This window comes from Brachybacterium phenoliresistens (assembly GCF_039530785.1).
Taxonomy (GTDB): domain Bacteria; phylum Actinomycetota; class Actinomycetes; order Actinomycetales; family Dermabacteraceae; genus Brachybacterium; species Brachybacterium phenoliresistens.
On the sequence record NZ_BAAAOW010000006.1, the window covers coordinates 165,884 to 247,575 of the forward strand.

Sequence of the window (81,692 nt, forward strand, 5' to 3'; positions counted from 1 at the left end):
CGAGAAGTCATTCTGCGTCGCTTGAACACCCGTTCAAGCGACGCAGAATGACTTCTCGGCGTGGTGCTGCGCGGCACGGGGCCCTGGGGCTGCGCGGGGCGGAGATGCGCGGTGCGGGGCCCTGGGGCTGCGCGGTGCGGAGATGCGCGGTGCGGGGCCCTGGGGCTGCTCGGGGCGGAGATGTGAGGGGCAGGGCGGGCAGGCGGCGGGGGGGGTCAGGACCGGGGCGTCTCTCCGGCGAGGACGCGGTCGAGCTTGGCGTAGCCCTCGTTGACGCCGACCTCCATGCCGGACTCGAGCCAGCCGTTGCGCCCGGCGAAGCTGTCCACGAGGGACTGGGCGTGCAGACGGGTCCAGCCGTCCCCGAGGTCCTCGACGGTCAGCGTCTCCAGCGAGACGTGATCGGGCATGCCCTCCCAGGTGAAGGTCTGCACGATGCGGGTGTCGGAGACCTCGTGGAAGCAGCCGTGGAAGGCGTACTCCCCGTTCTCGTCGGCGTGGACGAAGCGCCAGGACCCGCCGGTGCGGGCATCCCAGTGGTCGATGGTCATGGTCAGCCCGTCGGGGCCGTTCCACTGGGTGACCAGCTCCGGATCGGTGTGCGCGCGAATGACCTGCTCCGGCGCGGCCTGGAAGTCCCGGGTGATGCGGATGATCGGGACCTCGGGGTCCGCTTCGATGGTGGCGGTGGTGATGTGCTCGGTGGTGCTCATGACGATGGCTCCTCGGGTGTGTTCGATACTGCGGGTGTGTTCGGTGCTGCGGAGGCGACCGGTGCTGCGGGCGTGCTCTGCGGGGTGGGGCTTCCCTGCGGGGCGGGAACGTCCGGGGCCGACGGGGCGGACATGCGGGACAGCAGGGACTCGAGACGGGACATGCGCGCCTCGGCTCGATGCCGATGCTGGTCGATCCAGCGGGTCAGCTCCCCCAGCGCCTGCGTCTCGAGGTGCACGGGACGCCGCTGTGCGTCCCGGCTGCGGGTGACGAGCCCGGCCTCCTCGAGGACCTTCAGGTGCTTGCTCACCGCCTGGAGCGACATGTCGTACGGGGCGGCGAGCTCGCCGACGGTCGCATCGCCCAGGGTGAGCCGGGCGACGAGGTCGCGGCGGGTGGGATCGGCGAGGGCCGCGAAGGCCCGGGACAGGGTGTCGATGTCGTCGGTGTTCTGCATCGCCCTCCTTGTTCAACTATCCGGTTGATAAGGAGGACGCTACGCCCGCCCACCCCGGTCGTCAACCCCTGAGTTGAATAAAGTTCGGCAGCTCCCCGGAACCTCTGCGGCGGGCCGGCATGGTCGGCCTCCACGGGCGCCGGCATGGCCGACCTCCACGGCAGGCCGACATGGCCTCGGGGAGCCGCGTCCCGCACGCTCTGCGCGGGTGATCGATTCGCGCCCCTGAGAGCGCGCCATAGGGGTCGATATCGATCAGTCGTCCCGAGCCTCCCCGCACAGGGTCCCCGCCAGGTCCGGGCCCGTCCTCCTGCGCACCGCCGGAGCGACGGGGCGACTGCACTGCACAGATAGGCACACGGAGGCCTGGGCGCAGCACGATGGCTCGGGCGGCGGCACGACGGGGAAGGGAGGACGGCACGACGGGGAAGGGAGGACGGCGCTGAGGGACGTGAGGACAGCGAGACGGGGCCGAGGGGGATCGCTCCCCCTCGGCCCCGTCGTGCGCCCGCCGGATCTCCCGGCGGGCGCGGAGGTCAGGCGCGCTTCAGGCGCAGGATGCTCCAGGAGATCGCCGGCAGGGCGGCGGTGAGCTTCCCGCCCTCGAGCGCGACGGTGTCGTTGGCCTGCGGCGCGACGGTGTCGGGCGCATCGGCCGAGTTGCGGGCGTAGGGGTCCTCGTGGTGCAGGGTGAGGGCCTCGACGAGCTCGAGATCGCCGAAGGCGGAGAGGTCCACGGCCAGGTCGAGGTCGCCCTCGGTGGCGCGCGAGACCGCGAAGATCGTCAGTTCGCCGGACTCCTCGTCCCAGGTGGCGACGGAATCGGCGAGGTCGGACTGCCCGAACCGCGCGTTCTCGTAGGTGGGGACGTCGATCGCCAGGCGCAGCACCTCGCCCGAGGCATGACGGGCGGTCAGCGCGAAGGGGTGGAAGGTGGTCTGCTTCCAGGCGCGGCCGCCGGGCTCGGTCATGATCGGCGCGATGACGTTCACCAGCTGCGCGAGCGAGGCGGAGGCCACGCGGTCGGAGTGGCGCAGCAGCGAGATGAGCAGGTTGCCGACGACGACCGCGTCGATCGCGGTGTAGTGGTCCTCGAGCAGGACCGGCGCGACGGGCCAGTCGTCGCCGCTGGGCGGGCGGGACTCGGCACGCTTCTGGTACCAGACGTTCCACTCGTCGAAGCTGATGTGGATCCGCTTCTCGCGCTTGAGCTTGGCGCGCACGTGGTCCGCCGTGGCGACGACCGACTCGATGAAGTAGTCCATGTCCTGCGCCGAGGCGAGGAAGGAGCCCTGGTCGCCGTCGTGCTCGGCGTAGTAGGCGTGGGCGGAGATCATGTCCACGAAGTCGTAGGCCTCGGTGAGGACGATGTTCTCCCAGGCGCCGAAGGTCTCCATCGAGGAGCTTGAGGAGCCGCAGGCGATGAGCTCGAGGTCCGGATCCTCCTGGCGCATGGCGCGCGCCGTCTCGGTGGCCAGGCGCGCGTACTCCTCCGGCGTCTTGTGGCCGGTCTGCCAGGGGCCGTCCATCTCGTTGCCCAGGCACCACATGCGGATGCCGTAGCCCTCGGGGTGGCCGTTGGCGGCGCGCTGGTCGGACAGGGCGATGCCCTGCGGCGCGTTGGCGTACTGCAGCACGTCCACGGCCTCGGCGACGCCGCGGGTGCCGAGGTTCACGGCGTACATCGGCTCGACCCCGGCCTTCTTCGCCCAGGCCATGAACTCGTCCAGGCCCACGGTGTTGGGGTCGGTGGTGTGCCAGGCGAGGTCGTGGCGCGCGGGGCGCTCCTCGACGGGGCCGACGCCGTCCTCCCACTTGTAGCCGGAGACGAAGTTGCCGCCGGGGTAGCGCACGGAGGTGACGCCCAGCTCGCGGGTCAGCTCGAGCACGTCGGTGCGGAAGCCGTCCTCGTCGGCGGTGGGGTGGTCCGGCTCGTGGATGCCGGTGTAGACGCAGCGCCCCAGGTGCTCGACGAAGGAGCCGAAGGTGCGCGGGCGCACGGGGGCGATGCGGAAGGCGGGATCCAGGGTGATGGTGACGGTCGGTGACATCGGCGTCGGCGTCCTTCGGGGTGCTGGGGCTCGGACGGGCGCCCGAGGGCGCAGCAGCGTCCTCGCACGACCCGTTATACAACGTTGTACAACTTTGGCACATGCCCCCTCCCCCGTCAACGCCCCGGCGGCCTCTCGTCGCCGCTCCCGCGCCGCGGACCCCCGCCGGATGCGCGCCGCTCCGGGGCGGCCCGGCGGGCTCGGCCGCGTCCCTCCGCCCCGGGGCCGCCGGGGGGATGCAACAATCGGCGCCATGAGCACGACCGCCCGCTCCGGCCCCCATCGCCCACCCACGCTGCGCGATGTCGCCGGGATCGCGGGCGTCTCGATCAAGACCGTCTCCAACGTCGTGCACGAATACCCGCACGTCAGCGAGGCCACCCGCGAGCGGGTGCGCGCGGCGATCGCGCAGGTCGGGTACCGCCCCCAGGTCGCCGCGCAGCAGCTGCGCACCGGGGAGAGCGGGCTGATCACCCTGGCGCTGCCGTCGCTGGCGTTCACCTACTTCTCGCACCTCGCCCAGGCCTTCATCGAGGAGGCGCAGCGGCGCGGCCAGACGGCGCTGCTGCACTCGACGCGGGCCGGCTCCGAGGAGGAGCGCAACGTGCTGGAGGGCTTCAAGCGCGTCCTCGGCGACGGCGTCGTCTTCAGCCCCCTCCTGCTCGAGGAGGAGCGCATCGCCGCCCTGGAGCGGACCAGCCAGCCCACCGTCTTCATCGGCGAGCACCTCCCCGAGACGCTCCCCCAGGGCTGCGACTACGTGAAGATCGACAACGTCTCTGCCGCGCACGACGCGACGGCGCACCTGCTGGAGACCGGGCGGCGCAAGGTCGCGTTCATCGGCCAGATCACCACGGCCGTCGGCGCCCAGCCGCACAGCTCGGGGACCCTGCGCCGCGACGGCTACCTCAGCGCGCTGGCCGAGCACGGGATCGACCCGCGCGAGGCCATCGTCCAGGAGGTCGCGGACTGGCACCGCTCCGACGGGCTGGCGGGCGCCGAGGCGCTGCTGGAGCGCGGCATCGACGTGGACGGGCTGGTCTGCGCCAACGACGAGCTCGCCATCGGCGCCCTCGCCGCCCTGCGCCGCGCGGGCCGGAGGGTCCCCGAGGACGTCGCCGTGATCGGCTACGACGACGTGCCCGACGCCCTGTTCACCGCTCCCCCGCTGAGCTCGATCTCCCCCGACAAGGAGGCCCTGGCCCGCACCGCGCTGGACCTGCTGACCGAGCGCGTGCGCGGCCACGACGGCCCGCCGCGGGTCGTCCTCACCCCGTACACGCTGGTGGTGCGCGAGAGCACCGCCCCACCGGGCCCCGCCCCCGAGACCGCCGCCGCCCCGCCCGCCGAGAAGGAGCCCGCCCGATGACCATCCCCACCCCCTACGAGGACCTCCTGCGCGAGGTGCTGGAGACCGGCGCCCCCAAGGGCGACCGCACCGGCACCGGCACCCGCACCGTCTTCGGCCGCCAGCTGCGCTTCGACCTCTCCCAGGGCTTCCCGCTGATCACGACCAAGCGCGTGCACTTCCGCTCCCTCGCCCTGGAGCTGCTGTGGTTCCTGCGCGGGGACACCAACGTGCGCTGGCTGCAGGAGCGCGGCGTGAGCATCTGGGACGAATGGGCCGATGAGAACGGGGACCTGGGCCCCGTCTACGGCGCCCAGTGGCGCTCCTGGCCCACCCCCGACGGCGGCGTGATCGACCAGATCACGCAGGTCGTCGAGCAGATCCGCACGAACCCCGATTCCCGCCGCCTGATCGTCTCGGCCTGGAACCCGGCGGACATCCCGCAGATGGCGCTCGCCCCCTGCCACGCCCTGTTCCAGTTCGCGGTGATCGAGGGGAAGCTGTCCTGCCAGCTGTACCAGCGCAGCGCGGACCTGTTCCTGGGGGTGCCGTTCAACATCGCCAGCTACGCGCTGCTCACCCACATGGTCGCCCAGCAGACCGATCTCGAGGTCGGGGACTTCGTGTGGACCGGCGGGGACTGCCACATCTACGACAACCACGTCGAGCAGGTGCAGCGGCAGCTGGCCCGCGATCCGTTCCCCGCGCCGACGCTGCGCATCGGCCGTCGGCCGGAGAGCATCCTGGACTACGCCCTCGAGGACTTCGAGATCGTGGACTACCAGCACCACAAGGGCATCGCCGCGCCGGTGGCGGTGTGAGCGTCGCCGGGCCGGAGGCAGGCCCCGGACCGGAGGCAGGCCCCGGACCGGAGGCAGGTCCCGGACCAGGGACAGGCCCCGCAGCGCGGCGCATCGGTCTGATCTGGGCGCAGGCGCGCGGCGGCGTGATCGGCGCGGGAGGCACCATGCCCTGGCATCTGCCGGAGGACCTGCGCCACTTCTCGCGCACCACGGCGGGATCGCCCGTGGTGATGGGGCGGCGCACCTGGGAGTCCTTCCCGCCGCGGTACCGCCCCCTGCCCGGTCGCACGAACATCGTCATCACCTCGGACGACGCCTTCGCGGCCGAGGGTGCGCGGCGTGCCCGCGATCTCGAGGAGGCGCTCGCGCTGGCCTCCGCGGACCTGGACCGGCGCGAGGCCGAGGGCCAGGAGGCGGGGACGACCTGGGTGATCGGCGGCGGCCGCGTCTACCGCGAGGCGATGGACCGGGCGGACCTGCTCGTGGTCACCGAGATCGACCTCGAGGTCGCGGGAGACACCACCGCCCCGGAGATCCCGGGCGAGGCGCGCCTCGCCGAGGCCGACCCGCCGCAGGGCTGGCACGAGTCGGCCTCGGGGCTGCGCTACCGGATCCTGCGCTACTCCCGCTGATCCCGCCGGACCCGCAGCGCCGGCCCTGCGGCGTCCACCTCGAGCGGACGCAGATGCATGTACCGGCCGCTGGCGGCCTCGTCCCAGGCGTGGAAGGCGATGACGTCCTGCCCGTCGGGTCCGCGGGTGCAGGAGCTGTGGCCGGGGCCGATGAACTCCCCGTCGCTGCGCAGCAGCACGTCGTCCGGGGGCGGCGGCACCGTCCACGGTCCCCGCGGGGAGGCGGCCCAGGCCCAGGCGGTGCGATATCCGGCTCCCTGCCACGATCCGGCGGAGAAGGTCAGGAACAGGATCCCGTCACGGGCCACGACGTGCGGGCCCTCGAGGGTGTGCCAGGTATGGGTGCCGCCGTGCATGGGCCGCTCCCGGGCGAAGATCTGGCTGTCGTCGTACGGCGCGAGGACGGGGACGGTCTCGCCCAGCTCGGTCGGTGTGAGCAGGGGCGCCGCGGCCAGGTGCGTCCCCGGCCGGTCGTGGTCCAGCACGTCCCGGGCGAAGAACAGCCACCAGCTGCCGTCCTCGAGGCGGCACGGCGAGGCGTCGATCGCGAACAGCTCGTCCGGGGTGAGCACGACCCCCAGGTCGCGGAAAGGCCCGGTGGGCCCGTCGGCCCGGGCCACGCGCAGGCGATGACCCCGATCGCCGTGCCCGACGGAGTAGTACATCCACCATGCGCCGTCCCGCGCGCACACCTCCGGCGCCCAGTAGGAGTCCCCCGCCTCCGGCCCGAGGGCCTCGAGCACGCCCCCGATCCCGACCCAGGTCACGAGGTCCGCGGAGACCGCCGCGGGCGCCGCCCGCCCGTCCCGGACGGGACCGGTGCCGTAGGCGATCCAGCCGCCGGGCACGCGGACCACGGCCGGGTCCGCGAGGGGCGCCTCCCAGGCGGGGGTCGCCCGGGAGGCAGCCTGCTGAGGGTCCGGCCCCGCGCCGTCGGCCCTCATCCCTTGAGCCCCGTCGCGGCGATGCCCGCGACCAGGTAGCGCTGGAGGACGAAGAACACGGCCAGCACCGGGATGAGGCTGACCGTCGCCGCCATGAACAGTCCCCCGTAGTCGAAGGTCTGCGCGGTGAGGAAGGAGGACAGGTAGATCTGCACGGTCATCGCGTTCTGCCCGTCGCCCGCCACGACCAGCGGCCAGAGGAAGGCGTTCCAGGACCCGATCAGCCCGAGCACGGTGAGCGCCGAGGCGAAGGGCAGGGTGTTGGGGAAGACGATCCGGAAGAACGTGCGGAAGAACCCGGCGCCGTCGATGTACGCGGCCTCCTCGATCTCGCGCGGGAAGTTCACGTAGAACTGCCGGAACAGGAACACGTTGAACGCGCTGAACAGGCCCGGCACGATCAGACCCTGCAGCGTGCCGATCCAGCCCAGCGAGGCGACGATGATGAAGTTGGGCACGAACGCGGTGGTCGCCGGGACCAGCAGGACGACGATCACCAGCACGAACATCGGCCGCGCGGCCCGATGCGGGATGCGCACCAGCGCGTACCCGGCCAGCGCCGCGATGAGGATCGTGAGCGAGGTCGAGGCCACGGCCATGATCGCCGAGTTCTTCAGCGCGTCGAGATAGCGCGGGTCCGCCAGCAGCTCGGGGATCCTCTGCCACTGCGGGTCGCGGGGCCAGAGCACGAAGTCCTGCGAGTAGATCTCGTCGTTCGGGGACAGGGCCGTCTTGATCATCGCGTAGAACGGGACGAGGAAGACCACCGCGAGCACTCCCGCGATCCCGTAGCGCAGCACGAGGCCGGCGCTCCCCCGGTTCTGGCCGACGATGCGCAGCTGCGCGCTCATGCCGCTTCCCCCTGGTCCGGGCGGGAGGCGGGGCGCCCTCCGCGGCGGCGCAGCCGTCCCAGGCGGCGCCGCGGGGTGTCATCATCGGACCCGAAGCCGATCAGCCAGGTCTGCAGGAGCCCGGCGAGGACCATGATCGCGGTGAGGACCAGGGCTCCCGCGGAGCCGCGCCCGAAGTCCTGCTGCGGGCCCAGGGCGACGTTGTAGAGATAGACCAGCGGAGGGCGGGTCTCGGGATTGTTGCCGGTGAGGTTGTAGAACTCGTCGAACGCCTGGAAGGCCGCGATGAGCAGCAGCAGGAGCACCGCCGCGGAGGTGGTGCGCAGCTGCGGCAGGGTGATGAGGCGGAACATCGAGAAGCCGCCGGGGCTCAGCCCGTCGACCGCGGCCGCCTCGTACAGCTGCGCGGGGATCGCCTGCAGCCCGGCCAGGAACAGCAGCATGTAGAAGCCGACCTGCAGCCACAGGCGCACCGAGACCAGGACGATCCACCAGTACGGCGAGGCGGACAGCCACTGCGAGATCGCGTCGATCCCCACCAGGCCGAGCATCTGGTTCACGACGCCCGACTCGAGCCCGTTGAACAGCGAGAGCCTCCACACGACGCAGGCGACGACATAGCTGCAGGCGGTGGGGAGGAAGAAGACCGAGCGGAAGAAGGCCTGGAACCGCGGCAGGCCGTTGACGAGGACGGCCAGGGCGAGGGACGCCGCCATCGTCACCGGCACGATGCACAGCGCGAACACGATGAAGGTGCGCAGCGACTGCAGGAACGCCGTGTCGACCAGGAAGCCGCGGAAGTTGTCCAGCCCGATGAACTCGGTGGGCAGGACCGTCCCCCGGGCCTCGAACAGGCTCAGCGTCGCGCCCCAGATCAGCGGCAGGACGGTGAAGACGAGCAGCCCGACCAGGAACGGGGTGAAGAACAGCCAGAACGCGAGCCCGTTCCCGCGGATCCTGGTCGGGCCGCTGCGCGCGGCGCGGTCGACGGGGACGGCGGCCGGCGCCGCGGTCCGCGCGCTCATGCGCCGAGCGCCCGGTTGCTGGCCTCCTCGGCCTTGGCGAGCTCCTCGGCCGGATCGGCGCCGTTCTTCAGGATGTTGCTGATCGCGTCGTCGCGCGGGGTGCCGACGTCGCCGGTGTACTCCGGCGGGCCGGTCACCCCCATCTCCGCGGCCATGGTGGCGATCTCGAGCCCGTTGCCCTCCTTGAGGGCCTCGGCCTGCTCGGCGACGGCGGTGATCGGCGGGATGTGGAAGCCGTAGCTCAGCGCCCAGTCCGTCTGGTGCTCGGTCTGGTCGATCCACAGCCACTTCGCGTAGGCGATGGCGGCCTCGATGTTCTCGCTATTCCCGGCGACCTGCTCGTTCCAGCCGCCCATGAAGGCGACCTGCCGCCCTTCGGGGCCGACGGCGGGGTGCGGGAAGACGCCGATGTCGTCCAGGGCGTCCTCGAGGGCCGGCAGCGCCCAGCAGCCGCCCCAGGTGATCGCGGCGAGGCCCGAGGCGAAGGCGGCGGGATCGGCCCAGTCCGAGGGGGCTCCGGTCAGGAGCACGTCGTCCTTGATCATCCTCTGGATCGCGGCGAGGCCCTGGGCGTAGCCGGGGGTGTTGTAGGCGACGGCGTCCTTGGCCTCGTTCAGCGGCGAGCCGCCCGCGGCCCACACCATCGGCCAGGTGCAGGCGTCGAAGTTGTTGCCGAGGAAGAGGCCCTTCTGGTCGGGGGTGGTCAGCTCGGTGGCCGCGGCGACGAGGTCGTCGAAGGTCTCCGGGGGTGCGATGCCCGCCTTCTCGAACAGGCTCCTGCGGTAGTAGAAGTGCTGGGGGTCCAGGATCATCGGGATTCCCCAGATCCGGCCGTCGATCGTGACCGGGCCCAGGGACGCCTCGTTGAACTGGTCCTTGACCGGTTCCATGATGTCGGTGAGGTCGACGTACCGCCCCTGATCGGCCTGGTCGACGGCGATGGCGTTGTTCTCGAACACGTCGACGCCGCCGCCGGAGAGCAGAGCGGTCGAGAGCCGTGCGGCGTAGTCGCCGGTGACCCAGTTGACCGTCACCGTCGCCTCCCCGTAGTCGGCGGCGTAGCGCTTGGCGGCGTCCTGCGTGCCCTCCTCGCCGTACTGGTGGTACCACTGCGAGAGGCCGCCGCCTCCCCCGCCGGGGTCCGTCAGGCCCCCGGTGTTCCCGCCGCAGGCTGCGAGGCCGGCGCCGGCGAGCGCCATCCCTCCGAGACCGAGCGCTCCGCGTCGGGTGAATCGCGTACGAGTCGTCATGGCCGTCTCCTTCGAGGCTCCGAGACGCCGCGGCACTGCGGCGCTGGGCCGAGTTTAACGTGAGAATCCGTGTCGCGGATCACGTCTCGGCAACACATCTCCCGCGCCGGTCCGCACGGGCCGCTGTTCGGAGCTAGCCCTCTGACCTGCTGTTTCGTCAGTCCGCCCCTGGTCCGCCCTGGCGCGAATGGCCTCCGACCCCCGGAATCCCACGTCGTCATCGGCGCGCGAGGCGCGCTCCCGCGGCGGCGCCGGAGCACAGCGGCGGCGGCGCCGCGCGGGCCTCGTCGCCGCACGGACGGGACCCCGGGGCCGGGACGGTGACAGAATCGACCCATGCCCGCCGATCCCTCTCCCCGTCGCCGCCCGCCGCGGCTGCGGGACGTCGCCGATCTGGCGGGCGTCTCCGTCAAGACGGTCTCCAACGTCGTCAACGACTTCCCGCACGTGAGCCCGTCGATGCGGGCGAAGGTGCAGGCGGCCATCGAGGAGCTCGGGTACCGCCCGCAGATCGCGGGCAAGCAGCTGCGCTCGGGCACCAGCGACATCCTCACCCTGGCGGTCCCCTCGCTGACCTTCGCCTACTTCTCGGACCTCGCGCAGACCTTCGTGGACGAGGCCCGCGCGCGCCGGCGGACGATCCTCCTGCACAGCCTCTCCCAGGGGCTGGAGCAGGAGCTTGAGCTCATCGAGGGACACCGGCAGACCCTGGGCGACGGGATCATCTTCAACCCCCTGCTGCTGCCGGAGGAGCGGCTCGCCGCGCTCGCGTCGCTGCCGCAGCCGATGGTCCTGATCGGCGAGCACGTGGACCCGGAGGCCCTGCCCCACGGGGTGGACTACGCCCGGGTGGACAACGTCGCCGCCATGGCCGAGGCCACCGCCCACCTGCTGGCCGCCCAGCCCCGGCAGATCGCCTTCCTCGGCGTCCTGCCGGCGGGGGACCTGGTGCCCGCGCACAGCACCGCGGCCCTGCGCATCGCCGGGTTCCGCGAGGCCGTGGCCCGGGCCGGGCTCGACCCGGCCGATGCCCTCGAGCAGACGGCCCCGGACTGGCACCGCCACGACGGGCGGGTCTCCACCCACGCCCTGCTGGATGCGCACCCCGAGGTCTCGGCGATCGCGGCGGCCAACGACGAGCTCGCCCTCGGGGCCCTCACCGCGCTGCGCGAGCGGGGCCTGCGCGTGCCCGAGGACGTGGCCGTGACCGGCTACGACGACATCCCCGAGACTCCCTTCGCCTCCCCGGCCCTGACCACCATCAGCCCGGACACGCGGCAGCTGGCGCGGGTCGCGCTGGACATGCTGCTGGAGCGGATCGCCGGGCTCGAGGGCCCGGGACGGACGGCCACCGTCCCGCACACCCTGGTGGTCCGCGAGAGCGCGCCGGCGACGGCGCGCTGACCCGAGCGCCTTCCGCACCGTGGTGAACAGCCTCTTGCCATCGTTGTTTACAACGATGTAAGGTCCCGGGCAGATCATCGCCGACCCTCCCCCGGACGAAGGAGTCCCCGCATGAACCCCCTGTCCCGACGCCGTCTGCTGACCTCGACGCTCGTGCTCACCACCGCCGCCGGCGGCTCCGCCCTGCTGCCCGCCGCGGCGCAGGCCGGCCCCGTCGGAGGGGGCACGGACCTGCCGGATCCCAGCTTCACCGACGTCTCGGTCCACGACCCCTCCGTGATCCGCGCCGACGGCCAGTTCTACGTCTTCGGCTCGCACCTGGCGGCCGCCCGGACCCCCGACCTCCTGCACTGGGAGGGCGTGGCGGACCTCGTCACCCCCGAGAACCCGCTGTTCGAGGACGTCACCCTCGAGCTGGCCGAGGCCTTCGAGTGGGCGAACACCACCACCCTCTGGGCCGCGGACGTCACCGACACCGTCGACGGCCGCTTCCGGATGTACTACTGCGCCTGCGAGGGCTCTTCCCCGCGCTCGGCGATGGGCTCCGCGATCGCGGACAGCATCGAGGGCCCCTACGTCGACGAGGGCGTCTTCCTGCGCTCGGGCATGTGGGGCGAGCCCAGCGAGGACGGGACGATCTACGACGCCACCGTCCACCCCAACGTCATCGACCCCCACGAGTTCGTCGACGCCGAGGGCCGCCACCAGCTGCTCTACGGCTCCTACTCCGGCGGCATCTTCGTGCTCGAGGTGGACCCGGTCACCGGCCGCCCGCTGCCCGGCCAGGGCTACGGCACCCACCTCATCGGCGGGAACCACGCCCGCATCGAGGCGCCGTACATGCTCTACTCCGAGCAGACCGGCTACTACTACCTGCTGCTGACCTTCGGCGGCCTGGACGCGAACGGCGGCTACAACATCCGCGTGGGCCGCTCGCGCTCGGTGACCGGCCCCTACCTCGACCCGATGGGCCAGGACCTGCGCGAGTGCAAGGCGGATCCCTCGCTGCCGCTGTTCGACGACGCCTCCATCGAGCCGTACGCCCTCAAGCTCATGGGCAACCACGAGTTCGTCACCGGCACGGGCGAGGACGCGGTGCGCGGTCCGGGGTACGTCTCCCCCGGGCACGTCTCCGCCTGGGCGGAGCCGGGCACCGAGAACGTCTTCCTCATCTTCCACGCACGGTTCCCGCGCACCGGCGAGTTCCACCAGGTGCGCGTGCACCGCATCCACTACACCCGCGACGGCTGGCCCGTCGTCTCCCCCCACCGCTATGCGGGCGAGGCGGCGGCCGGCGCGAAGAGCACCCGCCTGAAGCGGGCCGAGGTCGTCGGCTCCTGGCGCCTGGTCGACCACGGCCGCGCCATCAGCCCCGAGATCGTCGACTCGCAGGAGATCACCCTCGCCCAGGACGGCTCCGTCTCCGGCGCGGTGACGGGCACGTGGCGCCTGGAGGCCGGGCACCGCGCGGTGCTGCAGATCCAGGGGCAGCGCTTCGACGGCGTCTTCACGCCCGGCTGGGACGAGACCGCCGCCGCGTGGACGCCGACCTTCTCCGTGATGGGCGCCGACGGCCGCGCGCTGTGGGGCTCCAAGGCGGGCTGACCCCGCCCGCAGGACCCCCGGGGCGCTGTCCTCCCGCCGGCCCGGCGGGAGGGCGGGGCCCTCGCCCGTCCCGGGACCGCCGCCGGAGACGGCGCGCGGGACGGCGCGCTCACTGGTGCAATGGTACATATCATGTGTTACCTTTCCCTCAGGGTGCGGCGCCGCACCGGAACGGATCCGCCGCGGCGACGAGCCCTCGCCTCTGCGATCCCGAGACGGATGCGCGCCGGGCGGCCCGCCCGGCGATCATCGACCCGAGGGGCGCGCCCGCACCTGCCTCGACGTCGAGGAGGCCGTCGCCGAGCACGCCCCCGTCCCCTCTCCTGCCACGACCCCACCGTCCCCGCCGAAGCGGCGACCCCGGGACCTCCCGAAGGAGCACCACCCATGACCGACCGCAAGCCCTGGCACGGGATCATCGTGGCCAGCAGCCTCCCGTTCCGCGAGGACCTGGAGATCGACCACGAGGCCTATGCCGCGGACGTGGCGTGGCTCGCCGAGCAGGGCTGCGACGGCGTCGCCCCCAACGGCTCGCTGGGCGAGTACCAGTCCCTGTCCTGGCAGGAGCGCGACGCGGTGGTGGCCACCGCGATCGACGCCGCCCCGGAGGGGTTCACGGTGATGCCGGGCGTGGGCGCCTACTCCGGCCGCGAGTCCCTGCGCCACGCGCAGGCGGCCCGCGACCTCGGCGCCCAGGCGGTGATGGCCCTGCCGCCCAACGCCTACCGCGCCGACGAGCGGGCGATCCTCGAGCACTTCGAGCTCGTCGCCTCCGCCGGGCTGCCGGTGACCGCCTACAACAACCCCCTGGACACCAAGGTCGATCTCACCCCGCGCCTGCTGGCGAAGCTGCACCACGAGGGGCTGGTGGTGGGGGTCAAGGAGTTCAGCGGCGATGTGCGCCGATGCTACGAGCTGGCCGAGCTCGCCCCCGGGATGGACCTCATCATCGGCACCGATGACTCGGTGCTCGAGGTCGGGCTGTGCGGCGCGAAGGGCTGGGTGGCCGGCTTCAGCCAGGTCTTCCCGCAGGCCACCCGCACCCTGTACGAGGCCTCCGTCGCCGGGGACGTCGCCACCGCCCTGCCCCTGTACCGGGAGCTGCACGCCCTGCTGCGCTGGGACACGAAGACGGAGTTCGTGCAGGCCATCAAGATCGGCCAGGAGATGATCGGCCGCGCGGCCCGCACCCGGTGCCGGCCGCCGCGCCAGCCGCTGCTGCCCGAGCAGGAGGCCGAGGTCCGCTCCCTGGTGCGGCGCCACCTCGACGCCGGGCTGCGCTGACATGCGCTCGAGGGTGGCCTACAGCGCCGTCGACTCGCACACCGAGGGCATGCCCACCCGCGTCATCACCGGCGGGGTGGGCACCCTGCCCGGCGCGAGCATGGCCGAGCGGCGCGACCGCTTCCTCGCCGAGCGCGACGGGCTGCGCCGGCTGCTGATGCTCGAGCCGCGCGGGCACGCCGCCATGTCCGGGGCGATCCTGCAGCCGCCCACCGTCCCGGGCGCCGACCACGGCGTGCTGTTCATCGAGGTCAGCGGCGTGCTGCCGATGTGCGGGCACGGCACCATCGGCGTGGCGACCGTGCTGGTGGAGACGGGCATGGTCGAGGTCCGCGAACCGGTCACCGAGATCACCCTGGACACCCCGGCCGGGCTGGTGCCGGTGCGCGTGGCCGTCGAGGACGGCGCCGCCCGGGCCGTCACCCTGCGCAACGTGCCCTCCTTCGCGGTGGACCTCGACGCCCACGTGGAGGTGCCCGGCATCGGCCGCGTGCCCTACGACCTGGCCTTCGGCGGGAACTTCTACGCGATCGTCCGCGCCGAGGACCTGGGCGTGCCCTTCGCCCGGCGCAGCGCCTCCGCACTCACCGCGGCCGGGCTCGCGGTGCTGGACGCGATCGCCGCGCAGCGCCGGGTCGTCCATCCCGAGCGCCCCGACATCGCCGGGGTCCACCACGTGTACGTCGCCGCCCCGGGCTCCGACGCCCGCTCCTCCCGGCACGCGATGGTGATCCGGCCCGGCTGGATCGACCGCTCCCCCTGCGGCACCGGCACCAGCGCCCGCATGGCGCAGCTGCACGCCCGCGGCGAGCTGGCGCTGCGGCAGGACTTCGTCAACGCCTCGCTGATCGGCTCGCGGTTCACCGGCCGCCTGATCGGGACGACCGAGGTCGCCGGGCGCGCGGCGGTGATCCCCGAGATCACCGGCCGCGCCTGGATCACCGGCACGGCGACGTACCTGCTGGACCCCACCGACCCCTACCCGGAGGGCTTCGAGCTGGACGCCGAGGATGACGGGAGCGCCGCCGGCCATGTCTGAGTGCTTCCCCGTCCCGTCCCCGCACGATCCACTACAGTTCCAGGGACGTCACGGGCACCGCCGAGCACGGCTGCCGGGCATCGACGAGCAGAGCGGAGGCACCCATGTCCACCATCGCCGAGGGCGAGGACGCGTGGGACGTGCCGGCGCTCGGGGAGCGGCAGAGCCTGCGCCAGAGCGTGGCCGACTCCCTGCGCGCCCTGGTGATCGCCGGCCGGATGAAGCCCGGGGAGATCTACTCCGCCCCGCGCCTGGCCGCGCAGTTCGGGGTCTCCGCGACGCCGGTGCGCGAGGCGATGCTGGACCTCGTCATGGAGGGGCACATCGAGACGGTGCGCAACAAGGGCTTCCGGGTGCTGGAGCTGTCCCCGCGCGAGCTGGACGAGCTGGCGGAGCTGCGGCGCCTCATCGAGCCGCCGGTGATGGCGCGCATCGCCCGGCGCGTCCCGGGATCGGCGGAGCTCACCGGGCAGGTCGAGGCGCTGCGGGCCGTCGCCCAGGAGATCGTCGCGAGCGCCTCGCGCAGGGACCTCGTGCAGTACATCGACCAGGACCTGCGCTTCCACCTGGACTTCCTGGCCCTGCACGGCAACGACCGCCTGGTCCAGGAGGTGCGGGCCCTGCGGCGCCGCTCGCGGCTGTTCGGCCTGGAGTCCCTGGCCGAGAAGGGCACCCTCGTCTCCCTGGCCCGGGAGCACGAGGAGATGGTGGACCTGGCCCTCGCCGGGGACGCGGCGGGCCTCGAGCAGCTCACCCACCAGCACATCGAGCACGTGCGCCACGAATGGGCGGGCGCGGAGCAGGAGTGAGCGGCTCCGGCGCGGAGGCGGTCCGATGCGGCTGATCATCATCGGCGCCGGGATCCTCGGCAGCGCCTGCGCCTACTTCGCCGCCCGGGCGGGGATCGAGGTGGTGGTCCTGGACCGGGACCTGCCGGCCTCGGGAACGTCCTCGCGCGGCGAGGGGAACCTCCTGCTCTCGGACAAGGAGCTGGGCCCCGAGCTGGCGCTCGCCCGGCTCAGCCTGGACGTGTGGCGCACCGAGCTGGCCGAGTTCGCGCCGCTGTGGGAGTTCGAGGCCAAGGGCGGGGTGATCGTCTCCTCGACCCCCGAGAGCGTCGCCGGCCTCGAGCACCTGGTCGCGACCCAGGCGGAGCACGGGGTGGAGGCCACCTGGCTGGACTCCGCGGCGCTGCGGGAGGCCGAGCCGCACCTGAGCCCCGATGCCCTGGCCGGCGCCCTCTACCCGCAGGACTGCCAGGTCCAGCCGATGCTCGCCGCCGCACACCTGCTGCGCCTGGCCCGGCTCCGCGGCGCGCAGCTGCGCCCCCGCACCCCGGTGACCGGACTGCTGCGCCGCGGCGACGCCGTGACCGGCGTGCGCACCCCCGGCGGGGACCTCGAGGCCGATGCCGTGCTGAACGCCGCCGGCACCGGGGCCTCGGACATCGGCGCGATGGCCGGGGCGAGGATCCCCGTCCTCCCCCGGCGCGGATTCGTGCTGGTCACCCAGCCGCTGCCGCCGATGATCCGCCACAAGGTCTACGCCGCCGAGTACGTCGGGAACGTCGGCTCCTCCGCGGCAGGTCTGCAGTCCTCCCCCGTCGTCGAGGGCACCCCGGCCGGGTCCGTCCTGATCGGCTCCAGCCGGGAGCGGGTGGGCTTCGACCACGCCGTGAGCACGCAGGCCCTCGGCGCGATCGCCCGCGGCGCCGCCGCCCTGTTCCCCGTCCTGGCGGACGTGCGGATCCTCCGGCACTACCACGGGTTCCGCCCCTACTGCCCGGACCATCTGCCGGTGATCGGCCCGGACCCGCGCGCGCCCGGGCTGTGGCACGCCTGCGGGCACGAGGGCGCGGGCATCGGCCTGTCCGTCGGCACGGCCGTGCTGCTCGCCCAGGCCCTCACCGGGCAGCAGACCGCCCTGGATCTCGCACCCTTCTCCCCCGCCCGATTCGAGGAGGCCGCATGAGCCGCCGCCCCGCCCGCTCCCGGGACGCGCAGGCCCCGGCCCCGCGCGAGGTCGCCCTCACGCTCGAGGGCCGGCGGATCACCGCCCCGGAGGGCACCACCGTCGCGGCCGCGCTGATCGCCGCCGGGATCGACGCCTGGCGCACCACCCGCCGGGGCGGCAGGCCGCGCGGCATGTTCTGCGGGATCGGCGTCTGCTACGACTGCCTGCTGCGCATCGACGGATACGCCGACCAGCGCGCCTGCCTGGTCGAGGTCGCCGACGGCATGGTCCTCGGCGAGCCCGGCGCCCCCGCTCCCGACCCCGAGGAGGGCCGATGAGCAGCGACCTGATCGTCATCGGCGCCGGCCCGGCCGGGCTGGCCTGCGCCGTCACCGCGGCCGATGCCGGCATCGCCGTCGCCCTCGTGGACGCGAACCTGCGCCCGGGCGGGCAGTTCTGGCGCCACGGCGCCGCGCACGTGCCCTCCGCGCACGGCCACGGACACCACGGCTGGCGCACCTTCACCCGCCTGCGCGCACGGCTCGCCCACCACGTGGGGACAGGACGGATCGCCGTCCTGCCCGCGACCCACGCCTGGATGATCGAACCGATCGCCGGCGCCGGTGGCCCGGCCGGCTTCCGCGTGCACGTGACCCCCAGCGCCGATGCGAGCGCCGCCCGCACCCCCGGCGGCCCCGGCCCCGGCAGCACCCGCGCGCTCGAGGCCCGGCAGCTGGCCGTGTGCACCGGAGCCTACGACCGGCAGCTGCCGATCCCCGGCTGGGACCTGCCCGGGGTCCTGGCCGCCGGCGGCGCGCAGGCCTTCGTGAAGACCACCGGCACCGCCCCGGGGCGCCGCGCCGTGGTCGCCGGCACCGGACCGTTCCTGCTGCCGGTGGCCGCGGGACTCGCCGATGCGGGCGCGCGCGTGCTGGCCGTCTGCGAGGCCCACGACCCGCGCCGATGGCTCCCGCACGCCCACCGCCTGGCCGCCGCGCCCGAGAAGCTGCTCGAGGGCGCGCAGTACGCGGCCGCCTTCGCCCGCCGCCGCGTGCCCTACCGGCCCCGCACCGCCGTCACCCGCGCCCTGGGCCGGGACCGGCTGGAGGCGGTGGAGATCGCCCGCGTCGACGCCCGCGGCGCCGTCCTGCCCGGCACCGCGCGGCGGATCGACTGCGACCTGCTGGCCCTGGGCTGGGGCTTCACCCCGCTGCTCGAGCTGCCCCTGTCGCTGGGGGCCGCGACCCGCCTCGACGCCGACAGCTCCCTCGTGCTGGAGGTCGACGACGCCGGCCGCACCTCCGTGCCCGGGCTGCTCGCCGCCGGCGAGACCACCGGTGTGGGCGGAGCCGCGCTCGCGCTCGCCGAGGGGCTGCGCATCGGCCGCACCGCCGCCGGGAGGCCCGTCCCGGCGGGCTCGGCGCGGCGCATCGGCCGCCTGCGCGCCGTCGCCGGCGCGATGCACCGCGCCCACCCGCTGCCCGAGGCCTGGCCGGACCTGCTCGAGGAGGACACGGTCGTGTGCCGCTGCGAGGAGGTCGGCGCCGGGGAGATCCTCGCCGCCCGCCGCGATCTCGAGGGGCGGGACATCCGCAGCGCGAAGTCCTTCACCCGGGCGGGCATGGGATGGTGCCAGGGGCGCGAGTGCGCGCTCGCGGTGGGCTGCCTGACCGCCGAGGGCGGGCGCCCCGGCGCCGATGCCCTCGCCGCGGCCTCCCGCCGCCCGCTCTCCGTCCCCGTCACCCTCGGGGCGCTGGCGACCCTCGGGCAGCCCGAGGGCCCCGCCGACGCCTCCGCCGGCGCCCCGGCCCCTGACCGGACCCCGCCCGTCCGCCCCGCTCCGACCACCGGCCCGGCAGCTGCCGGGCTCCCCGACCGAGAGGACACCGCATGACCCGCGACATCCCCGCTCGCCACCCCGACGTCGAGACCGCGGTCGCCGCCGCGGCCGATGCCGCCGACGCCTTCGCCGCCCTGACCCCCGCCCGCCGCGCCGCGGTGCTCGAGCACCTCGCCGACGCCCTCGCCGCGCAGGAGGAGACCCTGGTGCCGATCGCGCGCGCCGAGTCGCACCTGCCCGAGCCGCGGCTGCGCGGCGAGCTGCTGCGCACCTGCTTCCAGCTGCGCCTGTTCGCGGACGTCCTGCGCGAGGGCGCCCACCTCGAGGCCCGCATCGACCACGCCGACCCGGACTGGCCGATGGGCGCGCCCCGCCCCGACCTGCGCCGCGTCCTCGAGCCGATCGGCCCGGTGGCTGTGTTCTCCGCCAGCAACTTCCCCTTCGCCTTCTCCGTCGCCGGCGGGGACACCGCCTCGGCGCTCGCGGCCGGGGACCCCGTCGTGGTCAAGGCGCACCCCGGGCATCCGGAGCTCTCCGACGCCGTCGCCGGGATCCTGCGCGAGGCGCTGGTCGCGCAGGGCCTGCCGGCCGGGGTGCTGGGCGTGGTCCACGGCTTCGAGGCCGGGCCGGCCCTGGTGACGCATCCGCAGATCCGCGCCGCCGGGTTCACGGGGTCCATCCCCGGGGGCCGGGCCCTGTTCGACCTCGCCTGCTCCCGGCCCGAGCCCATCCCCTTCTACGGGGAGCTCGGCTCGAACAACCCCGTCGTCCTCACCCCGGGGGCCGATGCCGCGCGCGCCGAGGAGCTCGCCGCCGGGTTCCTCGGCTCCTTCACCCTGGGCGCCGGGCAGTTCTGCACCAAGCCCGGCACCCTCCTGGTCCCCGCGGGCGCCCGCATCCTGGAGCACCTGCAGCAGGCGGAGCTCCCCGCCGCGCAGGACATGCTGGGCGAGCGGATCGCCGAGGGCTTCGCCGAGACCCTCGCCGCCCTGCGCGAGACCGAGGGCGTCGAGGTGCTGCGGGCGGGAGAGGACGGACGCCCGGCCGCCCCGGCACCGACCCTGCTGCGTACCACCGGCCGGCGCCTGCTCGAGCAGCCCGAGGCGCTCGAGGCGGAGTGCTTCGGCCCGGCGGCGCTGGTGGTCGAGTACGAGGACACCGCCCAGCTGCGGGAGATCGCCCGCAGCTTCACCGGCCAGCTCACCGCCACCCTCCATGCCGAGGAGGACGAGGACGTCGCCGAGCTGCTGGCGATCCTGTCCCGCCGGGCGGGCCGGGTGCTGTGGGGCGGCTGGCCCACCGGCGTCTCCGTCACCCACGCCCAGCAGCACGGCGGCCCGTACCCGGCGAGCACCGCCCCGGGCTCCACCAGCGTGGGCACCGCCGCGATCAGCCGGTTCCTGCGGCCCGTCGCCTACCAGGACCTGCCCGACGTCCTGCTGCCCCCGGCCCTGCAGGAGGCGAACCCGCTGGGGATCCCCCGCCTGGTCGACGGCGAGCGCGTGCCCGGCGCCACGCCCCTGACGCATCGCTGACCGCCTTCCCATCGCGGCGGCGGACGCCGGGGCCTCCTCGGGCGATCTGGCAGGGCTGACCCGGGCGATCAGGCGGGGCGGCGCCGGGCGCGGTGGCGGCGGACGGCGGCGCGGCTCCCGCAGCGGGGCGAGCAGTACCGCTGGGTGCCGTTGCGGGAGGTGTCGACGATGACCCGCGTGCACGGGGCGGCGGCGCAGCGCCCCAGCCGGCCCATGCCGCGGGTGGTGAGGAACAGCGCGGTGCCGACGCCGAGCACGGCCCGCAGGACCAGCGGCAGGTCGTCGTCGCCGTCGCGGTAGTGCAGGTGCCACCCCTCCCCGTGGTGGTCCGTGAGCCGCGGGTAGGCCGAGGCCTCCGCCATGATCGCGTTCAGCAGCGCGGCCCGTTCGGCCTTCGCGTCGGCGTCCACCACCCGCAGCCATTCGTCCAGGACCTCGCGGCAGCGCGCATGATCGCCGGCCCGCTCCGGGAAGGGCATGCTCATGCCGAACTCGCGGGTGCGCGCCACGATGCCGGCGCGATCGGCCGGCCAGTCCTCGGCGAGGGATCGGGCCAGCAGGACCGCGTACTCGCCGTAAGGGTTGAGGTGCATAAGACCATGACACCAGACTGCGGGGCATGATCCCCGCATCGCTCGTGCTGCCCGTGTCCCCGGCCGCGGCGGCCGCCATGGCCCTCACCGCCCTGGTCATGGTCCTCACGCCGGGCCCGAACATGGTCTACCTGGCCTCGCGCAGCATCGGCCAGGGACGCCGAGCAGGGCTCGTGTCTCTCGCGGGGACCGGCACCGGCTTCCTGGCGTACCTGCTGCTGACGGCGCTGGGCCTGGCGGCCGTGCTCGTCGCGGTGCCCTGGCTGTTCATCGGCATCAAGGCGCTCGGCGTCCTCTACCTCGTGCACCTGGCCTGGACGGCGCTGCGCCCGGGAGGGCGGGGCGTGCTCGCGGCGAGCGATCTCCCTCCCGACGGCGCCGGCCGCCTGTTCCGGGCCGGCCTCCTGACGAACCTGCTCAACCCGAAGACCGCGATCCTGTACCTGTCCGTGATCCCGCAGTTCCTCGACCCCTCGCGCGGCGGCGCCCTGCTGCAGGTGCTCGCCCTCGGGCTCGTGCAGATCACGGTGAGCCTCGCGGTGAACGCGTTGATCATCCTGGCCGCGGGCTCGGTCGCCGCCGTCCTCGCGCAGCGTCCGCGCTGGGTGCGGTGGCAGCGCTGGATCTCGGGCACCCTGCTGGGCGCCGTCGCGCTGCTGCTGGCCCGCGAGGTCCCCGCCCGGGCCCGCCTATGACGGGGCGTCTCAGCCCGGCAGGGCCGGCAGGACCAGGCGCTGCCGGGGCTCCTGGTTGCCGGCGCGATCGGTGGCCGCGAACTCGAGGACCTGCTCGGTGTCGGTGAGGGTGCGCACGAAGGCCTCGTGGAAGGTGCCCCAGAAGGTGCCGGGACCCTCCCACTGGATGCGATCCAGGCCCGAGGTCTCGTCCGTCGCGTCCAGGGTGATCTCCCAGGCGCTGCCGAGGTCCTTCACCCGTGCGGTCGAGGCGGGCGGCACGGTGTCCACGGCGACCTCCCGGACCGCGTGGGCGGTCGCGCCGCCGGCCGTGCGCACCCGCGCCTCGATCCGGTGGACGCCCTCGGGCACGGCGATCGGGCCGTGCGCCTCCTGCCATCGCACCGTATCCAGGCGCAGCTCGCGGGCCGCTGCCTCCGCACCGAGGACCTCCAGGTCGGCATGGACCGCGGAGGTGAACCAGCCGCTCGCGGCGGGCTGCGCGTCCAGCACGATCCGCACGGTCGGCGGGATCGCGCGGGCATCCACCGCAGGCAGACGGGCGAGCAGGGCGGACAGCTCGGGCCCGGCAGGCGCAGCGGCCCCGGCCGATGGAGCGGGCTCAGGGGTCAGAGCGGGCTCGGGGGTCGGGGCGGCATCGGGCGCACCGCCGGCTTCGGCACCCGAGCCGTCGATGTCGGCGCGCGCCGCGGCCTCGAGGACGGCCCGGGCCTCGTCCCGGGAGAGCAGCCCCGTGCGCAGGCGCTGCGCGGCGACGTCGAGGACCCGTTCGAGGAAGGCGGCGCGGTCGGCGGGCGCGGGCTCGGCCCACACCTCGGCCAGCAGCGTCGTGCCCTCGGCGCTGCGGCGCTCGGGCACGCCGCTCGCCGTGCCGGCGAAGGCGACCTCGTCATCGGCCGCACGGACATACAGGTGATAGCGGGCTTCCGCACCCGACCAGGTGGGTTCGAAGGGGAGGCCCGCGAGCTCGAGCAGGGGCATGCCCTGCGCGTCGGGCGCGATCCGTGCCCCGGTCAGCGACCCGTCCAGGCGACGCAGCCCGCGCAGGGGCAGGCCCAGCGTCGTGGACTGCTCGCTGCGGGCCAGCCACACGGTGGGCCCCGTCTCGATGCTGTGCAGGTCGGGGTCGTCTATCGTGGGCACGGCGACGGGGGCGGCCGGGAGGTCCAGCTCGACGCGGTCCCCTGCCCGCCAGCGCCGCGGCAGGACGTGGAAGGTGCCGGGCTGGAGGGTCGGCTCCTCCGCGTCAGCGGCCGGGGCGGGACGCGCGGCAGGACCGGTCGATGCCTCCGCGGAGCCGATGCTCGCCGCATCGGCCAGGACCACGCGCACGCGCGCACCCGCCCCCGCCCAGCGCGGGATGCGCAGGTGCAGCGCCACCGCGGAATCGTCGACAGCATCGGCATCCGCATCGGCCGCAGCATCGAGGACCTCGATCTCGGCGCGGCCGCCGAGGGCGCCGGCGGTGCGCACGCGCAGGCGCAGCCCCGCGGTGCGGGCGTCGATATCCGCGTCGGTCAGCAGCGGCAGCCACAGCTGCCCGGGTGCCTCGAGGGCGAGGCCCTCCGGGTAGGTCACGTGGTTCTCGAGGCCCGTGCCGCCGCAGCAGGTGCCGGCGTTGTCGTACTCCCGCACTGCCCCGGGATGCACCGGGAACATGTACGTGACCTCGGGGCTTACCTCGGAGTCGACCGCGCGACGGGAGCCGGCGACCTGGTTGGTCAGCGCGCGCTCGAGGTAGGCGGCGTACTTCTCCTCCCCGGTGCGGGCCAGCAGCAGCCGGGCGAGCTTCACGAGGTCGTAGGCGACGCAGGTCTCGGCGTTGCGATGGCCGATGTCCCCGGCGACGGTGCCGGCCGGACCCCACAGCTCGCTCTCGCCGGAGCCTCCGTGGGCGTACATGCGCCCGGGCACGACCTGGTCGAACAGGGCGATCGCGGTGCGCAGGTACCGGTCCTCCCCGGTGAGGTCGTGCTCGTGCAGGTAGCCGATGAGCTGCGGGAGGTGCTGGTTGGCGTGCATGCCGTCCAGCACGTCGCGGCCCGCGGCGCCGGCCTCCAGCAGGTTCTCCTGGTCGAACATCCGGGCGGTCTCGAGGAACAGTCCCTCGCCGGTGAGGGCGGCCAGCCGCGCGAGGGTCTCGTTCATGCCGCCGAACTCCCCGGCGATGTACAGCGACCACATCCGCTGCCGATGCCCCGGGTCCAGGGGCGCGAGGCGGTGGTGGACCCATCGGCCCATGCCCTCGAGCACCTCGAGGGCGAGGGAGCTGCCCGTGAGCTCGTGGGCGTCCAGCAGGCCGGCCATGATCTTGTGGGTCGTGTAGTACGGCGCCCAGATCTCGCCGTAGGGCGCGAGCTCCTCCAGGCGCGAGAACTGCCATTCGCCGTAGGCGGCGAGGAAGCCCGGGTGGGAGTACCGGCCGGTGGCGGCGAGAGCCTGCTGCACCTCGGCGAGGCCCGCGACCAGCGCGTGGGCCTTCCCGCGCAGCAGCTCCTCGCCGGTGGCGGCATGGGCCTTGGCCAGCATCGACAGGAGGTGCCCGGCGTAGTGGCCGCGCAGCAGGTTGGCGGTGCGGGCCTGCTCGCGGCCGGGGTAGTCCTCGGCGCTCCACGGCTCCTCCTGCGGATGGCCGTGGTCCTCCCAGGTCCCCGGCGGCGGCGCGCCGCGGGTGTCCAGGCCCGCGTTCGCGCGGAACACGGCCAGCGCCCGGTCCACCGGGTAGGTGCGGGCCAGGTGCAGCATCCGCTCCTGCGCCGGGGAGAAGACGCTTGCGGGCGCGAGGGCGACGCGGCCCGGCGGGACCGGGGTGAGGGCCGGGGCGGCGCCGGTCACGGGGCCTCCCCGAGCCGGGCCCGGGTCCACTCCTGGATGCCCTCGGCGTCGATGGGCAGCGCCCGGCTGAGCACCTCGGAGCCGGTCTCGGTGACCAGCACGTCGTCCTCGAGGCGGACGCCGATGCCGCGCAGCTCCGGCGGGACGGTGAGGTCGTGGGCATGGAAGTACAGCCCCGGCTCGACGGTCATCACCACGCCCGGGGCGAGCGGCGCGCCCATGTATTCCTCGTACCGGCTGCGGGAGCAGTCGTGCACGTCCAGGCCCAGGTGGTGGCCGGTGCCGCAGACGATGTAGCGCCGATGATGCTGGCCCTGCGGGGACAGCGCCTCGTCCACGGACACCGGCAGCACGCCCCAGTCGTGCAGGCCCTGGGCGAGGACCTCCATCGCCGCGTAGTGGAAGTCGAGGTACCCGGTGCCGGGGCTGATCTGCGCGAGGCCGGCGCGGTGGGAGGCCTCCACGAGGTCGTGGACCTGCCGCTCGGCGGCGGTGAAGGTGCCCGAGGCGGGGACGGTGCGGGTGACATCGGCCGTGTAGAGGCTGCGGGCCTCCACGCCCATGTCCAGCAGGATCGAGGCGTCCGGCAGGATCGGCCCGTCGCAGCGGACCCAGTGCAGCACGGGGGCGTGCGGGCCGGAGCCGACGATCGTCGAGTAGCCGGGGCCGTTGCCGTGGGTGCGGGCGTGCCGGTCGAAGGTTCCCTGCAGCCAGCGCTCCCCGAGGCCCTCGGAGATGGCCCGTGGGATCTCCCGGACCACGGCCGCGAAGCCGTCGACGGAGGCGTCGACCGCCGCGCGCAGCTGGGCGACCTCCCACGCGTCCTTGATCATGCGCAGGTCCGACAGGGTGCGGTCCAGCTCCGCATCGGACTGCAGCCCCAGCTCGCGGGCGAGCTCCTGCGGGACCGAGGCGGCGGCGGATCCGCCGGCCAGCTCCCCGGACCGCTCGGCGAGCGCGGCACGGGGGCGCACCGCGAGGTCGAGCGCCTCGGCCCACTCCTCGAGCCCCGGGGAGGCGCCGACCCACAGCTCCCCGTGCAGGGCGTCGCCGAAGAACCCCGTCTCCCCCGGCCGGAAGGGCGGCGGCAGGTGGAGGACGGCGTCGTGGCCGCCGGCGACGGGGGTCATCACCAGCACGGCGCCCTCGGCCTGGCAGCCGGTGGCCCAGACGAAGGAGCTGTCGGGGCGGAAGAGGTAAGCGCAGTCGTCGTTGCGGATCGGCGCGGTGCCGGAGGCGAGGACGAGGGTCCTCCCGGGCAGTGCGGCGCTGAGCCGGGCGCGATGCTCCGCGGCCGCCCGCGCGGTGCCGGGCACCAGGTCGGGGCGCACGGCCGGGGCGTCCCAGCCCTGGGCGATGTGCGCGGTGAAGGCGGGCACCTCCGCCAGGCGCGGGGCGCGGGTGCCGGCATGGGGCGGGCGGGCCGGGCCGGCGGCAGGAGGCGCAGGGGCGGCAGGGGCGTCGGTCATCGGGTCTCTCCTTCTCGGTCGCGGACCCGCGTGCGCAGGGTCCGATCCACCAGCTCGCGGACGAGGGCCGCGATGCTCCCGGTCACCGCAGCCGTCGCGACTCTGGTGTGCAATGTTACATACCATCACACCCTCTCGAACAGCCCCCGCGCCCGCCCCGCCCGAAACCTCGACATCCCGCGCGGCGAAACCTAGTCTGAAACATGCAGTGCTGGCGGGCGCCCACCGGGGACCCCGCATTCACGACGGAGTGATGCCATGCGCGATCGACCGATCTCCCGCCCCACGCTGACACGCCGCGGCGCTCTGGGCGCGGGAGCCCTGGCCGCCTCATCGGCCCTCGCCGGATGCTCCTCGCCCCTGGCCGCCGGACTCCTGGGCAGCGAGCTCTCCCCCGGCACCCTGGTGTACTGGAACCTCTTCGGCGGCGGCGACGGCGGCCGCATGAAGTCGATGGAGGACGTCTACCGCCAGGAGCAGGGCGATCCCTCCTCCCTCCAGGCCACCACCTTCGCCTGGGGCAACCCGTACTACTCCAAGGTCACCCTCGCCACCGTCGGCAACCAGCCGCCCGATGTCGCGATCGCCCACCTCACCCGCGCCAAGCCCCTGTGGGACGGCGGGCTGCTGGAGGCGATCACCGAGGAGGACCTCGCCGGGGTGGGCCTCAGCTCCGCCGACTTCAACGCCAAGGCGTGGCAGGCCCAGGTCACCGACGGGAAGAACGTCGCGATCCCCCTCGACACGCACCCGTTCGTCATGTTCTTCAACCGGGCGGTGCTGGAGCCGGCCGGGCTGCTGGAACCCGACGGCCGCATCACGGACCTCAGCGGCATCGACACCTTCGAGGCCGCCCTCGCGGAGATCAGCGCCGTCACCGGCGGGATCGCCCTGGCGGTCGCGAACGTCAGCGAGAACGCGACGCCCTGGCGCTTCTTCTGGTCGCTGTACAACCAGTACGACGGCGCCGCGCCCTTCCTCGCCGACGGCGGCACCTCCATCACCGTGGACGAGGAGATCTTCTCCGACATCATGCACCGCGTGGAGACATGGGTGGAGAACGGGTGGCTGAACCGCACCCTGGACTACGCCGGCTCCCAGACGGAGATGTTCGTCGGCAACGCCGGTCTCTACCTGCAGGGCGAATGGGAGATCTCCACCGCCCAGTCCATCGAGGGCCTCGACTTCGGCATGGCCCCCATCCCGACCCTCTTCGACCGGCCCGCCACCCAGGGCGACTCGCACACCTTCATCCTGCCGCGCAAGGACCGCAGTCCCGAGGACCGCGCCCGCGCGATGGGCTTCATCGCCTCGCTGCTGAAGCAGTCGATGACCTGGGCCGAGGGCGGGCACGTGCCCACCTACCTGCCCACCTTCGAGAGCGCCGAGTACACGGCGCTGCTACCGCAGGCCGACTACGCCTCCGCCGCGGACAACACCTACTACGACGACCCCGCCTGGTACGGCGGCTCCGGCTCGACCTTCGAGAACACCGTGGGCCCGCAGCTGGGGCTGGTCCAGCAGGGCACGCAGTCGCCCGAGGACGCGCTGGCCCACATCAGGGCGCAGCTCGACGTCTACCTGTCCACCCCCAGCCCCCTCTGACCGGAAGGCACCGAGATGACCGTCGCCGCTGCACCGCGGACCGCCGCGGGAACGTCACGCCGAGGCTCCGGCCGGGGTCCCTGGCTGTTCCTGGCCCCCTTCGGCCTGTTCTACCTCGCCTTCCTGCTCTGGCCGACGATCTGGATGTTCATCGCCAGCTTCTTCCACACCTCCACGGTGCGCGCGGGCCTGGGCAGCTTCGCCGGACTGGACAACTACACCGAGATGTTCAGCAGGTCCGATTTCTGGTCCTCGCTGTGGCACACCCTCCAGTTCACGCTCTACACGGTCCCGCCGCTGGTGATCCTCGCGTTCGTCCTGGCGGTCCTCACCAACCGCCTGCGCAGCGGGCAGTGGTTCTTCCGCCTCGCCTTCTTCCTGCCGTTCATCCTGCCCTCGGCGACGATCTCCCTGATCTGGGTCTTCATCTTCACCCCGGGCACCGGCCTGTGGGCCTCCGTGCAGGACCTGCTGGGGCCGACCCCGGCCGCCGGCATGCTCACCGACCCCCGCACCGCGATGATCGGCATCGCGATCGCGACGGTGTGGTGGACCATCGGCTTCAACTTCGTGCTCTACCTCGCGGGCCTGCAGGACATCCCGCGGGAGCTGTACGAGGCCGCCGCCGTCGACGGCGCCTCCCCGGGACAGCAGATCCTGCGCATCACCTTGCCGCTGCTGAACCGCACCACGACGCTCGTGATCCTGCTGCAGATCATCGCCAGCCTGAAGATCTTCGACCAGGTCTTCCTCATGACCGCCGGCGGGCCCGGCATCTCCACCCGCGTCTCGCTGCAGCTCATCACCGACACCGCGTTCACCGACAACCGGATCGGCGCGGCCTCGGCCGCCTCGGTGCTGCTGTTCTTCATCATCGTCGCCATCGCCGTGATCCGGCAGGTGGCCGAGTCCATGGCGTCCCGGCGCGCCGGGGAGGTCTGAGACATGTCCGCCACCGCACCCCCCTCCGGCATGAAGGGCGCGATCAGCGCCGCCGCCCCGGCGCAGCGCCCGGCCCGGCCCGGCTCCTCCAGCGGGAGCACCTTCCGCATCGTCTCCGCGATCGTGCTGGCGGTCTTCGCCGTCCTCTGGCTGGTGCCGAGCCTGTTCGCCCTGAAGACCTCGCTGTCCGACAACGGCACCGCGGCTCTCGGCGCGGCGGAGATCCTCCAGGACTGGAGCCCGACGTTCTACTCCTACGCCACGCTGCTGGGCGCCGGGGACATCTGGAACTGGTACCTCGCCAGCGCCATCACCTCGATCCTCACCACGGTGCTCACGCTGCTGCTGGCCTCCATGTGCGCCTTCGCGCTCTCGCGGCTGGTCTTCCGCGGCCGCAACGCCGTGATGCTGCTGATCCTGCTGGGCATCATGATCCCCGGCCAGGTCCTCGTGGTGCCGACCTTCCAGATGCTCGGCTGGATGAACCTGCTGAACACCTACTGGGCGGTGATCTTCCCGCAGGTGCCGGCGGTGATCGCGGTCTTCATCTTCAAGCAGTTCTTCGACGGGATCCCCCGGGAGCTCGAGGAGGCCGCCCGCATCGACGGCGCCGGCCTGTGGAAGATCTACTGGCGCGTCATCATGCCACTGTCACGGCCGGTGATCGCCGCCGTCGCGGTGCTGACCTTCGTGGGCGTGTGGAACAACCTCATGCTCCCGCTGTTCGTCATCTCCAACCCGGATCTCATGACGATCCCCGTCGGCCTCGCCACGGTGCAGGGCTCCTTCGGGCAGCGCTACGCCGACATCCAGGCCGGGGCCATCCTCGCCGCCCTGCCGCTGGTCGCCCTGTACCTCGTCTTCCAGCGCCAGATCGTCGAGGGCGTGACCGGCACCGGCCTGAAGGGCTGACCCGGCGAGCCGGCGGGCGCCGGGTGGCGAGCCGGCGAGTGCCGGATGGCGAGCCGCAGAGGTGCCGATCCTGGCTCGGAATCCGGCACTCGTCGGCCCACACGGCACTGCCCGCCCGTCGCGCGGTCGGCGCGGCGGGCGGGCAGGGGCCGGGAGACATCGGCTCGCCGAGTGCCGGGTGGCGAGCCGCAGAGGGGCCGATCCGGGCTCGGAATCCGGCACTCGTCGGCCCACACGGCACTGCCCGCCCGTCGCGCGGTCGGCGCGGCGGGCGGGCAGGGGCCGGGAGACATCGGCCGGGCGGCTCAGGTGCCGGCGATGCCGGTGGTGGAGATGCCCTTGATGATCTGGCGCTGGAAGAACAGGAACACCACGATCAGGGGCAGCGCGGCGAGCACGGCCTGGGCCATGTTCTGCGCGTACTGGATGCCGTAGGCGCTGATGACGGTCTGCAGACCCGTCGGCAGCGTCATCAGGTTCGCGTCGTTGACCACGATGAACGGCCAGAGGAAGTTGTTCCAGGCGCCGATGAACACGAAGATCGAGACCGCACCGAGGATCGGCCGCGACAGCGGCAGGATGATGCTCATGAGGATCCGGAACCGGCTCGCACCGTCCATGAGGGCGGCCTCCTCGAGCTCGTAGGGGATCTGGTCGAAGAACTTCATGAGGATGAAGACCATCGGGGCCGCGACCACCTGCGGGAGGATGATGCCCCAGTAGGTGTCCACGAGGTTCAGCGAGAGCATGAGCTGGAACAGCGGGACGATGAGGATCTGGCCCGGGATCATGATCGAGGCCAGGATCAGCGAGATGATCATCTTCCGGCCCGTGAACCGCATCCGCGAGAGGGCGTAGCCCGCCAGGGACGAGATGATCACGGTGATCAGGGTGACCATCGCCGAGGTGAACAGGCTGTTCCAGGCCCAGCGCGGCACGCGGCCGGCGCTGAGGACCTCGATGTAGGAGGCGAGCGTGAAGCCGCTCTCGGGGAAGATCGACACGGGCATCGCCGCGGCCTCGGCCTCCGTCTTCAGCGAGGTGAGCACCGCCCACAGCACCGGGACGAGCCAGGCGAAGGCCAGCACCACGAGGATGACGAAGGCGATGATGCGCGCCGGCGGGATCTTCTTCCTGCGACGGCCGAGGGACGAGGCGCCGGCGGGGGCCGCCGGGCCGGGACGGGACAGGGTCGGGGTCGCTGCGGTCATGCCTTCACGCTCCGTCGGGACGCGATCACCATGTACACGATGGAGATGATGATGATCAGGAAGAAGAAGATGTAGGAGATGGCCGAGGCGTACCCGAGGCGGTAGCCGGTGAAGCCGACCTCGTAGATGTACAGCAGCACGGGGCGCGTGGAGCCGCCGGGGCCGCCGCCGGTCATCTGGAAGATCTGGTCGAAGACCTTGAGGGAGGCGAGGACCTGCAGCACGAGCACCAGCACGGTGGTCGGGGCCAGCTGCGGCAGCGTGATGGAGCGGAACTTCCGCCACGCGCCCGCGCCGTCCAGGGACGCCGCCTCGTACAGCGACTCCGGGATGTTCTGGAGCGCGGCGAGGTAGAGTAGGAAGTTGAAGCCGACGGTCCACCACACGGTCGTGATGACGACCGCGACCATGGCGGTGCTCGGGTCCTGCAGCCACGTCGGACCGGTGATGCCGAACCAGCCCAGGAAGGTGTTCACCAGTCCCAGCTGCGGGTTGTACATCCACACCCAGAACTGCGAGACCACGGTCGAGGCCAGCAGGAACGGCAGGAAGAACGAGAGCCGCCAGAGCCACTGGCCGGGCAGGCCGGTGTTCACCAGCACGGCGAGCACGAGCGCGACCACGACCAGCGGGACGGTCGAGAGCAGGGTGAACCAGACGGTGTTGCCCAGCGAGGTCCACACGTTGGCGTCGCCGAGGGCCTCGACCCAGTTGTCCAGGCCGACGAACTGAGTGTTGGTGCCGGCGAGGCTGGTCCCGGTGAAGCTCATCCAGAACCCGTAGATGGTGGGCCAGATGAGGAAGAGCCCGAAGGCGATGAGGAACGGTGCGCAGTAGAGCCACCCGCGCAGGGTGTCGGTGCGGCGCCGGGCGCGCCGCCCCTCGGTCAGGTGCGAGGTGTCCCCCGCCGGCACGGAGCCGGTGCGGGCGCCGCTCGGTGCGGCGAGACCGTCAGCAGTGGTCATCGGTCGTCTCCTTCGACGGGCTGGATCACATCGGGCTCGGCTTGGCGAGCAGGTCGTCGATACGGGCCACGAAGGCGTTCCAGCCCTCGAGCGGTTCGGCGCGGCGTGCCCAGACGTTCTGCATGTCGTTGCCGAAGTAGGTATGGAAGTCGCTGCCGGAGCCGGTGAACCACGCGGGCGGGTCGTAGACCAGGTAGTCGCTGGCCTCGGCGTAGTGCGACTGCGGGACGAGCTCGGCATAGGCCGGGTCCTGGACCACGGGGCTGTAGGCCGGGATATGCCCGGCGTTGGCCCACTGGATCGAGTTCTTCAGGATGTACGCGACCATCGCGTGGACGTTGCGCCGGCGCTCCTCGTTCGGGGAGCTCTGGTGCGGCAGCACGAAGGAGTGCGAGTCCGCGTAGGCGGCAGGCTTGCCCAGCACGCCGGGGATGACCTGCATGTCGAAGGGGACGCCCTCGTTGCGGTAGCTGCCGATCTCCCACACGCCGCCGTAGAAGGCGCCGCTCCCGCCGGTGGCGAACTCGGAGATGGCGGTGCCGCCGTCGTGCGAGGAGTTGCCGACCTCGCCGTCGATCAGCGAGAGGATGTACTCGATCGCCTCGATCGCCAGCTCCTCCTGGTACTGCATCGTCCCGCCCTCGGGCAGCTCGATGGTGCCGCCGAGCTGGGTGTAGTACGTGCAGAACATGCGCCACTGGTTGGAGCCGTCGCCCAGGTACCCCCAGGAGAGGCCGAACCCGCTGGGGGCCTTCGCGCCCAGCGCCAGCAGCTGCTCGCGGTACTCGTCCGGACCGGAGACGGGCAGCAGCAGCCCGTCGGTGCCCAGCTGGCCCGCGGCCTCGGCGATCTCCGTGTTGTAGTACATGACGAAGGGGTGCGAGTCCAGGGCGATGTCCAGGAGCTTGCCGTCGACCATCATCTTGTCCCAGATCAGCTCCGGGAAGTCCTCCTGGCGCACGCCGAACTCGCCGAGCAGGTCCAGGTCCCACTCGTCCAGCAGGCCGCCCGGGGCGTAGCCGGGGATGCGGGCGGCGTGCATGACGGCGACATCCGGGGCGCGACCGCCGGCGGAGGCCATCGCGAGCTTGGTGTAGTACGGCGATCCCCAGGCGAGGACCGTCGGGGTCACCGAGGCGGCGCCGTCGGTGGCCATGTAGCCGTCCAGCAGCTCGCTCATGGTCACGCCGTCGGGCCCCGAGAGCAGGTGCCAGAAGGCGATGTCGTCGGCGGGGCGGGCGGCGGCGCCGCCGCAGCCGGCGAGCGCCCCGAGGGCCCCGAGGGCTCCGAGGCCGCCTGCGCCTCGCAGCAGCGACCGCCGGTCGATGCCGGCGGATCGGGGCGGTCCGGCGCTGGGGCCGGCAGAAAGGTGCGTCATCCTGTCCACCTCTTCGTGGTGGGGGCCGGGCGCACAGCGGGTCGCTGCGGTCCGGAGTCCCGATGGGCTCGATACGTGGAGTGAACTTACAACGTTGCATACATGGCGTCAACACGTCGAGGCAGAACCGGCAGCCATGAATGTGAACGTTGACATCATGACCAGCGGATTCGATCCGCACCGTTGCCGAGTCGTGATCCGCGGCTCCTCGGCCCTGGCGCGCCGAGGCCCTCGGGCACCCCGATGTGAACGTTGACATCGGGGGTGCCCGGCTGGTTCGATGACCCCATGACACACGACGACGTGGCCCCGCACGACGCCCCCTCCCCCGCCGCCCTCATCGGCTCCGGCGCGGCGCACCTGGGCATCGAGCTCGGCTCGACCCGCATCAAGGCCGCCCTGGTGGACGACGCCGGCACCGTGCTGGCCACCGGCTCCCACGCCTGGGAGAACCGCCTCGAGGACGGCAGCTGGACCTACTCCCTCGAGGACGTCCACGCGGGGCTGCAGTCCTGCTACGCCGACCTCGCGCGGCGCGTGCGCGAGGAGCACGGCACCGAGCTCGCCCAGGTGCGCAGCCTCGGCGTCTCCGCCATGATGCACGGCTACCTCGCCCTGGACGCCGAGGGCGCGCTGCTCACCCCCTTCCGCACCTGGCGCAACACCTACACCGGCGAGGCGGCCGGGATCCTGTCCGAGCTGCTGGGGCGCAACATCCCCCTGCGCTGGTCGATCGCGCACCTGCTGCACGCCGCCCGCGGCGGCGAGGACCACGTCTCCCGCATCGCCGCCCTCACCACGCTGGCCGGCTACGTCCACGAGCGCCTCTCCGGCCGGCGCGTGCTGGGCGTGGGCGACGCCTCCGGCATGTTCCCGATCTCGGCCGACGGGCGCGGCTGGGACGCCGAGCGCCTCGCGAAGGCCCAGGCGCTGCCCGAGCTGCAGGACATCGGCCGCCCGCTGACGGAGATCCTGCCCGAGATCCTCGTGGCGGGCGAGGACGCCGGCACCCTCACCGAGGACGGCGCCCGCCTGCTGGACCCGAGCGGGACCCTGCGTCCCGGCGCGGTGCTGGCCGCCCCCGAGGGCGACGCCGGCACCGGCATGGTCGCCACCTCCGCGATCGCCCCGCGCACCGGCAACGTCAGCGCGGGCACGAGCGCCTTCGCGATGGTCGTGCTGGAGGGCGAGCTCTCCGCCCCGCGCGAGGAGGTCGACCTCGTGACCACGCCCGCGGGCGACCCGGTCGCGATGATCCACACCAACAACTGCACCGGCGACCTCGATGCCTGGCTGCGGGTGCTCGCGGAGTTCTCCGCGCTCATCGGCGCCGCGAAGGACCCGGGCGAGCTGTACGCGCCGCTATTCGAGCTGGCCCTCCAGGGCGAGGCCGATGCCGGCGGGCTGATCAGCTACAACTACCTCTCCGGGGAGCACCAGACCGGCGTCGAGTCCGGCCGGCCGATGCTGGTGCGCTCCCAGGAGGCGCGCTTCACCCTCCCCAACCTCCTGCGCGCCCACCTGTACGGCGCCTTCGGCGCCCTCGCCACGGGCATGCGGATCCTCCTCGAGGAGGAGAAGGTCCGCCTGGACACCCTCTACGCCCACGGCGGGATCTTCAGCACCAAGGGCGTCGCCCAGCAGATCCTGGCCGATGCTCTGCGCACCCCCGTGGCCGTGGACGACTCCGCCGGCGAGGGCGGCGCCTGGGGCATGGCCCTGCTGGCCGCCTACACCGCCGAGCGCGCGGCCGGCTCCACCGCGAGCCTGGACGAGCACCTGCGCACCCGGATCTTCGCGCATCGCTCCACGCAGACCGCCGCCCCCGATCCCGTCGGCGCCGAGGGCTACGCCCGCTGGCTCGACGCCTACCGCGCCGCGCTGCCCGTGCAGCGGCTCGCCGGCGACCTCATCCCCGACAAGGAGACCCGATGACCATCGTCCTGTCCGACCTGCCCGACAGCGTCCAGGAGGCCGTGGCCGCGACCCGTCGCCGCGTCAGCGACCTGCACGCCGAGCTGCCCCGCAACGGGCTGGTCGTGTGGACCGCCGGCAACGTCTCCGAGCGCGTCCCCGCCGTCGACGGCGAGGAGGACGTGCCGGGCCTGCTCGTCATCAAGCCCTCCGGCGTCTCCTACGACGCGCTCTCCCCCGACGCCATGGTCGTGTGCACCCTGGACGGGAAGAAGATCGAGGACGGCACCCCCGCGCACCTCCAGCCCAGCTCCGACACGGCCGCCCACGCATACGTCTACGCGCACATGGACCACGTCGGCGGGGTCGTGCACACCCACTCCACCTACGCGACGGCCTGGGCCGCGCGCGGCGAGGAGATCCCCTGCGTGCTGACGATGATGGGCGACGAGTTCGGCGGGCCGATCCCCGTGGGGCCCTTCGCGATCATCGGCGACGACTCCATCGGCCGCGGCATCGTGGAGACCCTGCAGGGCTCCCGCTCGCGCGCCGTGCTCATGCAGAACCACGGCCCGTTCACCATCGGCTCCGACGCCCGCGACGCCGTCAAGGCGGCGGTCATGTGCGAGGAGGTGGCCCGCACGGTCCACATCTCCCGCCAGCTGGGCGATCCGCTGCCCATCGCGCCCGAGCTGATCGACGCGCTCTTCGACCGCTACCAGAACGTCTACGGCCAGCCCGCGGCGGCGGGAGAGGACGCCTGAGCCGTCCCCGCACGGACCCAGCGCCCCGTCAACTCCCCGGAGATGTCGGGGCGCTCTCATGTCAGATCCTCCACGTCATCGCTGTGACCTGGCATGATGCGCTCCCGTGTGGTCGACATCACGGCGGGAACTTGAAAGCTCGCTGAGTACGGCACAGGCTGGACACCGTAGAGGAAACGACTTTCATACGTGACGCCAGGGAAAGGGACTGCCATGACCGACTCCGACACGGCCGAGAACGGAGGTGGAGGTCCCGCCGTCACGGACCCCACCGCCTGGCCGGAGCACCTCCCCGAGACCGTCCATCTCCCCCGCTCCATGCAGATCGCCGAGGACGACACCGACGAGGAGATCACCGCGAAGCTGCGCCGGCAGGGCGCGCGCATCGGCGCCGGGACCATCGCGCCGGCCGTGTTCTGGCCGGCGCTGATCGTGATCCTCGCCGTCGCGATGCTCTCCGTGCTCTTCCCCGAGACCTCCTCGAAGGTCATGACCGGCCTGCAGGGCTGGATCGTCGCGGACCTCGGCTGGTACTACATGCTGGCCATCGGCGGCTTCGTGGCCTTCGCCATCGTGCTGGCGCTGTCCTCCTACGGCCGGATCCGGCTGGGCCGGGACGACGACACCCCGGAGTTCGGCCTGTTCTCGTGGTTCGCGATGCTGTTCGCCGCCGGCATGGGCATCGGCCTGGTCTTCTACGGCGTGGCCGAGCCGCTGGGCTACACCACGGGCAACGCGAAGCCCGGCTGGAACGGCGAGGGCGTCGAGCTCTCCGGCCTGGCCATGGCCCAGACCTTCATGCACTGGGGCCTGCACCCCTGGGCGGCGTACGCCGTCATCGGCCTGGCGCTGGCCTATGCGATCCACCGCCGCGGCCGCCCCGTCTCGATCCGCTGGGCCCTCGAGCCGATCTTCGGCGAGCGCGTCAAGGGCTGGGTCGGCGACGTGATCGACGTGCTGGCGATCTTCGGCACCGTCTTCGGCATCGCGACCTCCCTGGGCCTGGGCGTCCAGCAGATCGCGGCCGGCATGTCCGCCATCGGCGTGGTCGGCGAGGCCAGCAACGGCTTCCTCATCGTGCTGATCGTCGTGATCACCTTCCTGGCCACGCTCAGCGTGGTCAGCGGCGTCGGCGTGGGCATCAAGTGGCTCTCCAACGCGAACCTCTCCCTCGCCGGGCTGCTCATGATCGTCGCGCTGATCTTCGGGCCGACGGTCTTCCTCATGCAGAACTTCGTCGAGGCCCTCGGCGTGTACCTCACGAACTTTTTCCACATCACCCTGGACGTGGGCGCCTACGACCGCTCCCCCGAGGCCCAGGAGTGGTTCTCCGGGAACACCCTGTTCTACTGGGGCTGGTGGATCGCCTGGGCGCCCTTCGTGGGCGTGTTCATCGCGCGCATCTCCCGCGGCCGCACCGTGCGAGAGTTCATCGCGGGCGTGCTGCTGGTGCCCTCCTTCGTGGGCATGATCTGGTTCTCGATCTGGGGCGGCAACGGCCTGTACCGCCAGTGGTTCGGCGCCGGCGACCTGGGCGACATCACCGCCCCGGAGTCCATGTTCCGCATCTTCGAGGACTTCCCGCTGACGGGCCTGCTGTCGATCCTCGGCATCGTGCTGGTGACGATCTTCTTCATCACCTCCTCGGACTCCGGCTCGCTGGTAGTGGACATGCTCGCCTCCGGCGGCCACCCGAACCCGCCGATCTGGTCCCGCGTGCTGTGGGCCTGCCTCGAGGGCTTCCTCGCGATCGCCCTGCTGCTGTCCGGCGGGCTCACCTCGCTGCAGGCCGGCTCGCTGGTGACGGCGCTGCCCTTCAGCGTGATCCTGATCCTCATGTGCATCGCTCTGGTCAAGGCCCTGGGCCTGGACCACGCCGTGCTCCAGCAGCACGAGCGCACGCAGCGGCTCGAGGCCCTGACCTCGCATCTGACCGGCGAGCTGTCCTCGAGCTTCGCCGAGAGCAGCGAGCTGGAGACCTTCGTGGACGATCGCATCGACTACCGCCTCTCCCGCACCCGCGGCGCCTTCAAGCGCCCCAAGGGCGAGGGCTCCGGCGCCGTGGGCGGCTCCGCCCCGCGCCGCGACGCGCAGGAGTGACGATGCGCTGAGCCGCCGCGCCGCAGGCGGCGGCACGCACCCCGGGAAGGGGCCGGTCCGAGGACCGGCCCCTTCCGTGCATCCCGGGGCAGGCCGCTCCGGGCGCCCGATGCTCCCCCGACGCGCCCCCGGCCCGCCCCCGGCCCGCCTCCGGCGCGGCCGGGGGTCGCGCGCGTCTTGACAGCCCAGGATGTGAACGTTCACACTGGGGTGGTGCCCGCCGACGACGGCCGAGGCGCACCGACCCCGTACAGACACGACCGAGGGAGCCCTCGTGCACAACCCCTTCGAGACCCGCGAAATCTGGTTCCTCACCGGCAGCCAGGGCCTCTACGGCCCCGAGACGCTCGAGCAGGTCGCCGAGCAGTCGCAGACCATCGCGCAGACGCTCGACGCCGCCTCCGACATCCCCGTGAAGATCGTCTGGAAGCCGGTCCTCACCGACCGCGACGCGATCCGCGACGTGGCGCTGGCCGCCAACGCCGACCCGGCCTGCGTCGGCGTCATCGCCTGGATGCACACCTTCTCCCCCGCGAAGATGTGGATCCTGGGCCTGGAGGCCCTGCAGACCCCGCTGCTGCACCTGCACACCCAGGCCAACGTCGAGCTGCCCTGGGACAGCATCGACATGGACTTCATGAACCTCAACCAGGCCGCCCACGGCGACCGCGAGTTCGGGTACATCGCCTCCCGCCTCGGCGTGGCGCGCAAGACCGTCGTCGGCCACGCGAGCCACCCGCACGTGCAGGAGAAGATCGGCCGATGGGCCCGCGCCGCCACCGGCTGGGCCGAGATGCACTCCCTGAAGCTCGCCCGCTTCGGCGACAACATGCGCAACGTGGCCGTCACCGAGGGCGACAAGACCGAGGCCGAGCTGCGCCTGGGCGTCTCCGTGAACACCTGGGGCGTCAACGACCTCGTCGCCGTGGTCGACGCCGTCGAGGACTCCGCGATCGACGCCCTCGTGGCCGAGTACGAGGAGACCTACGAGGTCGCTCCCGAGCTGCGCGCGGGCGGGGAGCGCCACGAGTCCCTGCGCTACGGCGCCCGCCAGGAGCTGGGCCTGCGCACCTTCCTCGAGGAGGGCGGCTTCGGCGCCTTCACCACCAACTTCGAGGACCTCGGCGGCCTGAAGCAGCTGCCCGGCCTCGCGGTCCAGCGCCTCATGGCCGACGGCTACGGCTTCGGCGCCGAGGGCGACTGGAAGACCGCCATCCTGGTGCGCGCGGCGGCCGTGATGGGCTACGGCCTGCCCGGCGGCGCGTCCCTCATGGAGGACTACACCTACGACATGACCCCCGGCGGCGAGAAGATCCTCGGCGCCCACATGCTCGAGGTCTCGCCCTCGCTCACCACGCAGAAGCCCAGCCTGGAGATCCACCCGCTGGGCATCGGCGACCGCGAGGACCCGGTGCGCCTGAAGTTCACCACCGACCCCGGCACCGCCGTGGTCGTGGCCCTCTCGGACATGCGCGAGCGCTTCCGCCTGGTCGCGAACGTCGTCGACGTCGTCGAGCCCGATGCGGAGCTGCCGAACCTCCCCGTGGCCTGCGCCGTGTGGGAGCCCCGCCCCGACTTCGCGACCTCCGCCGAGTGCTGGCTGACCGCCGGCGCCGCCCACCACACCGTGATGACCACGGCGCTGGGCCTGGAGGTCTTCGAGGACCTCGCGGAGATCGCCGGGATCGAGCTCGCCGTCATCGACGAGAGCACCACCGTGCGCGGCTTCGCCCAGGACCTGCGCACCAACCAGGTCTTCCACCGCCTGGCCCAGGGGTTCTGAGATGTCCGCGTCCGATGCCCGCCCGGGCCTGAGCTGGTCCGGGACGGTCGACTACGGCCCCGGCCCCCTGCACGCCCCGCGCACCGTGGCGGAGCTGCAGCAGGTGGTCGCCCGCGCAGGGCGCATCCGCGCCCTGGGAACCCGGCACTCGTTCTCGCGCGTGGCGGCATCGGACGCGGACCTCGTGACCCTGGCGGGGCTGCCCGAGGAGATCGAGGTCGACTCCGCCGCCCGCACCGTGCGCGTGGCCGCCGGCGTCCGCTACGGCACCCTCGCCCTGGAGCTCGGCCGGCACGGCCTGGCGCTGGCCAACACCGGCTCGCTCCCCCACATCTCCGTCGCCGGCGCCAGCGCCACCGGCACCCACGGCTCCGGGGACCGCAACCAGGCCCTCGCCGCCTCGGTGCGGGCGATCGACCTCGTCACCGCCGGCGGGGACATCGTCTCGCTGAGCCGCGAGGGGGACGAGGCGGTCTTCGGCGGCGCCGTGCTCGCCCTCGGCGCCCTCGGCGTGGCCACCCACCTCACCCTCGACGTGGTCCCCGCCTTCGACGTGCGCCAGCGGGTCTACCTCGACCTGCCGGCCGAGGAGCTGCGCGGCGCGGGGCTGGACGCCGTGCTCGCCGGCGCGTACAGCGTGAGCATCTTCCACCACTGGGACGGCACGGGCGCGCAGATCTGGGCGAAGCAGGCCGTCCTCGCCGGGGACGCCGCCCAGCGCGCCGCCGCCGCGGAGGCCGCCGGGTCCCCCGGGCTGCCGACCGATCCGGAGTCCCCCTTCCCGGAGGTGTGGCACGGCGCGCGCCTGGCCTCCGGTCCGATGCACCCGCTGCCCGGCATGCCCGGCGACTTCTGCACCGACCAGACCGGGGCGCCCGGGCCCTCGCACGAGCGCCTCCCGCACTTCCGCCTCGAGTTCACGCCGTCCAACGGCGAGGAGATCCAGAGCGAGTACTACGTGCCGCGCGCGCAGATCGCCGACGCCCTCGCGGCCGTCATGCCGCTGGGCGAGCGGATCCGCCCGCTGCTGCACGCCTCCGAGGTGCGCACGGTCGCGGCCGATGACCTGTGGCTCTCCCCCGCCCACGACCGCGACAGCGCGCTGGTCCACTTCACGTGGAAGCAGATGCCGGACGAGGTCGAGGCGCTGCTGCCGGAGATCGAGGCGGCGCTCGCCCCGTTCTCGCCGCGGCCGCACTGGGGCAAGGTCTTCACCACGCCGCCCGAGGAGGTCCGCGCCTGCTACCCGCGCCTGGCGGAGTTCCAGGCCCTCGCCGAGCGCCTGGACCCGCAGGGGACGTTCCGCAACGCGTACGTGGAGACGTACCTCTTCTGAGCGCCCGCCGGAGCCGCGGCTCGAGCCCCCTCAGACGGTCGAGCCGCGGATCTCCAGGCGGGGCGGGACGATGATCTCGCGCCGGGCGGGCTCGCGGCCGTCGATGAGCTCCAGCAGCATCTCGCCGGCGCGGCGCCCCACCTCGCCGAGGTTCATGTCGACCGTGGTCAGCGGCGGGCGGGCGGCCAGGGCCATCACGTCCCAGTTGTCGTAGCCGGTGACCGCGACCTGCTCGGGCACGGCGATGCGCCGCTCGTGCAGCTGGTCCAGGACCCCGCGGGCGATCTGGTCCGAGCCGCAGCACACGGCGTCGACGTCCAGGCCCGAGGCGAGGGCGATGTCGATCGCGCGGCGGCCCCACTCCTCGCTCCAGGTGCCGAACATCGGCTCGCCCACCAGGGCGTCCCCGGCCGTGTCGACGACGGCCTCGGCCCGCACCCGCGCCGAGCGGTGCCGCTGCGGGCCGGTGACGTGGAGGATCCGGGAGCGTCCCAGCGACAGCAGGTGCCGGGCGGCGAGCGCGGCGCCGGCGGCCTCGTCGCTGAGCACCGCGCACTGCTCGGGATCGTCGGGGCGGGTGAAGGCGTAGACCACGGGGATGTCGATGTCGACCCGGGCGCGCTCGTCGGTGGAGCGGCCGGTGACGACCAGGCCGTCCACCCGCCGCCCGCGCAGGGAGCGCACCAGGTGCTCCTCGCGGGCGCGGTCGTCGCGGGTGTCGGAGAGGATCACCGCCATCCGGCCCACGGAGAGGGCGTCCTCCGCCCCCATGAGGATGGGCAGGGTGAAGCGGCCGAAGCTGTCCGTGGTGAGGAACCCGACCGTGTAGGTGCGGCCGCTGGCGAGGCCCCGGCCCCGGGAATCGGGGACGAAGCCCAGGCGATCCGCGACCTCCTGGACGTGACGACGAGTTTCCTCCCGCAGGCTGCCCGTGCCGTTGAGCGCCTTCGAGACGGTTCCGAGCGAGACGCCCGCTGCGCGCGCGACATCGCCGATCTTCACCGTGGCGGGGGACGATGCGCGGGGGGACATGGAAGAACTGTACGCCAGGGCTTGCGCGCCCGGGAGCGGTCGACGCATACTGTGGCGGACGGCAAACGTTTGCCTAGTTTCCGTCCCTGTGCCTCATCGAGGAGGCCCGCCCCGTCCGGAACCCTCCCTGCCCCGCGCCATCGGCCGCCCGAGCCCGCCGGCACCCGCGACCCCTGATGCCGTCCCGACGCCCCCGACGCCCTTGCAGCCCCTGACGCCCTGACGTCCCACCGCATCGATCCCCCGAGGAGCACCCCGCATGACCTCCGCACCATCGACCGCGACCGCCGCCCCGACCACCCGCACCGCCCGGACGGCCCCGCCCGTCGCCCCCACCGCCCCCGTGCGCCTGCGGCCGCTCGCCCCCGGCGACGCCCGCATCACCGGCGGCTTCTGGTCCGTGCGCCAGCAGCGCAACCGCTCCGTCGCCCTGCGCGAGGGGCACGCCAAGCTCGAGGAGTTCGGCACCCTGGACAACTTCCGCATCGCGGCGGGGACCCGGGAGGGCGAGGCCCGCGGGCCGATCTTCCAGGACTCCGACGCCTACAAGTGGCTCGAGGCCGTCGCCTTCGAGATCGGACGCGAGGACGACCCCGAGCTGCGGGAGATGCAGGAGTCCGTGACCGCGGTCGTCGCCTCCGCCCAGGCGGAGGACGGCTACCTCAACAGCGTCCACCAGCTGCGCCACGGGGTCGAGGAGCGGTACACGAACCTCGCCTGGAACCACGAGCTGTACTGCTACGGCCACCTGTTCCAGGCGGCCGTCGCCCAGTCCCGGTGCACCGGCGACGACGCGCTGCTCGAGGTGTCGCTGCGGGCCCTCGACCACCTGGGGAGCGTCTTCGGCCCGGGCCGCCACGAGGGCGTGGCCGGGCACCCCGAGATCGAGATGGCGCTGGTGGAGCTGTACCGGCACACCGGCCGCCGCGACGCCCTGGACCTGGCGCGCTTCCTGCTGGAGCGCCGCGGCCACGGCGCGATCCTCGCCGAGGGGATCCGCGACGCCACCTACTTCTCGGACCGGGTGCCCGTCCGCGAGGCGCGGACCGTCGAGGGCCACGCCGTGCGGGCGCTCTACCTGGCCTCCGGGGTCGCCGACCTCGCGATCGAGGACGGGGACGAGGAGCTCCTGGGCCGCCAGGAGGAGCTGTTCGCGACGATGCTCGCCACCAAGACCTACGTCACCGGCGGCATGGGCTCGCGCTGGGAGGGCGAGGCCTACGGCGACCCCTACGAGCTGGGACCGGACCGCGCCTACGCGGAGACCTGCGCAGGGATCGCGGCCGTGCAGTGGGCGTGGCGCCTGCTGCTGGCCACGGGCCGGGAGCAGTACGCCGACTTCATCGAGCGGGCGCTGTACAACGCGGTCCTGCCGGGGGTGTCGCTGAGCGGCACCGAGTACTTCTACGTCAACGCCCTCCAGCTGCGCTCGCAGGCCCACGCCACCACCGCGACGCAGGCCGTCAACGGCCGCGGCGCCTGGTTCGACTGCGCCTGCTGCCCGCCCAACGTCATGCGCACCCTGGCGAGCCTGGACCAGTACGCCGCCACGGCCGATGCCGAGGGCCTGCAGCTGCACCAGTACGCCGAGGGCGTGTGGACGGCGCGCCTGGGCGAGGAGGCGCTGAGCGTCGAGGTCGCCACCGGCTACCCGCACGCCGGGCAGGTGCGGCTGCGGATCCTGGAGGCCCCGGCCGGCGAGGCGGCGCTCTCCCTGCGCGTGCCCGCCTGGTCCGCATCGGCCGAGCTCGAGGATCGCGAGGGGACCCAGCAGGTGGGCCCGGGGCTGCACACGATCCGCCGGGTGCTCGTCGCCGGCGAGGAGCTGACCCTGCGCCTGGACCTGGGCGCCCGCTTCGTCGGCGCGCCCCACCGCCTGGACGCCTCCCGCGGCGCGGTCGCCCTGGAGCGCGGGCCGCTGGTCTACGCCCTCGAGCAGGTCGACCAGACCGGCCCCGCCCTCGTGGACGATGCGCTGGTGGATCCCGCCGCCCCGGTCGCGGAGCATCCCCTGGAGGATCTCGACGGGGTGGTCGCCCTGGACGTGGCCGGCTGGGCGAGCCCCGCCCCGCAGGTCGACGTGGCCGCGCCGTGGCCCTACCGTCCCGTCGGCGCGACGGCGGCCGTGCCCGGCGCGCCGTGCACCTGGCGGGCGATCCCCTACTACGCCTGGGCGAACCGGGAGGTGGGCCCCATGCGGGTCTGGCTCCCCGCCGCCGGGGCCTGAGCGCAGGATCGACGATGGCGACGATCCGCCCGCGCACCGGCATCCGCCCGCCCGCGCCGCCCCGCGGCGCCCGCCCCTCGCGGCGGTCCCTGCTCGGGATCGCCGCGGCGGGGATCTCGCTGCCGACCGCCCTGAGCGGCTGCAGCTACTTCACGGCCGACACCGACCCCGACGCCCTGCGCTTCACCTTCTGGGGCTCCCCCGAGGAGAAGGACGCCGTCACCTCGGTGATGGACATGTACACCGAGACCAGCGGCGTGACCACGGTGGCCGAGCACATCCCCGGCGACTACGCGACCAAGCTCAACGCCCTGGTCGCCGGGAACATCGAGCCCGACGCCGGCTACCTCCCCGAGGCCATGGCGATGCGCCTGGGCGCCGCCGGCCGCATCGACGACCTCTTCGCGCAGGGCGACCGGTACCCGAAGCTGACCGGGCTCATGCCCAGCGCCGTCCACCAGTGGACGCCGGGGAGCGGGACCATGCAGAGCGCCGTCGAGGTGATCATGCTCTACATCGACCCCGAGGTGTGCGCGGCCGCCGGCGTCGCCCCGCCCACCCGGCTGGACGAGGCCTTCGACCCCGACGGCTTCGTCGCCGCGGCCGATGCCCTCACCGTGGACCGCGAGGGCCGCCACCCCTCGGACCCGGGGTTCGCGCCGCAGAGCATCGAGCGCTACGGCGTCTCCGGCCTCTCCGGCACGCAGAGCCTGTACAACCTGCTGCACTCCAACGGCTGCCCGGTGTTCGACGAGGCGGGCACGCGCTCGCTGTTCTCCACCCCGGAGGCCGTCGAGGTGGTCACCTGGGTGCAGGAGCTCATCCACGAGCACCGGGTGATGCCCAGCCCCGCCCAGATGCAGTCCGTCGGCGGCGACGCCCCCGGCCAGCTGGGATCGGGACGCGTCGCCATGGTCTCGACCGGGCAGTGGGAGCTGCTGAACTTCACCGGCACCGAGATGCCCTACGACGTCGCCGTCCTGCCCAGCTTCGGGCAGCCGGCGGTGATGACGTACTCCGGCGCCAACGCCGTCTTCTCCTCGAGCCCGCGGCTCGAGGAGACCTGGGAGCTCATGAACATGCTCGCCGATCCGGACGTGAACCCCCTGTTCACCAACGGCCTGTGGATGCCGGTGCAGGAGCACTGCTACCGCGACGAGGAGTTCATCGCCCGCTGGACCTCCGGGGAGGTGTACCCGCCCGGCTACCGGGAGGCATGCATCGACGCCACCCGCGAGGCGGCGATCCCCTCCCCGCACTACTCCATCCGGGACTACGACCGCATCGACACCCAGATCGGCAACATCCTCTCGAGCGCCTGGTCGGGCGAGACGCCGGCGCGGGAGGCCTGCGCCGCCCTCGACTCCCAGCTCGAGGGGCTCCTGCAGGGCCGATACGAGGAGGCCGCGCTGTGAGCACCACGACCACCACCCCGCGGGCGGGAGCGGCGACGCCCGCGCCCCCGCCGCCGGCCCCGCGGCGTCGCCGCCGCTCCGGCGTGGAGCGCCTCGAGCGCCGCTGGGGCCCGCTCATGATCGCGCCCGTCGTCCTCGGGTTCCTGCTGTTCACGGTGGGGCCGATGATCGCCTCGGCCGTCATCGGCCTCACCGACTGGAGCATCGGCGGGACGCCCCGCTTCGTGGGGGTCGACAACTTCGTCGAGATCCTCACCGCGGACCCGTACTTCCCGATCTCGCTGCGCCGCACGTTCCTGTACGCCATCATCGCGGTGCCCGGCTCGATGCTCGTCGCCTTCGGGATCGCCGTGCTGCTGAACCAGGACGTGCGCGGCAAGGGCGTGCTGCGCACCATCTTCTACCTGCCGGTGCTGGTGCCGGCGGTGGCCAGCGCCGTGCTGTGGATGTGGATCTACAACCCGGACTTCGGGCTCGCCAACGCCGTGCTGCGGGCCATCGGCCTGCCCACCTCCCTGTGGGTGTTCGGCGAGGGCTCGGCCGTGCCGTCGATCGCGCTGATGGCGGTGTGGGCCTGCGGCAACATGGCGCTCATCTTCGTGGCGGGCCTGCAGGGCGTGCCCCGCTCGCTGTACGAGGCGGCCGAGGTCGACGGCGCCGGCGCCTGGTACAAGCTGCGCCACGTCACCATCCCCTACCTCAGCCCGATCATCCTCTACAACCTCATCACCGGCATGATCGCCGCTTTCCAGGTCTTCGACCAGGCGTTCGTCATGACCGGCGGCGGCCCCAACAACGCGACCCTGTTCTACGTGCTCAACATCTACTACGCGGCCTTCCGCGACGGCCGCCTGGGCTATGCGAGCGCCCTGGCCTGGATCCTGTTCGTGATCGTCGTGATCATCACCGTCATCACCTTCCGCATCGCCCAGCGCGGCGTCTTCTACGAAGGAGGCCGAGCCCGATGAGCACGGTCACGAGCACCCCGCCGGCCCGCGCCGGCGCCCCCCGGTCCGCGCCGACGGGGCCGCAGGACGAGGCCCACCGCCGCATGCGGCGCATCGGCCGGATCGTCGTCCACGTCCTGCTGGCGCTGGGCGGCCTCGCCTCGCTGGCGCCGTTCCTGTGGCTGGTGCGCAGCGCCCTGATGACCGACGAGCAGATGTTCGCCTTCCCGCCCGAGTGGTGGCCCAGCCCCGTCGCCTGGGGCAACTTCTCGGGGGCGCTGCAGACCCAGCCGCTGGGCCTGTACCTCCTGAACACCCTGCTGCTCGAGGTCATCGTGGTGCCGGGGGTGCTGCTGTCGACGTCGCTGGCGGCCTTCTCCCTGGCGCGGATGCGCTGGCCCGGGCGCCGGATCGTGTTCGCCGCGCTCATGAGCAGCCTGCTGCTGCCCGGGGCGGCGACCCTCATCCCCACCTTCGTGCTGTGGCAGCAGCTGGGGGCGCTGAACACCTACTTCCCGCTGACGGTCCCGGCGATCCTCGGCGCCGGCGGGGCGTTCAACATCTTCCTCCTGCGCCAGTTCTTCCTGACCATCCCCAACGACCTCGACGACGCCGCGTACCTCGACGGGGCGAGCCCGCTGTACGTGTACTCCCGGATCGTCCTGCCGCTGTCCAAGCCGGCGCTGATCCTCGTGGGCGTGTTCACGTTCATGGCCACCTGGAACGACCTGTTCAACCCGCTGATCTACATCAGCGACTCGAGCAAGTACACCCTGGCCCTGGGCCTGGCCTCGTTCCAGTCCCTCTACAGCACCGAGTGGGGCTTCCTCATGGCCGCCTCGCTGATGGTGGTCGCCCCGGTGATCGTCGTGTTCTTCTTCGCCCAGCGCTACATCCTCGAGGGCGTCGTGCTGTCGGGGATGAAGGGATGAGCGCGGTGGCCGCGCCGCGGCGCTCCCGCGGGCGCGCCGAGGGCGGATGGACGATGCGGGAGGTCCTCGCCCGCGGGGCCGATGTGGTCGCGCTCGGCATCCTGTGGGCGCTGGCCTGCCTTCCGCTGCTCACGGCGCTCGCCGCGACGTCGGCGCTGTGCGCGGTCGTGCTTGCCTGGCGGCGCGGGCTCGCGGTCTCGGTGCGCGGGGTCTTCGGCGCGGCCCTCCGACGTGCGCTGGGAGCGGGGCTGCGCGGGCAGCTGATCCTGCTGGCCCCGGCGGCCGTCGGCACGGTGGATCTGCTGTGGGTCGCGGCGACGTCGCCGCCGATGCTCCCCGCCGCGGCGGCGACGGCCGCCGGCGTGCTCGCCCTGGGCGGCAGCTGCGCAGTCGGCGCCCGGTTCTGCGCCCTGCTGGGCCGGGCGGCGCTCGATGCCGATCGCGGAGAGCGGGACCCGCAGTCCCTGGGCCGCGCCCGGCCGATCCTGCGGGAGGCGGCCCTGGACTGCGCCGCGCACCCCGTCCGCACCGCCGGCGCGGTCGCCGCGATGGTCGTGGTCGCGACGGCAGTGCTGACCGTCCCGGTGCTGCTGCCGCTGGGCGCCGCCGCGCTGGCGATGATCGCCGCCGGCCCGCCCCGCGCCCGCGCCGCATCCCGCGCGTAGCCCGCGACGGGGCCCGTCCCCCGGGGCGGCCCCCGAGAGGGAACCTCCAGAGGCGGGCCCGGGCCGGCACCTCCAGGGGCGCGCCCGGGGCGGCACCTCCAGTGGCGGCCCTCCGGAGGCGGCGCCCTCCGCGAGATGTCATTCTGCGTCGCTTCGGACCCCGCTGAAGCGACGCAGATTGACATCCCGCGGAAGGACCGGGACTTTGCCGCCCGTCGGCGGGCTCGAACCGGTCGGGCCCGGTGGGTCCGGTCGGGCTCGCTGGGTCCGGTCGGGCTCGGTGGGTCGGGTGGGGCCCGAGGTCCGGTCAGGCCCGCTGGGCTGCAGGCACGGGCGCGAGGTCGGGCGCGAGGTCGGGCGCGAGCAGCGGGGCGAGCAGCGGGGCGACGCGATCGGCGACGATGATCGCCCCGTCGATCGAGAAGTGGGTGTCGTCGACCAGGCCGTCGGGCCGCAGGGGGCTCTCGCCCGGGGCCATCCGCCCGAACAGGCGCTGCGAGCCCTCCTCGCCCAGGTCCAGGATCAGCGCCCGGGTCTCGGCATGGAGGTCCAGGACCGGGACGTCGAGCGTGCGGCCCAGCTCGTGCACGGCGCGGGGGTAGTCGCCGTGGGTCTCGAGCAGTCGGCCCTCGGCGTAGTGGCGCCGGGCCACCGGGGTGCACAGCACGGGCTGCGCCCCGCGCTCGCGGACCTCGTGGATCATCCGCGCGAGGTGGGCGGTGTAGCCGCCGGCGGCGTCGAGGTCGGCGTGCTTCTGGTCGTTGTGGCCGAACTGGAGGATCACCGTGTCCCCCGCCGTCGTCCCGCCGAGCAGGGCGCCCCAGAGCCCCTCCTCCCGGTGGCTGCGGGTGGTGGCGCCGTTCCTGGCGAGGTCGACCACGTGCACGGGCCCCTCCCCCGGCGGGAGCAGGGCGTTCAGCGCCGCCCCGAGGTGCGCGCCCCAGCCGCACAGCGGGAACTCGGGGGCGACGTACGGGGCGACGGTCGAATCCCCGGCCAGCAGCACGCGGCGCCGGCGCGCGGGGCGCTCCGGGCCGCTCATCGGGCGCTCTCCGCGGCCGGGTCCTCGCTCGGCGCGGGGCAGGCGGCCAGCAGCCGGGCGACATCGGCGGCATCGGCCGCGCGGTCCAGCACCCCGGCGACGATGTCGAACTCGACCGAGCCGCCCAGCGGCAGCGAGTACGGATGGTCCCAGGCGAGGGCGGAGCCGGCGCCGACGTAGTCGGTGGCGCGCACGAACCAGGGGTCCAGGCGCCCCTGGGCCTGCTCGTCCTGCACCAGGATCAGGCTGGTCCAGGCGTCGCCGTGGCGGCGCTGGATGATGACGTAGGCGCCGCGGGAGCCGTTGGCGGCGGCCTCGCCCTCGCCCTCCTCGACGAGCACACGGGTCTCGTCGGCATCGGGCAGGCGCCAGAAGAAGCCGCCGTAGCCGGCGCCCACGCGGCCGCGGTTCGCGGGGCTGGCGAAGGTGACGGGCTCGGCATCGGCCCGCAGACGGCTGCGCCAGCGCAGCGCCCAGCCCTCCTCCTCCGGCAGCAGGAACGCGCACAGGCGGCGCTGCTCGAGCAGCAGGTCGCGGCCGTCGTGGCCGTGCCAGCGCACCGGCTGGAGGAGGTCCCGGCCCCCGGCCTCGACCTCGGCCGCGCCCAGGACCTGGCGGCCATGGTTGGCCAGCAGGGTCGAGCCGCGGCCCTCGACGTAGGTGCGCCCGCCCCAGTAGGTGGTGCCGTTGACGTCGGGGCTGCACATGGACACGCCGTAGTGGTGGCGATGGTCGGTGGGGTTGGTGCCGGTCATGGCGATGCCGGCGAGGGTGCGCACGGGGTGCAGGTGCGGGCGGGGGCTGTGCACGGGCGTCATCCCCGCGCCGCTGGCCTGCGCGGCCACCAGGCGGTCGCCCAGCCTGAGCGTCCATTCCTCGCCGTCGAGCTCCCAGCCGAGCCGCTGGCCGAGGGCGCCGTCGGCCGCGGCCGGAGCGCCCGGGGCGGCGCGGTCGCCGCCGAGCACGCGCGCCGGCGGGACCCGACCGGTGCTGTCGCCGACCACGAGCTGCGGGGGCAGCACGAGATCGGGCTCGCTCATGCCGGGCAGCGTGCCGCCGCCCTCGGCCCCGCCGGTGATGCGACGCAGCAGCAGCGCCCAGGCCTCGGCGCCGATGTCGCGCTGGCGCTGGCCGACGGTGGTCAGCGAGGGCACCGCGAAGCGGGCGAGGTCGATCCCGTCGAATCCGGTCACCGACACGTCCCCGGGGACGTTGACGCCGATCTCGTTGAGCCGGGCCAGCACCCCGAAGGCGACGAGGTCGTTGAAGGCGAGCAGCGCGGTCGCGCCCGAGGCGAGCGCGCCGTCGGCGGCCTGGTACCCGGCCGACATGCTCGAGCCGCAGTCCAGGGTGCGGATCCGGGCCCCGGGCACGCTCATGCTCGCCGTCTCCAGCGCCTGGCGACGGATCCGGTTGGCGACGCTCCCCTCGGGGCCGGACAGGAACAGGAAGTCCCGGTGCCCGTAGGCCTCGAGGTGCTCGATGAGCAGCGTCATGCCCTGGGCGTAGTCCACGCGGATGGTGGCCACGTCCGGCACGGTGGTGCGGCGGTTGATGAGGACCACCGGCGCGACCTGGGCGAGCAGCTCGCGCAGGGTCTCGTCGCCGGTGCGCGGGGAGGCCACCACCACGGCGTCGCAGCGGTTGCGGGCCTCGCGCACGACCTCGGCCTCGCGGCGCACGTCCCCGGCCTCGGCGACCAGGACGCTGTAGCCGTCGCGCTCGGCGGCCTGCTGCAGCCCGCGCAGGATCGTCTGGAACATGGGGTTGCCGAGGTCCGGGACGACCAGGGCGATGGTCATGGTGCGCCCGGTGGACAGGTTCCGGGCGGTGAGGTTCGGGCGGTACTGCAGGCGCTCGGCGGCCTGGCGCACCCGCTCGCCGATGTCCGCCGCGACCGTGCTGCGGCCGTTGAGCACGCGCGAGACCGTCGCCCGGGAGACGCCCGCCTCCTCGGCGACCTGGGTGATCGTCGGCCCGCTTCCACCTCGCGGCATCATGCATCACGTCCTTCGCGTCGCACCTGGACGGGTCCGAAGCTCGCCGCCCGCGCGGAGAGGTCCTCGCGGACGGGCCCTGCACCGGCGGCGAACAGGCCGATCTCGGCGCCGATCCAGTGCCCTTCCATGGCCTGCCATTGTGTCAGCAGGGTGCGGCCCGCGCCGGTGATGCCGATGCGGCCGGCCGCGTCGACGTCCAGCCGCAGGTGGACGGACGTCTCCCGGCGCGGATCCGCGCTCAGGTCCACGGCGGCGACCTCGACCTCGTCGGCCTGGTCCGCGGCCATGGTCCGGGCCACCAGGCGCACCCCGGCGGGGCTGCGCTCCAGGCCCGCCCAGGCGTAGTTCCGCCCCAGCACGATCAACCCCGCGCGCTCGGCATCGGGCCCGACCTCCTGATCGGGGCCCAGGCCGGGCAGGGTCAGCTCGACCTCCCAGGTGCTGGGCCTGCCCGGGATCTGCTGGCCCAGCACGGCGCCGTGGTCGCGCAGGTCGCCGCGCGGGCTGGGGGCGAAGGCCAGCCGCAGGCGGCCGTCGCCGGCGAGGCGGGACCAGCCCGGCTGCGGGTTCGCCTGCCAGTGCCAGCGGGGGTGGAGGACCGTGGCGGAGAAGTCGTCGGAGCGGATCGGCTCGGTGTACTCCCCGCCGTCCTCGTCGACGGGGACGAGCGCGACGGGGCGGCCGCGCACGTCGTCGATCGGCTCGCCCATCCGCGGCCAGCCGTCCTCGCCCATGGTGACCGGCTGGACATGGACCACGCGGCCGAAGACGCCGCGGTCCTGGAAGTGGAGGAACCAGCGCGAGCCGTCCTCGTCCTCGACGAGGGCGCCCTGGTGCGGGCCGTTGACATCGCTGTCGCCCTGCTCGAGGACGATCCGGTGCTCGTAGGGGCCGTGCACGTCCGGGGCCCGGAAGACGACCTGGTGGCCGGTGGCGACCCCGCCCGCCGGGGCGTAGATCCAGGTCCAGCCGTCGTGGCGGTACGCCTTGGGGCCCTCGAGGGTCGTCATGCCCAGCGCGTCGCCGTCGATGATCACCTCGCCGGCGCCGAGCGGGGCGGTGAGGTCGGGGGTGACCTCGACGAGGGTGAGACGGTTCTTCACGCCGGCCCGGGAGCGCGCCCAGCCGTGAACGAGGTAGGCGCGGCCGTCCTCATCCCACACCGGGCAGGGGTCGATGAGCCCGCGGCCGGGCAGCAGGGTCCACGGCGCGCTCCAGGGGCCCGCGGGGTGCGGGGCCGAGAGCACGAGGATCCCGTGGTCGGGGTCGGGATAGACGATGTAGTAGGTCCCGGCGTGCTCGCGGAGGCTGGGCGCCCACACCCCGCTGCCCCGGCGCGGCAGCGCGTAATGGTCCTGCGGCGGCAGGGCCGGCAGGGCGTTGGTGACGTGCTCCCAGGTGACGAGATCCTCCGAGCGCAGCACCGGCAGCCCCGGAGCGCGGTGGAAGCTCGAGGCGATCATCCAGAACGCGCCCTCGGCACGGATGGCATCGGGGTCGGGCCAGTCCGCGTCGAGGACCGGGTTGGAACGGCGGTGCATGCTGACTCCTTCGCCAGGGGGTGCGGGGACCGCCGGCGCGGGCGCCCCGGGGGTGCCACGGCCGCGAGCGACGTGGGAAACGTACTCAGGAACCGGTTTCTCGCAGCGATCGGGACCGACTGTAGCAGGCGCCCGCGGGGCGGTCGAGAGCAGCCTCCGCACCCCCTCCAGAACGGCCCGACAGCGCCCTCCGCGACCGATATCGCATCGTGATCACGCCGCTGACCTGCGTATTGACTGCAGACCGCGGGTCGACCTCCCCTTCACCGGGCACCGGATCGCCGCGCAGCGTTGACATGACGCGGCCCACACCGCACACTGGTCGCCACACGGGAGACCGGTTTCTCATCGGCCCTGTGTTCCCGAACTCGACGAGGAGCAAGGAAGGCCGATGACGGCAGAGAGATCGATCGCGCCCCCCAGCGGTGCCGTCGCGACGACCCCCGCACCGACCGGGCGTCCGGACCGGCCCGCACTGCGCGTCCGGCCCGTCCGCACCCGGATCTGGCAGCAGCGCACGCTGTACCTCATGGCGCTGCCGGGCATCGCCTACTTCCTGGTGTTCAAGTACGTCCCGATGGGCGGGCTGGTGATCGCCTTCCAGGACTACAAGCCGTTCCTCGGCATCCTGGAGAGCCCCTGGGTGGGGCTGGAGCACTTCGTGCGCCTGTTCACCGAGGACACCTTCTGGATGCTGCTGCGCAACACGCTGGTGCTCTCGCTGCTGCTGATGGTGATCTCGTTCCCGGTGCCGATCATCCTGGCGCTGCTGCTCAACGAGGTGCGCACCAAGCTCTTCCAGCGCAGCATCCAGACGATCATCTACATCCCCCACTTCATGTCGTGGGTGATCGTCGTGTCGATCTTCTACGTCATGCTCACCACCGACGGCGGGGCGATCAACGAGCTCATCGCCGCGCTCGGCGGGAAGCCGATCGGCTTCCTCACGGATCCGGACTGGCTGCGGCCGATGTACGTCTTCCAGCACATCTGGCGCACCGCCGGCTGGGGCACCATCGTCTACCTCGCCGCCCTGACCGCCGTGGACCCGAACCTCTACGAGGCCGCGGAGATCGACGGCGCCAACCGCTGGAAGCAGACCTGGCACATCACGCTGCCGGCGATCCGCGCGACCATCATCGTGCTGTTCATCCTGTCGATCGGCGACTTCCTGGAGCTCGGCTTCGAGCACATGTTCCTGCTGCTGAACTCGATGAACCGCGAGGTCGGCGAGATCTTCGATACGTACGTGTACACCGCCGGCATCCAGAACGGACAGCTGTCCTATGCGACCGCGGTGGGCCTGTTCAAGGGCCTGGTGGGGCTCATCCTCGTGATGATGGCGAACTCCCTGGCCAAGAAGCTCGGCGAGGAAGGCGTGTACTGACCGGCCCGCGCCGGCAGGAGGTGCCCCCATGCTCTTCTCCTTCGAACAGTTCGCGACCCTGAACCGCTGGCTCGGCGGGTTCTGGCGGATCATCTGGCTGAACGTGCTGTGGACGCTGGTGACCGTGCTCGGTCTGGGCGTGCTCGGGTTCGGCCCCGCCAGCTACGCCCTGGCCGCCTACCTGGACCGCTGGTTCCGCCACGGCGAGACCCCGCCGCCGGCCCGTGCCGTCTGGCGCAGCCTGCGCACCCAGGGCATCCGGCCGATGCTCATGGGCTGGGTGCTGCTGGGCGCCGGCGCCGTGATCGGCGTGAACCTGCTCAGCCTCACCGACTGGTACCTGCGGGCGGCGAACCTCGCGGCCCTCGGGGCCCTGCTGATGATCGGCTGCTACGTCTTCTTCGTCATGGCCGCCACGGACGTGACCGGAATCCGCCGCCAGATCACCACGGCGCTGCTGCTGGGCATCGGCTCCCTGCACTGGAGCATCCTCGCCGCCGTCGGGGTCGCGATCAGCTGGGCGCTCATGCTCCGCTTCGCCGTCCCGCTGTTCCCCCTGCTCGGCATCGCCCTGCCCGCCGTCGCCGTCGCCGCGATCCTGCGCGGCGCGCTGCCGGCCCCCGACCAGAACGACACCCTGCGGCGCGACGACGCGTCCGCCTCCGGCCCGATCCGAACCGCGGACCGGGCAGCCCCCTCTCCGGAAGGAACCCCGGCATGATCCAGCGCAGAACCCTCCTGACGTCCCTGCCCGCCGCCGCCCTCGGCGCCGCCGCTCTCAGCGCCTGCGGCTCGGGCGGCTCCGGATCCGGCGGCTCCGGCGGCAGCGGCGGCACCCTCACCTGGATGTCGATGCTGCACACCCCCACCACACCCGATGCCGACGGCCCCGTCATGACCGGGCTGGCGGAGCTCACCGGCGTCGACTTCGAGTTCCAGTGGGTGCCAGACGCCTCCAAGGAGGAGAAGATCAACGCGGCGCTCGCCTCCGGCTCGCTCGCGGACATCAACACCCTCAACCAGGGCATGGCCTCGGTGCGCGAGCCGCTGAAGTCCGGCCTGTTCTGGGACGTCGAGCCGCATCTGGCGGACTACCCGAACCTCGCTGCGATCGACCCGCGCATCATCGACGCGGCTCGCCTGGACGGCACGCTCTACGGCGTGCCCTTCCAGAAGCCGATGGCCCGCTACGGCGTGCTGGTGCGGCAGGACTGGCTGGACCGCCTGGGCCTCGAGGTCCCCCACACCATCGAGGAGCTCGAGGCGGTCGCGAAGGCCTTCGCCGAGGGCGACCCCACCGGCACCGGCGCGAAGGTCACCGGCTTCATCGACCGCCAGGAGAGCTTCGCGGTCGGCTTCCGCTCCCTGGCCGGCTACTTCGGCGCCGGGGACCGCTTCCAGCTGGACGAGGCCTCCGGCCAGCTGATCCCCGCCGCGATCAGCGAGCCGTGGAAGCAGGCCATGGAGTGGTACCGCGGCGTCTACGAGGCCGGCGGCGTCAACCAGGAGTTCGTGACCGTCCAGAAGCAGAACCAGCAGCAGGCGATCGCCCAGGACAAGGGCGGCATCGTCGTCACCGGCCTGTTCGAGGCCAAGAACTACGTCAGCCTCGCCGAGTCGATCAGCCCCGACACCGAGGTGCGGTGGACGCTGATCAACGACATCACCTACGCCGACGTCCCCCGCCGCATCGTCTCGGACACCTCCGGCGGCATGGGCGGGCTGATGGCCTTCAACTCCCGGACCCTCAAGAGCGAGGAGGACCTCGCCCGGGCCCTCACCCTCATCGACGCCCTCCTCGACGAGCCGGCCTTCCAACTCATGACCAACGGCGTCGAGGGCACCCATTTCGAGCAGGACGCCGACGGGGTCATCAGCATCATCGACCAGACGGCCTGGGAGCAGCAGGTCCAGCCGTACTCGAGCTCGCGCCCCTCCGACCAGGTGGTGCAGTACAAGTCCTCCAACGAGTACGTGAACCTCGCCAACCAGATGATGGCGGAGAACGACGAGTTCGCGGTCACGAACCCGGCCCAGTCCCTCTCCTCGGAGACCTACGACGCCCAGTGGTCCACGATCGAGCAGGGCCTGAACGACGCCTACAACACCTTCATCACCGGCCAGTCCACGATGGCCGACTACGAGGCGACCGTCGAGACCCTGCGCGGCCAGGGCCTGGACGACATCATCGCCGAGCTCACCGAGGCCTACGAGGCCGTGAACTGACGCCCCCGCGTCCCGCTCCGCCCGTCCCCCTCGCAGAAAGCAGCCCCCGATGATCTCTCGTCGACACGTCCTGTCCTCCCTCCCCCTGGCCGCCGCCGGCGCCGCCGGCCTGTCCGCCTGCGGCTCCGGGAGCTCCGGCGGCACCGGGGGCGACGGCTCCCGTCCCCTGACCTGGATGTCGGTGCTGCACACGCCGACCACCCCGCAGGCCGGCGGCCCGGTCGAGAAGGGCCTGCAGGAGAGCACCGGGCAGAGCTTCGAGCTCCAGTGGGTCCCGGCGGCGTCCTGGGAGGAGAAGATCAACGCGGTGCTCGCCTCCGGCGACATCGCCGACATCACCACCAACATCTCCTGGAACACCTCCTCCGTGCGCCAGGCGCTGAGCTCGGGGATGTTCTGGGAGGTCGAGGACCTCCTGGCCGACTACCCGAACCTCGCGGCGATCAACCCCACCACCCTGGACGCCGGCCGCATCGACGGCGTGCTCTACGGGGTGCCGATGGTCAAGGAGGTCGCGCGGTACGGCGTGCTGGTGCGGCAGGACTGGCTGGACCGCCTGGGCCTGGAGGTCCCGCACACCATCGAGGAGCTCGAGGCCGTGGCGAAGGCCTTCGCCGAGGGCGACCCCACCGGCACCGGCGCGAAGGTCACGGGGTTCATCGACCGCCAGGAGAGCTTCGGCGTCGCCTTCCGGACCCTGGCCGGCTACTTCGGGGCGGGCGACCGCTTCCAGCTGGACGAGGCCTCCGGGCAGCTGATCCCCGCCGCGATCAGCGAGCCGTGGAAGCAGGCCATGGAGTGGTACCGCGGCGTCTACGAGGCCGGCGGCGTGAACCAGGAGTTCATCACCACGCAGAAGCAGAACCAGCAGCAGGCCATCGCCCAGGACAAGGGCGGCATCGTCGTCACCGGCCTGTTCGAGGCCAAGAACTACGTCAGCCTCGCCGAGTCGATCAGCCCCGACACCGAGGTGCGGTGGACGCTGATCAACGACATCACCTACGCCGACGTGCCCCGCCGCATCGTCTCGGACACCAACGGCGGGATGGGCGGCCTGTTCTCCTTCTCCACGCAGACCCTGCCCGAGGAGGCCGACGTGCGAGGCGCCCTGGCGCTGATGGACGCCCTGCACGAGGAGCCGAACTTCCAGCTCATGACCAACGGCGTCGAGGGCACCCACTTCGCGTTCGACGACGAGGGGGCGCTCGAGATCATCGACCAGGCCCTGTGGGAGCAGCAGGTCCAGCCCTACAACGGCTCGCGGCCGTCGTACCTGGTGGAGCTGTACAAGTCCACCAACGACTACGTGAACCTCGCCCACGAGATGATGGCCGAGAACGAGGAGTTCGTCGTCACCAACCCCGCGCAGCAGCTGACCTCCGCGACCTTCGACCGCTCGTGGTCCACCATCGAGCAGGCGCTCAGCGATTCGTACAGCACGTTCATCATGGGCCAGACCACGATGGCCGACTACGAGGCCACCATCGAGACCCTGCGCGGCCAGGGTCTGGACGACGTCATCGCCGAGTACACCGAGGCCTACGAGGCGGTGCAGGGATGACGCTCCTGACCGCCGAGGCACCGGCCGCCGGCTCGCTCGTCACCGAGCAGCTCCAGCGGGAGATCGACGACGCCGCCGCCCGCGGCGGCGGGCGCGTGAGCGTGGGCCCCGGGGTGCACCGCACCGGCTCCCTGCGCCTGCGCTCCGGCGTCGAGCTGCACCTCGAGGCCGGCGCCCTGCTGCAGTTCGTCGCCCACCCCGACCTGTACCCGATCGTCACCGCCCGCTGGGAGGGCTCGCCCCGCGAGATCCACGCCCCCTGCCTGTACGCCCACGGCGAGCGCGACGTCGCGATCACGGGGCTGGGCACCATCGACGGCGGCGGGCAGGCGTGGTGGGACGCCTTCCGCGACCCGGCGACCCGCCTGCCGAACCCGCGGCCCACGCTGATCGGCCTGCACGAGTGCGAGCGGGTGGTGGTGCGCGACGTGAGCCTGCGCAACTCCCCCGCCTGGACCGTGCACCCGGCCCTGTGCGACCAGGTCACCATCTCCGGGATCAGCATCCGCAACCCGGCGGACTCCCCCAACACCGACGGCATCGACCCCGAGTCCTGCCGCTCCGTGAGGATCCACGACTGCCATATCGACGTCGGCGACGACTGCATCGCCGTCAAGGCCGGCACCGAGCACGCCGGAACCCAGGTGGCCTGCGAGAACATCATCATCTCGCACTGCACGATGGTGCACGGGCACGGCGGGGTGGTCCTGGGCAGCGAGATGAGCGGCGACGTGCGCAACGTCGTCATCACCGGCTGCGTGTTCCAGTCCACGGACCGCGGGATCCGCCTGAAGACGCGCCGCGGCCGCGGCGGCGTGATCGAGAACCTGCGGGTGTCGAACATCGTCATGGACGACGTGCTGTGCCCGATCACCGTGAACCCGTTCTACTTCTGCGGCGAGGAGGGCAAGCTCCCCCACGTGGGCGACCGCGCGGCCCGCACGGTCGACGCGGGGACCCCGCGCATCCGCGGACTGCACCTGGCCCACCTCACCGCGACCCGCGTGCACGCCAGCGCCGGGCACGTGTTCGGGCTGCCGGAGGCGCCGCTCGTGGACCTCACCATCGAGGACCTCTCGGTCTCCTTCACGGCCGATGCCGCCCCGGGCACCCCGGAGATGGCCGCGGGCCTGGGCCCGGTCGCCCGGGAGGGGCTGCGCCTGGGGCATCTGCGCGGCGCGCACCTGTCGCGGATCCGCGTGCAGGGCGCCGCCGGGGAGGCCCTGGTCGCGCAGGACTGCCCGGATCTGCACGCCGAGGTGATCGAGAGGTGACCACCATGACCGACCGTCCCGCCCCGCGGCCGTCCGCCGCTCCCGGGCCCGCCCCGCGGATGCGCCGCACCCTCGAGATCGTCCTGGTCTGCCTCGGCATCGCCGGGTCGCTGGTGCTCATGGGCGGCTTCACGCTCGTGATCAACACGATCGACCAGGCCACCTTCGCCGAGGCCGTGATGCCCTCGCTCGTGGGCGAGAGCGCCGACGCGGCCGAGGCCTACGCCTCCGCCCGCACCCTCGCCGCCTGGTTCGGCATCTCCCTGGTGGTGCTGCTGCTGGTCAGCGCCGCCGGGCTGGCGCTGACCCGGATGCGGCCGCACCGCCGCAGCACCGGGCTGCTGTTCCTCGTGGCCGGGCTGGTGTGCCTGCTGGGCAGCCAGCTGGTCCTGTTCCCGATCGCATTCCTGTTCTTCGCGGCCGCCGCGCTGTTCGCGCTGCGTCCCGTTCCCGAGGGGAGCCTCCGATGACCTCCATCTCCGCCGATGCGACCCCTGTGGCCGTCCCGGACGCCGCGATCCGGCCCGAGGAGCCGCGGCCCGCGCCCCCGCGGCGGACCTCCCGCCCGGGGCGCCCCCGCACCCCCGGCGAGAAGGTCTTCGCGGTGGTCAACGGCGTGGTCCTGACCTCCTTCGCGCTGATCTGCCTGATCCCGTTCGTGCACGTGATCGGCAGCTCCTTCGCGACCCCCGGCGAGCTCGCGACCCGCAACTTCGTGCTGATCCCGCGCGAATGGTCGCTGGCGGCCTACCGCTACATCCTCTCCACGCCGACGATCTTCCGGGCCATGGGCGTCTCGGTGTTCGTCACCGTGGTCGGCACCTTCCTCAGCCTGCTGGTGACCTCGATGATGGCCTACGCCCTGTCCAAGCCCGGGCTGCTGGGCCGGCGCTGGATCAACTTCCTGGTCATCTTCACGATGCTGTTCAGCGGCGGCATGATCCCGACCTTCATCGTCGTCTCGAAGCTGGGGCTGCTGGACTCGCTGTGGTCGCTGATCCTGCCGGTGACGGTGAACGCCTTCAACCTCGTGATCATGCGGAACTTCTTCCAGGGCATCCCGGCGAGCCTCGAGGAGGCCGCGCGGATCGACGGCTGCAGCGAGGTGGGCGTGTTCGCCCGGATCGTGCTGCCGCTGTCCCTGGCCTCGATCGCGACCATCGGCCTGTTCTACGCCGTGACCTACTGGAACACGTACATGGGCGCCGTCCTGTTCATCAACGACTCCTCGAAGTGGCCGATCCAGGTGCTGCTGCGCCAGGTCGTCATCGTCTCCAGCGGCATGAACGCCGATGCCACCGTCGTGGACGTCGTCCCGCCCGCCCAGAGCGTGAAGATGGCCGTCATCGCCGTGGCGACCTTCCCGATGCTCATGGTCTACCCCTTCGTCCAGCGCTTCTTCGTCAAGGGCGCCATGATCGGCTCCGTCAAGGGCTGATCGACGAAGGCTCCGGCCGGAGGAGGTGCGAGGAACGAGCGCCTCCGCAGGCCGGTGCCGAGGAGATCAGCCAGAGGAGCAGGGCTGACCCGCCGCCGCGCCCCGCCCCAGCCCAGAGCCCCAGCCCCAGCCCCAGCCCCAGCCCAGAGCCCCAGCTCCGGTCCCGAGCCCCAGCCCCGGTCCTCCGGGACCGCTCGTCGTCCCCTCCCCTCCGCGCCGCGCCTCGCTCGCCGTGCGCAGCGCCGCGCCCCGCGGCGCCCCCGCCCTTCCCCACCCCCTGATGGACCGACAGATCAAGGAAGATCATGCATTCCATTGCCCGCCGTCACCTCCCTGTCCTCCTCGGAGCCGCCGCCGGGGGCGCCGCCCTCACGGCATCGGCCCTCACCGCCCGTCCCGCCCAGGCCGACCCCGGGGGCGACACCGCCTCGCAGGCCCGCGGACTGCTGCGTCGCATGCGCGTGGACCAGGACGCGACCACGGCCGACGGGCCCGTCTGGTCGCCGCTCGCGACGGGCTTCGCCGGGGTGCCCGGCGAGGACCTGCCCGACGGCGCCGTCGGCGGGCTCGGCGGCGAGATCATCACCGTGACCACCGCGGCGCAGCTCGCCGAGGCGATCGCCCGGACCGAGCCGACCGTCGTCCTCGTCGACGGCTCCCTGACCATCGAACCCTTCGGGGCGAACCTCAAGGTCGCGGGCGACACGAGCATCCTCGGGGTGGGCCGCGGCGCGGAGATCGTCGGCGGCGGGCTCCACCTGGACCGGGTGCGCAACGTCGTGATCCGCAACCTCACGTTCCGCGACTCCTACGTCGCCGGGGACTGGGACGGGAAGGCCGACCACAACGACAACGACGGCATCCGCGTGGACACCTCGCGCCACGTATGGATCGACCACTGCGAGTTCGCGCGGCTCGGCGACGGGCAGGTCGACATCCGCAAGGACTCGCGCGAGGTCACCGTCTCCTGGTCGATCTTCCGCGACCACAACAAGACCCTCGGCGTGGGCTGGACGGACAACGTCGTCACCACGCTGACGCTGCACCATCTGTGGTTCTCCAGCACCTACCAGCGCAATGCGAGCATCGACAACGTCCTGCACGGGCACGTGTACAGCTGCCTGCTGCAGGGCCAGACCCACTACGGGATGATGTCGCGCGGCGCCTCGTCGCTGCTGGTCGAGCAGTGCGTGTTCGAGGACGGCGAGGACGCCCTGGTCGCGAAGGACCCGGACTCGCGCATCGACTCGCGCCACAACCGCTTCACCGCGATCCGCGGGCGCAAGGACCACACCGGGGCGACCTTCGAGGCCTCCGACCACTACGCCTACGTCGCCGACTCCCGCGACGAGGTCCCCGCCCTCGTGCCCGCGCACGCCGGGCCGCACGCCCGGAAGGAGAGGACCGGCCGGCGGATCCGGGTCGCCCTGGACGGCAGCGGGGACGTGGCGAGCCTCGGCGCGGCCGTCGGCGCCGCCTGGCGCAGCCCCCACCCCGTGGAGATCATCGTCGAGCCCGGGATCTACCGGGAGGTGGTCCGGGTCTGGCCGGGCTGCGAGGGCCTGGTGATCCGCGGCGCCACCGGCGAGGCGACCGATGTGGTGCTCACCTACGACCTCGCGGCCGGGACGGACAAGTTCTACGGCGGCGACTTCGGCGGCACCGGCGCGGCGACCCTCGCGGTGCTCTCGGACGACGTCACCGTCCGGGACCTCACCGTCGAGAACGGCTACGACGAGGCCCTGCACGGCGGATCGCAGGCGCAGGCCCTGCGCACCGTCGGCGATCGGATCGTGCTGGACGGGGTGCGGCTGCTGGGCAACCAGGACACCTTCCTCGGCGAGTCCGTCTCCAAGGGGGTCGTGGCCCGCGTGTACGTGCGCGACTCCTTCGTCGACGGCGACGTGGACTTCATCTACGGCCGGGCCACGATGGTCTTCGACGGCTGCGAGATCCGCTCCTACGACCGCGGCGCCGGCCCCGGCGGCAACAACGGCTACGTCGCCGCCCCGGCGACCGCGCAGGACACCTTCGGGATCCTGTTCACCGGCTGCGAGTTCACCTCCTCCGCGGCCGATGGGACCGTGCACCTGGGCCGGCCCTGGCATCCCTCCAGCGACCCGAACGTCGAGCCGTCCTGCGTGGTGCGCGACTCCCACCTGGGCGCGCACATCCGCACGCCCGCCTGGTCGGACATGAGCGGCTGGCCCTGGCAGGACGACTTCCTGCGCGAGCACGCCAACACCGGCCCCGGGGCGGTGCCCGCCGGCGGGGACACGACCGGCCGCCCGCAGCTGACGCCCGAGGAGGCCGCCGTCCACACCCGCGAGACCTACCTGCGCGGCGACGACAACTGGACGCCCTGGGCCTGACCGGCCATCGGGCCGGCGCTCCCCGGGAACGCCGGCCCGCCCCCCACCCCCGAGAAGACCCGAGAAGACCCGACGAGACCCGACGATCAAGGACGATCATGAGCCCCGCTCCCTCCTCCCCTGCCTCCTCTTCCTCCGACTCCGTCCCCGCCCCCGCCCTGACCCGCCGGCGGTTCCATGCCCTGCTCGGCTCCGCGGCCGGTGCCGCCGCCCTCGCCGCGATCGCCGCACCGGCCCTCGCCGCGCCGGCGGCGCCCTCGGGCCCGGACCCGGCCGGCGGCCCCCGCGCGACGGCGCAGGACCTGCTGCGTCGCATGCGCGTGGACCGCGACGCCGCCACCGCCGACGGCCCCGTGTGGTCGCCCGTGGCGACGGGCTTCGCCTCCGTGCCCTCCCCCGCGCTGCCCGAGGGCACCACCGGCGGGCTGGGCGGGCCGGTGCTCACCGTCCGCACCGCGGAGGAGTTCGCCGCGGCCGTCGCCGCCGAGGGTCCCGCCGTCGTCCTGGTGGAGGGCACGATCGTGTTCGCCCCCGGCACCATGACGGACGTCTCCGCGCACACGAGCATCCTCGGCGTCGGCGCCGGGGCGGAGATCGTCGGCGGCGGGATCCGCCTGCTGCACGTCTCGAACGTCATCATCCGCAACCTCACGTTCCGCGACTCGTACGTCGCCGGGGACTGGGACGGGAAGTTCGACGACAACGACAACGACGGCATCCGCGTGGACACCTCGGACCACGTGTGGATCGACCACTGCGAGTTCGCGCGCCTCGGCGACGGGCAGGTCGACATCCGCAAGGACTCGCGCGAGGTCACCCTGTCGTGGTCCGTGCTGCGCGACCACAACAAGACCCTCGGCGTGGGCTGGACCGACAACCTCGTGACCACCCTGACCATCCACCACGTCCGCTTCTCGAACGTGCACCAGCGCAACGGGAGCATCGACCAGGTGCGCATCGGCCACGCCTACAACGTGTGGCTGGCGGGGGCGAGCTCCTACGGGATGGCCTCGCGCGGGGCGACCCAGCTGCTCATCGAGCACAGCGTCTTCGAATCCGTGCGCAACCCCATCGGCCTGTCCAGCCCCGAGTCCCGCGTCGCCCAGAACGGCAATCTGCGCGAGGGCTGCTGGGGAAAATGGGAGGACAACGGCATCGACGTCGACCCGGCCGATCACTACGACTACGCCCTGGACCCCGTGGATGCGGTGCGGGACCTGCTGACCGCCCACGCCGGCCCGCGCACCCGGCGCGAGCTGGTGCCGCGCACCCTGCACGTCGCCCAGGACGGCAGCGGGGACATGCTCTCCGTGCACGCCGCGATCGGCGCGGCCTGGTGCAGCCCCCACCCGGTGGAGATCGTCGTCCACCCCGGCGTCTACCGGGAGGTGCTCACGGTGTGGCCGGGCTGCGACTCCCTGGTGATCCGCGGCGCCAGCGGGGACCCGGCCGATGTCACCCTCACCTACGACAAGCCGGCCACGGACTGGGCCACCGTCACGGTGCTCGCCGGTGCGGTCACCCTGGCCGCGCTCACCCTCGAGAACGCGTACGACGAGGCCGCGCACGGGGACCGGCCCGCGTTCCCGCTGCGCTCGGTCGACGACTCGCTGACCCTGCAGGACGTCGTCCTGATCGGCGGCCCGCACGAGATCTCGGACCCCCGCGCATGAGCGCCCGGCCCCCTGCCCCGCACATCGGCCCTCCCGCAGGGCCGCCGACCGATCCCGCCGCCCCTGCCCGGAAGGACCCCGCCATGTCCCGTACGCCCCGCCGTCTCGCGCAGATCGCCGCGGCCTCGGCCGCCCTGCTGCTGCTCGCACCCGTCGCCGCCCAGGCCGATCCGGATCCGGCGCGCGACCCGCGGCCCGCCGCGATCACCGAGCGGCAGGCGCTGCCGGACGGCGACGGCTGGGCGAGCGCCGAGGGCGGCACCACCGGCGGCTCGGAGGCGAGCGCGGAGCACGTCTACGACGTCTCCACCCGCGCCGAGCTCGAGGCGGCCCTCGTCGAGGCCGGGGACGCCCCCAAGATCATCCGCGTCCACGGCACGATCGAGGTCAACGCCGACGACGCCGGCACCCCGCTGAGCTGCGAGGAGATCGCCGAGGGCACCGGCTTCGACCTGGACGCCTACCTCGAGGCCTACGACCCCGAGACCTGGGGCACCGAGCGCGAGCCGGAGGGCCCGCAGGAGGACGCCCGCGCGGCGGCCGCGCAGAAGCAGCGCGCGCTGATCCAGATCGACGTGCCCTCGAACACGACGATCATCGGCGCCGAGGAGGGCGCGGGCCTGCGCGGGGCGAGCCTCTCGATCAGCGGCGTCGACAACGTCATCCTGCGCAACCTCGAGCTGTCGGACACCTACGACTGCTTCCCCGCCTGGGATCCGACCGACGGCGCGACCGGCGCCTGGAACAGCGAGTACGACAGCGTGCGGATCGTGAACGGCTCCACCCACGTGTGGGTGGACCACTGCACCTTCACCGATGCGCCGATGACCGACGACCAGCTGCCCGAGCACTTCGGCAGCACCTACCAGCGCCACGACGGCGCCCTGGACATCACCAACGGCTCCGACCTGGTCACCGTCAGCTGGAACCGCTTCGAGGACCACGACAAGCTGACCCTGGTCGGCTCGACCGACCGGACCGACCGCGGCGATCCCGGGAAGCTGCGCGTCACCTTCCACCACAACCTGTACGACGGGGTGGGCCAGCGCGCGCCGCGCGTGCGCTTCGGGCAGGTGGACGTGTACAACAACAGCTATGCGGTGCGCGAGGACCAGAGCGTGGGCTTCGGCTACTTCCTCGGGGTGGGCTTCGACTCCCACCTGTGGGCGGAGGCCAACAGCTTCGACCTGGGCGGCGTCGCCGAGGCCGGGGATGTCATCGCCGTCCTCAAGGGCACGCAGGTCACCACCCGTGGCAACCTGGTCGACGGGCGCGCCGCGGATCTGCGCGCCGCCTACAACGCCACCGTCCCCGAACAGGAGCAGCTGATGGAGGACACGAGCTGGACCCCGACCCTGCGCGCCTGCGTGGACCCGGTGCAGCGGGTCGAGGCCGTCGTCGAGGACTGGTCCGGGCCCCGCTTCGGGCCCGCGCCCGGCGGCATCGGCCCGGACTGCCGGGCATGAGCGGCACGGCCCGGGCGCGGCTGCGGGAGCTGCTGGGGATCGACCGCCTGGCCGCGACCGTCCCCGCCCGGCTCGCCGGCGGGGCCGATGCCGCGCCCGGGGTCGTGAGCACCACCGAGATCCTCGCGGCGGACGGCTCGGTCATCCCCGCCCACCTGCTGCGTCCCGATCCGGAGCGCGACCTGGGCGCCGCCGTGGTGCTCGTGGCCGGGCACGGCCGCGGCATCGACGACCTGGTGCGCACCGGTCCGGCCGATGAGTACCACGGCGCGCTCGCGCATCGCGTCGCCGCGGCCGGGTTCACCGTGCTCTGCCCGGAGATGCAGAGCTTCGGCCGGCGCCGCTCCGCACCGGCCCCGGGCGCCGAGCCCTACGGCCCGGCCGACAACTCCTGCCGCATCGACGCCCCGCGCCATCTCCTGGCGGGGACGACGCTGCTGGGCCGCCGGGTGCTGGATGCCGCCGCCGCGGCCGATGCCCTGCGGGCCCTGCCCGGGGTGGACGCGCAGCGGGTCGCGGTCGCCGGCGGCTCCGGCGGCGGCGCCGTCGCCCTGCTGCTCGCGGCGCTGGACGAGACGGTGGCCGCCTCGCTGGTCGCGACGTTCTTCTGCACCTTCGAGGCGAGCATCCTGGCGATGCCGCACTGCCCGTGCAACATCGTGCCCGGGCTGTTCGCCTCCGAGGACCCGGCCCTGCGCCTGGACATGGCCGACATCGCCCGGCTCATCGCCCCGCGGCCGCTGGTGCTCGAGGCCGGGCAGGCGGATCGGATCTTCCCCATCGACGCGACCCGGTCGGCGCACGCGGGGCTGGCGCCGGCGTGGGAGGCCCTCGGGGTCCCGGCGCCGCCGCTGGTGGTCACCGAGCACGGGCACCGCTTCGCCGGCGAGGAGTCGGTGGACCTCCTGGCCGCGGCGCTCGGCCGGGCCTGAGGCCGCCGGGGCCGCCGCCCGTTCTGCGCGCAGAGCGGGCGGCTGGTCGTCAGCGCCGGGGTGCGACGCGGAGCATGACCTCGCCCTGGTACTCCTGCGAGGACTGCATCGCCCCGCGGTACCAGGTGACGATCTGCCGCGACGGGTCCCCGGGCAGGGCGATGGGCCGGAAGTTCTCGACCTCGGAGTCCTCGGTGATCGCGGTCCACTCCCAGGTCTCGCCGCCGTCGGCGGTGCGGCCGTGGAAGATCTCGTGCCGGTCCAGGGCGGTCCCGTCGCGCGGGTCCACGATGCTCGACAGCCACAGGGCGTCGAGGTCGTCCGGGTCGATCGAGGCGAGCCCCGTGTAGTCCTCCTCGTGGGGCATGAGCTGCGGCCCGGCTCCGGCGAGCTCGCGCACCTCCCACTCCCCCGCGCCCGGCCGCAGCACGCCGCGGAAGAAGCGGTGGTCGATCGGCGCGTACTCCTCCTTCGGCGTGTTCCACGCCGGACGGGCCGTGTCCACGCCCAGCGCGTCGTCCGCGCGGGCGGTGAGGATCGCGACCAGAGTGCCGTCCTCGCCGCGGCGCACGTCGGTGGTCCAGGCATGGGTCATGACGCTGCCGCCCCAGGTGGAGCCGTTGGCGAAGACCTGCGTGAGGTCCTCCGCCCGCGGGGTCTCGTCCTCCAGCCCCCGGCCCAGCGGCGACACGACGGTGCCATCGGCCCGATGCAGGGCACCGCCCGCGAGATAGCCGTGCCAGATGGAGTTCGGGAAGTCCCGCGGGTGGTGCTCGGTGATGATGACGTCGATGCGGTCGTCGGTGCCGTGGCCGAAGCCGCCGAAGCGGGCGCCCGATGCATAGCGCGCGTAGCCGTTGACGTAGCCGATCTTCTCGCGGTGCAGCAGGCGGCCGCCGAACTCCCAGCTGCTGCCCTCGTCGTGGGAGACGAGGTAGCAGGGGTCGTCGTTGATCGCGCGCACGAAGCAGTACAGGACGCCGTCGAGCTGGTGGATGTTCTGGTAGGTCACGCCGCGGCCGCCGCCGGCGGCGCGGGCCTCCTCCTGCGAGCCGAACAGGTCCCCGACCCAGTCGAAGCTGTGCTCCTCGCCCCAGGTGGTGGGGTCGTCGACCTCGCTGATGCGCCAGCGGGTGAGCTCGTCGGACTTGTGCCGCGAGTAGACCGCGAGCCAGCGGCCGTCGCTGCGGCGCCACAGCGCCGGGTCGTCGTGGTCGTCGGACTCGAGGCCCGCGTGCAGGGTCACCGTCTGCGCGGCGCCGGAGGCGAGATCGACCACGTGCAGGTCGACGTCGCCGCCCCGGGAGTCACCGTCGGCGCCGGCCCGCGAGGCGACCGTGCCGATCAGGGCCCGGTTCGCGGCGGGATCGACGACGGCGCGCTCGTCCTGGAACCAGCACCAGGCGCCGTTGTCGGTGACGGAGAAGATCTGCGCGCCGTCGGCGGCGGCGGGCACCGCGGTCGCGGCGGGGGTCGGAGCGGCGGTCGGGGCGTCGGGGGAAGCGGAGCTGTCGCGTCCTTGCGATGTGGTCATGGGGCAAGTCTGCCAGGAATGGAAAGCGGTTCCCAGCCTCCGGGCCGGAAAACTGCCGGAAACGCGCCGCAAGTACTCGGGTCGGCCTCGGGTCGGCCTCGTGTCGGACCGTCGCTCGGGCCGCGATCTGGTCGAGGCGTGCACGGACGGCCGTCTCAGAGCCTCGAGCCAGGCGATTGCCTGGTCCGCGGACCTCAGGCAGCCGATCGTGCACACGGCCCGGGCCCGCCGACACTGCGGGCCGCCGGCGTCGGCGGCCGCGTCAGCTCCGAGGCGGCGACGGCGGCAAGAGCGGCGGCGGTGGGGGTGACGGCGGAGAGGGCGAGGGCGGCGAGGGCGGCGGCGGAGCCACGCTCTCGCGGCGCACCAGGTGCGTGGCCAGGCGGCGCGGCATCGCGGCGGCCCCGCCCGGCTCGGTGACGGCCCGCACGGCGGCCGCGCCCATCTCCTGGACCGGCACATGCACCGTGGTCAGGCGCGGGTAGGCGCCCTCCGACTCGGGGAGGTCGTCGAACCCGACCACACTGAGATCCCGGGGCAGCACCCGGCCCAGCCGATGGGCCTCGTGCATGATCGCCAGCGCGATCTGATCCGCCCAGGCCACGATCGCGGTGGGACGGTGGGCGTCCAGGGCGCTGCGGGTCTGCTCGGTGGCGCCGTAGAGCGACCAGCCGCTGGTGGCGCGGATCCGGTCGCCCAGCCCCGCTTCCCGCATGGCGCGCTCGTAGCCGGCGCGTCGCAGCAGATCGGCGGGGGTGCCGCGCCCGCCCGCGTAGAGGATCCGTGAGTGCCCCTGCGCGATCAGCTCTTCCGTGGCCTGCTGACCGGAGAGCTCGTCGGTGGCCTCGATGTGCGCGACCCCGGCGGCATCCGTGCGGCGGGAGGCCACCTCGGCGAAGGCGACGTCGTGGGCGCGCAGCCAGGCGAGCTCCTCCTGGTCGAAGGTGTCCAGCACGCGGATCACCCCGGCGGTGCCGCGCGCGGCGGCGGCGCTCATCCACGCCTGCGCGGACTCGATGGTCACCACGAGCGCCACGTCCGCGGCGCGGGCCGCGGCGTGCATGCCCGTCATCAGCTGGTTCATCCAGCTGGAGTGCAGGTCGGGGACGACGACGTCGACCAGGCGCGACCGGGCCGCCACATTGCGCTGGGCGGTGTAGGAGAGCTCGTGCAGGACCTCCTGGACGTGCGCACGGGTCGCCGGGGAGACGCCGGGACGGGCGTTGACGACCTTCGAGACCACCGCGACGGAGACGTGGGCCCGGCGCGCCACCTCCGAGAGCGTCACGCCGCGACGACGGCCCGCAGGTTGCGTCATCGCGCCCTCCTCGTGCCCCTGGCCTGCACCCTCGCGGCCGGATCGTCCCGGCCCGGGGCCGAGCATAGCCGATGGAAAACTTTCTGCTTCGCTCTCTCCGATTGACCGGGCCCTTTCCCGGTGGTGCCATCGTCCTACCGATTTCCGGCCGATCCGCCACCAGGAGCACCCGATGTCCGCAATGTCGCGGCCCCGCCGCAGAGCTTTCCTCGCCGCCACAGCCCTGGCCGGGCTGGGGATCGCCGGAACCCGGATTCCCGCCCGCGCGGAGATCACGATCTCCGATTCCGACGTGATCTTCCACGAGTTCACGAGCGACGCCGGGTTCACCCATCCCGGGGTCTCGCTCACTGCAGACGCGCTGCGGAACCTGCGCACCCAGGTCGCCGCGGGCGCCGAGCCCTGGCACAGCTACGCCTCCCAGCTGGCGCAGTCCTCCCGCGCCGGGCTCACCACGGCGCCGCGCAACCGGGACGGGGCCGATCCGGGCCGACCGCGCACCACCGTCTTCGCCAGCCGCGGCACCAACTCGCTGTTCATCGAGGATGCGCTGATCGCCTACACCCAGGCGGTCATGTTCGTGATCACCGGGGAGCCCCGGCACCGCGCGAACGCGATGGAGATCATCGGCCTGTGGGCGCAGATGGACCCCTCCGCCTTCGGGACCTTCCCCGATGCGCACATCCACACCGGGGTGCCGATGCAGCGCATGGCCACCGCCGCGGAGCTGCTGCGCTGCACCAGCGCGGCCGACGGCACCGCCGAATGGACCGCGCCGCTGCACGAGGAGTTCGGGGAGAACCTGGTCCGGCCGGTCATCGAGACGTTCCAGAGCAGCAACGACCACTTCATGAACCAGCACACGTACCCGCTGCTGGGCGCCATGGCGGGCGCGATCCTGCTGGACGACCGCGGGCTGTACGAGCGCAGCGTCGAGTGGGCCACCGTCAACGCGACGGCGAAGGACCAGGGCTTCAACGGGGCGGTCGCGCGGCTGTTCCGCTGGGTGGATCGCGACGACCTCACCGGGGAACCGCTGGCGCAGGGCCGGGTCCAGCACGTCGAGATGGGCCGCGACCAGGCCCACGGCTGCGGGGACCTCAACAACGCCTGGGAGCTCGCGCGGATGATGATGGCGCAGGGCACCCGCGTGGACCCGGTGGCCGGGACCGTCTCGGAGGCGGCCGATGCGGTGGGGCCCTACGAGTTCGGCGACGACCGGATCCTGGCGGCGGCGGACTACTTCTGGTCCTTCATGCTCGGCCATGATCCGGAATGGACGCCCGTGGCCTATGCGATCAGCCCCGACGGAACGATCCGGGACACGTACCGGCGCATCTCCCCCAGCTATCGCGGACGGTTCCTCACCGCGAATTTCTGGGATCTCGTGACCTATTACCGATATGAGCGCGGCGAGGAGCTCTCCACGAAGGCGCCGCATCTGGACGCGGCGTTCCGGATGCGTTTCGAGGATCGATTCCATTACCGGGGCGGCCTCACGAGCGCCTGGGAGAACGTCGACGGGGGCGGCGACTTCTGGCTGCACATCCCCGCCGCCGCCGCGGCCGATGGCGCGTCCCTGCTCCCCCGGCCCACGCCGGGCGCCGCCGAGATCCATCTGGCCGACCGCTGCACGGTCCTGGCCGGGGACGTCGACATCGCCCGCCCGAGCGCCGAGGCGCCGCACCTGAGCATCCACGCCGGGCGGGAGCCGTCGCGGGTCGCCGTGCTCAGCGCCTCCAGCCCGCAGGACCTCGTGGCGCTGCGGGTGCGCACGGACGGGACCGCCCTGCTGCGCGTCCTCCCCGGCGACCGGGCGGTGCCCCTGCCCGACACCGACGGGCAGTGGCGCATGGTCGCCCTGTCCGGCGGGTTCGCGGACCATCAGGAGCTCGAGGTGACGGCGACCGGCCGCGTGCAGGTCGACATCGGCCCCCTGCGCACCGATGCGGCCACGACGCTGACGCCGCCGGTGATCCCGGCCGATGCGCCGCGCCGCGTGATCGGCGTGGCCGGGGTGCCGCTGCGCATCGACCCGGGCATCCAGGGCTCGGGCGGGCAGCTGGTGCATGCCGCCGCCTTCCTGCCGTCCTGGGCGCGGATCGACCCGGCGACCGGGGTGATCAGCGGGGACCGCCCCCGGCCCGACAGCGGCGGTCTCACCTCCGTCATCGTGCAGGCCGAGGACGGCACGTCCGCGGTCGCCGGAACGCTGGAGATCGGCGTGGGCGCGAACCGGCGGGCCGCGCTGGAGCTCGCCGCCACCGGCCACGACCCGCAGGCCGACTACGTCTCCTGGAGCCTCGCGGCCTGGCAGGCCCGGGTCGACGCCGCCGAGGAGGCTCTCGGCTCGGCGGACGATGCGGACTTCGCAGTCCTGCTCGCCGACGTGGTGGCGGCCACCGCCGCGCTGGAGCTGCTCTCCCCGCGCCTCGAGGACGGATCCCTGGACTACGCGGGCCTGGTCACCGCCTCGACGCTGGGGATGCCGCCCACGGCGATGACCGACGGCGACCCCGGCACCTTCGCCTGGTACGGGATGGCGCAGGACCTCACCCACACGATCGAGTTCGGGCCGGACTTCGCGGTGCGGGCCGAGGCGTTCTCGCTGCAGTCCAACATCTTCGCGGACCGCCTGGCGACGTCGATCGTCCTGGGCTCCCCGGACGGCGCCACCTGGACGCGGCTGACCCCCGGGGCGGCCGAGCTCACCCAGGACCTGCAGCGCCTGGAGGTCGACCCCGCCCTGCGCGGCACCGCGTTCACCGCGCTGCGCATCCATCTCACCGACCCGCAGCCCGATGTCCTGTACGGGATCGTCCGCAACCTCATGGAGATCGCGGAGCTGCGCATCCACGGCGAGCGCGTGGAGACCGGCAATGTCTTCGAGACCATCGCCCTGAGCAGCGAGGATGCCCTCGCCGGGAAGGTCCGGGCGGGCGATGTCGTGCGCTGCGAGGTCCGCTCGAGGGTGCCGCTCGCCGCGCTGGACGTCCGCCTCCACGGCGCCGAGGCCGAGGTCGAGCTCGATGCCGACGGGCTCGGCGCCGTGGCCACCGCGGTCATCGGCGATGCCGGCGGCGGGCGGGTCTCCCTCGAGGTCACCGGCACCCGGGAGGACGGGACCGCCACGCCCACGCTCCGGAGCACGACCGACGGATCCTCCCTCCAGGTGGGCGGGGCGGCCGAGCGGCAGCTGCGCCTCGGCGAGGACGCCTCGATCGTCGCCTCGGCGCCGCAGTGGCCCGGCGGCGGGCTGGACGAGACCGCCGTCGCCGCGCTCGTGCACGACCGCGATCCCGAGACCTTCGCGGATCTCACCCAGGGGGCCGGGGCGTTCTTCCGCATCGACCTGGAGGCCGGGGCGCGATGCGTCCCCGAGGAGATCTGGATGCTGCCGCGCGCGTCCCATCCGCAGCGTCTGGACGGGACGCGCCTGCAGGGATCCGCCGACGGGCAGACCTGGCAGGACCTCACGGACCCGGTGGCCGGCGCCCGCGCCGGGACCTGGTCCTCGCTGCGGGGCGAGGAGATCCTCTCCGCGCAGGCCTGGCCCCACCTGCGCCTGATCAACGACACCGGCTGGAACGGGAACCTCGCCGAGCTCGAGATCTACGGGCAGGTGCAGCGATGACCCGCCCCGGGGGCCTGCTGACCCTGAGCCCGCCGCATCTGGCCGATGCCCTCTTCGGGCCCTCCCAGTCGGAGCGCCTGCACCGTCTGCTGCGCATCGGCCCGCCCGGGGTGGTCACCGACTTCGCGGCGATCGCCCCGGAGGTCCTCGCCCCGGTGCGCGTGCTGCTGACGGGCTGGAACCCGCCGCGGATCGACGAGGCCGTGCTCGCCCGGATGCCCGCGCTCGAGATCGTCTCCCACATGGGCGGGGCCCACCCGGACGCGCCGCTGCTGCGGGCGCGCGGGATCCGGACGATCGGCCAGAACCGCCGCAACGCGATCCCCACCGCGGAGTACGCCGCGAGCATGATCGTGCTGGCGAACAAGCAGGCCTTCCGCTCCTCCCGCCTCTATCGCCGCGAGCAGAGGTATCTCGACCGGGAGCTGCACTTCCCGGACTCCGGCAACCACGAGGCGCGGGTGGGGATCATCGGCGCCGGCGCGGTGGGACGCCACGTGATCGGCCTGCTCGCGCGCCACGACCTGGAGATCCTCGTGCACGATCCGATGCTGGCGGAGGACGAGGCCGCCATCCTGGGCGTGCGCCGCGCCGGCCTGGAGGAGATCTTCGCGAGCTGCCACGTCGTGTCCCTGCACGCCGCGGCGACGGCGGCGACCGCGGGCATGGTCGGCCGCGCCCAGCTGCGGGCGATGCCCGACGGCGCGACCCTCGTCAACACGGCCCGGGGCCAGCTCGTGGACCAGGAGGCGCTGCTCGAGGAGCTCGCCACCGGCCGCATCGACGCGATCCTCGACGTCAGCGAGCCGGACGTCCTCCCGCCCGGCCATCCCCTGTACTCGCTCGCCAACGTCCATCTCACCCCGCACATCGCGGGGTCGATGGGCCGCGAGCTGCACCGCCTGGCCGATGCCGCCCTCGATGCCGTCGAGGAGCATCTGGCGCCCGCGGCATCGGCCCCGGCATCAGCCCCGGCGCCGGCATCGGCCCCGGAACAGGCATCGGCGCCGTCATCGACCCCGGCGACGGAGGCGGCCCCCGCACCGGCCCCTCGGCCCTGACCACAGCCGCCGGCCGATCCCCTCGGCCCGGCACCCCACCATGCAGGACGACACGAAGGAGTGCACCACCATGGCAACCACGAGACGCAGCTTCCTGACCGGAGCCTTCGGCGCGGGGGCCCTCGCCCTCGGCGCGACCGGCTGCTCGGCGATCTCCGGCGAGGGCGGGGCCGCCGCTCCCGTCGGCAGCGACGGCAGCGGCTCCGCCCCGGCGCAGCTGCCCACCACCCTCGAGGCCGCCCCGCCCGAGGTCGAGGCGTTCCATCTCGCCGAGAACCCGGGCATGTCCGACGTCTACACCCAGGGGCCGACGTCCTTCGCCCCGAGCGTGGATCGCGCCCCCGGCGACGGCAGCCTGACCATCTCCGTCTTCCAGTTCATCTGGGGCACGCCGCCGGTGGACCGCGAGAAGAACCCCTACTGGCAGGAGCTGGAGCAGCGCCTGGGCGTCACCTACGACCCCCAGTTCGTGCCCGCCGCCACCTACGACGCCAAGTTCTCGACCATGCTCGCCTCCGGGGACATCCCGGACCTGGTGTTCGTCAACGACCAGAGCGCCGTGCACCTGCAGGCGATCCGGGAGGGCGCCTTCGCGGACCTGTCCGAGACCCTCGGCGGGGACGGCATCTCCCGCTGGCCGAACCTCGCCGCCCGCTCGCAGGACGTGTGGCGCTCCTCCCTCAAGGACGGCCGGATCTTCCAGCTGCCCTCGATCGTCTGGCCCATCACCAACCTCGCGGTGATGCGCCGGGACGTCCTGGAGAGCACCAGCATCGGCCCGGAGCCGCAGGATGCCGACCAGCTGATGAAGGCCCTGATCGAGGCGAAGGGCACGACCCACGAGGGGCAGCAGGTCTACGGCTTCACCAAGATCGACCGGCCGATGTTCACCTCGCTGTTCCGCGTCGGCGCGGAGTGGCAGCGCGACGCATCCGGGGACCTGGTGCACATGAGCCAGACCGCGAACTACCGCGAGATGCTCACGTGGCTCGCCGCGGCCTGGAAGGACGGCGTGTTCGACCCCAATGCCCTCACCCCCGCCGCGGACAGCACCACCTGGCGCTCGGCCGTGGCCTGGGAGGCCGTCTCCAACGCCTTCGCCGGCCCCCTGTTCGCCGACACCGCCCGGGACCATCCCGGGGCGCAGCTGGACTACCTGCCGCTGCCCGGATTCGACGGCACCGCCCCGCTGTTCATCCGCAACGTGCCCTACGGCCGCTCCACGTCGATCTCCGCCGCCGCGGCCCAGGACGAGGAGCGCCTGACCGCGATCCTCGACGTCATGGACTACCTCTCCGCCCCCTGGGGCAGCGAGGAGTTCCAGTTCGTGCGCCACGGCATCGAGGGCCGGCACTGGGAGCTCGGCGAGGGCGGCCAGGTGCTGGGCATCGAGGAGCACGCGGCCGAGCTCGGGGTGCAGTACGTGGCCGTCGACTCGGGCTCCAACCCCTACCGCGGCCATCCGAGCGCCGCGGGCCTCGCCGAGCGGTTCTCCGCCGTCATGGAGTCCAACGCCGCGAACTCGCAGCCCCGCCTGCTTGAGGGCTACGAGTCGGCCTCGGCGACGTTCGTGACCAAGGGCGCCCAGCTCAAGCAGTCCCTCGAGGACTTCGAGAACGGCGTGATCACCGGGCGCGAGAGCGTCGACGACCTGGACGCCTTCGTCCAGAGCTACCTCGGCGCGGGCGGGGAGCAGGTGCGCAGCGAGTACGAGGCGGTGCTGAAGGCGGAAGGGCTGTGAGCACCGACGTCCATGCCGCGGGGCGGACCGGGCCCCGCGGTCAGGCCGGCTCCGGTGCGGCTGTCGGCGGTCAGGCTCACGGCGGTCCGGCCGCCAGTGGCGCGGTCGCCGGCGGGCCGGCCGACGGGGGCGCGGCCGTCGGCGGCGCGGCCGGCGCGAGGCCGGAGGGGGCCGCATCGGCCCCGCGCCCGGGCTCGGGGACGGCCGCCCCGCGGCGACGGCCGCTGCGCGAGCGCATGCGGCGCGAGCGGGCGATGTACGCCTTCATCGTGCCCGGCCTGCTGTTCTTCCTGGTGTTCGCGTACCTCCCGATGCTCGGGAACGTCGTCGCCTTCCAGGACTTCTCCCCGTTCCGCGGGATCGCCGGCAGCGCATGGGTGGGCCTGGACAACTTCACCGCCCTGGCGACCGACCCGGAGGTGCGCCGCGCCTTCGTCAACACGATCGTCATCGCCACCCTCCAGCTGATCTTCGCCTTCCCCGCGCCGATCCTGCTGGCGCTGCTGCTGAACAGCCTCCTGTCCGAGACCGTGCGGCGGTTCGTGCAGACCATCGTGTACCTCCCGCACTTCCTGTCCTGGGTGATCGTCATCGCCATCTGGACGCAGGTGGTCGGCGGGGACTCCCTGGCGACCTCGCTGCTGTCCCTGGTGGGCGTGGAGGGCTTCAACGCCATGGGCGAGGCGGAGACCTTCAAGATCCTCGTGGTCCTCCAGTCCATGTGGAAGGACGTCGGCTGGGGCACGATCATCTTCTTCGCCGCCATCGCCGGGATCCCCCGCGAGCTCTACGAGGCGGCCGCGGTGGACGGCGCCGGCGGCTGGCGCCGCACCTGGAGCATCACCCTTCCCGGCATCACCCCGGTGATCACCCTGCTGCTGATCCTCAACCTCGGCGGCTTCCTCACCGTCGGCTTCGAGCAGATGCTGCTGCAGCAGCCCGCCGTCGGGGCCGATGCCGCGCAGGTCCTGGACACCTTCGTGTACTTCCGGGGCGTCGCGGGAGGCCAGTGGGGCATCGCCGCCGCCGCCGGGATCGTCAAGGGCATCGTCGCCACCGTGATGGTGCTGGCCGCCAACCGCATCGCCAAGAAGCTCGGAAGCCAAGGAGTGTTCTGATGGCCGCACCGACCCTGTCCTCCCCCGCCGGCCGGGCCCGGCCGCACCGTCCCGCGCCGTCCCGCGGCCGCTCGCGCGGCACCGGCCGCGCCCCCTGGGAGCACGAGACCCCGCCGCTGGTGGCGGCGCTGAAGGCCGTCATCATCGTCGGGATCTCCCTGACCATGGTGTACCCGCTGGTGTACATCGTGATGATGAGCTTCGCCGCGCCCTCGCAGGCGCACTCGGGCACGATCCTGCCGACCGCCTTCTCCCTGGACGCCTACCGGGCGATCTTCCGCGGCGACGCGGTGCTGCAGGGCCTGGGCAACTCGCTGTGGCTGACGGTGGTGGGCACCTCCCTGTCGATGGTCTTCACCACCACCATGGCCTGGGGCCTCACCCGCACCCGCGACGTGCCCGGAGCCCGGCTCGTGCTGCTGCTGGCGCTGGGGACGATGCTGTTCAACGCCGGGATGATCCCGCACTACCTGCTGATCCGGTCCCTGGGGCTGCTGGACTCGAGCTGGTCGCTGGTGCTGCCGGGGCTGATCTCCGCGTTCAACATGGTCGTGGTGCGGAACTTCTTCATGGGGCTGCCGCGGGATCTGCTGGACTCGGCGCGGATCGACGGCGCCGGCGAGTGGCGGATCTTCCTGACCATCGCGCTGCCGCTGTCCAAACCGGTGCTGGCGGTGATGAGCCTGTTCTACGCCGTCGGCTGCTGGAACATGTACTTCAACGCCATGCTCTACCTCAACGACGCCTCGAAGTGGCCGATCCAGGTCGTGCTGCAGCAGTACGTGCTGGCCGGCGTTCCGCTGCCGGGCGCCGTGGCAGCGGCCGAGGCCCCGCCGCCGGCGCTGAGCCTGAACATGGCGATCATCGTGGTGGCGACCGTGCCGATCCTCGTGGCCTACCCCTTCATCCAGAAGTACTTCCGCTCCGGAGTGCTGACCGGTGCGATCAAGGGCTGAGCCCGGCCCCTGCCCGCCCCCTCCCCCGGCCGCGCTCCGGTACCCTTCGCTGGACCAGCACCGCGACGGCCGGGAGGAACGGGCAGATGCCGCAGAGGGTCACCATGGCGACCGTCGCCCGCCGGGCGGGGGTCTCGCCGATGACCGTCTCCAACGTCCTCAAGGGCAAGCAGAGCGTCTCCCCCGAGCTGCGCTCCCGGGTCGAGGCCGCCGTCGCGGAGACCGGCTACCGGTTCAACGCCACCGCGCGGACGCTGCGGTCCGGGCGCAGCGGGGTGATCGGTCTGCTCGCCCCGGGCAGCACCTCGCCGTTCTCCTACTACGGCATGCTGGGCGGCCTCATCGCCCAGGAGGCGCGCCGCCACGGCCTGACCCTCGCCATGGAGTCGCCGGAGCCGGGCCGCGAGGCGGAGATCGGGGCGATCGAACGCGCCCGCGCCATGAGCTACGACGGCATGATCGTCACGCCGCTCGCGATGGGCCCGGAGGACGGCCCCCTCCTCCCGCAGGACTTCCCCGTGGTGGTGCTGGGCGAGCGCCCCGCACCGCACGGGACCGCCCACATCTCGCTGCCCAACCATGCCGGGGCCTTCGACGCCACCACCCACCTGCTCGAGCGCGGGGCTCGGAGGATCGCCCTGGTCAGCGGCCGTCCCGGCCCGGAGGAGAACGTCCTGACCCGCCGCGCCGACGGCTACCGGGAGGCGCTCGCGGCCTGGGGGCCGGAGGCCGGCGCGCCGGTGCTGATCGAGGTGCAGGAGCTCGGCCCGCAGGCCGGGCGGGAGGCGGTGCGGGCCGCCCTCGCGCAGGGCCGGCGCCCCGACGCGTACCTGGGCATCACCGACTCGGTGGCGCTGGGCGTGATGCGCGGGCTCGCCGATGAGGGCCTGCGCGTGCCCGAGGACGCGCTCGCGATGGGCTTCGACGGCATCCCCGAGGGCGAGTTCTCGATCCCCTCGCTCTCGACGATCCGCCCCGATCACGCATGGATCGCCCGGCGCGCGGTCGACCTGCTGCTCGAGCGGATGGGCTCCGACGCCCCGGCGCAGCTCGGCGGCCTGGAGCTGACCGCTCCGCACACCGTCCTGCCCCGGGAGTCCACCGGGCGCTGACGCGCCGTCGCCGCATCTCGCCCCGATCCATCGGCCGGACCCCCTTGACCCCGCCCGTGTATCGATACATCATTCTGGTCGACGCCTTCCGTCCCCCTGCTCATCGAGGAGTACCCATGACCACCAGCCGCCGCCGCTCCCTCTCCACGGCCCGCACCGGCACCACCACCGGCCCCGCCCGCGTGACCGTCGACCTCGACCAGGGCGGCGACATCATCAACCGTCACGTCTACGGGCATTTCGCCGAGCACCTGGGCCGGTGCATCTACGGCGGGTTCTTCGTGGGCGAGGACTCCGAGATCCCCAACACCCGGGGGATCCGGGATGATGTCGTGGCGGCGCTGCGGGCGCTGGACATCCCGAACCTGCGCTGGCCGGGGGGCTGCTTCGCCGATGAGTACCACTGGAAGGACGGCATCGGCCCGCGCGAGCAGCGGCCGCGGATGGTGAACTCCCACTGGGGCGATGTGGTCGAGGACAACTCCTTCGGCACGCACGAGTTCATGGATCTGGTGGAGCTGCTGGGCACCGAGGCGTATGTCAACGGCAACGTCGGCTCCGGGACGGTGCAGGAGATGTCGGAGTGGATCGAGTACCTCACCCGTGATGACGACTCCCCGATGGCGGCGCTGCGCCGTGCCAACGGTCGGGACGAGCCGTGGAAGGTGCCGTTCTTCGGGATCGGCAACGAGACGTGGGGCTGCGGCGGGAACATGCGCGCGGACGAGTACGCGGCCCTGGCCCGTCAGTACTCGACCTTCGTGCGCGATCACGCCGGCAACACGGTCACCCGCATCGCCGCCGGCTCCCACGACGGCGACCTGGGCTGGACCGAGGAGCTCATGCGCGTCTTCGGCGACAGCCTCGAGAAGAGCCCCGAGCGCCGCCCCGGCCCGTTCCAGGCGATCTCGCTGCACTACTACACGATGACCGGCCCCTGGGAGGACAAGGGCTCCGCCACCGAGTTCACCGAGGACGAGTGGTACCTCGCCCTGTCCCGCGCCGCGCACCTGGACGAGCTGCTCACCCGCCACAGCACCGTCATGGACCGCTACGACCCGTACCGCACCGTCGGCCTCGTGCTGGACGAGTGGGGCACCTGGTGGAACGTGGAGCCCGGCACCAACCCCGGCTTCCTGTACCAGCAGAACACCCTGCGGGACGCGCTGGTCGCCTCGGTGCACTTCGACGCCTTCCACCGCCACGCGGACCGGCTGCTCATGGCGAACATCGCCCAGACCGTCAACGTGCTGCAGGCGATGATCCTCACCGATCCCGACTCCGGCGCCCTGGTCCTCACCCCGACCTACCACGTGTTCGCCATGAACACCGGCCACCACGACGCGGCCGCGCTGCCCGTGCACGTGAGCCTGCCCGAGGAGCCGCGCACCGTCGACGGCCGCGAGCTGCCGCTGCTCTCGGCGAGCGCCTCGACCAAGGACGGCCGCGCCCTGGTGTCCCTGTCCAACCTCGACGCCTCCGAGCCCCGCACCGTGGTGCTGGACCTGCGCGGCGCCGAGGTCACCGCCCACACCGGACGGGTCCTCGCGGCCGAGTCGACCGCGGCGCACAACACGCCCGAGGTCCCCGAGGCCGTCGCCCCGCGCGAGCTCACCGCGATCCGCCCTCACGAGCACGGCCTCGAGATCGACCTGCCCGCCGCCTCCTACGCGACGGTGGAGCTGACCCTGGGCTGAGGGCCCTCCGGTCGGGGGCCGACGGGCGGCACCCTCCGCACGGAGGCTTCCGACGCGGCACGACGACTGCACATGCGCAGTCGCCGTGCCGCTCGCCGGCGGGGCCGAGCACGAACGGCTGCCTCAGGGCCGCGAGCCAGGCGATTGCCTGGCT

General features: G+C 73.0%; 63 protein-coding genes. 44 read left to right on the forward strand and 19 right to left on the reverse strand.

Going from position 1 to position 81,692, the window contains the following annotated elements; genetic code table 11:
* Positions 1 to 215: 215 nt before the first annotated feature.
* From ABD234_RS13695 to arfA, 3 genes are all read right to left on the reverse strand, one after another.
* Positions 216 to 713: an SRPBCC family protein gene (locus ABD234_RS13695; protein WP_038373494.1), complete on the reverse strand. Its 498-nt coding sequence runs from the start codon at positions 711 to 713 to the stop codon at positions 216 to 218.
* Positions 710 to 1,171, reverse strand: a complete 462-nt coding sequence (locus ABD234_RS13700; RefSeq protein WP_084148567.1) for an ArsR/SmtB family transcription factor — start codon at positions 1,169 to 1,171, stop codon at positions 710 to 712. The genes ABD234_RS13695 and ABD234_RS13700 overlap by 4 nt, the downstream gene beginning before the upstream one ends.
* 536 nt (positions 1,172 to 1,707) lie before the next feature.
* Entirely contained in the window at positions 1,708 to 3,222 is a 1,515-nt protein-coding gene (arfA, locus tag ABD234_RS13705; protein ID WP_038373495.1) for an arabinosylfuranosidase ArfA, read from the reverse strand.
* A gap of 253 nt (positions 3,223 to 3,475) precedes the next feature.
* Here arfA and ABD234_RS13710 point away from each other — a divergent pair, with 253 nt between their 5' ends.
* The 3 genes from ABD234_RS13710 to ABD234_RS13720 all read left to right on the forward strand — a co-directional run bounded on the left by ABD234_RS13710 (position 3,476) and on the right by ABD234_RS13720 (position 6,005).
* Positions 3,476 to 4,591, forward strand: a complete 1,116-nt coding sequence (locus tag ABD234_RS13710) for a LacI family DNA-binding transcriptional regulator (RefSeq protein ID WP_051486981.1) — start codon at positions 3,476 to 3,478, stop codon at positions 4,589 to 4,591.
* Positions 4,588 to 5,391, forward strand: a complete 804-nt coding sequence (locus ABD234_RS13715) for a thymidylate synthase (protein WP_038373497.1) — start codon at positions 4,588 to 4,590, stop codon at positions 5,389 to 5,391. The genes ABD234_RS13710 and ABD234_RS13715 overlap by 4 nt, the downstream gene beginning before the upstream one ends.
* A 92-nt stretch (positions 5,392 to 5,483) precedes the next feature.
* On the forward strand, positions 5,484 to 6,005 hold the full coding sequence (locus ABD234_RS13720) for a dihydrofolate reductase (RefSeq protein WP_038373585.1): 522 nt from the start codon (positions 5,484 to 5,486) through the stop codon (positions 6,003 to 6,005).
* Here the strand turns inward: ABD234_RS13720 and ABD234_RS13725 are convergent.
* Genes ABD234_RS13725 through ABD234_RS13740 form a run of 4 tightly spaced genes read right to left on the reverse strand, consistent with a single transcriptional unit; the run spans position 5,993 to position 10,075 of the window.
* The gene (locus ABD234_RS13725; RefSeq protein ID WP_038373498.1) at positions 5,993 to 6,949 is read right to left on the reverse strand and encodes a glycoside hydrolase family 43 protein; all 957 of its coding nucleotides are present in this window, start codon (positions 6,947 to 6,949) and stop codon (positions 5,993 to 5,995) included. The two genes, ABD234_RS13720 and ABD234_RS13725, sit on opposite strands and share 13 nt — an antisense overlap.
* Entirely contained in the window at positions 6,946 to 7,800 is an 855-nt protein-coding gene (locus tag ABD234_RS13730; protein ID WP_038373499.1) for a carbohydrate ABC transporter permease, read from the reverse strand. The genes ABD234_RS13725 and ABD234_RS13730 overlap by 4 nt, the downstream gene beginning before the upstream one ends.
* Positions 7,797 to 8,825 (reverse strand): carbohydrate ABC transporter permease, encoded by a 1,029-nt coding sequence (locus ABD234_RS13735; RefSeq protein WP_232226445.1) that lies wholly within the window; start codon positions 8,823 to 8,825, stop codon positions 7,797 to 7,799. The genes ABD234_RS13730 and ABD234_RS13735 overlap by 4 nt, the downstream gene beginning before the upstream one ends.
* The gene (locus ABD234_RS13740) at positions 8,822 to 10,075 is read right to left on the reverse strand and encodes an ABC transporter substrate-binding protein (protein ID WP_038373500.1); all 1,254 of its coding nucleotides are present in this window, start codon (positions 10,073 to 10,075) and stop codon (positions 8,822 to 8,824) included. The genes ABD234_RS13735 and ABD234_RS13740 overlap by 4 nt, the downstream gene beginning before the upstream one ends.
* A gap of 336 nt (positions 10,076 to 10,411) precedes the next feature.
* Here ABD234_RS13740 and ABD234_RS13745 point away from each other — a divergent pair, with 336 nt between their 5' ends.
* The 9 genes from ABD234_RS13745 (at position 10,412) to ABD234_RS13785 (ending at position 20,735) form a co-directional block, all read left to right on the forward strand.
* Entirely contained in the window at positions 10,412 to 11,479 is a 1,068-nt protein-coding gene (locus ABD234_RS13745; RefSeq protein WP_051486983.1) for a LacI family DNA-binding transcriptional regulator, read from the forward strand.
* A gap of 111 nt (positions 11,480 to 11,590) precedes the next feature.
* A complete protein-coding gene (locus tag ABD234_RS13750) occupies positions 11,591 to 13,084 on the forward strand; it encodes a glycoside hydrolase family 43 protein (RefSeq protein ID WP_038373502.1) in 1,494 nt (497 codons plus the stop codon).
* A 387-nt stretch (positions 13,085 to 13,471) separates the two neighbouring features.
* Positions 13,472 to 14,368: a dihydrodipicolinate synthase family protein gene (locus tag ABD234_RS13755; protein WP_344357257.1), complete on the forward strand. Its 897-nt coding sequence runs from the start codon at positions 13,472 to 13,474 to the stop codon at positions 14,366 to 14,368.
* Between the two features lies 1 nt (position 14,369).
* Positions 14,370 to 15,407, forward strand: coding sequence for a proline racemase family protein (locus tag ABD234_RS13760; protein WP_344357260.1), 1,038 nt, complete (start codon positions 14,370 to 14,372; stop codon positions 15,405 to 15,407).
* A gap of 104 nt (positions 15,408 to 15,511) precedes the next feature.
* A complete protein-coding gene (locus ABD234_RS13765; RefSeq protein ID WP_051486985.1) occupies positions 15,512 to 16,216 on the forward strand; it encodes a GntR family transcriptional regulator in 705 nt (234 codons plus the stop codon).
* 25 nt (positions 16,217 to 16,241) lie between these two features.
* Positions 16,242 to 17,378 carry an NAD(P)/FAD-dependent oxidoreductase gene (locus ABD234_RS13770; RefSeq protein WP_038373504.1) on the forward strand — a complete coding sequence of 379 codons (1,137 nt, stop codon included), beginning with the start codon at positions 16,242 to 16,244 and terminating at the stop codon, positions 17,376 to 17,378.
* Complete coding sequence (locus ABD234_RS13775) at positions 17,375 to 17,698, forward strand: (2Fe-2S)-binding protein (protein WP_051486986.1); 324 nt, start codon at positions 17,375 to 17,377, stop codon at positions 17,696 to 17,698. Before ABD234_RS13770 ends, ABD234_RS13775 begins: the two co-directional genes overlap by 4 nt.
* Positions 17,695 to 19,254, forward strand: coding sequence for an NAD(P)/FAD-dependent oxidoreductase (locus ABD234_RS13780; protein WP_084148569.1), 1,560 nt, complete (start codon positions 17,695 to 17,697; stop codon positions 19,252 to 19,254). The genes ABD234_RS13775 and ABD234_RS13780 overlap by 4 nt, the downstream gene beginning before the upstream one ends.
* Positions 19,251 to 20,735, forward strand: coding sequence for an aldehyde dehydrogenase (NADP(+)) (locus ABD234_RS13785; protein WP_038373505.1), 1,485 nt, complete (start codon positions 19,251 to 19,253; stop codon positions 20,733 to 20,735). The genes ABD234_RS13780 and ABD234_RS13785 overlap by 4 nt, the downstream gene beginning before the upstream one ends.
* 68 nt (positions 20,736 to 20,803) lie before the next feature.
* On the opposite strand, the gene ABD234_RS13790 is transcribed toward ABD234_RS13785, so the two are convergent.
* Positions 20,804 to 21,328 carry a CGNR zinc finger domain-containing protein gene (locus ABD234_RS13790; RefSeq protein ID WP_038373507.1) on the reverse strand — a complete coding sequence of 175 codons (525 nt, stop codon included), beginning with the start codon at positions 21,326 to 21,328 and terminating at the stop codon, positions 20,804 to 20,806.
* Positions 21,329 to 21,354: 26 nt separating this feature from the next.
* Here ABD234_RS13790 and ABD234_RS13795 point away from each other — a divergent pair, with 26 nt between their 5' ends.
* The gene (locus ABD234_RS13795; RefSeq protein ID WP_051486987.1) at positions 21,355 to 22,023 is read left to right on the forward strand and encodes a LysE family translocator; all 669 of its coding nucleotides are present in this window, start codon (positions 21,355 to 21,357) and stop codon (positions 22,021 to 22,023) included.
* Between the two features lie 9 nt (positions 22,024 to 22,032).
* Here ABD234_RS13795 and ABD234_RS13800 read toward each other — a convergent pair whose 3' ends face one another.
* Complete coding sequence (locus tag ABD234_RS13800; RefSeq protein WP_051486988.1) at positions 22,033 to 24,858, reverse strand: beta-L-arabinofuranosidase domain-containing protein; 2,826 nt, start codon at positions 24,856 to 24,858, stop codon at positions 22,033 to 22,035.
* Positions 24,855 to 26,327: an aminopeptidase P family protein gene (locus tag ABD234_RS13805; RefSeq protein ID WP_344357271.1), complete on the reverse strand. Its 1,473-nt coding sequence runs from the start codon at positions 26,325 to 26,327 to the stop codon at positions 24,855 to 24,857. Before ABD234_RS13805 ends, ABD234_RS13800 begins: the two co-directional genes overlap by 4 nt.
* A gap of 258 nt (positions 26,328 to 26,585) precedes the next feature.
* Between ABD234_RS13805 and ABD234_RS13810 the strand changes: the two genes are divergently transcribed.
* From ABD234_RS13810 to ABD234_RS13820, 3 genes are read left to right on the forward strand one after another with little or no spacing between them, the layout of a single operon-like run.
* On the forward strand, positions 26,586 to 27,932 hold the full coding sequence (locus ABD234_RS13810; RefSeq protein WP_051486990.1) for an extracellular solute-binding protein: 1,347 nt from the start codon (positions 26,586 to 26,588) through the stop codon (positions 27,930 to 27,932).
* A gap of 15 nt (positions 27,933 to 27,947) precedes the next feature.
* Positions 27,948 to 28,874, forward strand: a complete 927-nt coding sequence (locus ABD234_RS13815; protein ID WP_038373508.1) for a carbohydrate ABC transporter permease — start codon at positions 27,948 to 27,950, stop codon at positions 28,872 to 28,874.
* 3 nt (positions 28,875 to 28,877) lie between these two features.
* On the forward strand, positions 28,878 to 29,786 hold the full coding sequence (locus tag ABD234_RS13820; protein ID WP_344357276.1) for a carbohydrate ABC transporter permease: 909 nt from the start codon (positions 28,878 to 28,880) through the stop codon (positions 29,784 to 29,786).
* 305 nt (positions 29,787 to 30,091) lie between these two features.
* On the opposite strand, the gene ABD234_RS13825 is transcribed toward ABD234_RS13820, so the two are convergent.
* From ABD234_RS13825 to ABD234_RS13835, 3 genes are read right to left on the reverse strand one after another with little or no spacing between them, the layout of a single operon-like run.
* On the reverse strand, positions 30,092 to 30,997 hold the full coding sequence (locus ABD234_RS13825; RefSeq protein WP_344357279.1) for a carbohydrate ABC transporter permease: 906 nt from the start codon (positions 30,995 to 30,997) through the stop codon (positions 30,092 to 30,094).
* Positions 30,994 to 31,962, reverse strand: a complete 969-nt coding sequence (locus ABD234_RS13830) for a carbohydrate ABC transporter permease (protein WP_344357282.1) — start codon at positions 31,960 to 31,962, stop codon at positions 30,994 to 30,996. The genes ABD234_RS13825 and ABD234_RS13830 overlap by 4 nt, the downstream gene beginning before the upstream one ends.
* Positions 31,963 to 31,987: 25 nt before the next feature.
* Complete coding sequence (locus ABD234_RS13835; protein ID WP_344357285.1) at positions 31,988 to 33,340, reverse strand: extracellular solute-binding protein; 1,353 nt, start codon at positions 33,338 to 33,340, stop codon at positions 31,988 to 31,990.
* A gap of 288 nt (positions 33,341 to 33,628) precedes the next feature.
* Between ABD234_RS13835 and ABD234_RS13840 the strand changes: the two genes are divergently transcribed.
* The 5 genes from ABD234_RS13840 to ABD234_RS13860 all read left to right on the forward strand — a co-directional run bounded on the left by ABD234_RS13840 (position 33,629) and on the right by ABD234_RS13860 (position 41,237).
* On the forward strand, positions 33,629 to 35,275 hold the full coding sequence (locus ABD234_RS13840) for a xylulokinase (RefSeq protein WP_344357288.1): 1,647 nt from the start codon (positions 33,629 to 33,631) through the stop codon (positions 35,273 to 35,275).
* Positions 35,272 to 36,018, forward strand: a complete 747-nt coding sequence (locus ABD234_RS13845; protein WP_344357291.1) for an L-ribulose-5-phosphate 4-epimerase — start codon at positions 35,272 to 35,274, stop codon at positions 36,016 to 36,018. The genes ABD234_RS13840 and ABD234_RS13845 overlap by 4 nt, the downstream gene beginning before the upstream one ends.
* Before the next feature lie 213 nt (positions 36,019 to 36,231).
* A complete protein-coding gene (locus ABD234_RS13850) occupies positions 36,232 to 38,118 on the forward strand; it encodes a BCCT family transporter (RefSeq protein WP_344357294.1) in 1,887 nt (628 codons plus the stop codon).
* A 274-nt stretch (positions 38,119 to 38,392) separates the two neighbouring features.
* Entirely contained in the window at positions 38,393 to 39,901 is a 1,509-nt protein-coding gene (gene araA / locus ABD234_RS13855; protein ID WP_344357297.1) for an L-arabinose isomerase, read from the forward strand.
* 1 nt (position 39,902) lies between these two features.
* A complete protein-coding gene (locus ABD234_RS13860; RefSeq protein ID WP_344357300.1) occupies positions 39,903 to 41,237 on the forward strand; it encodes a D-arabinono-1,4-lactone oxidase in 1,335 nt (444 codons plus the stop codon).
* Positions 41,238 to 41,267: 30 nt separating this feature from the next.
* On the opposite strand, the gene ABD234_RS13865 is transcribed toward ABD234_RS13860, so the two are convergent.
* Positions 41,268 to 42,269, reverse strand: a complete 1,002-nt coding sequence (locus ABD234_RS13865; RefSeq protein ID WP_344357302.1) for a LacI family DNA-binding transcriptional regulator — start codon at positions 42,267 to 42,269, stop codon at positions 41,268 to 41,270.
* Between the two features lie 259 nt (positions 42,270 to 42,528).
* Between ABD234_RS13865 and ABD234_RS13870 the strand changes: the two genes are divergently transcribed.
* From ABD234_RS13870 to ABD234_RS13890, 5 genes are read left to right on the forward strand one after another with little or no spacing between them, the layout of a single operon-like run.
* On the forward strand, positions 42,529 to 44,496 hold the full coding sequence (locus tag ABD234_RS13870; RefSeq protein WP_344357304.1) for a glycoside hydrolase family 127 protein: 1,968 nt from the start codon (positions 42,529 to 42,531) through the stop codon (positions 44,494 to 44,496).
* Between the two features lie 14 nt (positions 44,497 to 44,510).
* Complete coding sequence (locus ABD234_RS13875; protein WP_344357306.1) at positions 44,511 to 45,911, forward strand: extracellular solute-binding protein; 1,401 nt, start codon at positions 44,511 to 44,513, stop codon at positions 45,909 to 45,911.
* The gene (locus ABD234_RS13880; RefSeq protein WP_344357309.1) at positions 45,908 to 46,879 is read left to right on the forward strand and encodes a carbohydrate ABC transporter permease; all 972 of its coding nucleotides are present in this window, start codon (positions 45,908 to 45,910) and stop codon (positions 46,877 to 46,879) included. Before ABD234_RS13875 ends, ABD234_RS13880 begins: the two co-directional genes overlap by 4 nt.
* Positions 46,876 to 47,790, forward strand: a complete 915-nt coding sequence (locus ABD234_RS13885; RefSeq protein ID WP_344357312.1) for a carbohydrate ABC transporter permease — start codon at positions 46,876 to 46,878, stop codon at positions 47,788 to 47,790. Before ABD234_RS13880 ends, ABD234_RS13885 begins: the two co-directional genes overlap by 4 nt.
* Positions 47,787 to 48,455 (forward strand): DUF624 domain-containing protein, encoded by a 669-nt coding sequence (locus ABD234_RS13890; RefSeq protein ID WP_344357315.1) that lies wholly within the window; start codon positions 47,787 to 47,789, stop codon positions 48,453 to 48,455. The genes ABD234_RS13885 and ABD234_RS13890 overlap by 4 nt, the downstream gene beginning before the upstream one ends.
* 307 nt (positions 48,456 to 48,762) lie before the next feature.
* Here ABD234_RS13890 and ABD234_RS13895 read toward each other — a convergent pair whose 3' ends face one another.
* Genes ABD234_RS13895 through ABD234_RS13905 form a run of 3 tightly spaced genes read right to left on the reverse strand, consistent with a single transcriptional unit; the run spans position 48,763 to position 53,038 of the window.
* Positions 48,763 to 49,497 carry a rhamnogalacturonan acetylesterase gene (locus ABD234_RS13895; protein WP_344357318.1) on the reverse strand — a complete coding sequence of 245 codons (735 nt, stop codon included), beginning with the start codon at positions 49,495 to 49,497 and terminating at the stop codon, positions 48,763 to 48,765.
* Positions 49,494 to 51,497, reverse strand: coding sequence for a DUF6807 family protein (locus tag ABD234_RS13900; RefSeq protein ID WP_051486993.1), 2,004 nt, complete (start codon positions 51,495 to 51,497; stop codon positions 49,494 to 49,496). Before ABD234_RS13900 ends, ABD234_RS13895 begins: the two co-directional genes overlap by 4 nt.
* Positions 51,494 to 53,038 (reverse strand): glycoside hydrolase family 43 protein, encoded by a 1,545-nt coding sequence (locus ABD234_RS13905; RefSeq protein WP_344357321.1) that lies wholly within the window; start codon positions 53,036 to 53,038, stop codon positions 51,494 to 51,496. The genes ABD234_RS13900 and ABD234_RS13905 overlap by 4 nt, the downstream gene beginning before the upstream one ends.
* Before the next feature lie 391 nt (positions 53,039 to 53,429).
* Here ABD234_RS13905 and ABD234_RS13910 point away from each other — a divergent pair, with 391 nt between their 5' ends.
* From ABD234_RS13910 to ABD234_RS13960, 11 genes are all read left to right on the forward strand, one after another.
* On the forward strand, positions 53,430 to 54,425 hold the full coding sequence (locus ABD234_RS13910) for an ABC transporter permease (protein WP_084148570.1): 996 nt from the start codon (positions 53,430 to 53,432) through the stop codon (positions 54,423 to 54,425).
* Positions 54,426 to 54,453: 28 nt separating this feature from the next.
* The gene (locus ABD234_RS13915) at positions 54,454 to 55,146 is read left to right on the forward strand and encodes a YesL family protein (RefSeq protein ID WP_344357325.1); all 693 of its coding nucleotides are present in this window, start codon (positions 54,454 to 54,456) and stop codon (positions 55,144 to 55,146) included.
* Positions 55,143 to 56,651 carry an extracellular solute-binding protein gene (locus ABD234_RS13920; protein ID WP_051486994.1) on the forward strand — a complete coding sequence of 503 codons (1,509 nt, stop codon included), beginning with the start codon at positions 55,143 to 55,145 and terminating at the stop codon, positions 56,649 to 56,651. Before ABD234_RS13915 ends, ABD234_RS13920 begins: the two co-directional genes overlap by 4 nt.
* Before the next feature lie 49 nt (positions 56,652 to 56,700).
* Positions 56,701 to 58,212, forward strand: coding sequence for an extracellular solute-binding protein (locus tag ABD234_RS13925; RefSeq protein WP_344357329.1), 1,512 nt, complete (start codon positions 56,701 to 56,703; stop codon positions 58,210 to 58,212).
* Complete coding sequence (locus ABD234_RS13930) at positions 58,209 to 59,486, forward strand: glycoside hydrolase family 28 protein (RefSeq protein WP_344357332.1); 1,278 nt, start codon at positions 58,209 to 58,211, stop codon at positions 59,484 to 59,486. The genes ABD234_RS13925 and ABD234_RS13930 overlap by 4 nt, the downstream gene beginning before the upstream one ends.
* A gap of 5 nt (positions 59,487 to 59,491) precedes the next feature.
* On the forward strand, positions 59,492 to 59,956 hold the full coding sequence (locus ABD234_RS13935) for a hypothetical protein (protein ID WP_344357335.1): 465 nt from the start codon (positions 59,492 to 59,494) through the stop codon (positions 59,954 to 59,956).
* Positions 59,953 to 60,924 (forward strand): carbohydrate ABC transporter permease, encoded by a 972-nt coding sequence (locus tag ABD234_RS13940; protein ID WP_084148571.1) that lies wholly within the window; start codon positions 59,953 to 59,955, stop codon positions 60,922 to 60,924. The genes ABD234_RS13935 and ABD234_RS13940 overlap by 4 nt, the downstream gene beginning before the upstream one ends.
* A gap of 305 nt (positions 60,925 to 61,229) precedes the next feature.
* Entirely contained in the window at positions 61,230 to 63,296 is a 2,067-nt protein-coding gene (locus ABD234_RS13945; RefSeq protein ID WP_344357338.1) for a pectinesterase family protein, read from the forward strand.
* A 98-nt stretch (positions 63,297 to 63,394) separates the two neighbouring features.
* Entirely contained in the window at positions 63,395 to 64,969 is a 1,575-nt protein-coding gene (locus ABD234_RS13950) for a pectate lyase family protein (RefSeq protein WP_344357340.1), read from the forward strand.
* 83 nt (positions 64,970 to 65,052) lie between these two features.
* Positions 65,053 to 66,435: a pectate lyase family protein gene (locus ABD234_RS13955; RefSeq protein WP_038373843.1), complete on the forward strand. Its 1,383-nt coding sequence runs from the start codon at positions 65,053 to 65,055 to the stop codon at positions 66,433 to 66,435.
* On the forward strand, positions 66,432 to 67,367 hold the full coding sequence (locus tag ABD234_RS13960; RefSeq protein WP_038373845.1) for an acetylxylan esterase: 936 nt from the start codon (positions 66,432 to 66,434) through the stop codon (positions 67,365 to 67,367). The genes ABD234_RS13955 and ABD234_RS13960 overlap by 4 nt, the downstream gene beginning before the upstream one ends.
* 49 nt (positions 67,368 to 67,416) lie before the next feature.
* On the opposite strand, the gene ABD234_RS13965 is transcribed toward ABD234_RS13960, so the two are convergent.
* Together ABD234_RS13965 and ABD234_RS13970 are read right to left on the reverse strand one after the other, a co-directional pair.
* Positions 67,417 to 68,901 carry a hypothetical protein gene (locus ABD234_RS13965; protein WP_232226461.1) on the reverse strand — a complete coding sequence of 495 codons (1,485 nt, stop codon included), beginning with the start codon at positions 68,899 to 68,901 and terminating at the stop codon, positions 67,417 to 67,419.
* A 262-nt stretch (positions 68,902 to 69,163) separates the two neighbouring features.
* A complete protein-coding gene (locus ABD234_RS13970; protein WP_344357345.1) occupies positions 69,164 to 70,219 on the reverse strand; it encodes a LacI family DNA-binding transcriptional regulator in 1,056 nt (351 codons plus the stop codon).
* 172 nt (positions 70,220 to 70,391) lie between these two features.
* Between ABD234_RS13970 and ABD234_RS13975 the strand changes: the two genes are divergently transcribed.
* The 7 genes from ABD234_RS13975 to ABD234_RS14005 all read left to right on the forward strand — a co-directional run bounded on the left by ABD234_RS13975 (position 70,392) and on the right by ABD234_RS14005 (position 81,538).
* Positions 70,392 to 73,853 (forward strand): hypothetical protein, encoded by a 3,462-nt coding sequence (locus ABD234_RS13975; protein WP_344357348.1) that lies wholly within the window; start codon positions 70,392 to 70,394, stop codon positions 73,851 to 73,853.
* Positions 73,850 to 74,914, forward strand: a complete 1,065-nt coding sequence (locus ABD234_RS13980) for a hydroxyacid dehydrogenase (RefSeq protein ID WP_051487051.1) — start codon at positions 73,850 to 73,852, stop codon at positions 74,912 to 74,914. Before ABD234_RS13975 ends, ABD234_RS13980 begins: the two co-directional genes overlap by 4 nt.
* A gap of 70 nt (positions 74,915 to 74,984) precedes the next feature.
* Positions 74,985 to 76,655, forward strand: coding sequence for a type 2 periplasmic-binding domain-containing protein (locus ABD234_RS13985; RefSeq protein WP_344357352.1), 1,671 nt, complete (start codon positions 74,985 to 74,987; stop codon positions 76,653 to 76,655).
* A 254-nt stretch (positions 76,656 to 76,909) separates the two neighbouring features.
* Complete coding sequence (locus tag ABD234_RS13990) at positions 76,910 to 77,773, forward strand: ABC transporter permease (RefSeq protein ID WP_232226462.1); 864 nt, start codon at positions 76,910 to 76,912, stop codon at positions 77,771 to 77,773.
* Positions 77,773 to 78,729 carry a carbohydrate ABC transporter permease gene (locus tag ABD234_RS13995; RefSeq protein ID WP_084148601.1) on the forward strand — a complete coding sequence of 319 codons (957 nt, stop codon included), beginning with the start codon at positions 77,773 to 77,775 and terminating at the stop codon, positions 78,727 to 78,729. The genes ABD234_RS13990 and ABD234_RS13995 overlap by 1 nt, the downstream gene beginning before the upstream one ends.
* Positions 78,730 to 78,815: 86 nt before the next feature.
* A complete protein-coding gene (locus tag ABD234_RS14000; RefSeq protein WP_038373850.1) occupies positions 78,816 to 79,841 on the forward strand; it encodes a LacI family DNA-binding transcriptional regulator in 1,026 nt (341 codons plus the stop codon).
* 116 nt (positions 79,842 to 79,957) lie between these two features.
* A complete protein-coding gene (locus ABD234_RS14005) occupies positions 79,958 to 81,538 on the forward strand; it encodes an alpha-N-arabinofuranosidase (protein ID WP_084148602.1) in 1,581 nt (526 codons plus the stop codon).
* Positions 81,539 to 81,692 lie beyond the last annotated feature (154 nt).

Coding starts and splice junctions, on each gene's coding strand:
- ABD234_RS14000 (WP_038373850.1), top strand. CDS start 78,816: ATGCCGCAGAGGGTCACCATGGCGACCGTCGCCCGCCGGGCGGGGGTC.
- ABD234_RS13940 (WP_084148571.1), top strand. CDS start 59,953: ATGACCTCCATCTCCGCCGATGCGACCCCTGTGGCCGTCCCGGACGCC.
- ABD234_RS13780 (WP_084148569.1), top strand. CDS start 17,695: ATGAGCAGCGACCTGATCGTCATCGGCGCCGGCCCGGCCGGGCTGGCC.
- ABD234_RS13900 (WP_051486993.1), bottom strand. CDS start 51,497: ATGATGCCGCGAGGTGGAAGCGGGCCGACGATCACCCAGGTCGCCGAG.
- ABD234_RS13995 (WP_084148601.1), top strand. CDS start 77,773: ATGGCCGCACCGACCCTGTCCTCCCCCGCCGGCCGGGCCCGGCCGCAC.
- ABD234_RS13725 (WP_038373498.1), bottom strand. CDS start 6,949: ATGAGGGCCGACGGCGCGGGGCCGGACCCTCAGCAGGCTGCCTCCCGG.
- arfA (WP_038373495.1), bottom strand. CDS start 3,222: ATGTCACCGACCGTCACCATCACCCTGGATCCCGCCTTCCGCATCGCC.
- ABD234_RS13925 (WP_344357329.1), top strand. CDS start 56,701: ATGATCTCTCGTCGACACGTCCTGTCCTCCCTCCCCCTGGCCGCCGCC.
- ABD234_RS13960 (WP_038373845.1), top strand. CDS start 66,432: ATGAGCGGCACGGCCCGGGCGCGGCTGCGGGAGCTGCTGGGGATCGAC.
- ABD234_RS13710 (WP_051486981.1), top strand. CDS start 3,476: ATGAGCACGACCGCCCGCTCCGGCCCCCATCGCCCACCCACGCTGCGC.
- ABD234_RS13860 (WP_344357300.1), top strand. CDS start 39,903: ATGTCCGCGTCCGATGCCCGCCCGGGCCTGAGCTGGTCCGGGACGGTC.
- ABD234_RS13945 (WP_344357338.1), top strand. CDS start 61,230: ATGCATTCCATTGCCCGCCGTCACCTCCCTGTCCTCCTCGGAGCCGCC.
- ABD234_RS13870 (WP_344357304.1), top strand. CDS start 42,529: ATGACCTCCGCACCATCGACCGCGACCGCCGCCCCGACCACCCGCACC.
- ABD234_RS13965 (WP_232226461.1), bottom strand. CDS start 68,901: ATGACCACATCGCAAGGACGCGACAGCTCCGCTTCCCCCGACGCCCCG.
- ABD234_RS13885 (WP_344357312.1), top strand. CDS start 46,876: ATGAGCACGGTCACGAGCACCCCGCCGGCCCGCGCCGGCGCCCCCCGG.
- ABD234_RS13840 (WP_344357288.1), top strand. CDS start 33,629: ATGACACACGACGACGTGGCCCCGCACGACGCCCCCTCCCCCGCCGCC.
- ABD234_RS13980 (WP_051487051.1), top strand. CDS start 73,850: ATGACCCGCCCCGGGGGCCTGCTGACCCTGAGCCCGCCGCATCTGGCC.
- ABD234_RS13810 (WP_051486990.1), top strand. CDS start 26,586: ATGCGCGATCGACCGATCTCCCGCCCCACGCTGACACGCCGCGGCGCT.
- ABD234_RS13890 (WP_344357315.1), top strand. CDS start 47,787: ATGAGCGCGGTGGCCGCGCCGCGGCGCTCCCGCGGGCGCGCCGAGGGC.
- ABD234_RS13735 (WP_232226445.1), bottom strand. CDS start 8,825: ATGAGCGCGCGGACCGCGGCGCCGGCCGCCGTCCCCGTCGACCGCGCC.
- ABD234_RS13920 (WP_051486994.1), top strand. CDS start 55,143: ATGATCCAGCGCAGAACCCTCCTGACGTCCCTGCCCGCCGCCGCCCTC.
- ABD234_RS13750 (WP_038373502.1), top strand. CDS start 11,591: ATGAACCCCCTGTCCCGACGCCGTCTGCTGACCTCGACGCTCGTGCTC.
- ABD234_RS13830 (WP_344357282.1), bottom strand. CDS start 31,962: ATGACCACTGCTGACGGTCTCGCCGCACCGAGCGGCGCCCGCACCGGC.
- ABD234_RS13765 (WP_051486985.1), top strand. CDS start 15,512: ATGTCCACCATCGCCGAGGGCGAGGACGCGTGGGACGTGCCGGCGCTC.
- ABD234_RS13785 (WP_038373505.1), top strand. CDS start 19,251: ATGACCCGCGACATCCCCGCTCGCCACCCCGACGTCGAGACCGCGGTC.
- ABD234_RS13815 (WP_038373508.1), top strand. CDS start 27,948: ATGACCGTCGCCGCTGCACCGCGGACCGCCGCGGGAACGTCACGCCGA.
- ABD234_RS13865 (WP_344357302.1), bottom strand. CDS start 42,269: ATGTCCCCCCGCGCATCGTCCCCCGCCACGGTGAAGATCGGCGATGTC.
- ABD234_RS13730 (WP_038373499.1), bottom strand. CDS start 7,800: ATGAGCGCGCAGCTGCGCATCGTCGGCCAGAACCGGGGGAGCGCCGGC.
- ABD234_RS13955 (WP_038373843.1), top strand. CDS start 65,053: ATGTCCCGTACGCCCCGCCGTCTCGCGCAGATCGCCGCGGCCTCGGCC.
- ABD234_RS13835 (WP_344357285.1), bottom strand. CDS start 33,340: ATGACGCACCTTTCTGCCGGCCCCAGCGCCGGACCGCCCCGATCCGCC.
- ABD234_RS13985 (WP_344357352.1), top strand. CDS start 74,985: ATGGCAACCACGAGACGCAGCTTCCTGACCGGAGCCTTCGGCGCGGGG.
- ABD234_RS13795 (WP_051486987.1), top strand. CDS start 21,355: ATGATCCCCGCATCGCTCGTGCTGCCCGTGTCCCCGGCCGCGGCGGCC.
- ABD234_RS13755 (WP_344357257.1), top strand. CDS start 13,472: ATGACCGACCGCAAGCCCTGGCACGGGATCATCGTGGCCAGCAGCCTC.
- ABD234_RS13910 (WP_084148570.1), top strand. CDS start 53,430: ATGACGGCAGAGAGATCGATCGCGCCCCCCAGCGGTGCCGTCGCGACG.
- ABD234_RS13895 (WP_344357318.1), bottom strand. CDS start 49,497: ATGAGCGGCCCGGAGCGCCCCGCGCGCCGGCGCCGCGTGCTGCTGGCC.
- ABD234_RS14005 (WP_084148602.1), top strand. CDS start 79,958: ATGACCACCAGCCGCCGCCGCTCCCTCTCCACGGCCCGCACCGGCACC.
- ABD234_RS13700 (WP_084148567.1), bottom strand. CDS start 1,171: ATGCAGAACACCGACGACATCGACACCCTGTCCCGGGCCTTCGCGGCC.
- ABD234_RS13790 (WP_038373507.1), bottom strand. CDS start 21,328: ATGCACCTCAACCCTTACGGCGAGTACGCGGTCCTGCTGGCCCGATCC.
- ABD234_RS13975 (WP_344357348.1), top strand. CDS start 70,392: ATGTCCGCAATGTCGCGGCCCCGCCGCAGAGCTTTCCTCGCCGCCACA.
- ABD234_RS13930 (WP_344357332.1), top strand. CDS start 58,209: ATGACGCTCCTGACCGCCGAGGCACCGGCCGCCGGCTCGCTCGTCACC.
- ABD234_RS13760 (WP_344357260.1), top strand. CDS start 14,370: ATGCGCTCGAGGGTGGCCTACAGCGCCGTCGACTCGCACACCGAGGGC.
- ABD234_RS13715 (WP_038373497.1), top strand. CDS start 4,588: ATGACCATCCCCACCCCCTACGAGGACCTCCTGCGCGAGGTGCTGGAG.
- ABD234_RS13950 (WP_344357340.1), top strand. CDS start 63,395: ATGAGCCCCGCTCCCTCCTCCCCTGCCTCCTCTTCCTCCGACTCCGTC.
- ABD234_RS13850 (WP_344357294.1), top strand. CDS start 36,232: ATGACCGACTCCGACACGGCCGAGAACGGAGGTGGAGGTCCCGCCGTC.
- ABD234_RS13825 (WP_344357279.1), bottom strand. CDS start 30,997: ATGACCGCAGCGACCCCGACCCTGTCCCGTCCCGGCCCGGCGGCCCCC.
- ABD234_RS13820 (WP_344357276.1), top strand. CDS start 28,878: ATGTCCGCCACCGCACCCCCCTCCGGCATGAAGGGCGCGATCAGCGCC.
- ABD234_RS13915 (WP_344357325.1), top strand. CDS start 54,454: ATGCTCTTCTCCTTCGAACAGTTCGCGACCCTGAACCGCTGGCTCGGC.
- ABD234_RS13695 (WP_038373494.1), bottom strand. CDS start 713: ATGAGCACCACCGAGCACATCACCACCGCCACCATCGAAGCGGACCCC.
- ABD234_RS13990 (WP_232226462.1), top strand. CDS start 76,910: ATGTACGCCTTCATCGTGCCCGGCCTGCTGTTCTTCCTGGTGTTCGCG.
- ABD234_RS13745 (WP_051486983.1), top strand. CDS start 10,412: ATGCCCGCCGATCCCTCTCCCCGTCGCCGCCCGCCGCGGCTGCGGGAC.
- ABD234_RS13935 (WP_344357335.1), top strand. CDS start 59,492: ATGACCGACCGTCCCGCCCCGCGGCCGTCCGCCGCTCCCGGGCCCGCC.
- ABD234_RS13740 (WP_038373500.1), bottom strand. CDS start 10,075: ATGACGACTCGTACGCGATTCACCCGACGCGGAGCGCTCGGTCTCGGA.
- ABD234_RS13875 (WP_344357306.1), top strand. CDS start 44,511: ATGGCGACGATCCGCCCGCGCACCGGCATCCGCCCGCCCGCGCCGCCC.
- ABD234_RS13905 (WP_344357321.1), bottom strand. CDS start 53,038: ATGCACCGCCGTTCCAACCCGGTCCTCGACGCGGACTGGCCCGACCCC.
- ABD234_RS13770 (WP_038373504.1), top strand. CDS start 16,242: ATGCGGCTGATCATCATCGGCGCCGGGATCCTCGGCAGCGCCTGCGCC.
- ABD234_RS13970 (WP_344357345.1), bottom strand. CDS start 70,219: ATGACGCAACCTGCGGGCCGTCGTCGCGGCGTGACGCTCTCGGAGGTG.
- ABD234_RS13775 (WP_051486986.1), top strand. CDS start 17,375: ATGAGCCGCCGCCCCGCCCGCTCCCGGGACGCGCAGGCCCCGGCCCCG.
- ABD234_RS13805 (WP_344357271.1), bottom strand. CDS start 26,327: ATGACCGACGCCCCTGCCGCCCCTGCGCCTCCTGCCGCCGGCCCGGCC.
- ABD234_RS13845 (WP_344357291.1), top strand. CDS start 35,272: ATGACCATCGTCCTGTCCGACCTGCCCGACAGCGTCCAGGAGGCCGTG.